General features: G+C 70.5%; 106 protein-coding genes and 7 pseudogenes (2 of these 113 only partly in view). 66 read left to right on the top strand and 47 right to left on the bottom strand.

Going from position 1 to position 111,414, the window contains the following annotated elements:
- From ACFVUT_RS25380 to ACFVUT_RS25350, 7 genes are all read left to right on the top strand, one after another.
- Positions 1–514 carry the 3' end of an MFS transporter gene (locus ACFVUT_RS25380; protein WP_389654113.1) on the top strand. Its footprint begins 692 nt before the window's first position, so 514 of the gene's 1,206 nt are visible here — the last part of the coding sequence; its start codon lies beyond the left edge, outside the window; its stop codon occupies positions 512–514.
- Positions 483–1,655 (top strand): acetoin utilization protein AcuC, encoded by a 1,173-nt coding sequence (locus tag ACFVUT_RS25375; RefSeq protein WP_389654111.1) that lies wholly within the window; start codon positions 483–485, stop codon positions 1,653–1,655. The genes ACFVUT_RS25380 and ACFVUT_RS25375 overlap by 32 nt, the downstream gene beginning before the upstream one ends.
- A 122-nt stretch (positions 1,656–1,777) precedes the next feature.
- Complete coding sequence (locus tag ACFVUT_RS25370; RefSeq protein ID WP_389654109.1) at positions 1,778–2,593, top strand: phosphatase; 816 nt, start codon at positions 1,778–1,780, stop codon at positions 2,591–2,593.
- A 128-nt stretch (positions 2,594–2,721) separates the two neighbouring features.
- The gene (locus ACFVUT_RS25365; protein WP_335937133.1) at positions 2,722–2,934 is read left to right on the top strand and encodes a helix-turn-helix domain-containing protein; all 213 of its coding nucleotides are present in this window, start codon (positions 2,722–2,724) and stop codon (positions 2,932–2,934) included.
- 110 nt (positions 2,935–3,044) lie between these two features.
- Positions 3,045–3,143 (top strand): 30S ribosomal protein bS22, encoded by a 99-nt coding sequence (locus ACFVUT_RS25360; RefSeq protein WP_003948845.1) that lies wholly within the window; start codon positions 3,045–3,047, stop codon positions 3,141–3,143.
- A gap of 204 nt (positions 3,144–3,347) precedes the next feature.
- A complete protein-coding gene (locus tag ACFVUT_RS25355; RefSeq protein WP_389654107.1) occupies positions 3,348–4,442 on the top strand; it encodes an NAD-dependent epimerase/dehydratase family protein in 1,095 nt (364 codons plus the stop codon).
- Positions 4,443–4,457: 15 nt separating this feature from the next.
- Positions 4,458–5,525 (top strand): lysophospholipid acyltransferase family protein, encoded by a 1,068-nt coding sequence (locus ACFVUT_RS25350; RefSeq protein ID WP_389654105.1) that lies wholly within the window; start codon positions 4,458–4,460, stop codon positions 5,523–5,525.
- A 212-nt stretch (positions 5,526–5,737) separates the two neighbouring features.
- Here the strand turns inward: ACFVUT_RS25350 and ACFVUT_RS25345 are convergent, their stop codons facing one another.
- From ACFVUT_RS25345 to ACFVUT_RS25335, 3 genes are all read right to left on the bottom strand, one after another.
- Entirely contained in the window at positions 5,738–6,928 is a 1,191-nt protein-coding gene (locus ACFVUT_RS25345; RefSeq protein ID WP_389654103.1) for a DUF5667 domain-containing protein, read from the bottom strand.
- 222 nt (positions 6,929–7,150) lie between these two features.
- On the bottom strand, positions 7,151–7,927 hold the full coding sequence (locus tag ACFVUT_RS25340; protein ID WP_389654101.1) for an ECF subfamily RNA polymerase sigma factor, BldN family: 777 nt from the start codon (positions 7,925–7,927) through the stop codon (positions 7,151–7,153).
- 365 nt (positions 7,928–8,292) lie between these two features.
- Positions 8,293–9,255: an HAD family hydrolase gene (locus ACFVUT_RS25335; protein ID WP_389654099.1), complete on the bottom strand. Its 963-nt coding sequence runs from the start codon at positions 9,253–9,255 to the stop codon at positions 8,293–8,295.
- 339 nt (positions 9,256–9,594) lie between these two features.
- Between ACFVUT_RS25335 and ACFVUT_RS25330 the strand changes: the two genes are divergently transcribed.
- The 6 genes from ACFVUT_RS25330 (at position 9,595) to hemB (ending at position 16,393) form a co-directional block, all read left to right on the top strand.
- The gene (locus tag ACFVUT_RS25330) at positions 9,595–9,870 is read left to right on the top strand and encodes a glutaredoxin family protein (protein ID WP_389654097.1); all 276 of its coding nucleotides are present in this window, start codon (positions 9,595–9,597) and stop codon (positions 9,868–9,870) included.
- Between the two features lie 272 nt (positions 9,871–10,142).
- On the top strand, positions 10,143–10,910 hold the full coding sequence (locus tag ACFVUT_RS25325) for a redox-sensing transcriptional repressor Rex (RefSeq protein WP_389654095.1): 768 nt from the start codon (positions 10,143–10,145) through the stop codon (positions 10,908–10,910).
- Complete coding sequence (locus ACFVUT_RS25320; protein ID WP_389654093.1) at positions 10,907–12,400, top strand: glutamyl-tRNA reductase; 1,494 nt, start codon at positions 10,907–10,909, stop codon at positions 12,398–12,400. The genes ACFVUT_RS25325 and ACFVUT_RS25320 overlap by 4 nt, the downstream gene beginning before the upstream one ends.
- Positions 12,397–13,383 (top strand): hydroxymethylbilane synthase, encoded by a 987-nt coding sequence (gene hemC, locus ACFVUT_RS25315; RefSeq protein ID WP_389654091.1) that lies wholly within the window; start codon positions 12,397–12,399, stop codon positions 13,381–13,383. The genes ACFVUT_RS25320 and hemC overlap by 4 nt, the downstream gene beginning before the upstream one ends.
- Positions 13,380–15,050, top strand: coding sequence for a uroporphyrinogen-III synthase (locus ACFVUT_RS25310; protein ID WP_389654089.1), 1,671 nt, complete (start codon positions 13,380–13,382; stop codon positions 15,048–15,050). The genes hemC and ACFVUT_RS25310 overlap by 4 nt, the downstream gene beginning before the upstream one ends.
- Positions 15,051–15,394: 344 nt before the next feature.
- Positions 15,395–16,393, top strand: coding sequence for a porphobilinogen synthase (gene hemB, locus ACFVUT_RS25305; RefSeq protein WP_389654087.1), 999 nt, complete (start codon positions 15,395–15,397; stop codon positions 16,391–16,393).
- A gap of 194 nt (positions 16,394–16,587) precedes the next feature.
- Here hemB and ACFVUT_RS25300 read toward each other — a convergent pair whose 3' ends face one another.
- Positions 16,588–17,859, bottom strand: a complete 1,272-nt coding sequence (locus ACFVUT_RS25300) for a choice-of-anchor A family protein (protein WP_389654085.1) — start codon at positions 17,857–17,859, stop codon at positions 16,588–16,590.
- A gap of 333 nt (positions 17,860–18,192) precedes the next feature.
- Between ACFVUT_RS25300 and ACFVUT_RS25295 the strand changes: the two genes are divergently transcribed.
- Positions 18,193–18,774 carry an RICIN domain-containing protein gene (locus ACFVUT_RS25295; protein ID WP_389654083.1) on the top strand — a complete coding sequence of 194 codons (582 nt, stop codon included), beginning with the start codon at positions 18,193–18,195 and terminating at the stop codon, positions 18,772–18,774.
- Between the two features lie 81 nt (positions 18,775–18,855).
- Here ACFVUT_RS25295 and ACFVUT_RS25290 read toward each other — a convergent pair whose 3' ends face one another.
- Positions 18,856–19,407: a HEAT repeat domain-containing protein gene (locus tag ACFVUT_RS25290; protein ID WP_389654081.1), complete on the bottom strand. Its 552-nt coding sequence runs from the start codon at positions 19,405–19,407 to the stop codon at positions 18,856–18,858.
- 478 nt (positions 19,408–19,885) lie between these two features.
- On the opposite strand from ACFVUT_RS25290, the gene ACFVUT_RS25285 reads away from it, so the two are divergent.
- Positions 19,886–21,094 (top strand): MarR family transcriptional regulator, encoded by a 1,209-nt coding sequence (locus ACFVUT_RS25285; RefSeq protein WP_389654079.1) that lies wholly within the window; start codon positions 19,886–19,888, stop codon positions 21,092–21,094.
- Positions 21,095–21,195: 101 nt separating this feature from the next.
- On the opposite strand, the gene ACFVUT_RS25280 is transcribed toward ACFVUT_RS25285, so the two are convergent.
- Positions 21,196–22,158, bottom strand: coding sequence for an alpha/beta hydrolase (locus ACFVUT_RS25280; protein WP_389654077.1), 963 nt, complete (start codon positions 22,156–22,158; stop codon positions 21,196–21,198).
- Positions 22,159–22,249: 91 nt separating this feature from the next.
- Between ACFVUT_RS25280 and ACFVUT_RS25275 the strand changes: the two genes are divergently transcribed.
- Entirely contained in the window at positions 22,250–22,840 is a 591-nt protein-coding gene (locus ACFVUT_RS25275; protein ID WP_389654075.1) for a TetR/AcrR family transcriptional regulator, read from the top strand.
- A gap of 12 nt (positions 22,841–22,852) precedes the next feature.
- On the opposite strand, the gene ACFVUT_RS25270 is transcribed toward ACFVUT_RS25275, so the two are convergent.
- The 3 genes from ACFVUT_RS25270 to ACFVUT_RS25260 form a co-directional block, all read right to left on the bottom strand.
- On the bottom strand, positions 22,853–23,668 hold the full coding sequence (locus tag ACFVUT_RS25270; protein WP_389654073.1) for a phosphotransferase: 816 nt from the start codon (positions 23,666–23,668) through the stop codon (positions 22,853–22,855).
- Positions 23,669–23,834: 166 nt separating this feature from the next.
- On the bottom strand, positions 23,835–24,179 hold the full coding sequence (locus tag ACFVUT_RS25265) for a hypothetical protein (protein ID WP_389654071.1): 345 nt from the start codon (positions 24,177–24,179) through the stop codon (positions 23,835–23,837).
- A gap of 238 nt (positions 24,180–24,417) precedes the next feature.
- The gene (locus ACFVUT_RS25260; protein ID WP_389654069.1) at positions 24,418–25,272 is read right to left on the bottom strand and encodes a MarR family winged helix-turn-helix transcriptional regulator; all 855 of its coding nucleotides are present in this window, start codon (positions 25,270–25,272) and stop codon (positions 24,418–24,420) included.
- 359 nt (positions 25,273–25,631) lie between these two features.
- Here ACFVUT_RS25260 and ACFVUT_RS25255 point away from each other — a divergent pair, with 359 nt between their 5' ends.
- A complete protein-coding gene (locus ACFVUT_RS25255) occupies positions 25,632–26,741 on the top strand; it encodes an epoxide hydrolase family protein (RefSeq protein ID WP_389654067.1) in 1,110 nt (369 codons plus the stop codon).
- Positions 26,742–26,815: 74 nt separating this feature from the next.
- Here ACFVUT_RS25255 and ACFVUT_RS25250 read toward each other — a convergent pair whose 3' ends face one another.
- Positions 26,816–27,046 (bottom strand): hypothetical protein, encoded by a 231-nt coding sequence (locus ACFVUT_RS25250; protein ID WP_389654065.1) that lies wholly within the window; start codon positions 27,044–27,046, stop codon positions 26,816–26,818.
- A 304-nt stretch (positions 27,047–27,350) separates the two neighbouring features.
- On the opposite strand from ACFVUT_RS25250, the gene ACFVUT_RS25245 reads away from it, so the two are divergent.
- Complete coding sequence (locus ACFVUT_RS25245; RefSeq protein ID WP_389654063.1) at positions 27,351–27,902, top strand: YciI family protein; 552 nt, start codon at positions 27,351–27,353, stop codon at positions 27,900–27,902.
- Positions 27,903–28,002: 100 nt separating this feature from the next.
- On the opposite strand, the gene ACFVUT_RS25240 is transcribed toward ACFVUT_RS25245, so the two are convergent.
- The 4 genes from ACFVUT_RS25240 to ACFVUT_RS25225 form a co-directional block, all read right to left on the bottom strand.
- Positions 28,003–28,794 (bottom strand): DUF4253 domain-containing protein, encoded by a 792-nt coding sequence (locus tag ACFVUT_RS25240; protein ID WP_389654061.1) that lies wholly within the window; start codon positions 28,792–28,794, stop codon positions 28,003–28,005.
- Positions 28,795–29,044: 250 nt separating this feature from the next.
- A complete protein-coding gene (locus tag ACFVUT_RS25235; RefSeq protein WP_389654059.1) occupies positions 29,045–29,716 on the bottom strand; it encodes a 1,4-alpha-glucan branching protein in 672 nt (223 codons plus the stop codon).
- 23 nt (positions 29,717–29,739) lie between these two features.
- Positions 29,740–30,054 carry a DUF397 domain-containing protein gene (locus ACFVUT_RS25230; RefSeq protein WP_389654057.1) on the bottom strand — a complete coding sequence of 105 codons (315 nt, stop codon included), beginning with the start codon at positions 30,052–30,054 and terminating at the stop codon, positions 29,740–29,742.
- Positions 30,051–30,836 (bottom strand): Scr1 family TA system antitoxin-like transcriptional regulator, encoded by a 786-nt coding sequence (locus tag ACFVUT_RS25225; protein WP_389654131.1) that lies wholly within the window; start codon positions 30,834–30,836, stop codon positions 30,051–30,053. Before ACFVUT_RS25225 ends, ACFVUT_RS25230 begins: the two co-directional genes overlap by 4 nt.
- A gap of 151 nt (positions 30,837–30,987) precedes the next feature.
- Here ACFVUT_RS25225 and ACFVUT_RS25220 point away from each other — a divergent pair.
- Positions 30,988–31,398 (top strand): annotated as a pseudogene (locus ACFVUT_RS25220) (ATP-binding protein); the annotation flags it as partial.
- On the opposite strand, the gene ACFVUT_RS25215 reads toward ACFVUT_RS25220, so the two are convergent.
- Positions 31,395–32,195, bottom strand: coding sequence for a HEAT repeat domain-containing protein (locus ACFVUT_RS25215; protein WP_389654055.1), 801 nt, complete (start codon positions 32,193–32,195; stop codon positions 31,395–31,397). The pseudogene ACFVUT_RS25220 and the gene ACFVUT_RS25215 overlap by 4 nt on opposite strands.
- Before the next feature lie 45 nt (positions 32,196–32,240).
- Between ACFVUT_RS25215 and ACFVUT_RS25210 the strand changes: the two genes are divergently transcribed.
- Complete coding sequence (locus tag ACFVUT_RS25210; protein ID WP_389654053.1) at positions 32,241–32,636, top strand: VOC family protein; 396 nt, start codon at positions 32,241–32,243, stop codon at positions 32,634–32,636.
- A 109-nt stretch (positions 32,637–32,745) separates the two neighbouring features.
- Here the strand turns inward: ACFVUT_RS25210 and ACFVUT_RS25205 are convergent, their stop codons facing one another.
- Entirely contained in the window at positions 32,746–33,582 is an 837-nt protein-coding gene (locus ACFVUT_RS25205; protein ID WP_389654051.1) for a helix-turn-helix domain-containing protein, read from the bottom strand.
- 114 nt (positions 33,583–33,696) lie between these two features.
- Between ACFVUT_RS25205 and ACFVUT_RS25200 the strand changes: the two genes are divergently transcribed.
- Positions 33,697–34,302, top strand: a complete 606-nt coding sequence (locus ACFVUT_RS25200; protein WP_389654049.1) for an NADPH-dependent FMN reductase — start codon at positions 33,697–33,699, stop codon at positions 34,300–34,302.
- Between the two features lie 186 nt (positions 34,303–34,488).
- On the opposite strand, the gene ACFVUT_RS25195 is transcribed toward ACFVUT_RS25200, so the two are convergent.
- On the bottom strand, positions 34,489–35,097 hold the full coding sequence (locus ACFVUT_RS25195) for a TetR/AcrR family transcriptional regulator (RefSeq protein ID WP_389654047.1): 609 nt from the start codon (positions 35,095–35,097) through the stop codon (positions 34,489–34,491).
- A gap of 68 nt (positions 35,098–35,165) precedes the next feature.
- Here ACFVUT_RS25195 and ACFVUT_RS25190 point away from each other — a divergent pair, with 68 nt between their 5' ends.
- Together ACFVUT_RS25190 and ACFVUT_RS25185 are read left to right on the top strand one after the other, a co-directional pair.
- Positions 35,166–35,999 (top strand): SDR family oxidoreductase, encoded by an 834-nt coding sequence (locus ACFVUT_RS25190; protein ID WP_389654045.1) that lies wholly within the window; start codon positions 35,166–35,168, stop codon positions 35,997–35,999.
- A gap of 194 nt (positions 36,000–36,193) precedes the next feature.
- On the top strand, positions 36,194–37,525 hold the full coding sequence (locus tag ACFVUT_RS25185; RefSeq protein WP_389654043.1) for an FG-GAP repeat domain-containing protein: 1,332 nt from the start codon (positions 36,194–36,196) through the stop codon (positions 37,523–37,525).
- 4 nt (positions 37,526–37,529) lie between these two features.
- On the opposite strand, the gene ACFVUT_RS25180 is transcribed toward ACFVUT_RS25185, so the two are convergent.
- Positions 37,530–38,192 (bottom strand): hypothetical protein, encoded by a 663-nt coding sequence (locus ACFVUT_RS25180; protein WP_389671045.1) that lies wholly within the window; start codon positions 38,190–38,192, stop codon positions 37,530–37,532.
- A 137-nt stretch (positions 38,193–38,329) separates the two neighbouring features.
- A complete protein-coding gene (locus ACFVUT_RS25175) occupies positions 38,330–39,082 on the bottom strand; it encodes a DUF4232 domain-containing protein (protein ID WP_389654039.1) in 753 nt (250 codons plus the stop codon).
- A gap of 308 nt (positions 39,083–39,390) precedes the next feature.
- Between ACFVUT_RS25175 and ACFVUT_RS25170 the strand changes: the two genes are divergently transcribed.
- Entirely contained in the window at positions 39,391–40,872 is a 1,482-nt protein-coding gene (locus ACFVUT_RS25170; RefSeq protein WP_389654037.1) for a helix-turn-helix domain-containing protein, read from the top strand.
- Positions 40,873–40,915: 43 nt separating this feature from the next.
- Here ACFVUT_RS25170 and argS read toward each other — a convergent pair whose 3' ends face one another.
- Entirely contained in the window at positions 40,916–42,688 is a 1,773-nt protein-coding gene (gene argS / locus ACFVUT_RS25165) for an arginine--tRNA ligase (protein WP_389654035.1), read from the bottom strand.
- Between the two features lie 222 nt (positions 42,689–42,910).
- Here argS and lysS point away from each other — a divergent pair, with 222 nt between their 5' ends.
- The gene (lysS, locus tag ACFVUT_RS25160; RefSeq protein WP_389654033.1) at positions 42,911–44,680 is read left to right on the top strand and encodes a lysine--tRNA ligase; all 1,770 of its coding nucleotides are present in this window, start codon (positions 42,911–42,913) and stop codon (positions 44,678–44,680) included.
- A 135-nt stretch (positions 44,681–44,815) separates the two neighbouring features.
- On the opposite strand, the gene ACFVUT_RS25155 is transcribed toward lysS, so the two are convergent.
- The 3 genes from ACFVUT_RS25155 to ACFVUT_RS25145 form a co-directional block, all read right to left on the bottom strand.
- A complete protein-coding gene (locus tag ACFVUT_RS25155; protein WP_389654031.1) occupies positions 44,816–46,246 on the bottom strand; it encodes a DUF2637 domain-containing protein in 1,431 nt (476 codons plus the stop codon).
- Between the two features lie 224 nt (positions 46,247–46,470).
- A complete protein-coding gene (locus ACFVUT_RS25150; RefSeq protein ID WP_389654029.1) occupies positions 46,471–47,277 on the bottom strand; it encodes a DUF3558 family protein in 807 nt (268 codons plus the stop codon).
- A 187-nt stretch (positions 47,278–47,464) separates the two neighbouring features.
- A complete protein-coding gene (locus ACFVUT_RS25145; RefSeq protein ID WP_389654027.1) occupies positions 47,465–48,337 on the bottom strand; it encodes a DUF3558 domain-containing protein in 873 nt (290 codons plus the stop codon).
- A gap of 169 nt (positions 48,338–48,506) precedes the next feature.
- Here ACFVUT_RS25145 and ACFVUT_RS25140 point away from each other — a divergent pair, with 169 nt between their 5' ends.
- On the top strand, positions 48,507–49,700 hold the full coding sequence (locus ACFVUT_RS25140; RefSeq protein ID WP_389654025.1) for an RtcB family protein: 1,194 nt from the start codon (positions 48,507–48,509) through the stop codon (positions 49,698–49,700).
- 121 nt (positions 49,701–49,821) lie between these two features.
- On the opposite strand, the gene ACFVUT_RS25135 is transcribed toward ACFVUT_RS25140, so the two are convergent.
- From ACFVUT_RS25135 to ACFVUT_RS25115, 5 genes are all read right to left on the bottom strand, one after another.
- Positions 49,822–50,580 carry an SDR family NAD(P)-dependent oxidoreductase gene (locus ACFVUT_RS25135; RefSeq protein WP_389654023.1) on the bottom strand — a complete coding sequence of 253 codons (759 nt, stop codon included), beginning with the start codon at positions 50,578–50,580 and terminating at the stop codon, positions 49,822–49,824.
- Positions 50,581–50,634: 54 nt separating this feature from the next.
- The gene (locus ACFVUT_RS25130) at positions 50,635–50,970 is read right to left on the bottom strand and encodes a YnfA family protein (RefSeq protein WP_389654021.1); all 336 of its coding nucleotides are present in this window, start codon (positions 50,968–50,970) and stop codon (positions 50,635–50,637) included.
- A 39-nt stretch (positions 50,971–51,009) separates the two neighbouring features.
- On the bottom strand, positions 51,010–51,840 hold the full coding sequence (locus tag ACFVUT_RS25125; RefSeq protein WP_389654019.1) for a Mut7-C RNAse domain-containing protein: 831 nt from the start codon (positions 51,838–51,840) through the stop codon (positions 51,010–51,012).
- Positions 51,841–51,869: 29 nt separating this feature from the next.
- Positions 51,870–52,460, bottom strand: a complete 591-nt coding sequence (locus ACFVUT_RS25120) for a GNAT family N-acetyltransferase (RefSeq protein WP_389654017.1) — start codon at positions 52,458–52,460, stop codon at positions 51,870–51,872.
- Positions 52,461–52,594: 134 nt separating this feature from the next.
- Positions 52,595–53,431, bottom strand: a complete 837-nt coding sequence (locus tag ACFVUT_RS25115) for a DUF6597 domain-containing transcriptional factor (RefSeq protein ID WP_389654015.1) — start codon at positions 53,429–53,431, stop codon at positions 52,595–52,597.
- A gap of 87 nt (positions 53,432–53,518) precedes the next feature.
- Here ACFVUT_RS25115 and ACFVUT_RS25110 point away from each other — a divergent pair, with 87 nt between their 5' ends.
- Positions 53,519–54,091 (top strand): TIGR03086 family metal-binding protein, encoded by a 573-nt coding sequence (locus tag ACFVUT_RS25110; protein ID WP_389654013.1) that lies wholly within the window; start codon positions 53,519–53,521, stop codon positions 54,089–54,091.
- Here ACFVUT_RS25110 and ACFVUT_RS25105 read toward each other — a convergent pair.
- The gene (locus tag ACFVUT_RS25105) at positions 54,024–54,341 is read right to left on the bottom strand and encodes a hypothetical protein (RefSeq protein WP_389654011.1); all 318 of its coding nucleotides are present in this window, start codon (positions 54,339–54,341) and stop codon (positions 54,024–54,026) included. The two genes, ACFVUT_RS25110 and ACFVUT_RS25105, sit on opposite strands and share 68 nt — an antisense overlap.
- Before the next feature lie 240 nt (positions 54,342–54,581).
- Between ACFVUT_RS25105 and ACFVUT_RS25100 the strand changes: the two genes are divergently transcribed.
- Positions 54,582–54,890 (top strand): hypothetical protein, encoded by a 309-nt coding sequence (locus ACFVUT_RS25100; protein WP_389654009.1) that lies wholly within the window; start codon positions 54,582–54,584, stop codon positions 54,888–54,890.
- A gap of 165 nt (positions 54,891–55,055) precedes the next feature.
- Here ACFVUT_RS25100 and ACFVUT_RS25095 read toward each other — a convergent pair whose 3' ends face one another.
- The 3 genes from ACFVUT_RS25095 to ACFVUT_RS25085 all read right to left on the bottom strand — a co-directional run bounded on the left by ACFVUT_RS25095 (position 55,056) and on the right by ACFVUT_RS25085 (position 57,570).
- Entirely contained in the window at positions 55,056–55,949 is an 894-nt protein-coding gene (locus tag ACFVUT_RS25095) for a universal stress protein (protein ID WP_389654007.1), read from the bottom strand.
- Positions 55,950–56,005: 56 nt separating this feature from the next.
- Positions 56,006–57,007 (bottom strand): Acg family FMN-binding oxidoreductase, encoded by a 1,002-nt coding sequence (locus ACFVUT_RS25090; protein WP_389654005.1) that lies wholly within the window; start codon positions 57,005–57,007, stop codon positions 56,006–56,008.
- A 101-nt stretch (positions 57,008–57,108) separates the two neighbouring features.
- A complete protein-coding gene (locus tag ACFVUT_RS25085; RefSeq protein WP_389654003.1) occupies positions 57,109–57,570 on the bottom strand; it encodes a Crp/Fnr family transcriptional regulator in 462 nt (153 codons plus the stop codon).
- Positions 57,571–57,896: 326 nt separating this feature from the next.
- Between ACFVUT_RS25085 and ACFVUT_RS25080 the strand changes: the two genes are divergently transcribed.
- Together ACFVUT_RS25080 and ACFVUT_RS25075 are read left to right on the top strand one after the other, a co-directional pair.
- Positions 57,897–58,661 carry an HAD family hydrolase gene (locus tag ACFVUT_RS25080; protein ID WP_389654001.1) on the top strand — a complete coding sequence of 255 codons (765 nt, stop codon included), beginning with the start codon at positions 57,897–57,899 and terminating at the stop codon, positions 58,659–58,661.
- On the top strand, positions 58,658–61,303 hold the full coding sequence (locus ACFVUT_RS25075) for a glycoside hydrolase family 65 protein (RefSeq protein ID WP_389653999.1): 2,646 nt from the start codon (positions 58,658–58,660) through the stop codon (positions 61,301–61,303). Before ACFVUT_RS25080 ends, ACFVUT_RS25075 begins: the two co-directional genes overlap by 4 nt.
- Here the strand turns inward: ACFVUT_RS25075 and ACFVUT_RS25070 are convergent.
- On the bottom strand, positions 61,278–61,931 hold the full coding sequence (locus ACFVUT_RS25070) for a TetR/AcrR family transcriptional regulator (RefSeq protein WP_389653997.1): 654 nt from the start codon (positions 61,929–61,931) through the stop codon (positions 61,278–61,280). The genes ACFVUT_RS25075 and ACFVUT_RS25070 overlap by 26 nt on opposite strands.
- 123 nt (positions 61,932–62,054) lie before the next feature.
- Between ACFVUT_RS25070 and ACFVUT_RS25065 the strand changes: the two genes are divergently transcribed.
- On the top strand, positions 62,055–62,615 hold the full coding sequence (locus ACFVUT_RS25065; protein WP_389653995.1) for an NAD(P)H-dependent oxidoreductase: 561 nt from the start codon (positions 62,055–62,057) through the stop codon (positions 62,613–62,615).
- A 147-nt stretch (positions 62,616–62,762) separates the two neighbouring features.
- Here ACFVUT_RS25065 and ACFVUT_RS25060 read toward each other — a convergent pair.
- Positions 62,763–62,981: pseudogene (locus tag ACFVUT_RS25060) on the bottom strand (hypothetical protein); the annotation flags it as partial.
- A gap of 34 nt (positions 62,982–63,015) precedes the next feature.
- Positions 63,016–63,435 (bottom strand): hypothetical protein, encoded by a 420-nt coding sequence (locus ACFVUT_RS25055; RefSeq protein WP_389653993.1) that lies wholly within the window; start codon positions 63,433–63,435, stop codon positions 63,016–63,018.
- A 55-nt stretch (positions 63,436–63,490) separates the two neighbouring features.
- Here ACFVUT_RS25055 and ACFVUT_RS25050 point away from each other — a divergent pair, with 55 nt between their 5' ends.
- On the top strand, positions 63,491–63,928 hold the full coding sequence (locus ACFVUT_RS25050) for a hypothetical protein (protein ID WP_389653991.1): 438 nt from the start codon (positions 63,491–63,493) through the stop codon (positions 63,926–63,928).
- Positions 63,929–64,205: 277 nt separating this feature from the next.
- On the opposite strand, the gene ACFVUT_RS25045 is transcribed toward ACFVUT_RS25050, so the two are convergent.
- Positions 64,206–65,117 (bottom strand): LysR family transcriptional regulator, encoded by a 912-nt coding sequence (locus tag ACFVUT_RS25045; protein WP_389653989.1) that lies wholly within the window; start codon positions 65,115–65,117, stop codon positions 64,206–64,208.
- A gap of 193 nt (positions 65,118–65,310) precedes the next feature.
- Between ACFVUT_RS25045 and ACFVUT_RS25040 the strand changes: the two genes are divergently transcribed.
- From ACFVUT_RS25040 to ACFVUT_RS25020, 5 genes and pseudogenes are all read left to right on the top strand, one after another.
- Positions 65,311–65,934, top strand: coding sequence for an NADPH-dependent F420 reductase (locus ACFVUT_RS25040; protein ID WP_389653987.1), 624 nt, complete (start codon positions 65,311–65,313; stop codon positions 65,932–65,934).
- A gap of 95 nt (positions 65,935–66,029) precedes the next feature.
- Positions 66,030–66,956: pseudogene (locus tag ACFVUT_RS25035) on the top strand (SDR family oxidoreductase); the annotation flags it as partial.
- Between the two features lie 24 nt (positions 66,957–66,980).
- Positions 66,981–67,361 (top strand): nuclear transport factor 2 family protein, encoded by a 381-nt coding sequence (locus ACFVUT_RS25030; RefSeq protein WP_389654129.1) that lies wholly within the window; start codon positions 66,981–66,983, stop codon positions 67,359–67,361.
- The gene (locus ACFVUT_RS25025) at positions 67,285–68,289 is read left to right on the top strand and encodes an NADPH-dependent F420 reductase (RefSeq protein WP_389653985.1); all 1,005 of its coding nucleotides are present in this window, start codon (positions 67,285–67,287) and stop codon (positions 68,287–68,289) included. The genes ACFVUT_RS25030 and ACFVUT_RS25025 overlap by 77 nt, the downstream gene beginning before the upstream one ends.
- 46 nt (positions 68,290–68,335) lie before the next feature.
- Positions 68,336–68,725 (top strand): annotated as a pseudogene (locus ACFVUT_RS25020) (helix-turn-helix domain-containing protein); the annotation flags it as partial.
- Positions 68,726–68,928: 203 nt separating this feature from the next.
- Here the strand turns inward: ACFVUT_RS25020 and ACFVUT_RS25015 are convergent.
- On the bottom strand, positions 68,929–69,519 hold the full coding sequence (locus ACFVUT_RS25015) for a hypothetical protein (RefSeq protein ID WP_389653983.1): 591 nt from the start codon (positions 69,517–69,519) through the stop codon (positions 68,929–68,931).
- Between the two features lie 129 nt (positions 69,520–69,648).
- On the opposite strand from ACFVUT_RS25015, the gene hemL reads away from it, so the two are divergent.
- The 8 genes from hemL to ACFVUT_RS24975 all read left to right on the top strand — a co-directional run bounded on the left by hemL (position 69,649) and on the right by ACFVUT_RS24975 (position 78,375).
- A complete protein-coding gene (gene hemL / locus ACFVUT_RS25010) occupies positions 69,649–70,965 on the top strand; it encodes a glutamate-1-semialdehyde 2,1-aminomutase (RefSeq protein WP_389653981.1) in 1,317 nt (438 codons plus the stop codon).
- Positions 70,962–71,654, top strand: a complete 693-nt coding sequence (locus ACFVUT_RS25005; RefSeq protein ID WP_389653979.1) for a histidine phosphatase family protein — start codon at positions 70,962–70,964, stop codon at positions 71,652–71,654. Before hemL ends, ACFVUT_RS25005 begins: the two co-directional genes overlap by 4 nt.
- A gap of 493 nt (positions 71,655–72,147) precedes the next feature.
- Positions 72,148–73,398: a hypothetical protein gene (locus ACFVUT_RS25000; protein ID WP_389653977.1), complete on the top strand. Its 1,251-nt coding sequence runs from the start codon at positions 72,148–72,150 to the stop codon at positions 73,396–73,398.
- 67 nt (positions 73,399–73,465) lie between these two features.
- Positions 73,466–74,077, top strand: a complete 612-nt coding sequence (locus tag ACFVUT_RS24995; protein ID WP_389653975.1) for a TlpA family protein disulfide reductase — start codon at positions 73,466–73,468, stop codon at positions 74,075–74,077.
- Between the two features lie 4 nt (positions 74,078–74,081).
- Entirely contained in the window at positions 74,082–74,846 is a 765-nt protein-coding gene (locus tag ACFVUT_RS24990) for a cytochrome c biogenesis CcdA family protein (RefSeq protein WP_389653973.1), read from the top strand.
- Positions 74,847–74,851: 5 nt separating this feature from the next.
- The gene (locus tag ACFVUT_RS24985; RefSeq protein WP_389653971.1) at positions 74,852–76,708 is read left to right on the top strand and encodes a cytochrome c biogenesis protein ResB; all 1,857 of its coding nucleotides are present in this window, start codon (positions 74,852–74,854) and stop codon (positions 76,706–76,708) included.
- Complete coding sequence (ccsB, locus tag ACFVUT_RS24980) at positions 76,705–77,793, top strand: c-type cytochrome biogenesis protein CcsB (protein WP_389653969.1); 1,089 nt, start codon at positions 76,705–76,707, stop codon at positions 77,791–77,793. Before ACFVUT_RS24985 ends, ccsB begins: the two co-directional genes overlap by 4 nt.
- Positions 77,794–77,847: 54 nt before the next feature.
- Positions 77,848–78,375 (top strand): SRPBCC domain-containing protein, encoded by a 528-nt coding sequence (locus ACFVUT_RS24975; protein WP_389653967.1) that lies wholly within the window; start codon positions 77,848–77,850, stop codon positions 78,373–78,375.
- Between the two features lie 7 nt (positions 78,376–78,382).
- On the opposite strand, the gene ACFVUT_RS24970 is transcribed toward ACFVUT_RS24975, so the two are convergent.
- The 5 genes and pseudogenes from ACFVUT_RS24970 to ACFVUT_RS24950 all read right to left on the bottom strand — a co-directional run bounded on the left by ACFVUT_RS24970 (position 78,383) and on the right by ACFVUT_RS24950 (position 83,831).
- A complete protein-coding gene (locus ACFVUT_RS24970) occupies positions 78,383–79,948 on the bottom strand; it encodes a hypothetical protein (RefSeq protein ID WP_389653966.1) in 1,566 nt (521 codons plus the stop codon).
- The gene (locus ACFVUT_RS24965) at positions 79,941–82,169 is read right to left on the bottom strand and encodes a hypothetical protein (RefSeq protein ID WP_389653964.1); all 2,229 of its coding nucleotides are present in this window, start codon (positions 82,167–82,169) and stop codon (positions 79,941–79,943) included. The genes ACFVUT_RS24970 and ACFVUT_RS24965 overlap by 8 nt, the downstream gene beginning before the upstream one ends.
- A gap of 127 nt (positions 82,170–82,296) precedes the next feature.
- Positions 82,297–82,473, bottom strand: a pseudogene (locus tag ACFVUT_RS24960) (nucleoside deaminase); the annotation flags it as partial.
- Between the two features lie 71 nt (positions 82,474–82,544).
- Positions 82,545–82,949: a PLD nuclease N-terminal domain-containing protein gene (locus tag ACFVUT_RS24955; protein WP_389653962.1), complete on the bottom strand. Its 405-nt coding sequence runs from the start codon at positions 82,947–82,949 to the stop codon at positions 82,545–82,547.
- Positions 82,950–83,021: 72 nt separating this feature from the next.
- Positions 83,022–83,831 (bottom strand): class I SAM-dependent methyltransferase, encoded by an 810-nt coding sequence (locus ACFVUT_RS24950; protein ID WP_389653960.1) that lies wholly within the window; start codon positions 83,829–83,831, stop codon positions 83,022–83,024.
- 301 nt (positions 83,832–84,132) lie between these two features.
- On the opposite strand from ACFVUT_RS24950, the gene ACFVUT_RS24945 reads away from it, so the two are divergent.
- Together ACFVUT_RS24945 and mqnP are read left to right on the top strand one after the other, a co-directional pair.
- Entirely contained in the window at positions 84,133–85,590 is a 1,458-nt protein-coding gene (locus tag ACFVUT_RS24945; protein ID WP_389653958.1) for a menaquinone biosynthesis decarboxylase, read from the top strand.
- Positions 85,587–86,504, top strand: coding sequence for a menaquinone biosynthesis prenyltransferase MqnP (mqnP, locus tag ACFVUT_RS24940; RefSeq protein WP_389653956.1), 918 nt, complete (start codon positions 85,587–85,589; stop codon positions 86,502–86,504). The genes ACFVUT_RS24945 and mqnP overlap by 4 nt, the downstream gene beginning before the upstream one ends.
- 175 nt (positions 86,505–86,679) lie before the next feature.
- Here mqnP and ACFVUT_RS24935 read toward each other — a convergent pair.
- Positions 86,680–87,270: pseudogene (locus ACFVUT_RS24935) on the bottom strand (rhomboid family intramembrane serine protease); the annotation flags it as partial.
- Between the two features lie 107 nt (positions 87,271–87,377).
- On the opposite strand from ACFVUT_RS24935, the gene ACFVUT_RS24930 reads away from it, so the two are divergent.
- Positions 87,378–88,058, top strand: a complete 681-nt coding sequence (locus tag ACFVUT_RS24930; RefSeq protein WP_389653954.1) for a UbiX family flavin prenyltransferase — start codon at positions 87,378–87,380, stop codon at positions 88,056–88,058.
- Between the two features lie 66 nt (positions 88,059–88,124).
- On the opposite strand, the gene ACFVUT_RS24925 is transcribed toward ACFVUT_RS24930, so the two are convergent.
- A complete protein-coding gene (locus tag ACFVUT_RS24925) occupies positions 88,125–88,259 on the bottom strand; it encodes a hypothetical protein (RefSeq protein WP_389653952.1) in 135 nt (44 codons plus the stop codon).
- Positions 88,260–88,391: 132 nt separating this feature from the next.
- On the opposite strand from ACFVUT_RS24925, the gene ACFVUT_RS24920 reads away from it, so the two are divergent.
- From ACFVUT_RS24920 to ACFVUT_RS24895, 6 genes are all read left to right on the top strand, one after another.
- Positions 88,392–88,847, top strand: coding sequence for an Lrp/AsnC family transcriptional regulator (locus tag ACFVUT_RS24920; protein WP_093898451.1), 456 nt, complete (start codon positions 88,392–88,394; stop codon positions 88,845–88,847).
- A 90-nt stretch (positions 88,848–88,937) separates the two neighbouring features.
- Positions 88,938–90,101, top strand: coding sequence for an aminofutalosine synthase MqnE (gene mqnE / locus ACFVUT_RS24915; protein ID WP_389653950.1), 1,164 nt, complete (start codon positions 88,938–88,940; stop codon positions 90,099–90,101).
- A 172-nt stretch (positions 90,102–90,273) separates the two neighbouring features.
- Entirely contained in the window at positions 90,274–90,798 is a 525-nt protein-coding gene (locus ACFVUT_RS24910; protein WP_389653948.1) for a GNAT family N-acetyltransferase, read from the top strand.
- A gap of 140 nt (positions 90,799–90,938) precedes the next feature.
- Positions 90,939–91,235, top strand: a complete 297-nt coding sequence (locus ACFVUT_RS24905; RefSeq protein WP_389653946.1) for a DUF4229 domain-containing protein — start codon at positions 90,939–90,941, stop codon at positions 91,233–91,235.
- A 437-nt stretch (positions 91,236–91,672) separates the two neighbouring features.
- Positions 91,673–93,004 (top strand): dicarboxylate/amino acid:cation symporter, encoded by a 1,332-nt coding sequence (locus ACFVUT_RS24900; RefSeq protein WP_389653944.1) that lies wholly within the window; start codon positions 91,673–91,675, stop codon positions 93,002–93,004.
- Positions 93,005–93,348: 344 nt separating this feature from the next.
- Positions 93,349–93,987: a TetR/AcrR family transcriptional regulator gene (locus tag ACFVUT_RS24895; RefSeq protein WP_389654127.1), complete on the top strand. Its 639-nt coding sequence runs from the start codon at positions 93,349–93,351 to the stop codon at positions 93,985–93,987.
- Here ACFVUT_RS24895 and ACFVUT_RS24890 read toward each other — a convergent pair.
- Positions 93,932–94,816 carry a MaoC family dehydratase gene (locus ACFVUT_RS24890; protein ID WP_389653942.1) on the bottom strand — a complete coding sequence of 295 codons (885 nt, stop codon included), beginning with the start codon at positions 94,814–94,816 and terminating at the stop codon, positions 93,932–93,934. The genes ACFVUT_RS24895 and ACFVUT_RS24890 overlap by 56 nt on opposite strands.
- A gap of 3 nt (positions 94,817–94,819) precedes the next feature.
- Positions 94,820–96,139 carry a 3-oxoacyl-ACP reductase gene (locus ACFVUT_RS24885; RefSeq protein ID WP_389653940.1) on the bottom strand — a complete coding sequence of 440 codons (1,320 nt, stop codon included), beginning with the start codon at positions 96,137–96,139 and terminating at the stop codon, positions 94,820–94,822.
- Between the two features lie 71 nt (positions 96,140–96,210).
- Between ACFVUT_RS24885 and ACFVUT_RS24880 the strand changes: the two genes are divergently transcribed.
- Together ACFVUT_RS24880 and ACFVUT_RS24875 are read left to right on the top strand one after the other, a co-directional pair.
- Complete coding sequence (locus ACFVUT_RS24880; RefSeq protein ID WP_389653938.1) at positions 96,211–97,479, top strand: acetyl-CoA C-acetyltransferase; 1,269 nt, start codon at positions 96,211–96,213, stop codon at positions 97,477–97,479.
- Between the two features lie 97 nt (positions 97,480–97,576).
- A complete protein-coding gene (locus ACFVUT_RS24875) occupies positions 97,577–99,481 on the top strand; it encodes an AMP-dependent synthetase/ligase (protein WP_389653936.1) in 1,905 nt (634 codons plus the stop codon).
- Between the two features lie 170 nt (positions 99,482–99,651).
- On the opposite strand, the gene ACFVUT_RS24870 is transcribed toward ACFVUT_RS24875, so the two are convergent.
- Positions 99,652–100,818 carry a glycosyltransferase gene (locus ACFVUT_RS24870; protein ID WP_389653934.1) on the bottom strand — a complete coding sequence of 389 codons (1,167 nt, stop codon included), beginning with the start codon at positions 100,816–100,818 and terminating at the stop codon, positions 99,652–99,654.
- A 274-nt stretch (positions 100,819–101,092) separates the two neighbouring features.
- Here ACFVUT_RS24870 and ACFVUT_RS24865 point away from each other — a divergent pair.
- The 10 genes and pseudogenes from ACFVUT_RS24865 to ACFVUT_RS24820 form a co-directional block, all read left to right on the top strand.
- Positions 101,093–101,512 (top strand): annotated as a pseudogene (locus ACFVUT_RS24865) (SH3 domain-containing protein); the annotation flags it as partial.
- A gap of 103 nt (positions 101,513–101,615) precedes the next feature.
- Positions 101,616–102,395, top strand: a complete 780-nt coding sequence (locus ACFVUT_RS24860) for a hypothetical protein (protein WP_389654135.1) — start codon at positions 101,616–101,618, stop codon at positions 102,393–102,395.
- Positions 102,396–102,409: 14 nt separating this feature from the next.
- Positions 102,410–102,562 carry a hypothetical protein gene (locus tag ACFVUT_RS24855; protein WP_389654133.1) on the top strand — a complete coding sequence of 51 codons (153 nt, stop codon included), beginning with the start codon at positions 102,410–102,412 and terminating at the stop codon, positions 102,560–102,562.
- Between the two features lie 752 nt (positions 102,563–103,314).
- Positions 103,315–104,178, top strand: coding sequence for an oxaloacetate decarboxylase (locus ACFVUT_RS24850; RefSeq protein ID WP_389653932.1), 864 nt, complete (start codon positions 103,315–103,317; stop codon positions 104,176–104,178).
- 183 nt (positions 104,179–104,361) lie between these two features.
- Positions 104,362–104,763 carry a hypothetical protein gene (locus ACFVUT_RS24845; RefSeq protein WP_389653930.1) on the top strand — a complete coding sequence of 134 codons (402 nt, stop codon included), beginning with the start codon at positions 104,362–104,364 and terminating at the stop codon, positions 104,761–104,763.
- A gap of 239 nt (positions 104,764–105,002) precedes the next feature.
- A complete protein-coding gene (locus tag ACFVUT_RS24840) occupies positions 105,003–105,947 on the top strand; it encodes an LLM class F420-dependent oxidoreductase (RefSeq protein ID WP_389653928.1) in 945 nt (314 codons plus the stop codon).
- Positions 105,948–105,957: 10 nt separating this feature from the next.
- The gene (locus tag ACFVUT_RS24835) at positions 105,958–106,743 is read left to right on the top strand and encodes an SDR family NAD(P)-dependent oxidoreductase (protein ID WP_389653926.1); all 786 of its coding nucleotides are present in this window, start codon (positions 105,958–105,960) and stop codon (positions 106,741–106,743) included.
- 108 nt (positions 106,744–106,851) lie between these two features.
- Complete coding sequence (locus tag ACFVUT_RS24830; protein WP_389653924.1) at positions 106,852–107,979, top strand: LLM class flavin-dependent oxidoreductase; 1,128 nt, start codon at positions 106,852–106,854, stop codon at positions 107,977–107,979.
- 279 nt (positions 107,980–108,258) lie between these two features.
- The gene (locus tag ACFVUT_RS24825; RefSeq protein WP_389653922.1) at positions 108,259–109,998 is read left to right on the top strand and encodes an amidohydrolase family protein; all 1,740 of its coding nucleotides are present in this window, start codon (positions 108,259–108,261) and stop codon (positions 109,996–109,998) included.
- A protein-coding gene (locus ACFVUT_RS24820; RefSeq protein ID WP_389653920.1) for an aldehyde dehydrogenase family protein crosses the window boundary here: on the top strand, positions 109,995–111,414 show its 5' portion. Its footprint extends 44 nt past the window's final position; the window shows 1,420 of its 1,464 coding nt (coding positions 1–1,420); it begins with the start codon at positions 109,995–109,997; the stop codon falls past the right edge of the window. The genes ACFVUT_RS24825 and ACFVUT_RS24820 overlap by 4 nt, the downstream gene beginning before the upstream one ends.

Raw genomic sequence — 111,414 nt, 5'->3', positions numbered from 1 at the left:
CAAGTATCTGCAGGACGTGCTGGGGAGTTCCGAGCAGCTGTCGACCGTTCCGTACAACGTCTACATGGTGACGACGCTGCTGGGGCGGGCTGTCGGGGACTTCGGGGTGCGGCGGTTCGGGGCTGTGGCCGTGGTGCGGTTCGGGAGTGTGCTGGCCGCTGTCGGCTTCGGTGTGGTGGCGGTGGCCGGCGGGGCGTGGGTCGGGATGCTCGGGTTCACTCTGCTGGGGCTCGGGCTGTGCGTGATCGTGCCGCAGACGTTCGCCGCCGCCGGGCGGATGTTCCCCGGGGCGAGCGATACGGCCGTCGCGCGGCTGAATGTCTTCAACTACGTCGGATTCCTGGTCGGGTCGCCGCTGGTGGGGGCGCTCGGGGACGCGTGGAGCTACCGGGGGGCGATGCTCGTGCCGATGGTGCTGGTGCTCGCGACGCTCGTGTACGCCAAGTCGTTCGACGTCGAGACTGCCCGCTACGGTGGCGGGCATGAGCGGCCGCGCACAGCTGATGTGGGATGACGCAGTAACGGGTTACAACTTCGGGGAAAGCCATCCGATGGACCCGGTCAGGCTCGCCCTGACGATGGAGCTGGTGCGGGCGTACGGGCTCGACGGTGCGGTGGATGTGGTGGCGGGCAAGCCAGCCGGGGAGTCCACGCTGCGGCTGGTGCACCGCGAGGACTATGTGGCCGCCGTGCGGGCCGCCTCGGCGGATCCGAGGCAGGCTGATCAGAACTACGGTCTCGGCACGGTGGACGATCCGGCGTTCGCGGGGATGCACGAGGTGGCGGCCCTGATCGCCGGGCAGTCCGTGGCGGCGGGCGAGGCGGTGTGGCGCGGGGACACCGCGCACGCCGTGAACTTCGCGGGCGGTCTGCACCACGCCATGCCGGGAGGGGCGTCCGGGTTCTGCGTCTACAACGATCCGGCGCTCGCCATCGCGCGGCTGCTGGAACTGGGGGCCGAGCGGGTCGCGTACATCGATGTGGATGTGCACCACGGGGACGGGGTGCAAGCGGCGTTCTGGGAGGATCCCCGGGTCCTGACGGTGTCGCTCCACGAGCACCCGCGCACACTCTTTCCGCAGACCGGATGGCCGGAGGAGACCGGAGCGGGGGCGGGTGAGGGCAGCGCGGTGAACGTGGCGCTGCCTGCCGGTACGGGGGACGCGGCGTGGCTGCGGGCGTTCCACGCGGTGGTGCCGGAGCTGTTGGCGGACTTCCGGCCGCAGGTGCTGGTGAGTCAGCACGGGGCCGATACGCATTTCGAGGACCCCCTCGCTCATTTCGCGGTGTCGCTGGACGCGCAGCGGGCGGTGATGGCGGCCTGTCACGATCTCGCCCATGAGTACGCGGAGGGCGGGCGCTGGGTGGCGCTCGGCGGGGGTGGTTACGCGGTGGTCGACGTGGTTCCGCGGTCCTGGACGCATCTGGTGGGTATCGCCGCGCATGCGCCGGTGGATCCGGAGTCAGTGATTCCGTCTTCGTGGCGGGATGAGGTCTACGCCCGGACACGGCAGTCGGGGCCGGCCCGGATGACGGACGGTCGGGTTCCTTCCTGGAAGCCGTGGGAGGAGGGGTACGACCCCGCGGACCGGGTGGATCAGGCGGTGCTGGCGACCAGGCGAGCGGCGTTCCCCTTGCGGGGGCTGCTGGCCTGAGGCGGGCGGGGGCGGTCGTGGTGCGGCCGTTTCCGTGCGGTGGTGGGGAACGGTTACGCCAACTGTGGGGCGGAACCGGACTTCTGGCCTTCCGTCCGGGGGATTGGTGGAGCATCGGTGGGGTGTTGAGCACCGGAGCGCTGCGTGCGCATCTGCTGGCGGCCCGGCTGGCCGGGCCTGTGGCCACGACGCGGGAGGCGAGTCTGCGGAGCTATCGGCTCTTCGCGGCGCGCGACCCGCGGGTGACGCTCGGCCTCGCTCCCGAGTGGGCCTGGGAAGAGCCCGATCTTCTTCGTTTGATGGCTGACAAGTGCGGGGTTTCGGACGATCCTGGTCATGTTTCAGGCCTTGATGTGATCGATCCTGAGCGGACTTTGGCGGGGCTGGATGCGTTCGCTGTGCGGCTCTCGTGTGCCGCGGTCCGGCGGGCGCCGGTGCTGTTCGGGACCGGTCACCCGCACCGGCTGCTCGGTTTCTACGCAGAGTTGGCAGACGCCATGTCGGCGGCCGGCTGCTCCGTACTCACCCCTGCGCAGGGGCGATGTATCGACATAACAACCCGGTTCGGCGTACGTACGTACCGCCTCGACTACGTACGAGGAGTCGCGATGGTGCGCGAGCCCGGCGCGCGGGCTCCCGGTGGTGACACCGGCGCACACACTCATTCGCCGCTGCCTGTCCGGGTCGCCCTGGAGGCGGTCGCGGAGGGCCGGGGGTGGCTGCCGGAGCTGGTCGTCGGCGACCACGGATGGGTCTGCGGTGCAGGTCAGCTGGGTATTGAGGCGATCGGGCTGGCGGATACGGACGATCCGGCCCTGTTCGTCGGGGAGGCCGAGGGGCGGGTGTCGGTCGCCGTTCCGCTCGACGACGCCGTGCAATCCGCCTACTACCGGCCGCTCACTCGCTATGTACTCAATCGGGCGTGTCTGTCACAGTAGGCGGCCGATCGTCTCTCCTCTTCCCCACTTGCATCACACGCCCCTAATCTGGTGAGTGAGCGCACAGCGACGAAGAGTCACCGGAGGGGAAGCCGGTGCGCGTCCGGCGCGGAAGGTACAGGTGGGTCATGGCTGCTGGCAGCGAGAGGCCTCTCAACGAGGTCAAGTTTCTGACTGTGGCGGAAGTCGCCGCCGTCATGAGGGTGTCGAAGATGACCGTGTACCGCTTGGTGCACAGCGGTCATCTGCCGGCGATCCGGGTGGGAAGGTCCTTCCGGGTTCCGGAGCAAGCGGTTCACGAGTATCTCCGCGAGTCCTTTGTGGGGGTGGAGTCTGCCTGAGGTTCACCGCGGATTACGCCCCTCACGCGGTGACGGGTAGGCTAGGCCGACGTAGGTCGTGTGGGCCCAGACGCCCCGCACCAGTGAAGAAGAAGTGAGCGAGGGTAGTCGTGGGCTCTGTTATCAAGAAGCGGCGCAAGCGGATGGCCAAGAAGAAGCACCGCAAGCTGCTCAAGCGCACGCGCGTTCAGCGTCGCAACAAGAAGTAGGCGAACGCAGTTCGTGATTCCGTAGCCCTCCCGCCGACCTGGCGGGAGGGCTACGGCGCGTTGCGTGGCGATGTGCCGTGGACGGTGCGTGTACGCGCATTCGGGCCAAAGACTCGGCAGCGGGGCGCCTCGCAGTCATCACAGGGCAACATCCACCCGCTACGGTGACGGCCAGGGGAAACCTTTCTACGGAAGGCGCTGATCTTGGGGAAGGTCGTGCTGGTCACGGGAGCGGCCCGGCAGCTGGGCGGCCGCTTCGTGCGCCGCATCCAGCGTGATCCGGAGGTGGACCGGGTGATCGCCGTCGACGCGGTGGCGCCCGCACATCGGTTGGGCGATGCCGAGTTCGTGACCGCGGACATCCGCCAGCCCGCGATCGGCAGGGTCCTCGCCGAGCACAGTGTCGACACGGTCGTCCATCTGGACGTGTCCGCCAAGACGGCTGGCACGGTCGGCCGGACGACGGTCAAGGAGACCAACGTCATCGGCACCATGCAGCTGCTCGGTGCCTGCCAGAAGGCGCCGAGCGTGCGAAGGCTGGTGATCAAGTCCAGTACGAATGTGTACGGCTCCGCGCCCCGCGATCCCGCGGTCTTCACCGAGACCACCCCGCCCAAGTCCCTCCCGAGCGGCGGCTTCGCCAAGGACGTGGTGGAGGTCGAGGGGTACGTACGGGGCTTCGCGCGCCGGCGGCCGGATGTCGCCGTGTGCGTGCTGAGGTTCGCGAACATCCTGGGGCCCCAGGCGGATTCGCCGCTCGCCGACTACCTTTCGCTGTCCGTGCTGCCGACGGTGTTCGGCTATGACCCGAGGCTCCAGTTCGTGCACGAGGACGATGTCGTCGACGTCCTGGGGATCGCCTCGCGCGAGCCGCGGCGCGGGACGCTGAACAGCGGCACCTTCAACATCGCCGGGGACGGTGTGCTGCTGCTCTCGCAGTGCTCGCGGCGGCTGGGGCGGCCGACGGTGCCGTTGCTGCTGCCCGCCGTCACATGGGTGGGCCAGGCGCTGCGTACGGTCGGTATGACGGACTTCTCGCCGGAGCAGATCCGGCTGCTCACCCACGGCCGGGTGGTGTCCACGGTCCAGATGCGCGAAACCCTCGGTTTCCACCCGCGGTTCAGTACCGCGGAGACGTTCGCGGAGTTCGCGCGCAGTCAGGGCCCCGGACTGCTGCCGCCGGAGGCGGTGGGCGGGGCGATCGACCGGCTGGCCGCCATGCCGTTCGCCGGGGCGGCCGGCGATGTTCCGGGAACCACCGGGGCGGGCGATACGTGCCCGACCCCCAGCGCCAGGTAGAGGAGCGCATCGACGATGGCGGACGCCAAGGTCATTCCGTTCGACGACGACCGTTCACGGTCGGGCGGCTCACCGCGCTCCGCGCGACGCCGGTCCGCGGGGGTCGGCGGTCGGGGCCAGGGGCCCTCCGCGGCCCCTGTGGTCGGGACCGCGGCCGTGAGCGCCCTTCCGGGTCCGCACGGCGCCTCGCTTCCGCAGGAGGAGCCGGAGCGGGCCGGGCAGCCCCTGGAAGGGGCCGAGCGGGGCAGCTGGGACCGGCGGGTCGCCGGTGGGCTCGCGTTTCTGCGGCGGAGGCTCACCGGTGAGTACGACGTCGACGAGTTCGGATACGACAAGGAGCTGACCGATCAGGTCCTGATGTCGATGCTGCGGCCGGTGTACGAGAAGTACTTCCGGGTCGAGGTGAAGGGCATCGAGAACATCCCGTCCGACGGCGGGGCGCTCATCGTGTCCAACCACTCGGGGACGCTGCCGCTCGACGGGCTGATGCTCCAGGTCGCCGTGCACGACAACCATCCGGCGGGGCGGCATCTGCGGCTGCTCGCCGCCGACCTGGTGTTCATGCTGCCGGTGGTCAACGAGCTTGCCCGCAAGGCGGGGCACACGCTGGCCTGTGCGGAGGACGCGGAGCGGCTGCTGCGGCGGGGCGAGGTCGTCGGGGTGATGCCGGAGGGCTTCAAGGGTCTCGGCAAGCCGTTCGCCGAGCGGTACAAGCTCCAGCGCTTCGGGCGGGGCGGCTTCGTCTCCACGGCGCTGCGGGCCGGGGTGCCGATCGTTCCGTGTTCGATCGTGGGGGCGGAGGAGATCTACCCGATGATCGGCAACGCGAAGACGGCGGCGCGGCTGCTGGGGTTCCCGTACTTCCCGATCACGCCGACGTTCCCCTGGCTGGGTCCGCTCGGGGCGGTGCCGTTGCCGACGAAGTGGACGATTCAATTCGGGGAGCCGATCGCCACGAGCGGGTATCCGGTGGAGGCGGCGGAGGACCCGATGCTGATGTTCAACCTGACGGACCAGGTGCGCGAGCAGATTCAGCACACGCTGTACAAGTTGCTGGTGCAGCGGAGGTCGGTGTTCTTCTGAGGGCCGGTGCTCTTCTGGGGACCGGTGTTCTTCTGTTCTTCTGGGGGTGGGCGCGGGAGTGCCCGGGGTGTCGGACGGACGTGTGGCCCTCGATCAGTCCGGCCCTCGACCAGTCCGGTCCTCGATCGCCCGGCCCGCGATCGTCGCATCGGCTCGATCGGGTTCGTCCCGTTGCCGGGCGGGGCGTGCCCGCCCGGCGGTCGAGGAGTGTGTCAGTCGTCCATGTCCTCGCTGTTGATTCCCAGGCCCGGGAGCAGGCCGGGGAGGAGCGGGGGCAGTGTGATGTCCGGAGCGGGCACGGGGCTGAACCGGCCGTCGGCGGACGGAGTGGTGCTGGGGGACGGGGGGCCGAAGAGGCCGTCCGTGCCGCCGCCGATCAGGCCGTCGGACGAGGCGCTGTCGGAGCCGGACGGGTAGGGCGAGGCGCTGTCGCCCGTATGACCTTGTGAGGCTTCCGGCGACGAGGGCGAGGACTGGTCCGTACGGGAGGAACCTGTGTCCTGGCCCGCCTCGTCCGACTGGCGGGAGCCGCTGCTCCTGTCCGGGGTGCGGGGCAGCAGCGACTGGAGCGGTTCCACCTCGTCGTCTATGGCGTCGAACACCGAGCTGACCTGGTCTCCGACATCGGTCAGCTGAAGGGGCAGCCGGTCGCGCAGGCTGCTCCAGCTGTCGCGGTGCGCGCGGGAGAAGGATTCCAGGGTCTGGATCGGGCCGATGGCGCCGTCGCGCTGGTAGGCGGAGTGGAGCAGGCGGTGGCCCTCGGTGGCGTCGTGCGTCATGCGGTTGAGCGTGCGCCTGACCTCGCCGAGCTGTTCGTGGTCCAGATCGCCGGCGCGGGCGCGCTCCATCAGGCGGCGGGCCTCGCTGAGCCGGGTCGATGCCTGGTCGAGGTAGATCTCACCGCGGTCGGCATCGCCGTTGGCCATGCCGAGGTGGATGTCCTCCATGCCGCGCTTGAGCCCGTACAGCGAATCACCCGGCAGGGCGTCGGAACTGGCAGCGGCCACTCCGCCGAAGGCTCCGGCCGCCACACCGACGGTGAGCCCGCCGGCCGCGAGCCCCTTCGTCCAGCGTGAACGCGGACGCAATTTCCGGAGCGGGGAGGCCCGGTGGGCCCCCTTGGTCCGTTGTTCGGGCACCGTAGGGCCCGCGGACGCGCCGCCCTCGGCGAACATGGCCTCCATGGCGGCGAGGAGCTGTGCTCGCTGCGCCACTTTGACCTCGGGGTCCAACTCCGGCCGCGGTAGCTCACCGAGGCCGTTCGCCAGGGCCAACAGCGGTCCGTGGGCGGCCGGTTCGGCCGACTCCTCGGGCTGTACGGCCGCCGCACCTCGGAGCGACTGCTCCTCCAGGGCCTGGGCGAAGGCGTTCGCCCGCCGGTGTGCCGAAACGTGTGCGATCACTGGCGGCACCTCCTCTCGTCATGACGGTCGACCCCCCTGGGGTCCGGAAGGTTGCACACCTTGAGCGCTTCCACACGAATGAGTGAGTGGCGGCGGACATGGGGCAACGACAGGGGGCCTGCAATCGGCACAACGAGGGGTACGGCGCTTGGGTTACGCAAGAAAGATGATCGGACCAGTGCGTGATGAACATGTCGCCGAGAGTGATCCGATCGGGGAGGGTCAGCGTGCGTCGTCCGGGAGGAGTCGGGCCAGTGTGCGGACGGCGCGGTACTGAAGGGTCTTGATCGCGCCTTCGTTCTTGCCCATGACGCGCGCGGTCTCGGCGACCGAGAGACCTTGCAGGAAACGCAGGGTCACGCACTCCTGCTGCTGGGGGTTGAGTCGCCGCACGGCCTGGAGCAGCGCGGCGTTGGAGAGGGACTCCAGGACGGAGTCCTCCGGGCTGCGCTCGACCTCGTTGGCGTCGAGCATCTCGCCGGTGGTCACCTCCAGCCGGAAGCGGCTGGACTTGAAGTGGTCGGCGACGAGGTTGCGGGCGATCGTGACCAGCCAGGCGCCGAAGTCGCGGCCCTGCCAGGTGAAGGTGGAGATGCGGCGCAGGGCGCGCAGGAAGGTCTCACTGGTGAGGTCCTCCGCCGTCGCCTTGCCGCCCACGCGGTAGTAGATGTAGCGGTAGACGGTGTCGCTGTACTGGTCGTAGAGGCGGCCGAAGGCGTCGGCCTCGCCGGCCTGTGCGCGCTCGACGAGATCCATCATGCGCGCGCTGTCGCTGTCGGCGGTGGGCCGGCGGACGGTGGACGTAGTAGTTGCGCCGCGGTTGCCGCGTCTTCCGACCGCCGCACCGCGTTCGGCCAGGGCGTAGCAGGGGCCGACAGGTGCAGGGGTGGCGAATGCGGGTGCGGCGTACGCGGTGGGGACGAAGCTGCGCAAGCGGTCAGCGATCGTTGCGCGCAGCGTAGCCAGGCCCGAGGCGTCAACCCCGACGTGTGGGTACACGGGACTCCCAGAGGCAGAGCTTCCATCACGTGAAGTGCGAAACCGTCACTCGTCGTAGTGAGTGGTGGGTTCCGGAATGCGTCTGAGGAGAATAACGCTTCGTACAGGCAGTGCTACACCCAGTTGCTCAAATCATCGATTCCGTCGCTTCTGTTGCGACTTATCGACGCATCAAGTAACACATCGCGACCGGTTATTGATCGGATTACTTCGTGATCTGCCTGCGGGAGCGACGGGTTGTGGCCGGGTGCGAGCAATCCGACTGGCGGGGGCGGGGGGTGGGTAAGAGGTCCCGATCGGCGGCAGGGTTTCGGGCATGACCGGGCGGCCCCCGGCCGGTTCGGCCGGGGGTGAACGGGTGTGCGTCAGCGGCGGCGCCGGTGCAGGGCGACGGCTGCCGCGGTGCCGCCGGCGAGTGCGCCGACCCCGGCAGCGGCCGGGATGCCGACCTTGGCGGCCTTGCGGCCCGTCCGGTAGTCCCGCAGGCGCCAGTCGAGCGCGCGGGCGTGTTTGCGGAGCTTGGCGTCCGGGTTGATCGCGTACGGGTGCCCGACCAGGGACAGCATCGGGATGTCGTTGTGCGAATCGCTGTACGCCGCGCAGCGGTCCAGGTCCAGTCCCTCGGCCGCGGCCAGGGCGCGGACGGCCTCGGCCTTGGCGGGGCCGTGCAGCGGTTCGCCGACCAGGCGGCCGGTGTAGACGCCGTCGACCGATTCGGCGACCGTGCCGAGTGCGCCGGTCAGGCCGAGGCGGCGGGCGATGATCGTGGCGGTCTCCACCGGGGCGGCGGTGACCAGCCAGACCCGCTGTCCGGCGTCGAGGTGGGCCTGGGCGAGGGCGCGGGTGCCGGGCCAGATGCGGTCGGCCATGTACTCGTCGTAGATCTCCTCGCCGATGGACATCAGCTCGGAGACGCGGTGGCCCTTGACGATGGACAGGGCGCTGTCGCGGGCGTCCTGCATGTGTTCCGGGTCCTCGACTCCGGCCAGCCTGAACCACGCCTGCTGCCAGGCGAACCGGGTCAGCTCGCGGCGCTGGAAGAACTTCCGCTTGTACAGGCCGCGGCCGAAGTGGAAGATCGCCGCGCCCTGCATCACGGTGTTGTCCAGGTCGAAGAACGCGGCGGCCCGCTCGTCGCCGACGACGGGGAAGGGCGGTTCCTCGGCCGCGGCGCGTGCGGAGGTGTCCTCGCCGGTGGCGGGGGACTGATCGCCGGGGGGTTCGGGGAGGGAGGACTTCCGTGCTGCCTCAGCTGCTGCCTCGCCTGCCAGCACGCTCCGTGCTGTCGCGGGGCGCCTACGGGGTGTGAGCCATCCAAGAGCGGCCATGTCGTGAGCATAGCCAGTCGGTTCGGCCCTTCCCGACCTGCCGGGATGCCGTGCCGTGAACTCTCGGCTGCCGGGACGTTAAACGGGTGATTCGGGGCGTATCGGATCAAGGGGAGAGGCGTCCCCTTTCCGGCTTCCGGTCCGGTGGCCGGACCGGTTCCGGGTCTCGGGTGCGGTTCTTCTCCGGGCCGGCGGCCGATCCTCCTCCGGGTCTCGGGTGCGGTTCCTCTCCGGGCCGGAGGCCGGCCCGGCACCGGGCCGCGGGGTGGTTCCCTCCGGTCCCGGGCCCGGTTCTCCTCTCGTGCGGAGCGGCGGCTTCGTCAAGCGCAGAATGAAGGCATGAGTGCCCTGCTGCGACGTACGAAGAAGAAGCCCGCGGACCGGGTGGTGACCCTGGTCGGGAAGCCCGGATGCCACCTCTGCGACGACGCGAGAGCGGTGGTGCGGGAGGTCTGTGCGGAGGTCGGCGCGTCCTGGGAGGAGAAGGACATCACCCGGGACGAGGAGCTGCACCGGGAGTACTGGGAGCAGATCCCGGTCGTCCTGATCGATGACGAGCAGCACACGTTCTGGAAGGTGGATCCGGTGCGGCTGCGCGACGCACTGCGTCCGTGAGCGAAAGGCGGCTACCATCATGGGCGTTTTGAGTGGTCTCGGGGGAGTGGTTGTGAGGAGTGTGTACCGCTTTGCCCCCTTCGGGCCCGCAACGGGATGATGCGATCCTTGGTTCCGGGATCGCGCGACGAATGTGCGTGACCCCGGTCACTTTGACCGGACAAAACGGACACCATCTTTGTGCACGTGTTCACAAAGACATAGCCTGCATTCGACGGGGCGGCCATGGGACGTACGGCCGCCTGCAGCCCCGCTCATCCCGCAGGAGCACCGTGGCAACTGGCCGAAATCACCGACCGGCGACCCGTAGTCGAGGAATTCCCGAGGCCACCGTCGCCCGGCTTCCGCTGTATCTACGCGCCTTGACGACGCTGTCCGAGCGCTCGGTTCCCACGGTTTCCTCCGAGGAGCTCGCCGCGGCGGCGGGGGTCAACTCCGCCAAGCTCCGCAAGGACTTCAGCTACCTGGGGTCCTACGGGACGCGTGGTGTCGGGTACGACGTCGAGTATCTCGTCTACCAGATCTCCCGCGAACTCGGCCTCACCCAGGACTGGCCTGTCGTGATCGTCGGTATCGGTAACCTCGGCGCCGCGCTCGCCAACTACGGCGGCTTCGCCTCCCGCGGTTTCCGGGTCGCCGCGCTGATCGACGCCGACCCGGCGATGACCGGAACGCCCGTCGCCGGTATCCCCGTGCAGCATGCCGACCAGCTGGAACGGATCGTCGGCGACAACGGGGTGTCGATCGGCGTCATCTCGACTCCGGCCGGAGCCGCGCAGCAGGTCTGCGACCGGCTCGTCGCCGCCGGTGTCACCTCCATCCTGAACTTCGCGCCGACGGTGCTCTCCGTGCCCGACGGTGTCGACGTGCGCAAGGTCGACCTCTCCATCGAGCTTCAGATCCTCGCCTTCCACGAGCAGCGCAAGGCCGGTGACGAGGGAGCCGAGAGCGTCCCGGACCCGGCCGCGCCGCCCGTGCGCGCGACCGCCGGAGGGCGGAAAGGACCCGACGGGGACATGCCCGCCGTGATGCCGGCATGAGTCTTCTCGTCGTAGGACTGAGCCATCGCAGCGCCCCCGTCTCCGTACTGGAGCGGGCCTCGCTGGCCGTCGAGACGCAGGCCAAGCTCCTCCAGGACACCCTCGCCGCGGAGCCCGCGGTCGAGGCCGCCGTGCTGGCCACCTGCAACCGCATCGAGCTGTACGCCGACGTGGACAAGTTCCACGCGGGCGTCGCCGAGCTGTCCACGCTCCTCGCCCAGCACAGCGGCGTCGGGATGGACGAACTCACTCCGTATCTCTATGTGCACTACGAGGACCGGGCCGTCCACCACCTCTTCTCGGTGGCCTGCGGTCTGGACTCGATGGTCGTCGGCGAGGGGCAGATCCTCGGCCAGATCAAGGACGCGCTGGCGCTGGGGCAGGAGCTGCACACGGCCGGCCGGCTGCTGAACGACCTGTTCCAGCAGGCCCTGCGGGTCGGCAAGCGCGCCCACAGCGAGACCGGGATCGACCGGGCCGGTCAGTCGCTCGTCACCTTCGGTCTCGAACAGCTCGCGTCCGGTGCGGAGATCTCCGACTGGGCCAGGGGCAAGCGCGCCCTGGTGATCGGCGCCGGCTCGATGTCCTCGCTGGCCGCCGCCACCCTGGCCCGCACCGGTGTCGCCGAGATCGTCGTCGCCAACCGGACCCGGGCCCGCGCGGACCGGCTCGTGGAGATCCTGGCCCAGTCCGGCGGTACGGGCGTGGTCGCTCGCGCCGTGGAGATGGCCGCGGTCGCCGACGAACTGACACGTGCCGATGTCGTCGTCTCGTGCACCGGCGCGACCGGTCTCGTGCTGACCGCCGAGGCCGTCGCCGGAGCGCTCGGCCTGGCCTTCGAACCCGGGCGCGAGGCTCCCGCCGCGTCCGTCCCGGCGCCGCCCGCCGACCCCGACCGGCACGCCGCCTGGGTGGAGAACGGCACCGCCGGCACGGTGCGCCAGGCCGTGCGGCGGGCCACCGTGCCCGCCCAGGGCACCGGCCCCGTCCGCCTCGCCCTGCTCGACCTCGCCATGCCGCGCGACATCGACGGAGCCACCACCCGTCTCGACGGTGTGCGCCTCGTCGACATCGAGTCGCTCGCCGAGGCGTCCGCGGACGCCCCGATGGCCGCCGATGTGGACCAGGTGCGCACCATCGTCGCCGACGAGGTCGCCGCCTTCGGCGCCGCCCAGCGCGCCGCCCACATCACCCCGACCGTCGTCGCCCTGCGCACGATGGCCGCCGGAGTGGTCGCGGGCGAGATCGCACGGCTCGACGGACGCCTCCCCGATCTGGACGAGAAGCAGCGCGCCGAGATCTCGCAGACCGTGCGCCGCGTCGTCGACAAGCTCCTGCACGCGCCCACCGTGCGGGTCAAGCAGCTCGCCAGCGAGCCCGGCGGTGCCGGGTACGCCGACGCGCTGCGGGAACTCTTCGACCTCGACCCGCAGACGGTCGCCGCCGTCTCCCGGGCAGACCTGAACGACCCGAATCGAGGGCGGTCATGACCGACAACTCATCCCTGGGTGCGGGGGCCACCAAGCCGTTGAGGCTGGGAACCCGGCGCAGCAAGCTCGCCATGGCGCAGTCCGGCCTCGTCGCCGACGCGGTCAGCGAGGTGACCGGGCGCGCCGTCGAGCTCGTCGAGATCACCACGTACGGCGACACCTCCCGGGAGCACCTCGCCCAGATCGGCGGCACGGGCGTGTTCGTCGCCGCGCTGCGCGACGCGCTGCTGCGCGGGGAGGTGGACTTCGCCGTCCACTCGCTCAAGGATCTGCCGACCGCCCAGCCCGAGGGCCTTGTGCTGGCCGCCGTACCGGTGCGCGAGGACCCGCGCGACGTGCTGGTGGCGCGGGACGGGCTGACCTTCGAGCAGCTGCCGTCCGGTGCCCGTATCGGCACCGGCTCGCCGCGCCGCATGGCGCAGCTGAACGCGTACGCCCGCAGTCACGGCCTCGGCATCGAGACCGTGCCGATCCGGGGGAACGTCGATACGCGTATCGGTTTCGTACGAAGCGGGGAGCTGGACGCGGTGGTACTCGCCGCGGCCGGTCTCAGCCGCCTCGGCCGGACCGGTGAGGTGACCGACTTCCTGTCGGTCGACACCGTTCTGCCCGCTCCCGGTCAGGGAGCACTGGCGATCGAATGCGCTGCGACCAGCGCGGACCTCGCCGCCGCGCTCGGCGAGCTCGACGACCCGTACACCCGGGCCGCCGTGACCGCCGAGCGTGCCCTGCTCGCCGCCCTGGAGGCCGGCTGCTCCGCACCTGTGGGTGCGCTGGCCGACCTCCTGGCCGACGGACAGGCTGTCAATGAACTGCGCCTGCGCGGTGTCGTTGGTTCCACCGACGGTTCCTCGCTGGTACAGATGTCCACCACCGGTCCCGTCCCCACGTCGCACGACGACGCGGCGGCCCTCGGTCGCGAACTCGCGGCCGAGATGCTTGCCAAGGGTGCGGCCGGTCTTATGGGGGAGCGAGCACTTTGAGCCCCACCGGCCCCGCCGCATCCGACTTTCCGGCCCTGTCCGCACAAGGGCACGTCACCTTCCTCGGCGCCGGCCCCGGCGATCCGGGACTGCTGACTCTGCGCGCCGTCGAGGCGCTTGCGAGCGCGGACGTCCTTGTCGCAGAGCCGGACGTTCTCGGCGTCGTTCGCTGCCATGCGCGGGCAGGCGTGAGCACACCTGAGCTGGCAGTTGTTGACGCGCAGTCAACAGCCGCCGGTGTACCCGTTCTCAGGGACGCGACCAATCTTGTCATGGAGGCGGTGAGGGGCGGCAGGCGGGTCGTCCGCGCCGTCTCGGGCGACCCGGGACTGGACGGGAACGCCGGTGCCGAGATGCTTGCCTGCGCCTCCGCGGGCATCCCCTTCGAGGTCGTGCCAGGTGTCGCGAACGTCGTGGGCGTGCCCGCGTACGCCGGTGTGCCGCTGCGTGACGCGCAGGGTGCCGACGTCCGGTTCGTCGACGCCCGGACCGCCTCGGACCGCTGCTGGACCGAGGTCGGCGCGAGCGATGCCACGGCGGTCATCTCGACGACCCTCGACTCGGTGGCCGCGGCCGCGGGTGAGCTGGTCTCGGCGGGTCGCAAGCCCGACACCCCGCTGACCGTGACCGCGGCCGGTACGACCACCCGCCAGCGCACCTGGACGGCGACGCTCGGAACGATCGCCCAGGTCCTGAAGCAGGCGAAGGTCCTCCCCTCGCCGGACGGGCACCAGCCCGTCATAGCCGTGGTCGGTGAGCGCAGCTCCGCCGCCCAGCGCGACCAGCTCGCGTGGTTCGAGTCCAAGCCGCTGTTCGGCTGGAAGGTGCTCGTCCCGCGGACCAAGGAGCAGGCGGCGTCGCTTTCCGACCAGCTCCGTTCCTACGGTGCCGTGCCGCACGAGGTTCCGACGATCGCCGTCGAGCCGCCTCGTACGCCGCAGCAGATAGAGCGCGCGGTCAAGGGCCTGGTCACCGGCCGTTACGAGTGGATCGCCTTCACCAGCGTCAATGCGGTGAAGGCCGTTCGTGAGAAGTTCGAGGAGTACGGGCTCGACGCCCGTGCCTTCGCCGGGATCAAGGTCGCTGCCGTCGGTGAGCAGACCGCCGCCGCGCTGATCGACTTCGGTGTGAAGCCGGACCTGGTGCCGTCCGGTGAGCAGTCCGCCGCCGGTCTCCTGGAGGACTGGCCGCCGTACGACCCGGTCTTCGACCCGATCGACCGTGTCTTCCTGCCGCGCGCCGACATCGCCACCGAGACGCTGGTGGCCGGGCTCATCGAGCTGGGCTGGGAGGTCGACGACGTCACCGCGTACCGCACGGTGCGTGCCTCGCCGCCGCCCGCCGAGACGCGTGAGGCGATCAAGGGCGGCGGTTTCGACGCGGTGCTCTTCACCTCGTCGTCGACCGTGCGCAACCTCGTCGGTATCGCGGGCAAGCCGCACAACGTGACCGTCATCGCGTGTATCGGCCCGGCGACGGCGAAGACGGCGGAGGAGCACGGGCTGCGCGTCGACGTCCTGTCGCCGGAGCCTTCGGTGCACAAGCTGGCCGAGGCCCTCGCCGAATTCGGTGCGCGGCGCCGGGAGGCGGCGAAGGAGGCCGGTGATCCGGTGACGCGGCCGAGCGAGCGGCGTCCCGGGGCGCGGCGGCGTCGTACGACGACCTGACCCGGCCTGAGCGGGCTCGGTCGGACGGTGTTGTCGTACGACGACCTGACCCGGCCTGACTTGGCCTGCCCGGTCGGACGCTGTGGAACCCGGTCCCTTCGCCGGCGCTGTCGGCGGCTGATGCGGGCCCGTGCGTGACGTCGGTTCCCGAGACCTCGTGGTGGTCTTGGGGGCCGACGCTGTCGTAGGGGGCGGGTGCCGATGCCTGCGGAGCGGAGCGGGGTGGAGCGGGGTGGGCCGGAGGGCCGGTCCGGCGGAGGCGGCGGACGGGCCGTGGGGGCGGAGGGGCTTTCCCGGCACAGGTGTCGGTAAGACGGTGATGTGTACGGGTCTAGTCTCGAAGCATGACTGTGTACGGAAACTTCCCCGGCTCCCGCCCCCGGCGGCTGCGGACGACCCCGACGATGCGGCGGATGGTCGCCGAGACACGGCTCGACCCGGCGGATCTGATCCTGCCCGCGTTCGTGCGCGAGGGCATCGACGCCCCCGTCGCGATCTCGGCGATGCCCGGCGTGCAGCAGCACACCCTGGACACGCTGCGCAAGGCCGCCGTCGACGCGGTCTCGGCCGGGGTCTCCGGAATCATGCTCTACGGCGTGCCCGAGGACGAGAAGAAGGACGCCCGGGGCACGGCCGGCACCGACCCGGACGGCATTCTCCAGGTCGGTCTGCGCGCGGTGCGCGAGGAGGTCGGTGACGATCTCGTCGTCATGTCCGACGTGTGCCTGGACGAGTACACCGACCACGGCCACTGCGGTGTCCTGACCGCCGACGGCCGTGTCGACAACGACGCGACGCTGGAGCGGTACGCCGAGATGGCCCAGGTCCAGGCCGACGCGGGGGCCCATGTGCTCGGCCCGAGCGGCATGATGGACGGCCAGGTCGGCGTCATCCGTGACGCGCTGGACCAGACGGGCCACGAGGACGTCGCGATCCTCGCCTACACGGCCAAGTACTCGTCGGCGTTCTTCGGGCCGTTCCGTGAGGCCGTCGGCTCCTCGCTGAAGGGTGACCGCAAGACGTACCAGCAGGACCCGGCGAACTCCCGTGAGTCCCTGCGCGAGCTGGCGCTCGACCTCGAAGAGGGCGCGGACATGGTCATGGTCAAGCCGGCCGGACCGTACCTCGACATCCTCGCGAAGGTCGCCGACTCGGTGGACGTGCCGGTCGCCGCGTATCAGGTCAGTGGCGAGTACGCGATGATCGAGGCCGCCGCCGAGAAGGGCTGGATCAACCGGGACGCGGCGATCATGGAGAGCCTGACCGGGATCCGGCGGGCCGGCGCGCAGATGATCCTGACGTACTGGGCGACGGAGGTCGCGCAGCGACTGGGCCGCGGCTGACCGTTCGATCGGACCGGTTGGGACCGGTTGGGACCAGTTGGTTCCGGTAAGTGGCCGTTGCTTCCAGTCGGTGAGGTGCCGGTGCCGGTGCCGGTGCCTGCTGTTTGTGCTTCTGCCTGTGTCCGTGGGAACCCCGCCCGGATCGGGCGGGGTTCCGTCGTGTGTCAGGAACGGACGGGGCGGGGCCCCGGGTGTCAGGCGCGCCTGGAGCGGCGGCGGGCTGCCACGACGAGGCCGGTGCCTGCGGCGAGCACCGCGGCGGTGCCGATGACCAGCGGGATCGTGCCGTTGCTGCCGGTCGAGGCCAGGTCGCCACCACCGCCGGTGCCGGTCGCCGTGTTCTGTGACGGTGTCGTGCCCGGTGCGGCTGACTGCGAGGAGTCGGCGGACGGCGTGCCGCCCTCCGAGGGCGGTGTCGCGGAGGCGGAGGGCGTGCTGCCCGTCGACGGCGTGGTGTCGGGGGTGCTGCTCGGCGTCGGAGTGGCGGACGGGGTCTTCCCGGCCTCCGGGAGGCAGCCGCTGAACGGGAAGTGGTGCGTCTCCGCTCCGCCCGAGCCGTGCAGCGAGGCGACCCACACCGAGCCGTTGACCGGTGCGGCGTTGCCCAGCTCCAGGTGGGCGCGGGGCGCCAGCACGCTGCCGGGCCAGGCGGCCTGGCTGTTCTTGGTGATGGTGCGGGCCTCGGGGAAGTTCCACAGCAGGCGGGCGCGGATCTTGCCCTCGGAGGAGCTCTGGAGCTTGTCGTCCAGGACGTAGCCCTGGCCGCCGGACAGGAAGAAACCGGTGGTGCCGGCCGCGGCCATGTCGTAGGTCTCGCCGCTGACGTTCACGACCGTGGTCGATCCGGCGGGCACCTTGAGGAAGACCTCCTTGGCCCCCTCCAACTGGCTTGCCGTCACGGTGAAGACGTTGCGGGTGGTGTCACCGCCCTGCAGGGTGAGCTTGGCGCCGTCGGCCTTCACGGTGGTGCCGTCGGTGGCCGGTTCTTCGGCCAGTGCGGAGGAGTAGGACCGGAGCTTGGCGAACTCGGCGTCGAAGTCGATGAGTCCGGAGTTCTGGCGGAAGCTGCCGGAGTGCAGTTCTACGGCGCGGTCGCGGACTGTGCCGCCGACGACGGCGTTGCCCTTCATCACTGCGGTGACCGACGAGCCGTTGACCAGGTCGCCGCGGACGACGAGCGTCGCCCGGTCCGGCAGGGCGTCGACCTCTGCCGCCGACAGTTCGTTGCCGACGCTGAAGCCGCCGCGGAAGTCTGCGTTGCCGCCGACGGCCACCGCTCCCTCCGCGTCGGGTGAGTGGACGTCGTCACCGAGGACGAACTCCCCGTATTTTCCTGCGATTCCGAAGGCGTCCGTGGTGCAGCCGGCCGAATCGGCGGGCGTGGCCCGGGCGGCCGGGACGGCCGTGAGGCCGAGAAGGAGGGCTCCGCCGAGCGCGGCGGCTGCGGCGGTTGCGGTTATGCGCATGGGGCTTGGTTCTCCCGCGGAGGTGGTCATGGAGATTCCGTGGTGGCGTGCCCATATTTTTCACACAAAAGGATATTGGTCAAGACCAATGGCCCCTGTGTTGATGAAGTGTCAGGAGATAGGGCGATGAGCAGGTTGTTGCCGGTGTCGGTGCCGGTCCGGGGCGGTTGAGGTGGGTGGGGTCGACGGGCCCGCCTCTTGAGTGAATAGGGCACGTTTATTTGGGTGAATCGGCCATGTTTCCACCGTTCTCGGTGGGTTGACCCCTTCATGATTGCCTGGCCCCTCCCTCCGGTAGAGGGCACCACGTACTCATGAGAGCAGGATTCCTCCATGGCACATCGCCATCTCTCCCGCGCTGTCCTGGGCATTGCGATCGCTGTCGCCGGCACCCTCACGCTCGGCGTCACCACGGCCTCCGCCGGAGTGGACCCGAACCAGGACCTCATCAACAAGATGAGCGGCGGGCGCCTGGCCCTGCACAACGACGCCACGGGTGAGGGCAATACCGCCATCACTCTGCGCAGCCCGTCGTGGAAGTACAGCACGGAGGCGTGGGACGCGGACTCAACCTGGTCCGCGGACGAGACCGGTACCTGGACCACCGTGTACCGCAACAGGGCGGCGAACAAGTGCCTCCAGCCCGCCTCCGCGAGCGCCGAGCGCGGTACCACCATCGTCGTGCGGACCTGCGACGGTTCCGACCTGCAGAAGTGGATCCTCAGGGGCGAGAAGGTCGACGGCCGGTACACCGGGTGGTGGATGTGGCGCCCGAAGGTCAACCGGAACGTCGCCATCGCCCTGAACCGCTACAACGACGGCAGCTGGGACACCCTGCACCTCGACACCGCATACCCGAGCTCCGACCGGCTGTGGCGCATCGCCCCCAACGACGCGGCGTGGAACCTGGACTGACCGGCCTGCACTGATCGGCCTGCGCTGTTCGGCTTGTGAGCCCCTGCTCGTCCCCAATGCCGGGGCGGGCAGGGGCTTCGGCTATTCCCGGGTGTCCGGTTCACGGCTCCACGTGGTGAGGATCCGGGTCGCCGCCCTGCCTAGTTCGGGGTCGTCGGTGAGGGCGCGCAGTGTGTCGGTACGGGTGCGGCTCGGGCCCGCCTGTTCGACGGCGGACAGGGCGTTGTGCCGTACGAGGGGGTCCTCGTCGTTCCGCACGACCGCGGTCACGGCCTCGTCGACCACCGGGTCTCCGGCGTAGGGACCGAGTGCCCCGGCCGCGTACTGGCGGACCAGGTCCTCCTCCGGGTCGTGGAGTGCGGTCAGCAGGGCCCGGCCGGCCGTGCGGCGGGTGGCCGGGTCGGTGGGGGGCCACAGTCGCAGGAGCGTGGCGGCCTCGACGCGGGCGAGGTCGTACTCCTGCGGGTCACCGACGACGGAGATGAGGAAGGGCAACGCGTCGGCGTCGCCGTCCAGTTCCGCGACGATCTCGTGCCTGCGGTCGCTCGCGGCGGGCAGGGCCCGGAACTCCTCGATGAGACGGTCGAGCGGGGAGGGGCGGTCGGCGCTGTCCGGGGTCGGAGGGCGGTTCATGCGGGTTCCTCTCGGGGCCGGTCGACCGGGGCCGGCGACCAGGGCCATGCACGTTACCCATCGCGCGCCGGGGCGGCGCCCCGTCTCCGGCGGACACGTGGCCGTCGCTCGGGACCAGGGCTCCGGGATTCGAGCCTCGGGCGCGTCGGTTCACTCGTGCGGGGGACGTGCAGGGGGCGCGCGAGGGAGGTGTTGGGGGCGGGGCCGGGCGGTGAGCTTCGGGACTCGGGCGTCGGGATGCGAGCGTCGGGGCTCGGGCTCCGGGATTCGAGCGTCTTCTTCAACCGGTGGGTGGGGAAGGGGGGTTGGGTAGACCGCCCTGCCCCTCCCGAACCCGTCACGGCCAGCAAGTATGACTAATCGTGACGGCTTGCGGCGCGACGTGACGACTGCTTACGGTGCCGACAACGAATCGACCCCGACACGGTGTTGTCGCACCGGGCCGGGGTCTCACCCCAAGATCGAAAGAGCCGATCTCGTGGCTATCCAGCACCTTAGCCCTGCCCTGTGCGCGCCCGCATCCTCGCCCGCCTACCCGATGGCCAACCCCGGCTACGGCAAGCGGTCCGTGCCGGACCGGTGTTCGCCTCGCGCGGACGACTTCGCTCTGCTGCCCGAACGGGAGCGGTATGTCGCCGGATTCGTCGACCATCTGCCCGACGGCGCGGCGATCAACGTGAAGACCCTCGCCAAGCAACTGCCGCTGTACGGACAGCAGGCCGTCGGCAGTGCCCTGACCGCCCTGTCGGTGGCGGGGCACCTGCGCCGGGTGCGTCGCGCGGTGGGCGAGGGCGAGCAGGTCCGGTGGGTCTTCCGCACGTTCTGGTCGCGCACGGCGCGCGACAACGCGTGGTGGGCCGACTATCTGGACGCGGAGGACCGCCGGGGCCGGGCCCTGGCCGAGCCGGGGGAGCATGCGGCGGCGGGGGACTGTCCAGGGGCGGGGGAGGGTGCTGAGCCCATCGGATCCCTTGTTCCGGCGCCCGTGGTTCCGGCGCCCAGGGGTGCGGTGCCGCTGATTCCGGCGCCCCGGGTTCCGATGCCCCGGGTTCCGGAACCCTCGGCCGCCGTCGACGAGTCCGCCGTCGACGAGTCCGCCGTCGATGAACACGCCGTCGATGAACCCGCTGTCGATGCGTCCGCCGTCGATGTGCCCTCCGTAGCCGCACAGTTGGCCCCGGGGTGCCCCTCGCCCGCGTACCTGGCCCTGGCCCGGCTCGGGCGTGTCGAGCACCGGCTCGCTCTCTCCGCCGCCGACTGCGAAGCGCTGGAGGCGGGGGCCGCGGAATGGTTCGCTCGCGGTGTGAGTGCGGACTACCTCATCCAGGCGCTCTCGGCCGGGCTCCCCGCCCGAGTGGAGTCGCCGGTCGGCTTCCTGCGGCACCGGCTCAGGGACAAGATCCCGCCCGCGCTGCCCGCCATGCCGGACAGCTCCACCGCGCCGCCCCGCCGCGTGCTCGTGGAATGCACCCGCTGCGGCACGCCCGGCCGCCCCGAGGCGCTTCCTGACGGTCTCTGCCGACCTTGCCGACAGGACACCCACGGCGAAACCGACGCCACACAAGCCGACGCCATACAAGCCGACGCCACACAAGCCGTCGCCACGGAACCCGTCATCGAGTCCGCCGCCGGGTGCGGTGTCCGCGCGTACGTCGGCGCACTCCGCGACCTGCTCACGTCGCCCTGACAGCAAATCCGCGCATCAGGCCCGTGTGCATTGCTCCGACGGCCCCTCGCTCACGCCCGTGTCTTCCGTGTCTTCGTCATCGCGGTGCCTTCTTCCGCGCCTCACGCGGTGAGGGAGGCCCGGAGGAATGCGAGGATCTCCGCCCGTGCGGCCTCGGCCTGAGGTGCCAGGCCGGGTGTGCTGAGGAACCCGTGCCCCGCTCCGGGGTGTTCGGTGAGCCGCGCGGGTGTCCCGGCCGCTTGCAGTCGTTCGGCGTAGCGGCGGCCGTGATCGGCTATCGGGTCGTGGGTCGGCACCACCACGAGCGCCGGGGCCAGCCCGTTCAGGTTGTCGGCGTACAGCGGAGAGAGCGCGCGGGGGTCGCCTCCCGGTGGAACGGCGAGTCGCTGGACCAGTTGCAGATGCGGCACGGCGAGGGTCGGGGTGTGGGCGTACTCGGTGGCCGAGGCGTGATCGAGCATCGTCCCGGTCACATCGACAGCGGGGTTCACCAGCACCTGCGCCTGGAGACGCAGGCCGGTCTCCCGGGCCCGGATCGCGGCCAGGGCGCAGACCAACGCGCCGCCGCTCTCGCCGAAGACGGCGATCCTCGCCGGGTCGATGCCCCATGGTGCGGCCTGCCGCACCACGTGCTGGAGCACGTCCCAGCCGTCGTCGACGGCTGCCGCCATCGGGCTGTCCGGGGCGAGGAGGCGGTGCTCGACCGAGACGACGAGTGCGGGCAGGTGGGCGGCCAGGTGGCTGTTGACCCAGTCGCTCTGCACCGCCGTGCCCACGAACGCCCCACCGTGCACATGCAGCACGAGGGGCAGACCGGCCCCATCGGCACCCCGGCCGTCTCGCCCGGCTGACGGCCGGTACACCCGGACCGGGAGCTCGCGGCCGGGCAGCGCCACCGTCTGCCACCCGATCGTTGCGCCGGGATCCGGATCCCCGGTGATCGCCCGCACCGCGTCGGACGCCCGGAACCGGTTCTCCGCCTCGCGATAGGCGACCAGCTCCTCGGCCGTGATCGTCTGCCAGTTCGGCTCCGGCGGCCGTCCCGCGGCAGTGAGCTCACTCATGTCTTCTCCTCGCTCAGAGAGTTTCGCTACCTCAAGTATCGCTACCCAAGGTATCGAAACCTAAGGTAGCGGAATCAGGTATCGTGTCGCCATGCCTTCGACCACATCCGCCAGACCGCCCGGTCGCCCGCGCGCCGGCGTCAACGCCGTGGTCTTCGCCGCGACGCTGAGTACGGTCCACGAACTCGGCTACGCGCGCGCCACCGTCGAGCGCATCGCCGCGGTGGCCGGCGTCGCGAAGTCGACGGTCTACCGGCGCTGGCCGTCGAAGGGCGAGCTGATCGTGGACTGCCTCCTGGACGCGTTCGGCCCGGTGCCGCTGGAGGAGGGCGTCGGCCGGGCCGAGCTCATGTCCTCGGCCATTCGCTGGATCGCGGGAAAGATCGGTGAGCCCGGGGTGGGTGACGCGTTCGCCGGTGTGTTCAGTGACGCCGTCAGCGATCCGGCCCTGCGCGAGATCCTGTCCGCGCGGTTGCAGGACCCGTACCGGCTCGCGCTCCAGGATGCGCTCGGCGAGCCGGAGAGCCGGGTCCTGTTCTTCATCGACGTCGTGGTCGGAGCCCTGCTCCACCGGATGGGCATGACCGGCGTGCCGATGGTCGATGCCGACGTCGCCGCCCTGGTCGAGATGGTCCTGCCGCACTTCACCGACGGCCCCGGCCCGGCTCGGCCTGTTCGTTGACCTCTGTCCCTGTCAGTCCAGCAGGGCAGCGGTGAACGTCTCGCGGTGAGCCGTCAGCCACTCCTGCGCGCGGTCCCAACGCTGCCAACCACCGCGCTCGGACAGCGCCTCGGTGTAGACGGGGTCACCGTCGGCCACTCGGTCGGCGACGAAGGCCCGACAGGATGCGGTGGCCTGTTCGATGACGCCGGGCAACTCGGCGCGTTCCTCGGGGGAGAGGCCGTAGCTCTCGGCGAGGATCCGCAGTCGCGTCGGAACATCCAGCCCTGGGGGATAGAGAGCTGTCGCGGACGCGGGATCGGTCATGGGAATCCAGTAGCGGGCGGTCATGGCGACGTCCCACAGCGGTCGGCCGGGTGCCGCCAGGTCGAAATCGATCAGGGCGGCGGCACGGCCGTCGCGGAAGACGACGTTGTCCGGGCACACATCGTTGTGGCACAGCATCGTTCCCCCCTCCGGGTCGGACAGGGCCCGGGGCCACTCGACGGATGTGTCGACCGCGATGGACGCACTGGCCTCGTGCAGACGCCGCAGCAGGCTTCCCACCGATCTCAGCGCGGTCTCTGTCATCGCCCAGTGCGGAAACGGTGGCAGAGCGACGTCGCCAGGAATGAACGTCAGCTGCTCGCGGCCGTCCTCGGTGAGACGGACGGGCGTCGGAGCGGCGTCGAAGCCGCGGGCTTCGAGCGCGAGGAGGTAGGTGTGGAGGGCGTGTGCGGTACGTGGTGCCGGGCGTTCCACCAGGGCGCCGTGGCGGAAGACCGCGCCCGCATTCACCATGCCACCGACCAGCGCTTCGCCCTCTGTCCCCTCGCCCTCAGCTGTCATGTCGATCAGGCTAGCGTCAGGTCGGCCCTGTGGGGGACGGTCTCGAAAGGGGCTGGGGACGGCCTCGCCATGGGCTTCGGACTCGGTCGCTCACCTCAAGGTTGAAGATCAGGCCAAGTGCTGTCCCGTAATCCCTGGCGGGTGCGCGGTGTTGCCTGCCGAGGGCTCAGGGCCAGTCGACGAGGGTCATGAACACCACCCACGCGAAGAACACGGTGCCGGGTGCGGCCGCGGCGAGGGCGATCGCGATCGGCGGGCGGCTTCGGCTGAACGCCCAACTCGCGACCATGACGACCAGTGCGAGCACCAGGCCCCAAGTGAGCACCGTCCACGCGGGATCGAAGCTGGAGTCGAACCGGTGGGCGTCGGCCTCGGAGCACGAGTCGCACGCCATCGGCGAGAGCGAGCCGAATACCAGGGCGAAGAAGGCGAGCGGGAGTGTCACGACCGTGGAGATCAGTGAGGCGATCCAGGGGCGCGGCGGGCGGGGCGACACAACGTCTTCGGGCATGTGTACGAGTCAACTCGATTGCCGGGGCGGCCACATGAGTTGTCGTACTCAGCCGCACAGCCCCCAGCCCCCAGCCGCACAGCCTCAGCCGCTCAGCCCCCAGCCGCTCAGCGCCACCGCTGTGGAAGTCTGCGACGAGGGCGGCACCGCGCACACGGTGCGGGCCGATCCGCTCTCCAGCTTTTCCGCTCTCCAGCTCTCCAGCTCTCCAGCTCTACGGCTCCCCAGGTCTACGGCTCTACGGCAGGAGCTTGGTGAGAAGGGTGCGGAGCTCCTGGGCGCCGTCGGGGCCGAGGATGTCGTCGATGTCGCGCTCCATGCTCTCCACGGCTTCACGCGCGACCGGGATGCGGGCGCGGCCGAGGTCGGTGAGCTGCAAGGCGTAGCGGCGTCGGTCGTGCGGGTCCTGGCCGCGGGAGACGATGCCGGCCCGCACCAGTTCCTCGATGAGCGACGCGGTGGCCGGTTCGGTCAGGTGCAGGTAGCGGGCCAGTTGCTCCTGCGGGCAGGGGGCGAGCCGGTCCAGGGCGGGCAGCAGGGCGAAGTGGCGGGTGCGCAGGCCGTATGCCGCGAGCCGGTGGTCCCCGAGGCGGCGCAGTCGGTAGTGGGCCTGGGCGATCAGGTGCTCGACGCTGTGGATGGAGGAGGGCCCGTCGTCGGCGACGAGTGCGGTCAGCAGCGTGGTGAGGCGCTGCCGTTCGGGGCTGGTGAGCGCGCCGGTGAGCCGGGCGTCCCGGGCGGTGACGACGCGGCGCATGCCGTCCAGGGCGGTACGGCCCGCTTCGGTCAGCGACAGCACGTAGGTGCGGCGGTTGGCCGGGTTGCGGGTGCGGGTGACATGGCCCGCCGCCTGGAGCCGGTCGAGCAGCCTGACCATGATCGTGCGGTTGATGCCGAGCCGGTGGGCGAGGTCCTGCTGTGAGGGGGCGTCTTCGTCGGCGAGGATGTCGAGCACCACGAACTCGCGTGACTGCGGCCCGTCCTGCACGGCATGAGCGGTGATGGCGGTGAACACGCGGCGCATCAGGTGACCGGTGGTCGCATGCAGCGGTCCGGATTCGTCGTCGACGACGTCGCTCATCCGGTCGGGCACGGGCTCCACCTCCTGGCGTGATGCTAACAGGCTGATAGTTCCCCCGATGATGGTTGCCCTCAAAATGGTTGGACTGTTGACGGTTGTCGAAGCGCGGATCTAAAGTCCAGCGCGAACTCACCGCAGAGACCGGACCCGAACCGAACCGAACCGGACCAGACCAGACCAGACCTGAACCGGACCAGACCTGAACCGGACCGGGTCCGTCGGCCGTCGGCCGTCAGGCCCCCGGGTCTCGACCGCACGCCATCGGCCGGTCCATCGCCACCGGCTGAACCGTCATCACCTCCTCTCACCGGCGCCGTCCTCCCGGACGTTGCAGACATGTGGGCGCCGAACGACCCCCTGGAGTCACGACCGTGATCAAGCCGTTCCGCATCGACATCCCCCAAGCCGACCTCGACGACCTGAACGACCGTCTCGACCGCACCCGTTGGCCCAACGAGGTCGCCGACGCCGGGTGGGACTACGGCTTCCCGCTGGCGCGGCTCAAGGAGCTGGTCGCGTACTGGCGCACCGGCTACGACTGGCGTGAGCACGAGGCCGAACTCAATGAACTTCCGCACTTCATCACCGAGATCGACGGCCAGAACGTCCACTTCGTCCATGTCCGGTGCTCGAAGCCGGACGCACTGGCGCTGGTCCTCACCCATGGCTGGCCCGGTTCGTTCCTGGAGTTCCTCGACGTGATCGAGCCGCTGTCGCGCGACTTCCACCTGGTGATTCCGTCCATCCCGGGCTACGGCTTCTCCGGGCCGACCCATGAGCGCGGCTGGGACGTCGTCCGGGTCGCGCGGGCCTGGGCCGAGCTGATGCGCCGTCTCGGGTACGAGCGCTACGGCGCGCAGGGCGGCGACTTCGGCTCGGGCATCTCGACGGCGCTCGGCGCGGTGGCACCCGAGCAGGTCGTCGGCGTACACGTCAATTATCTGCCGACCCGGCCGGTCCCGGACGCCGGCGTCGAACTGTCCGCGACGGACGAAGCCCGGCTGGACAAGGTCAGGCAGCTGATGGCGAACCGTCCGCCGTACCAGGCTCTGCAGGCCCTCACCCCGCAGACCATCGGCTACGCGCTGACCGACTCGCCGGTCGGTCAACTGGCCTGGATCGCCGAGCGATTCGCGCAGTGGACGGACCCCGGGACGCCGGTCAGTGATGAGCGGATGCTCACCGACATCTCGCTGTACTGGCTGACCGGCACCGCGGCTTCCTCGGCGCGGCTGCACCACGACGCGCCGCGCGGGGTCCAGCCACCGTGCCCGGTGCCGCTCGGCGTCGCGGTGTTCGCGCACGACATCACGCAGTCGGTGCGACCGCTGGCCGAGCGGCTGTACGACATCCGGCACTGGTCGGAGTTCGAGCGCGGCGGCCACTTCGCCGCGATGGAGGTGCCGGAACTGCTTGCCCAGGACGTCCGGGACTTCTTCCTCGCCCGCACCGCGTCCGACCACCGGGCCGCCACCCGCTGAGCGCGATCCGGGCCGCGTCGGCGATGCGTCCTCGGCGCACCCGGTCCGGTCCCGGCGTCCACCCCGCGCAGGTGTCAGGGGCTGGCCGCGTCGAAGCGGTACCGCAGCGGCTCGCGCTGTACGCGATAGTCGCGGCGGTACACGTACAGCGCCTCCACCTGCACGCCACCCGGTGAAGCGCCCATCTCGCAGGGGTAGGTCACTTGCAGCACTCCCGGCCGGCCCGTGACCCTCGTCCGCAGTCCGGTTGCGGGGCCTCCGTCGAGCACGGCGGCCTCCCAGACTGTCGCCTCATCTGCATCCATGAAAATATTTTAACAGTTGCGCAATCCTTGAACTCTCGTTCCGGTGTGCCCGAGCAGCCGACGGCATGCCCTGCGCCGGTCGTCGTCATCGCTGCCGCCCGGCCCCGGCGGCGCGACCCGGACGAGGACTGAGACCGTGCTGTGCGGTGAGTCGAGCGGACCGGCATCATCCGGGGCTTCACGGCAGCTATCCGCTACGCGGACTCGGCACGCGTGCTTCTGGCTGAGGTTGACGAGGTTGCCGAGCGGCCGGCGCGGTGAAAGCCACTCGACCGGGGCACCTGCTTGAAGAGACCATATGGGCATGGAGTTTCTCTGCTATCACCGCGACCGGCCCGGCTCCCTGCCCCTGCGGGACGAGCTGCTGGAAGAGCACTGGTCCTACATGGACCAGTACGCGAAGGAAATGATCGCCCGGGGCCCGACCCTCACCGGCGACGGCGACGCACCCACAGGCAGCCTGCACATCGTCGACCTGCCGGATCCCGCCGCTGCCCGCACGTTCGCCTTCGAGGAGCCGGGTTACCAGGCCGGCGTCTACCGGGACGTGCTGCTGCGGCGGTGGAACAACGTGCTGGGACGCACCATGTGGGACTTTCCCGGTGGCCGGACCGGTGGCAACCGGTATCTGGTGCTCGGCCTCGGCACGGGGCAGGGCGCCGATCTCGCCGTGGCAGCCGACCGGGACGAGCTGATCGCCTACGGCCCGCTGTTGTCCGACGACGGCGCCACCTGGCTCGGCACGGCGGTGTTGCTCCGGGCGCCGGACCCGGAGACGGCACGCGCCGTACTGACCTCGGACCGGTACGCCGACATCGAGGTGCACAACTGGCAGTTCGGTGGCCGGTCGTCATGACCCGACGACGTCCGGCCGATGCGGCCCTTCGTGCGGCCCCGGTCCGTGCCCGGTACGCAGCCGGCGGACGTGTGCGGGGCCGGCACGCGAGCTCAGTCGCTCAGTCCCACCAGAACGACCAGATCTCCTGGTTCAGGATCATCTTCTCGGCGTAGGTGTCCAGATCGGGGTGCGGGCCCTGGTCGAGGTTGTCCGGGCAGAACGCGAGGTGTTCGGCAGCGACCGCCCGTGCTTCGGCGGGGGTGGTGGGCGGTCGTGCGACGGAGACGGTCAGGGTGTCGAAGCCCAGCACCACCACCCGTATGCCGAAGCGGTCCTCCCAGGAGCGGAGCACCGCGCAGAGCCGTGCCACGTCCTCCTCGTAGTTGAGCGGTCCCGACCAGCCGATCGCCGCCGGTATGTCCGCACTGCGACGGGCCGGGACGAGCGCCGCCCGCGAGCCGGGGAACCAGGCGCCCGGACCGGTGCTCTCGTCCGCGAACTCGGCCGCCAGATCGTCGGGGGAGCGCGCACCCTCGACGGACGGAGTGGGTGCCAGGCCGGGGAACTCGCCGCTCGCGGTGTCCAATTCGTCGGATGCGTACTCCGCCCAGTACGCGCCGAGCACGTCCTCGGCGGTGTGGTCGCCGGGGTACGACGTGCTGTCCGGGATCAGATCCCAGGCTTCGGGCCACTGGTCGAGCCGACCGCCGTCGATCAGCACGGGAAGCAGACCCACCGCCCGTCCGGCCGTGCGCAGTTCCTCCCATGTCCCCGGGGACGCGGGCTCGTCGGCCACCCAGAGCAGTGGTTCGTGCCAGGGGCCGTCGAGCGTCGCGTCCACCAGCGATCCGGGCGGAAGTCGGAGCCCTGACGTGGCCAGGGACGGGAGCGGGTTCGGGAGCGTCGCCATGGTCGTGACTCTAGACGCGGCCACTGACAACGGGACGCGGTTCGGCCCGTATGCCCGCGCGCTCTCACGCCCGCGCGCTCTCACGCCCGCGCGCTCTCACGCCCGCGCGCTCTCACGCCCGCGCGCTCTCACGCCCGCGCGAGGGCGCAGCCCGTCCGGCCCGTACGTCCAGCCCGTACGTCCGGCCCGTCCGGTCACGGGGTCGCCGCTACGGGTCCGCCGCCCCGTCCTCCTGGATTACGGACCGGGGCTACGGGCGTGCGTGAACGGTGGCGAACACGGCGCGTGCCGTCGTGCCGTCGGGCAGGGGCCAGCCCGCCGTGATGTCTCCCAGCGGTGCCGACGGCTCCGCCGTGTCCTTGCCGGGCCGGAGAACGCGAGGGATGTGGAGGGTCAGCCTGCGGCCGTCGGAGGCCGTCTCCACGAGGAGATCCGTGCCGTCCGGGTCGTCGGTCGCGGTCGTGGAGGCGATCGCCGCCTTCACGCCGGACTCGGTGAACCGGGCGGTGACGGACGGGTCGGGGGTGTCGCTGATGCTCTGCATCTGCGGCTCGGCCTCGCCGACGAACAGCGCGAACAACTGGGCGACGAGGACCGGGTCACGTGTCCCGTCGTACACCCACCGCTGTCCCAGCACGCCGTGCTCGGTGGTGCCGATGAGCGCTTCGTCGGCGCCCGGCATCGGTGCGGCGCGGTAGGTGAACGGCACGTGGTACGTGACCGGGTGGTCGCCCGAGGTGTCGGTGGCCGCCATGAACTCGATGCCGACCTCGCCCTCCGGGTCGTCCAGCCGGAACCCGCCGGACTTCACCAACTCGGGGCGCTGCCCGGCCTTGCCGCGGTACCAGGGCTGCTCGGGCAGCCAGGCGGTGAGCAGTTCGAGCTTGGTGGGCGTGAGGGTGGTGCGGTGGATGACGGACATGGTGGTGCTATCCCTCCGTGGGCTCAGACGAGACGCCGGTCGGCGGCGAAGCCGGCGAAGGCCGCCCAGGCGGCCGGGGCGACGGTGAGCATGGGGCCGCCGGGGTTCTTGGAGTCGCGGATGTGGACGGCGGCGGTGTGAGCGGCGACCTCGACGCATGCGCCGCCCTCGCTGCCGCTGTGACTCGACTTCTGCCAGTCGTAGGCGACCTCCAGGCAGGCACCGCCCTCGTCGCTGCTGTAGCTCGACTTGCGCCACTCGTAGGCGACTTCGAGGCACTGCCCGCCCTCGTCGCTGCTGTAGCTGGACTTGAACCACTCAAGTGCGGTGCTGCTCATAGCTCTCCCAGCAGACGGTCCAACAGGCCCACGGTGTCTTCGGGACTGAGGGCCTGGGCTCGCAGCATCGCATATTTCTGGGCGAGGATGCTGACCTCGTCGGGGTCGGAGACGAGCACACTGCCGCGCTGTGTCTCGGAGAAGGAGACATGCTGGTAGTCCGGAGTCTCCAGCAGGGTGAAGGGGCCGGCGAGCCCCGCGTGGGTGCGGCTGTTCAGGGGCAGGGCCTGGAGGCAGATGCCGGGGAGCGCGGCGCATGTCCGAAGGTGGCGCAGTTGCTCCGCATGCCTCTCGGCGTCGAGGAGCTGGAGCATCAGGACCGGCTCCCAGACGACGAAGCTGATGGTCGGCGGCGAGGGGCGGTGCAGAATCTCCTGGCGCTCGATGCGGGCCGTCGTCTGGAGGGCGATCTCGTCCTCACTGAAGACGGGAACCCGGTTGCGGAAGACGGCTCGGGCATACGGCGCCGTCTGGAGAAGTCCGGGGAGCACCTGGTTGTCGTACCAGGAAAGGGCCAGGGCTTCCCGCTCCAGGTCCAGGTACTGCTCCGCCCACGCCGGGACGAGGTCCACCTCCGGCAGGTTGCCCACCGCCGTTTCCAGCGCGCCTTTGGTGTCGAGCAACTGGTCCATCGTGCGGGCCAGTTCCGGCAGCAGTGCGCGTCGGCCCTGCTCGATGGAGGCGATCGTCTCCACCTGGTGGCCGACCAGGCCCGCGAGCTGGGCCTGGGTCAGGCCCGCCGCGACGCGGAACACGCCGACCAGCTTGCCCACGAGTTTCATTGCCGACGCGTTCTTGCGCTGCCGCTTCCTGGGGTGCATACGGATCGAACTCCCACCTACATGCGTACGTCACGCGCGCACGACCCGTACAAGAAATCTGTACGGGTGCGCATACTGCGGCAGCGTAGTCACGCAGTGTGACTCTCGTCCCATGAACGAGACGATGCAACTCTCTTTGCTGCGCGAGCGGTTCTACCGGCGCGAACGCCGGTCCGTCTCTGCGGCGCGGGAGTTCGTGCGAGGGGCTGTCACCGACTGGGGGTTCGGTGCGCGGCTGGACGACGTACTGCTCTGTGTGAGCGAGCTGGCCACCAACGCGCTGCTGCACGGGGTGCCGCCGGGGCGCGGGTATCTGGTGCGGCTGTTGTTGGGGGAGGGCGGGGCGTCGCTGCGGGTCGAGGTGCACGACAGCGGCGGCGGGCAACCGGCTGTGCGGGAGCAGGCGTTGCGGGAGCCGGACGGGGAGTCGGGGCGGGGGCTGTTGCTGGTGGCGGCGACCGCAGACCGCTGGGGCGTCGGGGAGCGGAATCCCGGCAAGATCGTGTGGTGCGCGTTCGCTCAGGGCCGCTCGGGTGCCGTGGACTCGACGGCGTCCCGGACGTCCGGGTCCGGGTCCTGGGAGAGTCGGCCGAGGAGCGCGGCGACACCCGGTGTCGACCAGCCGGCGACGGCCCAGACGAGTGCTTCCCGGACCTGTGGGTCCGGATGATCGGCAAGGTGGGCCAGTTGGCCGACCGGACCGCGTCGGCGCATGCCGAACCAGTGGAGGGCGTCGGTCAGTTGTGCGGGATCGCCGGGGGTGCCCGCTGCGGCGATCCGGCGGAGGAGGACGGGGGCGGCGGGCGCGGGGCCGTCGAGGGGGTGCGGCCGGCGGCGGCGCAGGCGCTGTGAGCCGTACTCGCCGCGTACCCGGCAACCGAAGCAGGTGCAGGGCGCCGTGCCGTGGGAGTCGGGCGAGTAGCGCCAGCCGTTGACCTGCCGGACGGCACGGACGCGGTGCACCTCGCGCCGGGTGACCGCACGCGGGACGAACACCTCCCAGCCGCGCGGGTCGGTCAGGGCGGCGGTGCGGCGGACGGCCTCGGCTGCCGTGACGGCCATGGGGTCGTGGTTGTAGTGGCCCAGGGTGACGGGTTCGTCGTCGGGCAGCCGCAGGTGTACGGCGACGAGACCGCGGGGGCCGCCGTGCCGGGCCAGTTCGCGCAACCACTGGTGGGTGAGGGTGTACGAGGGGAGGACGGGGAAGCAGTACAGGCCGCGTGAGCGTGTGGCGTCGCGGCCGTGACTGCTCGCCCGTATCCCGGAACGGCGGATCCGCGCCGCGTTCGCCATGGGGGTCAGGTGCACGAACATCGCCATGCGGCGATGCTAGGGGCTGTCCCGTCGACATCATCTGGGGGAGATATGACAAGCAGGTTCACCGAGGTGGCCGTTGACTGCCACGATCCGGAGAGGCTTGCGGCCTTCTGGTGCGAGGTCCTGGACTTCACGGTGATCGAGCGGAACGAGGGCAAGGTCGAGATCGGATCCTGGGTGCCGACCGTCGAGGAGGTTCGGGCCCGTCAGATGCCGCCCACCCTGGTGTTCATCCGGGTGCCCGAGGCCAGAACCGTGAAGAACCGGCTTCACCTCGACGTCAGCCCGATCGACGGCAGCACCGACGACGAGGTGACCAGACTGCTCGGCCTCGGCGCCACCCGGGCGGATGTGGGCCAGGGCCCGGACCGGAGCTGGGTGGTCATGGCCGACCCCGAGGGCAACGAGTTCTGCGTCCTGCGCACCCTGGCACCGAGCATCTGAGGGCTTTCCCCGGGCTTGGCGGAGGCCGGCTCCTGCGGAGTCCGTGTCCGGGCTCGACTCCGGCGCAACTCCGGGGCAACTCCGGGCCGCGGTACGGGAGTGGTGCGGGTTACGAGATGGCCCGGAGCCGGCCGTGGGGCCTGCGGCGGAGTCGGTCGACGGCCTGGGCCGTGCTCTCGTCCGCGGGGAGGAGGACGACCAGTTGTTGGGCGTCCGCGGGGAGTTCGAGTGTTTCGCGGTGCAGGTGAAGAGCGCAGCCGGACGGGTGGTGGAGCCGCAGGACGTCCCGTCGCGGAACCACGTGACGGTTCAGGCGCGCGGTGAAGTCGGGTCCGGCGAGGGGGGCGAGTTCCGCGGTGAACCACGCGGAGGTCTCGACGGACGGTCCGAGCCACAGGTGGAATGCCTGCTCGTCCGCGACGTCGTCCCAGTCGGCGAAGAACGTCCGGGCGCGGGGGTCCGTGAAGACGTAGCGGGTGAGGTTCGGGTGGTCGGCGTCGAGCAGTCCGGTTCCGCTCGTCACCGACGCGTATCCGTCGGTGTGGGCGAGGACATCGCCCAGCCGGTTGGTCACCAGGGCGATGCCGGGCTCAAGGAGCCGGAGGGTCTTCAGGACGGTCGGACGGACGTCCCGGCGCGGCGGTGCGGGCTCGGGGTGGTCGACACACACTCCGCCGGTGATCTTCGCCAGGTAGCGCAGGTGGCTGCGCTCCGAGGGGTCGAGGCTGAGAGCGTCGGCGAGCGCGTTCACCACCGCCACCGAGGGATTGCGGTCACGGCCCTGTTCCAGGCGGGTCAGGTATTCGACGCTGATGCCGGCCCGTGTGGCGAGCTCCGAGCGCCGCAGCCCCGGTGACCGGCGGCGTCCGCGATCCGGCAGTCCCAGCGAGGCCGGCTGGATGCTGTCGCGCTTGGCCCGGATGAAGTCCCCCAGCGGCGTACCCATGCCCCCGAGGATAGGGCGACGTCCGGCCGGTCGTGGAGTGCCGAGGGTGGCCCTGCGGGGGCCAGCCTCGGCACGGTCTGGTTGCGGCCACGGAACGGGCCGATCGTGAGGGGCATGGAGAACAAGAACAAGCACAAGCACAAGCTGGTGATCATCGTCGGAAGCGTCCGCGAAGCGCGGTTCGGGCCGGCGGTGTCCTCGTGGGTCGCCGAACAGGCCCGTACGCATGGCGGTTTCGACGTGGACGTGGTCGATCTCGCCGAGACAGAGGTCCCGTTGGTGCTGCCCGCGGCCTCGCCGAAGTACGCCGGTGACGCGTATCCCCGTCCGGCCGGGATGGCGGCACTGACAGCGGCGCTGGAGAGCGCCGACGCGTTCGTCGTGGTCACCCCGGAGTACAACCACAGCTATCCCGCGTCGTTGAAGGCCGCCATCGACTGGCACTTCACCCAGTGGACGGCCAAGCCCGTCGCCTTCGTCAGCTACGGGGGAGCGGCCGGGGGCCGCCACGCGGTGCTGCACCTGGAGAACGTGCTGACCGAACTGCACGCGGTGACGATTCGCGACGGCCTCGCCTTCCCGAACTACTTCACGGCGTGGCAGGACGGTCAGCCGCTCGACCCCGGGGCCCCCGGGTACGCCAAGACCGTGCTCGACCAGTTGGACTGGTGGGCGGGGGCGCTCCGGTCGGCGCGCGAGGCCGCCCCCTACCCGGCGTGAGCGCGGCGGCGAGGGAGCACTCCGGTGGGCACGCCACCAAAGCACAGCGGCTCTTCCCCGCGGAAGCACAGCGGCTCTTCCCCGCGGAGCACGTGTATCCCCTGCCACGGGCGCTGGAGATGCCAGGGCTGGTCGGTACCTCTCGCCTGTGGCCCGTATCCCGGCCGTACCGCTACTGGCCGGCGCTCAGCGGTGGTCCTCGGTGAGCCCGTTGAGCACGACGTCCAGCAGGGCTGTCGCCCGGCTTGAGGAGCCGGACGTCCGGTCGGTGAGCAACTGGTATAGCACGGAGCCGATCAACGCGTCGGCCACCGCCTCGAAGTCGGCGTCCGGCCGCAGCTCCCCGTCCGCCGCTCCCGCCCGCAGGCGCCGCACCACCGCCTCGTGCTGGACGCGCGTCAACGCTCCGTACAACGACTGGGCGTCGGCACGGCTTCCGGCGGCGGCTGCGACCAGGGCCAGGACGAGAGGGGCGGTGCGCCGGTCGGCGGCCACCTCGGCGCACGACTGGAGCCAGTCGGCGAGGTCGCGTCGCACACCCGCGGCGTGGGCCGGGCCCTGGTCCGCTCGGCCGGCAGCCTCGGAGTAGACCCGGTGGACGGCGTCACCGACCAGGTGGGCCTTGGAACTCCAACGCCGGTAGACGGTCGGCTTGCCCACGCCGGCGCGCGTGGCCACCCGTTCCATCGTGAGGCGCTCGTAGCCGTCGTCGAGCAAGAGATCGCAGGCTGCGGTCAGGATGGCCAGGTCGGTGGCCTCGTCGCGGGGACGGCCGCGCAATCGTTCCTGGGGCATGAGGCCATCCTACGGATCATCGGTTATCGTTACGGAACGTTTCGTAACTAAAGCTGGTGAGGTGCCTCATGGGTGCAGACGTGGTCGTGGTGATCGGTACGGGCGGCATGGGCCAAGCGGCCGCTCGGCGGCAGGGCGCCGGGCACCGGCTCCTGCTGGCGGACTTCAACGAGGAGGCGCTGAAGGCGGTCGCCGGGGAGCTTCGCGACCAGGGACACGACGTCCTGACGCAGATCGTCGACGTGTCCTCGCGCGCTTCGGTCGCCGCGCTCGCCGCCGCAGCCGCCGAGGCCGGCCCCGTCACGCAGGTCGTGCACACCGCCGGACTCTCCCCCGTGCAGGCGTCGGCCGAGGCCGTGCTGCACGTCGACCTCGTGGGCACCGCGCTGGTGCTGGAGGAGTTCGGCCGGGTGGTGGCCTCCGGCGGCGCCGGCGTGATGATCTCCAGCATGTCGGCCTACATGTACCCCAACCAGCTGAGCGCCGAGCAGGTCCAGGAACTCGCCCGCACTCCGGCCGAGGAACTCCTGGACCTGCCCTACGTCGATGCCGAGGCGATGGGGCCCCTGGCCTACAGCTTCGCCAAGCTGGCCAATCAGATCCGGGTGCGTGAAGCCAGCGCGGTATGGGGCGAGCGTGGCGCGCGCGTCAACTCGATCAGCCCCGGCGTGATCTCCACCGCCATGGGCCGGCAGGAACTTGAGGGCGGCAGCGGCGGTTCGATGCGGGCCATGGTCGACGCCTCCGGCACCGGCCGCCTCGGCACGCCCGACGACATCGCCGCAGCCGTCGCCTTCCTGCTGAGCTCCGAGGCGTCCTTCGTCACCGGCGCCGACCTGCTGGTGGACGGCGGCGTGGTCGCCGCCCTGCGCAGCGGCCGAATCCAGCTCGGCCGCCCCTGACCGCACGGCCGCTCGCGGCTCGGCCAGGGGGCTGGGGCCTGTGTCGAGCCGTGATCAATCTGCGGAATCGCCCTGCGTCACGTGACACGTCCTACACGTCCTGTCGTGCATCACCCCCGTAGTCGTGCATCACCCCCGTAACAGAATGATCCGCTTTCTTGTGCGGGCCGCGTCCACGCCCGTGAAGTGGGCTGATGCACTTTCCGACAGCAGACGGTCCGTTCTTGCGCCACCTGCGCATGTGGCACGCCGTGCCGGCCTCCCTCGTCGTGGTGGCGGTGGTGGCGTACCTCGTCCTTCTCCCGTCCGACGGCGCGCGCTCGGTGCCCAACAGCCCGTGCCGACCGGTCGATTCGGCACGCGAGGACACGCCCGCGACCCCCGACCTCGACGGGGACGGCTTCGTCGATCTGGTGCACGAGATCTCCGGCGCGGAGAACTTCGACGTGATCGTCGTGCCCGGCTCCGAGCACGGTCCGGACCACGACCGCACGACCGTCCTCACCTACGACGACCTCGGTGTGCCGGACGACATCCAGACGGGCGACGACCCGTGGCAGCCCACGGTCGCCGACCTGGACGAGGACGGCCACGCCGACCTCGTCGTCAGCGGAGCCGCCCAGATCCTGTGGGGAGGCCCCAAGGGCCCCCGGGCCGGCGGACCGCACGGGCGCGTCCCACTGCCGGGCAGCGGATACTTCACCGCGCCGATCGCCGGCGACTTCGACGGGGACGGCCACACCGACCTCGCGGTCTTCAGGTCCTCGAACGAGGATCAGGAACTGGTCGTCCTCCAGGGACCGTTCCAGCGCTCCGGCGCTCCCGCCCGGACCGTGGAGATCCCCAGCCCGGTCCACGAGGGCGCGTCACCCGTGCTGGTCGCCGGGGACGCGAACGACGACCGCGCCACCGATCTCGTGCTCTACGACTCCCCGTGGGATCCGCCCCTGCTGTTCACCGGCGGCGCCCGTACCGCCGGCGGCTTGAGCAAGGAGCCCGAGCGGCTGCCGGAGGGCGAGAACGTCGTCTTCGGCGACTTCGACGGCGACGGGCGGCAGGACGTCGCCATCGGCCGGAGCTTCGTCGACAGCTACGACGAGGTCGACACACCTCACCGGCGCGGCCAGATCAGCGTCCGCTACGGGAAGCAGCCGGGGAAGTGGGTCACCATGGATGGCGGCGACTTCAAGGAGGGCTTCGGCACCAGGCTCGCCGCCGGAGACTTCAACGGCGACGGCTGCGACGACCTGGCCGTACAGCTCACCAAGAAGAAGGAGACGGGGGACGCGCGGATCGAGGTGCTGCGGGGCGGCTCCGAGCACGGGCTCGGGTCGAAGCCCTGGCGCGCCACCGAGCGTTCCGTGCCGGGTGACGACGGCCCCGTCGACGGCTCGCTCTTCACCGTCCAGGACTGGGACGGCGACGGCCGCGCGGAACTGGCCCTTCTCGGCCGGGACCGATGGTGGATCACCGACGGCACGGACCGCGACGAGGCATCCTTCCCGGTCGCCCCCGGCAAGGACTGAGGATCTAGAGCTTCTTGCCGCAGAGGAGCCGTTCGTTCTTGGTCGGATCCCCGCCGAACATCGGGTTCTCGCTGAACTCCGCGTCGGCCTCGCCCTCGCACGGGTCGGTGAGGGAAGCCACCGACCTGTCCTCAAGGATGTTCGTGATCTTGTAGGTCGCGCCGTTCCTCTTGCTCCTGGTCCGGCAGGCGACCTCCTCGATCACGTCGTCGGCCTTCGTCGACTCGCTGTGCACGCAGTCGCCGATCTCGATCCTGGGACCGCCGCCCTGACCGGGGTCGCCGGGGTGCGGTGGCTTCAGGTTGCGCATGCAGGCGTAGCCCTCGCCCGTTGCCGGGGTGCCCTCCAGGAGGGCGAGGCTGATCGGCGTATCGATCACGAAGTCGGTGTGCGCCGGGCAGCCGGTGGCCGAGACCGGCACCGCGCTGCCGATCTCGAACCGGTCGGTGACCCGTGCGACGGCCTCGGCGGCGTCGCACGGGGCCTCGCGGTAGGCGTCCTTCTTGCCGGACTCGGGCGCGGCGCACTCGCGCTCGGCGAGGTACTTCTCGCCGTAGGACGGATTCACGCTCGGGGCCGACGAGGACACGGGGACGCTGGAGTCCTGGTCCGACGCGCGGCTTCCTGTCGCCTTGCCGCAGCCCGTGACGAGCGTCAGGGACGCCACGGCGACGACTGCGCACGCTCCCGCCCTTGTTGATCCGCCACGCTTGCCTGCCCGCATGCATCCCCCTCGGATTCCGGCCGCGATTCTACGGTCAACTGCTGGGCAGGAAGGCGGATTGTCGGTCGATACGCGGCGACTCAGTAGGTCAGCGCGAGGGCCATGTCGCTCTGCCAGTAGGTGACGAATCCGTTGTCGTCCCAGTAGGTGTCGGCCGGGAGCGTCAGCTCGGCCGGGGCGGTGCCCGTGTCGCCCGAGGGGTTCTTGGCGGAGAAGTACATCGTGAGGTGGGCGGACTTGTGCTGGTCCTTCAGCTCGCTCTCACCGGTCAGGCCGATGGAGGCGTACGCGGACTGGCCCGGGTCGAGCGTGACCACGGCCTGCGGAATGCTGTCGTTGAGGATGGGGAAGACGGCCTGCGCGTCGTCGAACCGGAGCTTGGGCGCGTTGTACGCGTAGCAGGCACGGGAGCCGGTGTTGGTCATGGTGAGCAGCAAGTGGTTGATGGGACGGCTCACCTTGCTGACGGTGACCTTGGTGTTCGCGCCGACGCAGGTGACGGGGGATCCGGAGTTGCCGGAGCTGCCGCTGTTGCCGGAGCTGCCGTTGTTGCTCTTTCCGCCGCCCGTGCCGGAGGAGGAGTCCTTGGCGGGGGCCGCCGGGGAGCCGCCGGACGCGCTGTCCGTGTCCTTGGCGTCCGTGCCGTCCTTGGCGTCCTTGCCCGAGTCCGGTGTGGCGGTCGGGGACTGCTGTCCGGTGGTGCTCCCCGCCGGAGCCGCTGCTCCCGCCTTGCCGTTGTCAGCGACGTCGTCTCCGCTGCATGCGGTGAGCGAGAGGGCGGCCAGGAGGGCGGTCGCGGCGAGGGCGGTGGTGCGGATGCGGTTGGTGCGCATGGTGGTACTCCCCGTGTGTGGTTGAGGTGGATCAGTCAGTGGTGGCAGATCAGGATCAGGGTGATCGCGGTGGACACGATCACCACGGCGATGGCCACGACATCGATGAGCTCGATGCGGAAAAGGGTTCGCACTGCTTCGTCCCGGTGGTCTCTGCGGTGTGATCACAGACTGCGGGACGCCGGAATCCAGCCGCAACGCCGACTGACCCATTGGGGATGCCGGAATGCTTGCGCGTACTGTGACCTGGGCAGATTCCACGTCCCTGGAACGGCGTTCCGGGACGGACCAAGAGGGGGAACGCCACAGTGGCGACGCCGGAGGCCGCACAGTTCGCGGCTCTGCTGAAGGAACTGAAGGACCGCTCAGGGCGCAGCTACGGGGTCCTCGCCGGAAGACTGCACGTCAGCACGTCGACGCTGCACCGGTATTGCAACGGCGATGCCGTGCCGAACGACTACGCCCCGGTGGAGCGGCTGGCCCGCCTGTGCGGGGCGAACGCGGACGAACTGGTGGAGCTGCACCGGCGGTGGATCGTGGCCGACGCGTCCCGACGGCGTCCTGCTCCCGCTCCTGACTCCGTCCCTGGCCCGGGTCCGTCTCCCGTTTCGGGTCCGTTTCCCGGTGCGGGTGCGGGTGCGGGTGCGGGTGCCGGTGCCGGTGCCGTTTCCGGTGCCGTTTCTGATTCCGGGTCCGACGCGACGGCTGAGGCCGGGGCTGCGGCGGGGGCCGAAGCCGGTGCTGTGCCTTCGCCCGAGCACCGGGACGAGCACGGCGGCGAGCACCGGGACCAGGACGCGAGCGACGGCGACGTGCCCCCGACCGTGACCGGTGGCGCGATCCGGCCCCGGCGGTTCTGGTCCTCCCCGCGCACGCGCGTCCTGCTCGCGGCCGTCGCCGTCGTCGCGCTCACCGTGCCGACCACGATCATCGTCAGCCATCTCTCGGGCTCGGGTACGGGCGACCTCAGCGATGCCGCCGCCGTGAACGGCGCACCCGCACGGCCCAGCCACGACGAGAGCACCGCCGCGTCGTCGGGCACACCCGATCCGTCGGGCAAGCCCGGCGCGTCCGGTACCGCGGCCACCCCGTCCCCGGGGTCGCGGTCCGCCTCCGCGTCCGCGTCCGCCGGGCACGATGCGGGAGCCGGAGCGGGCTCGGGCGGGCAGACGGGCGGCGTCCCCCTGAACGCCACCATCAGCTCGTACAACTGGGAAGCGCCCTGTGGCCAGTACTACGTACTGGACCAGGCGCCGGAGGACGTACCTCCGCCTCCCACGCCGCAGGGCACCCGTGGCTGGGCCAGGGCGCTCGGCGGTGTGGACGGCGGCCAGATGCTGCTCGAACTCACCGTGCAGGGAAGGTCCGACCAGGCCGTCGTGCTCCACGGACTCCATGTGCGCGCACTGTCCCGGAAGGTGCCGCTGCCGTGGTCGGCGTACTCGATGGGGGAGGGCTGCGGCGGCGGCATCACACCGCAGTCCTTCGACGTCGACCTCGACGACAACCAGCCTTCGCTCACCCCGGTCGCCGGGGAGCATGCGGGCAAGCCGGTGCCGCCGAAGGACTTCCCCTTCCGGGTCACCTCCACCGACGTGGAGGTGTTCGACCTCGACGTGCATGTCGAAGGGCACGACGTCAGCTGGTACCTGGAGCTGGAGTGGAGCAGCGGCGGCCGTGAGGGGACGCTGCGCATCGACGACGGCGGGAAGCCCTTCCGTACGAGCAGCATCGCGGCACGGCCGCAGTACATGTACCGGTACGACACGGCCCAGTGGGTGACCAAGTAGAGGGTCACCGCACCGGGCCGATGCGTACGGAAGGGGACGGGGCTCAGAGGCGCTCGGGGGTCCTGATGCCGAGCAGCTCCATGCCCTGGTGCAGGGTGCGGGCCGTGAGGTCCGAGAGGAAGAGGCGGTTCTCCGCCACATCGCCCGGAACCTCGGGCTTCAGCACCGGGCACTGGTCGTAGAACGTCGTGAAGAGCGACGACAGCTGGTAGAGGTACGAGGCCAGCTTGTGCGGCTCGTACGCGGCGGCGACCTCGGCCACGACCTCGCCGAACTGGTCCAGGTGCAGCCCCAGCGCGCGCTCGGCCGGGGCCAGCTCCAGCTCCGGGTGGGGCTGGGACTTCAGCTCGCCCGCCTTGCGCTTGATGGAGCGGGACCGGGCGTGCGCGTACTGGATGTACACGCTGGTGTCGCCGGTCAGTGACACCATCTGGTCCAGGTCGAACTTGTAGTCGCGGGCGGCCGACGTCGACAGGTCCGCGTACTTCACCGCGCCGATACCGACCTGCGTGGCCCGCTCGGTGATCTCCTCGTCGGTGAGGTCGTTCGCCTTCTCGCGCACGACGGTGGACGCCCGGTCGATCGCCTCGTCCAGCAGGTCCGCCAGCCGGATCGTCTCGCCCGCACGGGTCTTGAACGGCTTGCCGTCCTTGCCGAGCACCGTGCCGAAGGCGAGATGCACGGCCGTGACGTCCTCGTTCAGCCAACCGGCCCGGCGCGCCGTCTCGAAGACCATCTTGAAGTGCAGGGCCTGCCGGGCGTCCACCACGTACAGCAGGGTGGACGCCTTGAGGTTCTGCACCCGGTCCCGGATCGCGGAGAGGTCGGTGGCCGCGTAGCCGAAACCGCCGTTGGACTTCTGCACGATCAGCGGCACCGGCTCGCCGTCCGTGCCCTTCACGTCGTCGAAGAACACGCACAGCGCACCCTCGGAGCGGACGGCGACGCCCGACTCCTCCAGGATGCGGCAGGTCTCCGCCAGCATGTCGTTGTAGCCGGACTCGCCGACGATGTCGGCGTCGCGGATCTCCATGTCGAGCTTGTTGAAGACCGAGTAGAAGTAGATCTTCGACTCGTCGACGAAGCGCTGCCACATCGCCAGCGTCTCCCCGTCGCCGGCCTGGAGCGCGACGACCCGGTCCCGGGAGCGGGCCTTGAACTCCTCGTCGGAGTCGAAGAGCGCCCGCGAGGCCTTGTAGAGCCGGTTCAGGGAGGACATGGCGGCTTCGCCGTCCGCCGCGCCGCCGTCGGTCTCGTGGGTCAGCTCGCCCGGGTGCTCGATCAGGTACTGGATGAGCATGCCGAACTGGGTGCCCCAGTCGCCGATGTGGTGGCGCCGGACCACGGTCTCGCCCGTGAACTCCAGGATCTGCGCCATCGCGTCACCGATCACCGCGGAACGGAGGTGACCGACGTGCATCTCCTTGGCCACGTTCGGCTGCGCGTAGTCGATGACCGTCGTGCCCGCGGCGCTGTTGTACGGCACACCGAGCCGGCCCTCGGCGTCCGCGGCACGCGCGGCGAGGGTCTCGACGATCGCCCTGTCGCTGAGCGTCACGTTCAGGAAGCCGGGGCCGGAGACCTCGATCTCCTCGATCAGGCCGCCCGTCGGGATCGCGGCCGTGACCCGGGACGCCAGCTCGCGCGGGTTGCCCTTGAGCTTCTTGGCGAGGGCCAGGATGCCGTTGGCCTGGAAGTCGGCCCGGTCGCTTCGTCGCAGCAGCGGGTCGGCGGTGCCCGCGTCCGGCAGTGCTGCCGTCAGGGCGTCCGCCAGCTGCTGCTGGAGTGTGGAAGCGAGGGAAGTGACCGAGGCCATGGGCTGGCTGCCGTTTCCGTAGGGGTGCAAGGGATCACACCCAGTATTCCACGGCGAGTAAAGCCGTTTTCGCGCTTCCGGTAGGACCTGGGAGAATGGCCACTGCTCCTGCGCGTCGCACAGGACCCCCTTGCCAGTCCCACCGGGGCCCCGCGCGTCCGCCCAGGGCCCTACGAGTCCCATCAGGGTTTGTCCCTGACGAGCCCCACAAGAGAGAAGGACGTGCAGACCGTGGCTCAGAGTCAGAGCAGCACCGAGACCGACTGGGTCTCCCGCTTCGCGGACGATGTCATCGCCGAATCGGAGCGTCGTGCGCCTGGCAAACCGGTCGTCGTCGCGTCCGGTCTCTCTCCGTCGGGCCCGATCCACCTGGGCAACCTCCGCGAGGTCATGACCCCGCACCTGGTCGCCGACGAGATCCGCCGCCGCGGGTACACCGTCCGGCACCTGATCTCCTGGGACGACTACGACCGCTACCGCAAGGTTCCGAACGGCGTCCCGGGCGTCGACGCGTCCTGGGCCGAGCACATCGGCAAGCCGCTGACCTCGGTGCCCGCCCCGACCGGGTCCGCGTACCCGAACTGGGCCGAGCACTTCAAGGCCGCCATGACCGCCGCGCTGGCGGAGCTGGGCGTCGAGTACGACGGCATCAGCCAGACCGAGCAGTACACGGCGGGCACGTACCGCGAGCAGATCCTGCACGCGATGAAGCACCGCGCCGACATCGACGCCGTCCTCGACCGGTACCGGACGAAGAAGGACCCGGCGGCGGGTGCGGCCGGTGCCAAGGGCGGCAAGAAGCCGCAGCAGAAGAAGGCCGACGAGGCCGAGCTGGAGGCAGAGGCGGGCTCCGGCGCGGCCGGCGAGGACGACGGCAGCGGCGGCTCGGCCGGCTACTTCCCGTACAAGCCCTACTGCGGCAACTGCGAGAAGGACCTCACGACCGTCACGTCGTACGACGACGACAGCACGGAGCTGAACTACACCTGCACGGCCTGCGGCTTCGCCGAGACCGTCCGGCTGAGCGAGTTCAACCGCGGAAAGCTGGTCTGGAAGGTCGACTGGCCGATGCGCTGGGCGTACGAAGGCGTGATCTTCGAGCCGAGCGGCGTGGACCACTCCTCGCCGGGCTCCTCGTTCGTCGTCGGCGGCCAGATCGTCCGCGAGGTCTTCGACGGCGTGCAGCCGATCGGCCCGATGTACGCCTTCGTCGGCATCTCCGGCATGGCGAAGATGTCCTCCAGCAAGGGCGGCGTGCCGACCCCGGCCGACGCGCTGAAGATCATGGAGGCGCCGCTGCTGCGCTGGCTGTACGCGCGCCGCAAGCCCAACCAGTCCTTCAAGATCGCGTTCGACCAGGAGATCCAGCGGCTCTACGACGAGTGGGACTCGCTGGCGCGCAAGGTCGCCGACGGCTCGGTGCTGCCGGCCGACGCCGCCGCCTACACGCGGGCCATCGGCACGGCCTCCGGTGAACTGCCGCGCACGCCGCGACCGCTGCCGTACCGCACGCTCGCGTCCGTCGTCGACATCACCGGCGGGCACGACGAGCAGACGCTGCGCATCCTGAGCGAGCTGGACCCGGAGAACCCGCTGACCCTGCTGGACGAGGCCCGGCCGCGCCTCGACCGCGCCTGGAACTGGATCACCAGCCAGGTCCCGGCCGAGGCCCGCACGATCGTCCGTGAGGAGCCGGACAAGGAACTGCTCGGCTCGCTGGACGAGCAGGGCCGCGAGTCGCTGCGGCTGCTCCTGGAGGGGCTGGACTCGCACTGGTCGCTGGACGGGCTCACCACACTCGTCTACGGCGTGCCGAAGATCCTGGAGGGCCTGGAGCCGGACGCCAAGCCGACGCCCGAGCTGAAGGTGGCCCAGCGGTCGTTCTTCGCGCTGCTGTACCGGCTGCTGGTCGGCCGGGACACGGGTCCGCGGCTGCCCACGCTGCTGCTGGCCGTCGGGGCGGACCGGGTGCGCAGGCTGCTGGGCGCGTAGCGCGTTCGCTCACGAAGGGCCGTCACCGGTGATCCCGGGTGACGGCCCTTCTTCGTTGCGCGCCCGGGCGGGGGCGGACGATCCGGGGGTGGGCGTGTGCCGTTCCGGGACGGGGCGTGGGGGCCGGCGGACGGCTCACGCGATGTGGTTCTCCGCCATCTCGTTGTCGAAGCGCTGCTTGAACCCCGGCAGAAGGCGGCGGAGCAGGGCCGCGCTACGGGGGTGCCTGACGTTGTGGCCGTCCGACAGGTGTATGTCCAGGACCTCCGCGCTCGGGTAGTCCTGGTGGGCGTGCGTGTACGCGGTGAACACCTCGTACGCGATCTCGCCGAACTCGACTTCGGCCTCGGCCCATTCGGAGGGGTCGGGCTCCTGCGGCTGCTCGGGCCGCACGGCCGGCTCCGGTTTCGGCGTCGGCGGCGCGGACCGGGGCTCCGGCTGAGGCTCCTGCCGGGGTTCCGGCCGAGGCTCCGGCTGAGGTTCCGGGGCGCGGGGGCCCGGGACGGCACCGATGGTGCCCACGTTGCCCAGGGGGCGGGTGCGACCGCCGGGGCCGAGCGGGACCATGACCGGGGTGGGCTCCAGGCCCTCGATGTACGTCGGGTCGTACGCGCTCTGGTACGCGTCGTCCGGCACCTGGGGCGCGGCGAACCACGGGCTCTCGTGCGTACCGGCGCCCTCCGGGGGCCACTCCTCGGCACCGGCCGGGTCGGCGGGGTAGGCGTGCTGGTGACCCTGCTGCTGTGCGTACTGCTGCTGCTGTTCGTACAGCTTTTGCTGCTGCCCCTGCTGCTGGGGGTGGGACTGGGCGGACGGCAGCTCGTGCGGGGCATCGCCGCTCTCGACGGCGTGGGCCGGGGCCGCGGGCAGCAGGACCGGTTCGATGCCGGCGGCGGCGAGGCCGGGCCCGGCGGTCTCGGCCAGTGGCACGCCGTACTTCGCCAGGCGCAGCGGCATCAGGGACTCGATGGGGGCCTTGCGACGCCAGTTGCGGCCGAAGCGGGCCTGGAGGCGGGCCTGGTAGATCAGCCGGTCCTGTTCGAGCTTGATGACCTGCTCGTACGACCGGAGCTCCCACAGCTTCATCCGGCGCCAGAGCCGGAACGTCGGTATGGGGGAGAGCAGCCAGCGGGTGAGCCGCACGCCCTCCATGTGCTTGTCGGCGGTGATGTCGGCGATCCGGCCGACGGCGTGCCGGGCGGCCTCGACGGAGACCACGAACAGCACCGGGATGACCGCGTGCATGCCGACACCGAGCGGGTCGGGCCAGGCCGCGGCGCCGTTGAAGGCGATCGTCGCGGCGGTCAGCAGCCAGGCCGTCTGGCGCAGCAGCGGGAACGGGATGCGCAGCCAGGTCAGCAGCAGGTCCAGGGCGAGCAGGACACAGATGCCCGCGTCGATGCCGATCGGGAAGACCAGCGAGAAGTCCCCGAAGCCCTTCTGGAGGGCGAGTTCGCGCACCGCCGCGTACGAACCCGCGAAACCGATCGCGGCGATGAGTACCGCACCGGCGACCACGAGACCGATGAGTATTCGGTGGGTGCGTGTCAGCTGCATCGCGGCCACCCGCGTTCCCCTCCCCGTTTCTCGTATCCGACGCCCGCGCCGGCGCCTTGTTGTGGCGCCCCGCTCGACGTCCTGTTCGACTTCTGGCGGGCACAGCCTGGCACATGAGGGCGCGGCGCGTTGCGCGGGGAGGGGCGAAGCCCGGTGCTCGGGGGAGCACCGGGCTTCGTGAAAGCGCTTCTGCGCAGGGGCGTTGTGGGACGGTGCGCCCTGCCGCGCGTCGGTCAGCTCGTCTTCTTGTCCGTGGCCTTCTCGCTGGGCGCGGCGGACTTGCCGGACCCGGTGGACCCGGTGGACTCGCTCGGTGCGGCCGACGCCGTGCCGGTGGCGGCGACCGACGCCACGGTCTCCTTGGCCGCCTTCTCGGCACCCTTCAGGATGTCGGCGGCTGCCGGGGTCTTCGCGCCCGCGTAGCCCGCGCCGTTGTAGGTGAGGGTGACGACGACGTTCCCCGTGCGGGCGACGACGGTCGCGTACTTGAAGTCCTCACTGGTCTTGGTGAGGTCGTACGTGATGGTGGTGGCCTGGTCGCCGATGCCGGAGGCGGGCGTCTCGGTGACCTTCTTCGCCCCCTCGGCGGCCTTGGCCTTGGTGACCTGCTTCGCGAAGTCCTGCTGGGCACGCTGGGCGCCGCTGCCCAGGGCCTGGTCCGAGTCGAAGCGGGTGAAGCCGACGTCGAGCCAGCGGTACTGGGAGCCCTTCACGCCCTTGTCGTCGAGGCCGTTCCAGGAGCAGCCCGCGCGGTACGCGGTGTCGCTGGACTTGGCGGGCGTGCCGCCCTTGGACTTCGCCTTGGGGACGAGGGACGTGACCGTCTTCGCGCTGACCGACTTGCACGGGTCGGGCAGCGCGGCGAACCTCGCGGCCTCGACGCTCGCTTCCGACTTCTTCGCGTCCGGCGCGGCGGACGACGAGGAGGAACCCGATTCCTTCTTGCCGCCGGAGTCCGACGAGCAGCCGGCGACGACGAGCATCACCGGAACGGCGGCGCAGGCGAGTATGCGGGAGAGTCGCGGGGCTGAACGGTGCATGGTTCCTTCACTCGGGTGGCGCGGCGTGGGGCTGCCGGGGTGGCCGGGCGCGCGGTCGGCGGGTGGTCCGGAGGGTGGTCGGCGGGTGGTCCGGAGGGCCACGGTACGACGGACGGCGGCCGGATGCCGCCTCGGTCGGGCACTCGGCGGGCGGGCGCGACGCCGGTCCGGGACACTCCGGCCGGGGCTATTCGCTGAACTTGTCGACCAGCTTCCGGGCCAGCGACCGGGCTCTGTCCTGCAGTTCCCTGCTGTCGGGGACGACGGTGGAGATGGTCGGCCGGTCGGTGTACTCGACGGTCACGATGACGTTCGATGTGCGGAACACCACGCTCACCGTGCGGTTCTGCGCGGTGGAACCTGCCCGAGTGAGCGAATCGTTCAGAAATGCACTGTCTGCGAGGTCGTCGAGCGTGCGGGGCAGGAGGCTGTCGTCGGTGCTGTCGTCGCTGCCGTCCGTGGTGCCGGTGGTGCCGTTGTTGTCGTCTGCGTTCTCGCTGTTCCCGTTCTCGTTCTCGGAGGACGAGCCGGACAGGGCGTGCGAGGCGGAGCCCGACGCGGAGCCGTCCCCGGAGGAGGAAGAGGTGTCCTTCTCGCCCGTGTCCTTCGTGGTCCCGGGTGTGGCGGAGGGCGAGGACACGCCGGCGGCGGTCTCCTTCTTGGCGTACACCTCGCGGGCACGGTCGTCGTCGCTCACGGTGGGGTCGTAGGACACGACACGCTCGAAGTCGATGAAGAGGGAGTGCGAGGAGTCGGCGGCCTCGGACTTCCAGCGGCATCCGACCCGGCGGTCGGTGTCGTAGGTCACGGCGGCCGTGCCCGCGAACACCTTCTGCTGCTGGTCCTCGGGGAGTTCGGCGGCCCCCGGGAGCAGGTCCTTCAGCGTGGACGACGCGACAGCGCGGCAGGGGTCGGGGAGATCGCGGTACTTGCCGGGGGCCGCCGCGGCGGCCGTTGCCTCGCCCGGCTTGCTGTCGGGGGCGGAGCCGCCTGTTCCGGTGCCGGCGCTGCAGCCGACGGCAAGCACTGCCACCAGAGCGGTGCCGGGTACGTACGCCATTCGCCGCACGGTCCTGGACTCCCTTCGTGCGAAAAACGGTTGCCGCTCGATGGCGACCGGTGGACACAATGTGTATCGCACACGCCGCTGTGAATGCCGGTCGAGCGATGTATTTGCCGATCTTGGCGCCGGTTTTGCGCTTTCAGACTTTTCGGGGGAATCAAGAGCTATGTCGTATGTGGAGATGCCGGGCGCGAAGGTCCCGATCCGTATGTGGGCCGACCCTGCCTCGGTCGAGGACGCCGCCATGCAGCAGTTGCGGAACGTGGCGACCCTGCCCTGGATCAAGGGCCTTGCCGTGATGCCGGATGTCCACTTCGGCAAGGGTGCGACCGTCGGTTCGGTGATCGCGATGGAGGGTGCGGTCTGCCCGGCGGCGGTCGGTGTGGACATCGGCTGCGGAATGTCCGCCGTGAAGACCTCCCTGACGGCCAATGACCTGCCGGGCGATCTGTCCCGGCTGCGGTCGAAGATCGAGCAGGCCATTCCGGTGGGCCGCGGCATGCACGACGAGGCCGTGGACCCGGACCGGCTGTACGGCTTCCGGGCGCCGGGCTGGGACGACTTCTGGGGACGGTTCGGCGGGGTGGCCGATGCGGTCAAGTTCCGTGAGGAACGGGCCACGAAGCAGATGGGCACGCTCGGATCGGGCAACCACTTCATCGAGTTCTGCCTCGACGAGTCGGGCGCGGTCTGGCTGATGCTGCACTCCGGTTCGCGGAACATCGGCAAGGAACTGGCCGACTTCCACATCGGACAGGCGCAGAAGCTGCCGCACAACCAGGACCTGATCGACCGCGACCTGGCCGTGTTCATCGCGGACACCCCGCAGATGGGGGCCTACCGGAACGACCTCTTCTGGGCTCAGGAGTACGCGAAGCACAACCGCGCCGTCATGATGGCGCTCTTCCAGAACGTGGTCCGCAAGGAGTTCAAGAAGGCCAAGGTCACCTTCGAGCCGGTGATCTCCTGCCACCACAACTACGTGGCGGAGGAGCGGTACGCGGGCATGGACCTGCTGGTCACGCGGAAGGGCGCGATCCGTGCGGGCTCGGGGGACTTCGGGATCATTCCGGGTTCGATGGGCACCGGCTCGTACATCGTGAAGGGCCTCGGGAACGAGAAGTCCTTCAACTCGGCCTCGCACGGCGCCGGTCGGAAGATGAGCCGGAACGCCGCGAAGAGGCGCTTCTCCACGCGGGACCTGGAGGATCAGACGCGGGGCGTGGAGTGCCGCAAGGACTCCGGTGTCGTGGACGAGATTCCCGCCGCGTACAAGCCGATCGAGCAGGTCATCGACCAGCAGCGGGACCTGGTGGAGGTCGTCGCCAAGCTCAAGCAGGTGGTGTGCGTGAAGGGCTGAGGTCCCCTTGGCGTGCAGTGGGCGGGGGCGTCGCTTCCCACCCGCGGGGTCCGCGCCTCCCACCGGCGGGGGCCGCGCGCTCCCGCCGAAGGGGGTTGCTTCTGCCGTGTCTTCGCTGAGGTCAGGCGGTGCGGTGGACCTTGGAGTTGGATGCCTGGGCGCGGGGGCGGACCACGAGAAGGTCGATGTTGACGTGGCTGGGGCGCGTGATGGCCCAGGTGATGGTGTCGGCCACGTCGTCGGCGGTGAGCGGGGCATCGACGCCCGCGTACACCCGTGCCGCCTTTTCGGTGTCGCCGCGGAAGCGGGTCGTGGCGAACTCCTCCGTCTTGACCATGCCGGGGGCGATCTCGATGACGCGGACCGGGGTGCCGACGATCTCCAGGCGAAGGGTCTCGGCCAGGACGTGTTCGCCGTGCTTGGCGGCCACGTAGCCGCCACCGCCCTCGTACGTGCCGTGGCCGGCGGTGGAGGAGAGGACCACGATCGTGCCGTCGCCGCTCGCCGTGAGGGCCGGGAGCAGGGCCTGGGTGACGTTGAGCGTACCGATGACGTTCGTCTCGTACATCCGGCGCCAGTCGGCGGGGTCACCGGTGGCGACGGGGTCGGCGCCGAGCGCTCCGCCCGCGTTGTTGACGAGGACGGCGAGGCTGCGGAACGCCGTGGCGAACTCGTCCACGGCGTCGCGGTCGGTGACGTCCAGGACGTACGCCGTGGCCTGGTGGCCCGCCTCGGTGATCTCGGCGGCGAGTGCCTCGATGCGGTCCTTGCGGCGGGCGGTCAGCACCACGCGGTAGCCGGCGGCGGCCAGCTGCCGGGCGGTCGCGGCACCGATGCCGCTGCTCGCTCCGGTGATGACGGCGATCGGGGTGGCGGCCATGGCGGACTCCTCGGGCAGCTGATCGGTACCCGGCCAGGATAGGCAGGTGCCTGATCAGTGACTGCGCGGGGCGTACATGATCACGGCCATCCCTGCCAGGCAGATCAGTGCGCCGGTCACGTCCCAGCGGTCGGGGCGGTAGCCGTCGGCGACCATGCCCCAGGCGATGGAGCCCGCGACGAAGACACCGCCGTACGCGGCGAGGATGCGGCCGAACTCACCGTCCGGCTGGAGCGTGGCGGCGAAGCCGTAGACACCCAGGGCGATGACGCCCGCGCCGATCCAGATCCAGCCCCGGTGCTCCCGCACGCCCTGCCAGACGAGCCAGGCCCCGCCGATCTCGAAGAGCGCGGCGACGACGAACAGGGCGACAGAGCGTGCGATCGACATGGGAGCAGGGTGTCACGGGGCGGAGGAGCGGGGCCCCGGTCAGTCCCCGGCTCCGGACGGGTTTGACGGTGCCGCATGGTGCCCGTCCTCCTCGGCGCTCTCCGGGGCAGGGGCAGGGGGAGCGGAAGGGGGAGTAGCAGGGAGCGTGGGGGCGAAGCCGTGGAGCGCCTGCGTGACGATCGCGTCCAGGCGGGTGTGGTGGGCGCCCCGCCAGTAGACCCGGTCACACTCCGTGCACTGGGCGAAGACGTCGTACGAGCGCCGGGTGCCGTGCTCCAGATGATCGCTGACGGAGTCCTTGTCGGCCGCCTTCAGCGGACCGTTGCAGGCGGTGCATCTGGTCCAGGGGGCCAGATGTGGCGAGAAACGCTCCAGCACGTCACGCAGTTGGTCCTCCGGCCGGTCGCTGTAGACGTACGCTCCGGCCCAGATCTCCCGTCGGTGCAGCAGCCCCCGGTCCCGGGAGAGCAGTACGCGGCGCTCCTTGGCCGACCGGGTGGCCAGCGCGGCGTCGCCGATGTCCTCGCTCTCGTACGCCGCGTCGACACCCAGCAGACGAAGCCGCCGGGCGAGCGTGCCGAGGTGGACGTCGAGCAGGAACCGCAGAGGCGCGCCCGGAACGCGCTGAGGGCGATCCACGGCGCGTACCTCGACCACCTCGCCCGCCGCCGGGATGTGCGACACCGGCACGGGACGGCCGTCGACCAGGAGCTGTCCGGCCTCGGTGAGCGGGATACCGAGCGACTCCACGACATGCCCGAGCGTGGAGGAGCCGTCCGTGATCACGGCCGAGCGCCCGTGGCGGCGTTCATGGGCGACGAAGAGCCGCAGTTCGGGGTCGACTTCGAGGTGGATCTCCGGTCCGTTCACCTCGCCAGGATGGCATCACGCGGGGTGCGTCAGCCAGGGTTTTCGACGCCGGCGGCCGGGGCGGGCGGAGCGCCGGGGGCCGGGGCGGGCGGGGCTTCCGGTGTGAGGTCCAGCCGCCAGTTGTTCGTCAGCAGCGCGTGGCCGGGCGGGTACTCGAAGTCGCACACGCCGATCAGCGTGAAGCCCGCCTTGCGGCACACCGCGTTCGACGCGCTGTTGTCCATGGACGGATAGGCGTGCAGATAGCGGTGCTTGTGCTCGGCGCGGGCCTGCTCGGCGACGGCCGTCGTGGCGGCCGTCGCGATGCCCCTGCCCTGGTAGCCGGGGAGGACGGCCCAGCCCGTCTCGTACACCTCCTGGCCCCGCCAGGTCCGCTGCCAGAAGCCGATCGTGCCCACGGCGGTGTCCCCGTCGGCCAGGGCGATGCGGAACATCCTGCCTCCGCCCTCCCGGTCCGCGCTCATCGCCACATAGCGTTCGTGACGCGTGACGAGCTGTTCCTCCGTCTCGGGGCCGCCCAGGTGGTTCATCAGCTCCGGTGCGTTGGCACGGCGAAGAAGCTCCAGGTCGGCGTCCGACCAGGGCTCAAGACGCACGGATGACGCAGCGGTGAGTTCCATGCCAGAACTGTAGGGCGCGGCACTGACATTGCCGCTGACCGTCAGGTTCCGGCGGCTGTGGCCCGGGCACTGACCGGTGCGGCGCTCCCGCGTCAGTGCGGCGCTCCCGCGTCAGTCGGTTCGGCGCTTCCGCGTCAGCCGGTGGGCGGCTCGTTCGGTGACCGGTGCGGGGCGAACGCCGTCGGCGGGACGCCGACCGTGGCGGTGAAGTCCCTGATCAGGTGGGCCTGGTCGCTGTAGCCGAGTTCCACGGCGAGTGCCGCCCAGTTCACCGCCGGGTCCGACTCGGCCCGCTCCAGTGCCTCATGGATGCGGTAGCGGAGGATGACCCACTTGGGGCCGACACCGACGTACACGGCGAAGAGCCGCTGGAGCGAGCGCGGCGACAGCCCCTCGATGCGGGCGAGCTCGTCGACGCGGAGCACCGTACGGTCCGTGCGGATCAGGTCGACCAGGGCCATCGCACGGTCGGCCTGCGGGTCCGGTTCCGGGCCGAGCCGCAGCAGGTACGCGTCGAGCGCGGCCACCCGCGCATCCTCGTCGGCCGGATCCAGCACGGCCGACGGCGGGGCGGGCGGGACGAAGACCTCGTCCGCGGGGAGCCGCTTCCCCGTCCACTCCGAGACCGGTCGGTCCGGTGCGAACGGGCGGAATCCGCCGGGTCGGAACTGCACCCCGCAGACCCGCCCCCGGCCCTCCAGCTTCTGTGTGAACAGCTCCAGCCCGATGCCCGAGACCTCCGCGAACCCGGCATCGTGCTCGTCCGTCCCGTACCGCTGGAAGACCAGGTTCACGGACGGGTGCGGCACCACATGGGAGGCGTACGGCTTCGGCAGATCCCAGTCGATGAGCCAGTAGTGCTCCAGGTACGGCCGCAGTGCGGGGGCGGGCTCGCGGCGGCGGAAACGTACCTGCGCGAAGAGATCGGGGGCGTCGACGATGCCCCGGGTGTCCCGTCGAGGAGCTGCCATGGCGGCGATCCTACGGTGTGACGAACTCGGTGGGGCAGTGTCGCGTTTCTTCATGCGCCGGGCCGTTCCAGCATGCAGGGTCGCAGCATGAAGAGGATCAGTGAGTTGCTGGAAGCAGCCGCCGAGCGGGCCGTTCCCGTACTGGACGGGATCGACGACAACAGCCTTGCAGGGCCCACACCGTGCGCGGAGTACGACGTACGGGCCCTGGTCAACCATCTCTTCCAGGTGGTCGTCACCTTCCAGGCCCTGGCGGCCAGGGAGCAGGTCGAGTTCGGTGAGGCGCCGGACGCCGTCACGGGGGACTGGCGGGCCCGCTTCGGTGAGGAGACGGCGAAGCTGGTGGCGGCCTGGGCCGTGCCCGGCGCGGACGAGGGGACGGCGGGGGCCATGGGGCTCCCGGCCAGGACCGTGGGGAACATGGCGCTGGGCGATCTGACCGTGCATGCCTGGGACCTGGCGCGCGCCACCGGCCAGGAGTTCGCTCCGGACGAAGCCGTGCTGGGGGAGATCGGTCCCGGACTGGCCGCGATGGCACCGATGGCCCGGGAGGCGAAGGTGTTCGGTGAGCCCCGTCCCGTACCGGACGGGGCTAGCCCCTTCGAGCAGGTGCTGGCGCTGACCGGCCGGGATCCGGGGTGGCGGCCTCCCGGCGCGTGACGCCAGGGGCCGGGGCCTGCGTGGTGGGCGCTTCCGGGCCGTCGTAGAGGCCGCCCAGCCTCGTGTACGCGCCGTCGACGACGGCCTCGGCGTCCACCAGCATCGCCTGCTCGGCCAGCCGTGCCGCCTGATGGGTGTACGGGGACGGCGGCGCCGGGTGCCGACGCCGCCACCAGCTCTCGCACGCCGCGTAGATGCCGCCCGCGAAGACCAGCACAGGGATGGACAGGGCCGGCAGAACGTCGCCCATGGCAGCCCTCCTCACGTCGTGGAAGAACATGGATGTCTTCTGCATCGGCAGAATCGGCAGGCCGGCTGGAGATCGTTCTTCGGCCAATGAATGGCCGAATGCGGGGGATGAGGGGGCGGGGCACCGGGGACGTGGGTGGGGCGCCAGGGACGGGGGGCGGGTCGCCAGGGCGTGTACGGGGTCGTCCACGTCGTGACCGGACGCTGCGAGCGCTCAAGTGTTCGACGTACCATGCCAGTTGTGGACCGTGACGATGAGCCAGTCTTCATACGGAGCAAGTGGGGGACGAGCCGCTACGTCTACAACCCTCGGAACCCGGTCGGTCTCGCGCTGATCGTGATCACTCTGCTCTTCGTCGCGGTGGCGCTCATCCTGATGGAGACGAGCTCGGGTCCGTTCGCGACCCCGGAACCCACGCCGTGGAGCCCCGCGCCGACGTACGATCCCTGGTCGGCTTCGACGTATCTCCCCGACACCGAACCCGCACCGAGTGCGGGAGATGCGGGAGACACGGGAGACACGGGGACGGGCGCTTCTTCGGCGCCGTGAACCGGCGGCCCGTAGCGATTGCGCCGAGGTCCGGGCCCGTCCGGGCGTGCGCACGGATCGCGTTCTGTCCTTCTCGCGTTCGGCCCTTCCCACGTTCTGTCCTTCTCGCTGTCCTTCCCGCGTTCTGCCCTTCTCGCGTTCGGTGCGGCCCGCGCCGGAGTCCGATCAGGCCCGGGACGAGAGGTATGCGTCGGGGACGACGGCCACCGGGCAGGGCGCGTAGTGCAGCATCGCGTGGTTCACCGGGCCCAGATGGAGTCCGCGCCAACCACTGCCCCGCCGCGCGCCGACGACCAGCAGTTCCGCATCCGCGGCGGCTTCGATCAGCTCCTGGTGCGCCGGTCCCTGCACCACCGACCTGTGGAGGGTGACCTCGGAGGAATCGGTGCGGTCCAGCGTCGCCAGGACCTCGTCGAGGTGTTCCTCGGCCTGCTGGTGGTGGGCGGCAGCCGGGGAGCCCGTGAGGAGGGGGTGGCTCATGGCCTCGTGGGCGGGTGCGCGCCAGGCCCGTACGGCGATCAGTTCGCCATGGCGTGCTGCCGCCCGGTCGAGCGCGAAGGCGGCGGCGGCCGAGGGCCCCGCGGCGCTGCCGATTCCGACGACGACCCGGCCCGGCTTCGGCGGGGTGCCCGGCGCCTTCGCCTGGACCACCACGACCGGGCAGTGGGACCGGCCGGCGAGCGCGAGGCTGACGGACCCCAGGAGCATCCCGGCGATCCGGCCCCGGCCGCGTGAGCCGAGGACGACAAGGGCCGCCTCGTGGCTCTCCCTGACGAGTGCGGCCACCGGATCCTCGGGCTGTACGGAGGTCACCACGCTCAGCTCGGGGTCGACCCGCCGCGCGCGTTCCTGAGCGGTGGCGACCAGTTGCTCGGCGACGATCTCCTCGGTGGGACGCCCGGTGTCGGAGGCGGCGTGCGTGCCCTCGTAGCGCTCCCACAGCGACGCGTGGACGAGGCGCAGCGGCAGCGCCGAGCGGGCCGCTTCCGCCGCCGCCCAGTCCAGGGCACGGAGACTGCCTTGTGATCCGTCCACTCCGACGACTACGGGGAGCCGCATCGCTCCCACCGCCTTCCGTGCTCGGTTCACCCCGGCCGGGCTCTGCCCGGGTGCTCCTACGGTTCGATCGTCAGCACCTGGTTCACGGGGCGGCGCGGGGTGCGCGGTCCCGTGGGCCCGTATCCCAGGCGGAGGATCATCTGCGCGTGCCCCGTGCCGAAGACCGGATCACGCAGGAGCCACCGCAGGTCAGGCCACTCGATGGGCTGGGTCGCGAACGAGGCGGACACCTGGCGGAGCGTGGCGGTGAGCAGCACGCGTTCCAGCGCCTGGCCCGCGCGCAGCCAGTCCGCGGGGTGGTCTTCCGGGGTGCTCAGCAGAGCCAGCTGCGGCCTCTTCTCGAACGGGACGCGGGCCCGGCCGGGGAGGACGCGGGCTCCCGCGAAATCGCGGGTGACCGCGCCTCCGGAAGCATCGCGGGGGCCGAAGGCGTAGTCCGGGATTCCGTCGACGGGCGCTTCGGTCCTCGTGTTCCGGGTCCAGTGCTCCTGCTCCGCCTCCCGCGCCGGATCCCCGCGGTCGTATCCCTCGGCGTCCCGGATCAGTTCGAGCACGGTCTGCAGGTGCGGAGGGGCCAGGAACGCGAAGTCCGCGCCCTCGGCCCGGGCCGCTTCGGCCAACTGTGCACGGACGTCCTCGGGGACCGCCTGCTCGTCGAACGGATACCGGCTGGTGTGCCGGTCCCGGATCGCGGGGTGGAGAGCCGCCAGCGCCTGGTCCTCGGGCCTCCGCGGTGTGTCGGGGCGGACGCTCAGCCGGACGGCTGCCAGCGTGGTCGGGGCCGACGGATCGGGCAGCAGCACGGTCTCCGCGTCCAGGCCGTGGTGGGCGGCGGACACCCGTAGGTTCAGCAGGGCCGCGCCGCAGCCGACGTGCAGTGCGCGAGTGGCGGGGTCGGCCTCGGGAAGCGCGCGGTCGAGGTCCGCCACGACGGTGAGGATCCGGTCGGCGCGGGTGTAGCGGAAACGCCAGGGCTGGGCGTTGTGCATGGACGGGGCGGCGGTGGCATCGGAGACGAGGCCGGCCAGCGTCGCGTCATCGGGTGTCTGGCTGGGCATCGGAACTCCCGCGGATCGGGAACGGTCGATGGTCCTTCCAGCATGGAACAGATGGCGGTCCGGCGGTATGGGACCTTCGGCCCTCGTACGCACCCCGGAGTTCAGGGTTCGGGGGTCTCGGCCCGGGGACCGTACAGCTGGAGCAGCCTCGTCCGTGTTCCGTACAGCCGCTCCGCCACCGTCTCGGCGACGTACTTGTACACCGCCCGGCCCAGCGCCGCGTCGGCCTCGCACAGCGAGCGGACGGCGGCGGCGTCGAATTCCACGGCCTGTCCCGCCCGGATCACATGCGCACCCATGTGCCACACGTGCGGGGAGAACAGCCAGGACCAGCCCAGCAGCTCGTCCCGGCCCAGCGTCTCGATGACGGCCGCCCGGCGGCCGGGCACATGGAGGTCGACCTCCACCTGTCCGGAGCGGATGATCCAGAAGCGGTCGGCCCGTCTGCCTTCCTCGAAGAGGCGTTGGTCGAGGACCAGAGGCACGTCCCGTGCCGCTTCGTCGAGCAGGCGGGCCCGGCCGTCGGGCGGGATCACGTCGAGCAGACTCCTGACCGTCGGCATGGGAACCTCCGTCCGTGGCCGGTCGCGACTGTCTGATGTGACTGTCTGATGTGAACGATATGCGCGGTTCCGAAGGGGCGCTCGGCCGTGCAGTCGTGCAGCCGTGCAGTGCGGCCGTGCGGCCGTGCAGCTGTGCAGTGCGGCCGTGCGGGCGTGCAGTCGTGCAGTGCGGCCGTGCAGTCGTGCAGCCGTGCGCCGTAGGGAGGACATCGCGCGCCCCTGCGCCGGAACCGTGGTGCTGTGAGCCGTACGGCGGCCATGCCGCGCCCGTACGCCGGAACCGTGGTGCCATGAGAAGAGCCCCTGATGAAGGGACCGCCCCGGTCATGGCAGCCGCACCGTCCCTGGCACCATGCCTGCGCTCCGTGCGGGCCGTGGTCTTCGACACCGACGGAGTGATCACCGACTCCGCCCGGACCCATGCCGCAGCCTGGAAGAAGGCGTTCGACGCCTGTCTGTCGTCCGTCGAAGGGCAGCGGCCGTTCGACGTCGTCGACGACTATCTCCGGCACGTCGACGGCCGGTCGCGCCGGGACGGCGCCGCGGCGTTCCTGGCGTCGCGGGGGCTGGACCTCCCCGAGGGCAGCCCCGACGACCCGCCGGGAACCGCGACGGTGTGGGCGATCGCCGCCCGCAAGGACGAACTGTTCACGCGGAGCCTGCGCACCGAGCCGGTCGACGTCTGGCCCGGCACGGTCCGGCTGCTCGACGTCCTGCGGGGCGAGCGGGTGCCCTGTGCCGCCGTATCCGCGTCCCGGCACGCGACGGAACTGCTCGCGCGGGCCGGCCTCACCGACCGGTTCGCGGCCGTGGTCGACGGGAACGAGGCACAACGGCTGCGGCTGCCCGGCAAACCGGACCCCGCGCTCTTCGTGGAAGCGGCGCGGCGGCTGCGCACCCCGGTCCGGGACACCGCCGTGGTGGAGGACGCGCTGGCCGGGGTCGAGGCCGGGGCACGCGGCGGCTTCGGACTCGTCGTCGGGGTGGACCGTACGGGCAGCTCCACCAGCGCCGCCGCGCTGCGCCGCCACGGTGCCGACGTCGTGGTGCCCGACCCGGGGGATCTGCTGACGGCCGGGGGCGAGCGATGACCACCGCCTGGACCTGGTCGTACGAGGGCTACGACCCGCGGCAGGAGCGGCTGCGCGAGGCGTTGTGCACCCTCGGCAACGGATATTTCGCCTCCCGCGGAGCCGCGTCCGAGACCCCCGCGGACCGGTGGCACTACCCCGGCACCTACGCGGCGGGCTGCTACAACCGGCTGACCTCCTCGGTCCGGGGCCGCGAGGTGGAGAACGAGGACCTGGTCAACCTGCCGAACTGGCTGCCGTTGCGCTACCGCATCCATCCCACCGGGACGACCCCGGGACCGTGGCTCTCCCCGGACCACGCGTCCCTCACGGAACACCGCCAGTCACTCGATCTGCGCGGGGGCACGCTGACCCGGTCATCCGTCTACGAGGACGAGGCGGGCCGGCGGCTGCGGGTGGAGCAGTGCCGGCTGGTGCACATGGGCGATCCGCATCTCGCCGCCCTGCGCACGGTGTTCCGGGCGGAGGGATGGGCGGGTGCCATCGAGGTGGAGGCGGGGATCGACGGCGATGTCCGCAACTCCGGCGTCGCGCGGTACCGGGACCTGTCGAACCGGCACCTCACCGGCTGGGCCGCCCGGACGGAAGAAGACGGTGTGGTGTCGCTGAAGTGCCGCACGGTGGAGTCGGACATCGGTATCGCACTGGCGGCCCGCACGCTGGCGGCCCGCACGCCGACAGGCACTGGGGCAGGAGCAGGAGCAGGAGCAGGAGCAGGAGCAGGCACAGGCACAGGCACAGGCACAGGCGTGGGTGGAGGGGAAGGCGGCGGCGGAGGAGAAGGGGAGCCCGGCTCGCACTCCCGGTTCACGGAGAGGGCGGTCTCCCAACGGCTGGTGCTCCCGTTGGGCCCGGACGCCGACGCCGTCGTCGACAAGACCGTGGCTCTCCACACCTCGCGCGACCCCGCGATCGGCGGCCCCCGGCGGGCGGCCGTGGCCGAGGTGCGGCGGGCGCCGGACTTCCCGGACCTGCTGTCCTCGCACCAGCGGGCCTGGGCCGACCTGTGGCAGCAGGTCCGGCTGGAGGTCCCGGGCGAAGCAGGCCGCACTCTCCGGCTGCACCTCTTCCACGTCCTCCAGACACTCTCCCCGCACACCGCCGAACTCGACGTCGGTGTGCCGGCGCGCGGACTGCACGGCGAGGCGTACCGGGGACATGTCTTCTGGGACGAGCTGTTCGTCCTCCCGTTCCTGAACCTGCACCTCCCGGAAGTGTCCCGGGGGCTCCTCGACTACCGCTACAGGCGGCTGCCCGCCGCCTGCGACGCGGCGAGCGGAGCGGGCAGGGCCGGGGCGATGTACCCCTGGCAGAGTGCCGACACCGGACGTGAGGAGACGCAGGTACTCCATCTCAACCCGCACTCGGGGCGCTGGCTGCCCGACCACTCCCGGCTGCAGCACCATGTCGGCTCGGCCGTCGCGTACAACGTCTGGCAGTACTGCCAGGCCACCGGCGACACGGAGTACCTGTACTCCCGGGGTGCGGAGATGCTGCTGCAGATCGCCAGGTTCTGGGCGGACAGCGCCGGATGGGACGCGTCCCTGGCCCGGTACCGCATCCGCGGTGTCGTCGGACCGGACGAGTACCACGACGCCTATCCGGGAAGCGGGGCCGCGGGCCTCGACGACAACACGTACACGAACGTGACAGCGGCCTGGGTCCTGTCACGTGCGACGGAGGTGTACCGCGCCCTGCCCGACACACGGCGCCGTCAGCTCCTCGACCGGATCCGGCTCGACCCCGCCGAACCGGAACGCTGGGAGGACATCTCCCACCGGCTGCATGTCCCGTACCACCAGGGTGTCATCAGCCAGTTCGCCGGTTACGGAGAACTGGACGAGCTCGACTGGGAGGGGTACCGGAAGCGGTACGGAGACATCCGGCGGCTGGATCGCATCCTGGAGGCGGAGGGCGACACCGTCAACCGGTACCAGGCGTCCAAACAGGCCGATGTGCTGATGCTCGGCTACCTCTTCTCGCCGGAGGAACTCGCCGGGCTCTTCAAGCGGCTCGGGCACGTCCTGGACGAGGACACCTGGCGCGGCACCATCGACTACTACCTCGCCCGGACGAGCCACGGCTCCACCCTCAGCTCCCTCGTCCATGCCTGGGTCCTCGCCCGCGCCCGCCCCGAGCAGGCGTGGACCTACTGCGAGGAGGCGCTGACCGGGGACGTCGCCGACATCCAGGGCGGCACGACCGAGGAAGGCATCCACCTCGGCGCGATGGCGGGCACCCTCGACTTCGTGCAGCGCGGGATGACGGGGCTGGAGACCAGGGAGGACGCCCTGTGGCTCGCGCCCGCCCCACTGCCCCAGCTCTCCGAATTCGGGGTACGCCTCAGATTCCGCCGGCACTGGGACGTGAGCCTGCGCCTGCGCGCCCGACGGCTCCGGATCGCCGTGCCGGAGTCGCACGACCAGGCCGTCCGGGTCGTACTGGGAGGCCACACCCATGTGATCGCACCGGGCACCGCCCGATGGCTCGATCTGCCCCCGGCCCGGCCCGCCGCCACCGCCAGCGACCGGCCCGCCGCCGGCGACCTGCCCGCCACCGACACTGACCTGCCCGCCACGGACCGGGAAGGGCCCGCCACCGACCGGGAAGGGCCGTCTACGCGGCCACCCCGAGCCGTGTGACCAGGTGGTGCCAGCCCTCCTCCAGTCGCTCCAGCGGAACGCCGCTCTGCTCGGTGAGGTGGTGGACGAGCGCGGCGTCGATGGAGCCGAGCAGGGTGTGCGCGAGCAGTTCCGGATCGCCGTCCACATGTGCCTGACGCAACAGCAGCGTGACGTGGCTGAGCCGCAGTTGATGGGCCGGGACGGTGTGGTTGCGCAGCGGGTCGGCCCGGCTGGCCAGGATCAGGGCATGGTGATCGCGTTCGTGGCGCAGGACGGCGGGCCCGAAGGCGTGCAGCCGCTCCGCCACGGGGGCACCGGGGCCCAGGGGCGGCGGGCCCGAGAGGAAGGCCGCCTGGAGCTGCCCCTCCCGGTGGTCCAGGAGCGCGATCAGGAGGCCGGTGCGGTCGCCGAAGCGCCGGAAGACGGTGCCTTTGCCCACGCCCGCCGCCGCGGCCACCGATTCCATGGTCAGGTCCGCCGCCCCGCACCCGCTCAGCAGCCGGGAAGCGGCGTCCAGCAGGAGCGTGCGGTTGCGCGCCGCGTCCGCACGTAGGTGCGGCGGTCCACAGGTCGGGGCGAGGGGGAGATCCGTCCGTGCCTCGCCGGGGTCGGGCTGTCCGGAGGGCGGGGTAGCAGGACCGGTCATGGGCTCAGCGTAGCGCCCCCGCAAGGGAAAGTGGACCGTGGTCCGTTTAGGTGGTACAAATTTCAACGGACCCTGGTCCGTTTGTTTCCGTAGTCTCCAGTCTCCGCCCTTCGGGAGTTCCCCATGTCTGTACGCATCCTCGCCCTCGTCGGCAGCCTCCGCGCCGGCTCGCACAACCGTCAGCTCGCCGAAGCTGCCGCCAAGCACGCCCCCGAGGGCGTCGACATCGAGCTGTACGAGGGCCTGGCCGACGTGCCCTTCTACAACGAGGACATCGACGTCGAGGGCGGCGTCCCGGCCGCTGCCGCCCAGCTGCGTGAGGCGGCCGGCGCCGCCGACGGGTTCCTGCTCTTCTCGCCCGAGTACAACGGCACCATGCCGGCCGTCCTGAAGAACGCCATCGACTGGCTGTCCCGGCCGTTCGGCGCCGGCGCCCTCACCGGAAAGCCGGTCGCCGTCGTCGGCACCGCCTTCGGCCAGTACGGCGGCGTGTGGGCGCAGGACGACGCCCGCAAGTCCGTCGGGATCGCGGGCGGTGCGGTCCTGGAGGACGCCAAGCTCTCCATCCCCGGCTCCGTGACGCGCTTCGCCGAGACGCACCCCGCCGATGACGCCGAGGTCGTCACCGCGCTCACCGAGGTCATCAACCAGGTGACCTCGCAGGCCGCTTCCGAGGCCGCCTGACCTCTCCTGCTCGGCGGCGCGCCGAGGATGCCGCGCCGCCGATGTCAGCCGCCGCCCGCCCCTCTCGCGCCGCCGCTGTCAGCCGCCGGCCCCCCTCGTATCGCCGCCGCTGTCAGCCACCGGCCCCTCGTATCGCCGCCGTCACTCTCAGCCGGCCCACCGTCCGGAGAGGAAGGTCACGGCGAAGACGGTCATCAGGGGGGCCGCGACCGCGAGGTACACGGTTCTGACGCGCGGGTGGCGCAGGCTCCAGGCGGCGAGTCCGGTCCACAGGGGCCACCACAGCAGCGTCGCGCGGGGGACGGACGTGTACCAGTAGGACGTACCCAGGGCCCACAGGCTGAGGCCGATGTACACGGCCCCCGGGCGGGCGTCGCCGGGGGCGGGAGGAAGGGAGGGGTCAGCTGGGCGGGCTGCTCGGGCTCCGCGTGGGCGTGGCCGATGATCCCGGCGCGGTCGATGCCCCCGACGTGGCTGATGAGCCCGGCGTGCCCGTGGTCGCGCTCGTGCTCGTACCGGGAGTCGGGGAGTCCACCGGCGGCGGGCTGGTGTGCGGCGGGGAGGGCTGCGGAGAAGGCCGGGGGAAGGGGGTCGTCGCCGGGACGACGGTGTTCGTACTGTCGGGCAGGAGCGCGGTCACGACCGCGCCCGTGCCGGAGAGGACCAGGCAGGCTCCGACGGCCAGCGCGAGGATCCGGCGCCTGCGTACGCGCTCCACGCGCTCGGTGACGCGGGAGAGCGGAACGGAACGGGCGCGGGACTGCCCGGTGGCTGCGGCTTCCTTGAACAGGGACCGCAGCGGGTCGTGGGCTTCAGGCACAGGTCCCCTCCTCGGTACGCGGATCCCGCAGACGATGCGAGAGCGGTCGAGTCGCATGACGCGCAAGAACCGAGACCGGGAAGCCGAGCGTCAGGAAATACGCGCCGCCGCAGAACGCCTACTGGCCGGGACGCCCCTGCGCTCGCCCGTCGGAAAGCTCACGGGGACCGAGCTGATCGCCGAGTGCGGGCTACGGCGCGACGTCGTCTACGGCGATCACAAGGAGCTCGTGGATGAGTTCCGGGCGCGGGCCAAGGCGCAGAACTTCACTCCGCAGGTCGTCCAGAACATGGCCGACGAGAACATCGTGCTGCGCGAAGCCCTGACGAAGACCAAGGCGGATCTCGCAGCGGAGCGAGACCGGGTTCACGCCCTGGTACGCGCCGCCACCGAGCTGTCGCTGGAGTTGGAGCAGTCCCGCGAAGAACCCGCAGCGGCTCAGCAGGTCACCAGGCTTCCGGGACCGAGAGGAACTGGACGAATTCCCGGCTGAAGCTCGGCACATTCCACGGTGCGGTGAGGATGTGCCGATGTCCACCGCTTCCTGCCCGCGTACCTCGACCAACAGCGCACCCTGCTCGCCACCACACCCCTCGTCCTGCTCCAGCTCGGACATGGCCGCACCGCCCGACCATGACACGAACCGTCACGAGACGTTACCGAGAAAGGCTCGCTGTGCGTCAACATCGCCTCCGCCCCCGAGCTCAATGCCGTCGCCTCTGCTGTGGCCGCGCGCCCTCTGTTGGCGCTGCTGTTGTCAGCCGAACTGCTCAACCGTGCTTTGCAGCGGTATCGCCTCCACGCTGCCACATTTCATAGTTCCCACATTCTGCCGTGATCTCGGCCGCCGCCTGAGCTGCGGTGAAGAAGTCGTCGACCACCGGCGAGATGCGCGATGCCGGCACCGCGAGGCACACCTGGTCGGGCGCCAGATCCGGGACGGGCACATAGATGACGTCCGGATGTGAGTAGAACACGGTCGCCGAACGGGCCAGGAATGAGATGCCCCGGCCGGCCGCGACATGCTCGAGCGTTTCGTCCACCCCGCGCGCCAGGTACCCGGCGTTGGGGTGCGGGTGCCTGGTGGGCTGCGTGCTCGTGTCGGCATGCCAGACCAGCGGCTCACCGGCCAGGTCGGCCTCGGTGACTTCCTCCTTGTCGGCCAATCGGTGGCCGACGGGCAGCACAGCCACCCGTGGCTCGGCGTAGAGCGCGACGACGCGCAGGCCGGCCTCGTCGATGGGCAGCCGCACATAGCCGATGTCGATGCGACCGTCGAGCAGCATCAGGGCCTGGTCGTCCCATTCGATCCGTTGCACGTCCACCAGAACGTCCGGGTGCTGGGTGGCGAACAGTTGTACCGCCGGGGCGACCGCGATGCCTGCCCGGAAGCCGACCGTTATCCGCCGGCTGCCCCGCGCGGCCACGGTCACCCGGCGGCGGGCCGCGTGCGCGGAGGCCAGCAGCGGGACGGCGTCGGTCAGCAGCTGCCTGCCGGCGTCGGTCAGCAACACGCCGTGGCTGTCCCTTGTCAGCAGCGGGGTGCCGAGATCCTTTTCCAGCGCGCGGATCTGCCGGCTGAGTACTGGCTGTGCGATGTGCAACTCATCGGCGGCGCGGCCGAAGTGGAGCTTGTCGGCGACGGCGACGAAGTAGCGCAACTTGCGCAGGTCCAGATCCATGGTGCCCCCCGATCCGGCGATGCCTCCAGGGTATCGCAGCCGCTGAAAGAGGTCTTGGACAGCCACTCAGGCCGATGGCAACCTCAGGAATTGAGCGCCGTCCAGGCTCGTCATCCGACGGCCTCGACCATACAACCGTTGATAACAACGGGGTCGGCATGGCGTCCTGTCCAACTCCAGAAAGCAGCACACCATGAGCAGTATCAGCATCATCGGCCTGGGGGGCGTGGCCCGCGCCATAGGCGCCCGCGCGGTCGAGGGCGGCAACGCCGTCGAGGTCATCGGCCGCGACGCGGGCAAGGCCAAGGACCTGGCCGCCGCGCTCGGCGGCGGCGCCACGGCCGGGACATTCGGCACCACCCCGGCCGGCGACCTCGTCATCCTCGCCGTGCCGTATGCCAGCGCCGTGCCGGTCGTCGCCCAGTACGGGGACGCGCTGGCAGGCAAGGTCGTCATCGACATCTCCAACACCTCCAACGCCGACGCCACCGGGCTGGTCACCCCTGACGGCACTTCCGGCGCGCAGGAGATCGCCAAGGCCGTCCCGGCGAGCGCGTACGTCGTGAAGGCGTTCAATACCGTCTTCGGCCACATCCTGGCCCAGGGCGGCCCGCTGGACGTGCTCTTCGCCGGCGATGACGCGCGGGCCAAGGCGAGCGTGTCGGCCTTCATCGAGAGCCTCGGGCTGCGCCCGCTGGATGCCGGCGGCCTGGAGGTGGCGCGCTGGCTGGAAGGGGCGGGCCTGCTGATGATCAGTCTGGCCCGCCATGGCGTGGGGAATTTCAACTTCTCCCTCGGCGTCAACCGTCCCGGCTGAGCGCGCCCGCACCACCACTTCTCGCGTCACATCACGTCAGTCGATCTAGGGCACGAGAAGAACAGCCCCTCCACCTACCCTCACATGGAGCAGCAGTGCGCGTTTTCGTGACTGGCGGGACCGGCCATTCCGGTTCGTACATCATCCCCGAGCTCGTCGCCGCCGGGCACGAGGTCACCGGCCTGGCCCGATCGGACACGGCCGCGGCGGCGCTGTCCGCGCTCGGCGCGAAGGTGCGCCGCGGCGATCTCGAGGATCTCGACGGGCTCAAGGAGGCGGCTGCGGATTCCGACGGCGTCGTCCACGTCGCGCACCGGCAAGACCTGCTTCCGTCCGGCGGGATGGACGCCGTGGCCGCCGCGGAGCTCCCGATCATGCTCGCGTACGGCGAGGCACTCGCGGGAACCGGAAAGCCGCTCGTCGCGGCGGGGAGCATAGGGTCGCCCGGGAAGCTGGGCCGGCCGGCCACCGAGGAGGACCCGGCCCTTTCCGTCGGTGATGAGCACAAGGGCACCCTCCGGGTTCGCAATGTCGTGGAAGCCGCCGTAATCGGTCTCGCCGAACAGGGAGTGCGCTCTTCGGTGGTGCGGATTGCCAACATCATGCACAGCACGACCGATGCCGGCTTCCTCCCCATGCTGATCGCGCTCGCGAAGGAGAAGGGCTTCGCCGGCTACCCCGGAGACGGCGCGAACCTGTGGAACGCCGTGCACGTCCGCGATGTCGCCTCGTTGTTCCGCTTGGCGCTGGAGAAGGGTCCGGCTGGCAGATATTGGCACGCGGTTGAGGATGGGGGTATCCCGTTCCGCGAGATCGCCGAGGCCATGGGCAGCCGCCTGGGCCTGCCCGCGGTGAGCATTCCCGCGGACGAGCTGATGGTGCCGGGATACTTCGGGTTCCTCGCGAACATCGTCACGCAGAACTACCCGGCGTCCAACCTCATCACCCGCCAGAACCTCGGCTGGGAACCTGCTCAACCCAGCCTGCTCGCCGATCTGGACAACGGCCATTACTTCCCCGCCGGCACCTCAGCCGGCAACAACGATGTGGCGACGCTGGAGAAGTTCGTGACCCGCATGCAAGCCGGTGACCTGAGTGGGGCCCTGGAGATGGTCGACGAGGAGGCGGTCTGGCAGGAGGCCGAGACCCTGCCCTGGTCAGGGCAGTGGCAAGGACCCGACGGGTTCGCACGACTGGAAGGCGCGATCAACACTTCGGCAGAAATGATTATGCGGGACTACGCCGTCATCGAAGCCGGCGAGGTAGTGGAGATGCGGCTCAACCTCGTATTCGTCTCCCGGAAGAGCGGGCGTCGACTGCCGATGGAGGTTGTGGAGCACTACACGGTGCGTGAGGGCAGGATCTACGGCGCGAACGCCTTCTACAAAGACACCCAGGCCGTCAACGACCTGGTCAAGTACGGCTGACCCACGGAACACACAGCACGGTTGCGCGGGGAGTACTCGGCGACGACGCGGTGCCCGCCCGAGAGCTCACGGTGGTACTGGAAGCGGAAGCGGAAGCGGACGAGGCGGACCACCTGGTTTCGCCAGTCGGCCTTGGCCTCCCCGAGCGGGGAGTGCGGTCTTCGGTCGTGCGGATTGCCAACACCGCGCACAGCGAGGAACCCGAACCGCAACGAGTCCGGCAGATGACAAGGATACGGCTCTTCTGGAGGGACGGAATATGACAACTGTGGGATTCATCGGAAGCGGCAACATCGGCAGTACCATCGCGCGGCTCGCCATCGAGGCCGGGCACCAGGTCGTGCTCAGCAACTCGCGCGGTCCCGAAACGCTCGCGGACACGGCCGCGGAACTGGGTCCGCGGGCGTCCGCGGCGACGAGCGGGGAGGCCGCGGCGGCCGGTGACATCGTCGTGGTCACGGTGCCGGTCAAGGCGTTCCCCGACTTGCCCGGCGCGCCACTGGCCGGGAAGACGGTCATCGACACGTGCAACTACGGCCCCGAGCGTGACGGGCACATCCCCGAGCTCGACAGCAAGTCGCTCACCTCGAGCGAGCTGCTGCTGGGTTACATCCCGGACGCCATGCTCGTGAAAGCGTTCAACAACATCTTCTTCAAGCACCTGCTGTCACTCGCCCGCCCGGCGGGGGCGGCCGACCGTTCCTGCCTGCCGATCGCCGGGGACTCCGCGCCGGCGAAGGCGGCGGTGACCGAGTTCATCGAATCCATCGGGTACAGCGTGGTGGACGCGGGACCGCTGGCCGACAGCTGGCGGCAGGCGACGGACACGCCGGTGTGGGGGATCCCGTACGGGCCGACCTCGAACGAGAAGGGCCAGCCGGTCGGCGAGGACGCCATCCGCGCGGCACTGGCCACCGCAATGCGGTAACCGTAAATGGGCGCGGGCCTCGGTAGAGGGCTTCGAGCGGGGCGAGAAGAACACGGATATCGCGAAGGGCCTGCGGGTGAGCCTGCGTTCGGTCGAACGCTGGAGGCGGGCATGGAGAGAGAAGGGCATCGCCGGCCTGCACTGTGCAGGGCCGGCCAAGCACCCGAAGGTGAGCACGGAGCAGTTCGCCGTACTGAAACAGGAGTTGCTGCGCGGGGCGGTGTCCGCCGAACGAGCTCTGGACCCTGTTCCGGGTGAGCGTGCTGACCAGCCGTACGGGCGTGCGAAGGGGTCGCCCGCGTCTCGGGCTGACACCGCTCCGGCAAGCCGGTCGGCCTTCTGTACGGCTTGTCCAGGCTCCGTCACCTCAGCGGTGACCGATGTCGGCAGAGTGGGCAGACCGGCAACATCGGCAGCACGGCCGAGCGCCGCATGAAGTCCCGCAAGGTGTGTGCCGAGCTGGGACGCCTGCGCCGGCGACAGGTCGGTTCCACGAACGTGCTTCCCAGCCGACCAAGGGAACAGGCAGTAGACGTTACCGCCGACCTCGGCGACCGCATCACCCGCCGCCTGACGACCGCTCCCGGCGCATGACGAGGGCGGGGTCCGAAACCCGCCCGCTCCCCAGGAAACCCCGGGTCAGGGCCAGACCAGGCAGTACGCCTGATGTCCCGCGTCATGCAGACGATGGCTGAAATCCTGCCATTCGTGCAGCAGTTGGTAGACGTTGAAGGCGTCGCGCGGGCCGCCGCGGTCCGGGACCGTGGACCAGATGAAGGCCGCGGCACCCACCGACTCCTCGCCGACGCCGCGCAGCGGGTCGACGACCGTCATCGGCAGCTTCACCACCGCGTAGTCGGGGTGCAGTACGACCAGTTCCAGCGGGGGCACCTTGTGCAGGGGTATGCCCTGGATGCCGGTGAGGACCATGGCCGCCACCGTCTCCGGTTTGATCTTGGTGAACATGCCGCCCATGCCCAGTTCGTCGCCGCCGAGCTCCTCGGGGCGCATCGAAATAGGCACACGCGCCGCGGTGGCCCCGTCAGGGGCACCGAAGTACTTGTAGGTCACCCCCACCCGGCCACCACTCCTGCTCCCGGCTCCGACACCCTGCGCACCACCGGCCTGTATGCCCTGTTCGCGTCCGGCCTCGCGCCGATGCCGACCCCGCCGGGCAGGCTCGGGCCCCAGGTCGCCGGCCCCTTCGCCCGCTCCGCCACCGCGATGCATATCTCATCCACCCGACTACTACTTAGGAGACACAGCCCCCGCCGCGCAACCCGATCATCGTGTCAGTGACCTCCCCCACCGGCGTGCGGTGAAACACCTGTCCGCAAGACCGCCCGTGGCTCTGACACCATGGCTGGTGTGAGCTTTCCCTATGACGCCCCAGTTTCGCAGACGCTTTTCGACCGCGCGTCCCTCGTGACGCCCGGCGGCGTGAACTCTCCCGTCCGTGCCTTCCGGGCCGTGGGCGGTACGCCCCGCTTCATGGTGTCCGGTACCGGTCCGTACCTCACCGACGCGGACGGTCGTGAGTATGTCGACCTCGTGTGCTCGTGGGGGCCGATGATTCTCGGCCACTCCCACCCCGAGGTCATCGCCGCAGTTCAGGAGGCTGTCGCCCGCGGCACCTCGTTCGGTACGCCCGGTGAGGGCGAGGTCGCGCTCGCCGAGGAGATCGTGGCCCGGGTCGAGCCCGTGGAGCAGGTGCGGCTGGTGTCTTCCGGCACCGAGGCCACCATGTCCGCGATCCGTCTCGCCCGCGGATTCACCGGCCGCGCCAAGGTGGTGAAGTTCGCCGGCTGCTACCACGGCCACGTCGACGCGCTGCTCGCCTCCGCCGGGTCCGGGGTCGCGACCTTCGGCCTTCCGGACACCCCGGGGGTCACCGGCGCGCAGGCCGGCGACACGATCGTGCTGCCGTACAACGACCTCGACGCCGTGCGGGCGGCGTTCGCCGCGCAGCCCGACGAGATCGCCTGTGTGATCACCGAGGCGTCGCCGGGCAACATGGGCGTCGTCCCGCCGCTGGACGGTTTCAACGCCGGGCTCAAGGAGCTGTGCGCCGCCAACGGAGCGCTCTACGTCTCCGACGAGGTCATGACCGGATTCCGTACCTCGAAGGCCGGCTGGTACGGCATCGACGGGGTGCGGCCCGACCTGATGACCTTCGGCAAAGTCATGGGCGGCGGTTTTCCGGCCGCGGCCTTCGGCGGCCGTGCGGACGTGATGGCGCACCTCGCCCCCGCCGGTCCCGTGTACCAGGCGGGCACCCTGTCCGGCAATCCGGTCGCCACCGCCGCCGGTCTCGCCCAGCTGCGGCTGCTCGACGACGCCGCGTACGCGAAGGTGAACGCGGTCTCCGCGGAGATCCGCGGCCTGGTCGGCGACGCGCTCACGAAGGAGGGCGTGGCACACACCGTGCAGGCGGCGAGCAACATGTTCTCCGTCTTCTTCACCGACCGGCCGGTGCGGAACTACGACGACGCGAAGCAGCAGGAAGCTTTCCGCTTCACCGCCTTCTTCCATGCGCTGCTGTCGCAGGGCGTCTACCTGCCGCCGTCCGCCTTCGAGTCCTGGTTCGTCTCCACCGCCCACGACACGCAGGCCGTCGAACGCATCGCCGCCGCCCTGCCCGCCGCCGCCCGCGCCGCATCGGAGGCCACCGCATGAGCGAGAACGAGAACCGCAAGGACATCACCGTCGTCCACCTGATGCGGCACGGCGAGGTGCACAACCCGGAGGGCGTGCTCTACGGGCGCCGCCCCGGCTACCACCTCTCCGAGCTCGGCCGGCAGATGGCCGACCGGGTCGCCGAGCACCTGGAGGGGCGCGACATCACCCATGTCGTCGCCTCCCCGCTGGAGCGCGCCCAGGAGACGGCCACGCCGATCGCCAAGACGCACAGCCTCGACCTCGCCACCGACGAGCGGCTGATCGAGGCCGCCAACGTCTTCGAGGGCAAGACCTTCGGGGTCGGCGACGGGGCGCTGCGCAAGCCGGACAACTGGAAGCACCTGACGAATCCGTTCCGGCCGTCGTGGGGCGAGCCGTACATCGAGCAGGTCGTACGGATGATGGGCGCCCTGGACGCCGCGCGTGACGCGGCGCGCGGCCATGAGGCGGTGTGCGTCAGCCATCAGCTGCCGATCTGGATCGTGCGCAGCTTCGTGGAGCGGCGGCGGCTGTGGCACGACCCGCGCAAGCGGCAGTGCACGCTGGCGTCCCTGACCAGCTTCACGTACCAGGGCGACAAGATCGTGTCCGTCGGTTACACGGAGCCGGCGCGGGATCTGGTGCCCGCGCACCTGCGGGCCGGGGCGAAGCCGGTGAAGGGGAAGTCGAAGGCGTTCGGCGCCTGAGGGCCGCTCCGCGCGCCCGCACGTCCCCGGGCGCTCCGCGCGCCCGCACGTCCCCGGGCGCTCCGCGCGCCCGCACGTCCCCGGGCCCTCGGCCCTTCCGCGGCCGTCCATGGCCGTGCTGTCCTTGATCGCCGGACGGGCTCGATTCTTTCGCCCGTCCGGCGATCGTGCTTCCGCCACGGGACCGGACTCTCGCAGCCGGGCTGATCGCGCCGTCGGCGGTCGAGCCACGCTCCCGCCGCGCCCGGCTCACTCCGGCGTGCGTCCTGCCGGCGCCCGTGTGCGCACCTGTGTCCGCGCCTGTGTCCGCGTCTGCGTCTGCGTCTGCGTCCGGGGCCGGGGCCGGTCCGGCTGGGATCCGGGGCGGCCGGGGGCCGGGGTCGATTGTGCAAAGAAAATCTGCTGAATCACGGAACCCCCGTGTTGCTTCCGCCATCTAAGCGATTGTCAGTTTGTATAGCTTTAAGGCGAAACGACCGCAGATGGGGCACTCATGCGCGATATCAGCCGGAGAGGTTTGCTCGGAGCCGGGGTCGGGACCGCCGCGGCCATCGGTCTGGCGGGATGCGGTTCCTCCGGCTCGGGCCTGTCGGGGAATACCGGGAACACGGGGGAGAAGGGCGCCGACGGTCACACCCGGGGGACCGGACCCGCGGAGAAGGACGTCCGCGCGATCGGGGACGGTTCCACCGCGGACACCGGGAAGCAGCCGCACCAGCCCTCCGCACCGGTTCCGCTCGAACCCGGTGAGACTCCGCCGCAGTTCGTGATCTTTTCCTGGGACGGGGCCGGCGAGGTCGGCAACGGACTCTTCCCACGCTTTCTCGAACTCGCCAGGGATCATGAAGCGTCGATGACCTTCTTCCTCTCCGGCCTCTATCTGCTGCCCGAGTCGAAGAAGTCCATGTACCGGCCGCCCAACAATCCGATCGGCGCTTCCGACATCGGTTATCTGACCGACGAGCACATCAAGGAGACGCTGAAGTACGTCCGCCAGGCATGGTTCGACGGGCACGAGATCGGCACCCACTTCAACGGGCATTTCTGCGCCGGTTCCGGATCGGTCGCGAACTGGTCGGCCTCCCAGTGGCAGAGCGAAATCGATCAGGCGGTCTCCTTTGTGACCGAATGGCGCACCAACACCGGCTGGAGCGACCTCGATCCGCTGCCTTTCGACTACCGCAAGGAACTGGTCGGCGGACGCGCTCCCTGTCTGCTCGGTCAGGAGAATCTGCTGCCCACGGCGAGCCGGCTCGGCTGGCGCTACGACGCCAGCTCGCCCGGCGGCACCCAGGTGTGGCCCAGCAAACGCCAGGACGTCTGGGACCTGCCGTTGCAGGCCATGCCGTTCCCCGGGCACACCTTCGAAGTCCTTTCGATGGACTACAACATCCTCGCCAACCAGTCGCTGAACTCGACCAAGGGCATGCCCTCGCGCTATCCCGGCTGGCGCCGGCAGGCCGCCGATTCGTATCTCGCCGGCTTCGACCGCGCGTACACGACGAATCGCGCGCCCTTCTACATCGGGAACCACTTCGAGGAGTGGAACGGCGGCATCTATATGGACGCGGTCGAGGAAACGCTCAAGGAAATCGCCGGGAAGCCGGATGTGCGGCTCGTCTCCTTCAAGCAGTTCGTCGACTGGCTCGACGTCCAGAGCCCGGAGGTGCTCGACAAGCTCCGTACACTGGAGGTCGGTCAGGCGCCCGCAGGTGGCTGGAACGCCTTCTTTAAACAGCCCTGACAACGGGCTTTACGGGCACCGAGGGGGGTGCCCGAGATCGCCGAAACCGCCATGCGAAACTTTTCACATGAGCCATGGCCGCGTACGTCGACGCCGCTTCACCCTGATCGCCGCCCCCGCAGCGGCCGTCGCACTCGCACTGACACTGACCGCGTGCGGTGCGGACGGCAACAAGGCCGGCGGCGGTGGCAACACCCACTTCGTGACCGGCAGTGGCGGAATCTCCACCGTGGCCAAGGCCGATCGCACGGCCGCCCCGAAGCTCGACGGCGAGACCCTCGACGGCAAGCAGCTCGACGTCGCCGACCACAAGGGCAAGGTCGTCGTCCTGAACATCTGGGGCTCGTGGTGCGGCCCCTGCCGCCTGGAGGCCCAGTACTTCGCGCGCGTGGCGAAGGAGACGCAGGACAAGGGCGTTCAGTTCATCGGGATCAACACACGGGACAGCGGTAAGGGCCCCGCGATCAACTTCGAGAAGGACTACGGGGTCACCTACCCGAGCCTCTACGACCCGACGGGCAAGCTCATGCTCCGCTTCCCCAAGGGCACGCTGCGCCCGCAGGCCATCCCGTCGACCGTGGTCCTGGACCGGGACGGGAAGATCGCCGCCCGTTCCCTGACCGCGATCGACGCCGACACGCTGCACAAGATGATCGACCCGCTGATCGCGGAGAAGTGATTCCGTGCTCACCCTCGCCGCGTTTTCGGGGCAGAACGAGACCGTGCTGAACGGGGCGCTGCTCGCCGCCCTGCCCCTCGCCGTGCTCGGCGGGCTCGTCTCGTTCTTCTCGCCGTGCGTCCTGCCGCTCGTGCCCGGCTACCTCAGTTACGTCACCGGAGTCAGCGGCACCGATCTGGCGCAGGCCAGGCGGGGGCGCATGGTCGTGGGCGCCTCGCTCTTCGTGCTCGGCTTCACCGCCGTGTTCGTCTCCGGCGGCGCCCTCTTCGGCTTCTTCGGCCAGACCCTCCAGGAGCACAGCGGGACGCTCTCCAAGGCCCTCGGCGTGCTGATGATCCTCATGGGGATCTTCTTCATGGGCCTGATGCCGTGGATGACGCAGCGAGAGTTCCGCATCCACCGGAGACCGGTGACCGGGCTCGCGGGCGCACCGCTGCTCGGCGCCCTCTTCGGGATCGGCTGGACGCCGTGCCTCGGCCCGACGCTCAGCTCGGTGAGCATCCTCGCGATGGACCAGGGCACCGCCGGACGCGGAGCGATACTGACCGTCGCCTACTGCCTCGGGCTCGGCGTGCCCTTCGTGCTCGCCGCGGTCGCCTTCCGCAAGGCGCTCGGCGCGTTCGGCTGGGTCAAGCGCCACTACGCATGGGTCATGCGCATCGGCGGCGTCATGATGATCGCGACCGGGCTGCTCCTGCTGACCGGTCTGTGGGGCAGCATGATGCAGGAATTGCAGGGCTGGTCCGACGGCTTCACGGTGGGGATCTGAGTTCCATGAGCAACACCAAGTCCAACTCCGCCCGGGAGCGCGAGCGCCGCGACGAGCGGGAGATCCGGGACGAGCAGGACCGGGAGAACGCCCGCGAACTCGGCGCGGCGGGCTCCCAGCTCTCCACCGCCCCCCGCGAGGAGAGCGCGGCCTCCCTGCCGGCGATGGGCGTCATCGGCTGGGCCCGCTGGTTCTGGCGGCAGCTCACCTCGATGCGGGTCGCGCTGATCCTGCTCTTCCTGCTGTCGCTCGGCGCCATCCCCGGCTCGCTGATCCCGCAGAACAGCGTGGACGAACTGAAGGTGCAGACCTTCAAGGAGGCCCACACCGCCGTCACGCCGATCTACGAGAAGCTCCAGTTCTTCGACGTCTACAGCTCGGTGTGGTTCTCCGCGATCTACATCCTGCTGTTCATCTCGCTCATCGGCTGCATCGTCCCGCGCACCGGCCAGTTCGTCGGCCAGCTGCGCAGCCGCCCGCCGGGCGCGCCCAAGCGCCTGACCCGGCTGCCCGCGTACACCACCTGGCGCACCGGGGCCGAGCCCGAGCAGGTCCGCGAGGCGGCCCTCGCGATGCTGCGCAAGCGCCGCTACCGCGCGCACACCGAGGGCGACGCGGTCGCCGCGGAGAAGGGCTATCTGCGCGAGGCCGGGAACCTGGTCTTCCACATCGCCCTGATCGTGATGCTGGTGGCGTTCGCCTTCGGGCAGCTCTTCAAGTCCGAAGGCGGCAAGCTGATCGTCGAGGGCGACGGCTTCTCCAACACGCTGACCCAGTACGACGACTTCAAGTCGGGTTCGCTGTTCGACACCGACACGCTCGCCCCGTTCAGCTTCACCCTCGACGATTTCGTCGGTACGTACGAGCGCAGCGGCCCCCAGGTCGGTACGCCCCGTACCTACGAGGCCCATGTGACGTACGCGAAGGGCGCGTACGGCAAGGCCCGCAAGGCCGTGATCAGGGTCAACGAGCCGCTGGTCGTCGACGGCACCAAGGTCTACCTGAACGCGCACGGCTACGCGCCCGTCGTCTCCGTCAAGGACGGCCGGGGCAAGGAGGTCTACCGCAACGCCGTCCCGCTGCTGCCCATCGACAACAACGTCACGTCGACCGGTGCGATCAAGGTGATGGACGGCTACCGCGACAAGAACGGCAAGAAGACCCAGCTGGGCTTCCAGGCGTTCTTCGTGCCGACCTACGCGGGCGACGGCAAGGGCACGATGTTCTCGCAGTTCCCGGCCGCCGACATGCCCGTACTCGCCCTCAACGGCTACTACGGCAGCCTTGGCGTCGACTCCGGCCTGCCGCAGAACGTGTACCAGCTGGACAAGTCCAAGATGAAGGAGTTCAAGGACAGCAAGGGCAAGCAGCTCAAGGAGCGCCTGGCGGTCGGCGACACGATGGAGCTGCCCGACGGCGCCGGCTCGATCACCTTCGAGGGCGTCTCGGAGTGGGCCAGCTTCCAGGTCTCCGAGCAGCCCGCCAGCGGCTGGGCGCTCACCGGAGCCGTCGCCGCGATCGCCGGACTCGCCGGCTCGCTGTTCATCCAGCGGCGCCGCGTCTGGGTGCGGGCCGTGCGCGGTGCGGACGGCGTCACCGTCGTCGAAATGGCGGGTCTCGGCCGCAGCGAGTCCGCGAAGCTCCCCGAGGAGCTGGGCGACCTCGCGGTCATGCTCCATGACGTGGCCCCCAGCGCGCCCGGTCCAGAGCCCGACGGAGCCGGTCCAGAGCCCGGCTCCGAACCCGTCCCCGAACCCGATTCCGAGCCCGGCTCCGAACCCGTCCCCGTTTCCGTCCCCGAACCCGATTCCGACTCCGTCGAAGAATCCGCCGAAGAACCTGCCGAAGGGGCTGAGAAGTGAATCTCGCCGCCGCAACCAACGAGAGCCTGGCGCACACCAGCAATGTGCTGATCTATTCGTCGATGGCCGTCTACACCCTGGCCTTCTTCGCGCACATCGCGGAATGGGTGTTCGGCGGACGCAGCAAGGTCGGCCGCACCGCCGCCGCCCTGACCGGGGCCGAGGGCGCCGCTGCCGGTTCCACGGTGAAGGTGCAGGTCGCGCAGCAGGGCGGCAGCACCGCCGTACTGGAGCGCCCGAAGATCATCACGCGCTCCGCAGCCGGTTCCCGGGACGTTCCGGACGGGCCCGGCGCGGCCGGCGGCACGTTCAAGGGCGACCTCTACGGACGTATCGCGGTCTCCATGACCGTGCTCGCCTTCCTCGTGCAGGCCGGCGGTGTCCTCGCCCGCGCCCTGTCCGTGCGGCGCGCCCCCTGGGGCAACATGTACGAGTTCTCCATCACCTTCTCCACGGTGGCGGTCGCCGCGTACCTGATCCTCCTCCTGCTGAAGAAGAACGTCCGCTGGATGGGGCTGCTCCTGGTCACCACCGTCCTGCTGGACCTCGGCATCGCGACCACGGTGCTCTACACCTCCAGCGACCAGCTGGTGCCCGCACTGCACTCGTACTGGCTGTGGATCCACGTCTCCACCGCCATCATCTGCGGCGCCGTCTTCTACATCGGCGCGGTCGCCACCCTGCTCTACCTCTTCCGCGACAGCTACGAGAGCAAGCTCGCGAACGGGGGGCAGCCCGGCTCGTTCGCCCAGTCCGTGCTCTCCCGGCTGCCCGCCGCCGCGACGCTCGACAAGTTCTCGTACCGCATCAACGCCGCGGTCTTCCCGCTGTGGACCTTCACGATCATCGCGGGCGCCATCTGGGCCGGCGACGCATGGGGCCGGTACTGGGGCTGGGATCCCAAGGAAGTCTGGTCCTTCATCACCTGGGTCGCGTACGCCTGCTACCTGCACGCGCGCGCCACCGCGGGCTGGAAGGGCCGCAAGGCCGCCTACCTGGCACTCATCGCCTTCGGCTGCTGGCTCTTCAACTACTACGGCGTGAACATCTTCGTCACCGGCAAGCACTCCTACGCCGACGTCTGACCCGCGCCCACCCGCAAGGGTGCGGATCCCGGACCACCGGGCCACGCTGGAACCATGACCGACGCGACCCCCGTCATCGAGCGCGGCACCAGCGAAACCCACGGCGACCTGCACACGCTGCGGTTCCTGCTACGGCTGCCCCACCCCGTCCCACGGGTGTGGGCAGCCGTAGCCAGTTCCGAGGGGCTGGTGGGCTGGCTCGCCGCCGCCGACCCGTTCGAACCGCGCATCGGCGGCGCGGTCACGCTGCGCTGGCTGAACACCGACCGGGACGGGCACGCCACCGTCGCCTCCGGCACCGTCACCGCCTGGGACGTCGAGCGGATCGCCGAATACACCCTCGAAAGGCCCCACGGCCTCATCCGCTTCCACCTGGAGCCGCCGCGCGGCGACCATGTGCTGCTCCGTTTCCGGAACGAGTTCCGGGGCGACGACGCGCTGCGGCTGGACTGCCTCGCCGGCTGGCACGACCACTTCCGCTACCTCCTGGACGCGCTCGACGGATACCCCGCCGACTGGTCGAAGTGGACCCCGGTCCGGTGGGCGGGGCTGCGGGAGGAATACGCGGCGTCCGAGCGATGACACGGCCTCACTGAGCGGAGGACGGCGTCAGGCACGCCGGATCCGGGGGCTTGCCCTCCGGCCAGGCGATCGCCACGAACCGCTGACGGGCGTCCTCCGGCGCCAGCTCCACCACCGGCACCGCCTTGTTGTACGGGTTCCCGTGGTTGTCCAGGCAGATCCACCCGCTGGCCCCCGACACCCGCAGCGAGCCCTTCACCCGCGGCCACTGCTCGCCCACATCCCTGAGCTGCGGCAGCCGCTTGCCCTCCGGGGTCGCCTGCCGGATGCCGTGCACCGCCAGCGACATCGCGTCGTACGCGACGATGACCTGCCCGTCGGTCAGATCCCGGTGACCGGCCGGACCGGCCGGGCCCGCGGGCTTCTTCGCCACCGTGGCCAGCAGATCCAGGAACTCCTGGTAGTCCGCCGGGGAACCGCCCGTCGCCGCCGCTCCCTTCCCCTCCGCCGCGGCCCAGGCGTCCGGGTGCGCCAGCGAGGCGTAGCGCACCGTCACCTTGCGGCGCAGCGCCTCCCGGTCGAGCTTCTTGTCGTTGCCCAGGTACGAGCCCTCGTCGCCGGTGAGGACGGTGAACGGGCGGCTCTGGCAGCCCCGGGCCCCGAGCGCGTTGATGAACTGCCGCAACTGGGTGTGGCGCCCGGCGAAGAACACCGTCTCCGCGTCCGTGTCGCAGATGAGGTGCGTGATCTGCTGGAACGTGTTGGCCGTGGTGCCCTCGTCGTTCGGGTCCTCGCGGGACGTGAACAGCGCCGGCTCGTACCGTGTGCCCTTCAGCAGCGAGGTGAAGGCCGCCCGCAGCGTGTCCGTGTAGTGGTCCCCGGTACGGGTGTCCTGCACCAGCAGCGCCTTGTCCGCCTTCACCTGCCCGAAGTGCGCCAGTGCCCGCGCCTCGTCCCGGTTCGTCGGCGACACCCGCGCCAGGCCGGGGAACGGGTCGCCGTCCGGGCCGTTGGCGATGTCGTCGGCGGTGATCGTCGTGCCGACGACGGCGATGTGCGCGGCGGTCAGCTCCCGGACCGCCGACCTGACCGGCGTACTGCTGGTGGCGACCCCGGACACGGCCCGCAGATGGTCCGGGGCGCCGGTCATCGTCTTGAGCTGCCTCACCGTCGGCTGCCACAGCAGGTTGTTCTTCCCCGTGTTGGCGAGCACCAGCCGGATCCCCGGCACCTGCCCGTTCGACAGGTGGTTGGCCCGGTACTGCTCGGCGAACGCGCCCTGCAGTTCGCGCTGCATCTTCGTCTGCATGGCCGCGTCCGTCGACGTCAGCGGCAACAGCAGCGCGACCGTCGCGTACTGGCCGTCCTTCAGCAGGGCGTTCTCCCGGGCGATGGCGGTGGCGACGGCGGTCAGCTTCGGCTGCCCGAAGGCGTAGCCGTCGCCGGAGACCCCGACGCACTCGTCGCTGCCCTGCGGTCGCTCGACCCCCGGCGCGCAGGAGCGGTCCTCGGGGGCGGTGAGCCGGCCGAAGACGTACCAGACGGACGTGACGGCGAGGGCGCCCACCACCACCGCGGTGACGATCCTCTGCCGCGTCGTGTACCAGACGCGGTAGCGCAGCGGATTACGCATCCGGGCCACCGCCCCCGCGCCGCGGCCCGCCGGTGCCCGTGTCCGGTGATCCCGGTGGCGTGGAGAGCGGGCGCCAGGCCCTGATGTCCCGCGGCCAGTGCGTCGCCGCGTCCCACAGCACGCTGTTGCCCGTCGGATGCCTGCCGGACAGTTGTCGCAGTTCGTACGCCATCTTGTCGATCACCTCTTCGTCCGGGAGAGCCAGTGGATCGGACAGCAGCCATACGGCGTGCAGCAGCCGGCGCAACTGCAACTGGAGCTCCATGGCCCGCTCGCCGAGCCCCGCGAGGCCGGTCTCCTCGTCCGGCAGCGATGCGACCGCCTCCTGGCCGAGTGCGATCGCCCGCCGCGGATCGGGGCCGGAGTGGGCGGGCAGACGCGGGTACTGCGCCGACGCGATGAACCGCAGCGAGTCGAGCCACTCCGTGACGTCCCCGTCGGTGAACCGCTGCCGCAGATGCGTCACACAGTTCCTCGTCATGCCGAGCACCAGCTCCTGGTGCAGCCGGTGCGGGACGCTCTCGTAGGGGCCGCCGGGCGCGTACGCCGAGAGCAGCGTCCCGTGCACGGCACGCCACACCGCGTAGTGCGGATGGTCGCCGTCCTGGAACCGCAGCCGGTGCAGCAGCAGCGAACGAAGCAGCGGATCGGCGACGAAGTGCTCCGGGCCGACCGGCCAGTCCTGCGCCCGCAGGATGTCCCGCACCCGCAACGCCACATCGCCCTCCGGGGACCGGCCGCGCAGCCGCCGCGTGGCCAGCAGCCGCGCCGATTCCTCACCGTGCGCGGCGGCCAGCACACTCAGGACGTCGAGCTGCTGCCCCGGCAGCAGCCGCGCCAGCAGTTCGTCCGCCACCCGCACCGGCGCCCGGTCCTCACGCAGCTCCACCATGCGATCCAGCAGCGCCCCCGGTACCAGTGCCCCCGGGGCCGGCGAGCCCGGCCTCGACGCGCCCGGCCACGGCGCACCTGGCCTCGACGTCTCCGGCCGTGGCGTCCCCGTCCCCGGTGTCCCCGTCGGTGGCGTCCCCGACACCAGCGCCTCGCCCGCCGCCTGTGCGAAGAGCGCCACCGCCAGCGGACGGCCGCCCGTCAGCCGGTGCACCCCGCGCGCCAGTCCGGCCGGGGTGCGGCCCACCGGATCATGCCGGTCCAACGCCGCCTGCACATCGGCCGGGCCCAGGGCGGTGAGCTCCACGGCCAGGATCCCGGACGTCACCTCCGTGCCACGGGCCCAGTGCGAACGGTGCGCCACCTCGGGCAGCCGCCTGCGCACCGCATGGCTCAGCCCCTCGTGCTCACGCGCGCGCGAGGAGGCGAACACGGCGATCTGATCGCGCACTCCGGAGGCCCGCTGCCGCAACAGTGGCTCGACGAGCCGCCGGCCCAGCAGTGTGTGCGCGTTGTCCAGCAGCAGTAACGGACGGCCCCGACGGGCGCCCCGCGACAGCCCGCCGTACGCCCGCACCAGATCCGTGACCAGGGCGAGCACCAGATGGTCCTCGGCCCGGCGGCGCAGATCACCGCCGCGTTCGAAGTCGACCGCGAGCTGCCTGAGCCCGATCCTGCCGTTGCCGCCCGCGTGCGGATAGCTCCCGTACCAGTCCGCCGAACGCCGCTGGAACCGGCTGAACGTCTCCTCCAGCACCGTCTCGATCGTGGCCTCGGCGACCATTCCGGCCAGCGGGACCACCGTGTCGAAGGCGCTGGCCGCCAGTTTCGTCAGCACCTTGGTGACCCAGCCGGTGGCCGCGTCCCCCCGGGTGTCGACGGTCGCCAGCACGGGGCCGAGCGACTGGAGGTCGCGTTGTGCCCGTGTCTCGTCCTCCCGGGTCCAGGAGACCGAGGCGACGGCCACCAGCCCGAGGCTCAGCCGGGGAAACTGCACCGGCCGCGCGGCATGCACCCGCGCCGTCAGCTGGGTGGCCAGCTCCGGAAGCGCCCCGGTGACCGGCGTCCAGCCGGGGCCCGGGTCCGCCGGCGGCACGACGGCCTCGCAGTCGACCAGGGCGACCGGGGTGGTCTCCCGGTACAGGTGACGCAGTTGCTTGAGCACGGCCGTCTTGCCCATGCCGCGACCGCCGGTCAGCACGGCGACCGGTGGATCGTCACGGTGCTCGTAGGCGGTCCGGGCGGAGCCGTACGGGGTGAGACCTGTCAGACGCGCCGCCAGCCCGTCGTTGCCGAAGATCGCCTCGCGCCCGTACAGCTCTCTGTCCACAGCACCCCCAGCGCCGATGTAGCAGCAGACCTGTCACAGCGTCAACAACAGGATATCGGGAGGGCGTTGGGGCCGGGAGTAGATTTTCGAACGATCAGGGCCGCAGGGTGTCATATCGAACAATCAGGGCCGCCCGGAAGGCCGCCGTCTCCGCGTGCGGGGAGGGGCCGCCGTCCTGGACGCGGCGGTTGCGACCGCGTCCGAGGAGCGTGCCGTCGGGCCCGTAGAGGGCGGCACCGATGGGGATGCCGCCCTCGGTGAGACCGGTCCGGGCCTCGGCGAGGGCGGTGGCGAGCCACTGCCGGTCCCTGAGGGCTGTGCGCCGTGTCCGTCACGCCGCCCGCCCTTCCGGCATCGCTGTTGTCGTGCTGCGGGTCAGGAGGCGGGCGGCGCCGGCTCCTCCGGCCCCGCCCCGCTCTCCCGGCGCTTGAGCTCCTCCTCGCGGCGGCGCAGGTCCGCCTCCCAGTCCTTCAGGAGGGACTCGTCCTTCTTGTTCTCGTCCTTCAGCGCCTTGAGGAACTCGGGATTGTCGTCCGGCGCCACCCACTGCGAGCGGTGATTGCGGTGCCATTCGGAGGGCGTACGGCCCCCGGCGGGCGCCTGGCGCAGCTTGCCCGCGGCCAGCCAGACGATCGGTCCCACGATCCAGAACAGCAGGATGATGAAGACCCAGGCGATCTTCGGCAGGTGCTTGGCCTCGTCCTCGGGGGTGTTCAGGCAGTCGATGAACGCGTAGATCGTCAGCGCCAGAGGCAGGAGATAGATCAGGGCCCGGAACATGATGGAAGCGTCCCCCTGCGGAGATGTGGCGGGGCTTGTCCCGCCCCGGTGAAGGGCCCAGAGTAGCCGGTGTCAACTGCGTCCCACGGCGAGCAGGTGAGAACTGGCGGCGAGCAGTTCCGGGTACGGCTCGGCCATGCGTGCGGCGGCCAGTGCGGAGGAGAACAAGCGGGATTCGGCGAGGGAGTCTCCGGTGTGCTGCTCGGTCGCCTTGAGCAGGGCCCAGGCGGGGCCCTCGACGCCGTACACCCGGGTGTCGGTGAGGCCGGCCTCGCGCATTTCGGCCTCCAGCTCGGAGCCGGTGTGGAAGTACGCCTCGGTGAACCCCGTCTCCCCGTCGTGCGCACCGGTCTCCAGGATCTTGGCGATGCTCTGCTGGAGCGGGGCCCTGTCGAGGTGCGCGAAGGCTGTGTGCTCGAACAGCGAGGCGTACCGGTTGATGCCCGCCGCGGCGACGAGGCCGCCTGGCCGGACCACTCGGCGGGCCTCGGCGAGGGCGGTCCTGCGGTCGGCGGCGTCGACGAGGTGGTACAGCGGGCCCAGGAGCAGCACCACGTCGTAGGAGTCGTCCCGGGCACTCAGGGCTCGCGCGTCCCCCAGCTCGACGGTGAATCCGGAGCCCTCGGCCTCCGTGATGTGGCGCTGTACCGGATCCACGAGGTGCACCCGGTATCCGTCCCCGACGAGCCATCGCGCGTGGGTACCCGGGCCGCCACCGACGTCGAGCACGGAGGCCGGGGCGGGCGGGAGGTGGCGGCGCAGGAGCTCCTGGGTGCGGACCATCTCCAGGACGCCGTCGGCGGGGACGGACAGCCGCTCCGCCTCGTTGATCGTGGAGGTGTAGAACTCGATGATCCCCGGCGGTACTTGGTGAGTCGTCATGATCCGTCCCGTTCACGGCCGAAGCCCGGCGTATCCGTCCCTCGTCAAAACCTAGCCAACCGAGAGCCGGGGCGGACGGCTCCAGCGGCTCGGGGCGGTGGATCACGGTTCGGAACCCGAGGACGTTTCCGAGCCGTAGGCGCAGTGCGGAGCCGGTAGTCGAGCGGAGGGCCGCGGTGGGGGGCTGTGCGCGGGTTTGCCCATCCGGCAGCCGCCGGACTCCCGGTACGCCACTGCGGCAGCCGATGGCTGAGGTGGGGCACCCCATGTGATCGCCGACGGTGATGACAAACTGGACGGCATGGCTTACGACGATCTTCGTTCCTTCCTCCGGGCGCTGGAGCGCGAGGGCGAGCTCACACGCATCAAGGCCGAGGTCGACCCGTACCTGGAGGTCGGCGAGATCGTCGACCGGGTGAACAAGGCGGGCGGGCCCGCGTTGCTCTTCGAGAACGTCAAGGGGGCGTCCATGCCCCTGGCCATGAACGTCTTCGGGACCGACAAGCGGCTGCTCAAGGCGCTCGGGCTGACGTCGTACGCCGATATCAGCGACAAGATCGGCGGGCTGCTCAAGCCGGAGCTGCCGCACGGTTTCGTCGGGGTGCGGGAGGCCTTCGGGAAGCTCGGCTCGATGGTGCACGTGCCCCCGAAGAAGGTGAAGTCGGACAGCGCGCCGGTGCAGGAGGTCGTCCTCACCGGCGACGACGTGGATCTGGACCGGCTGCCCGCGCTCTTCACCTGGCCCGGGGACGGCGGCTCGTTCTTCAACCTGGGGCTGACGCACACCAAGCACCCGGAGACCGGCGTACGGAACCTGGGGCTGTACCGGCTGCAGCGCCACGACCGGCGCACCATCGGGATGCACTGGCAGATCCACAAGGACAGCCGCAACCACTACCAGGTCGCCGCCAAACGCGGGGAGCGGCTGCCGGTCGCCATCGCGTTCGGGGCACCGCCCGCGGTGACGTACGCCTCCACCGCGCCGCTGCCGGAGGACATCGACGAGTACCTCTTCGCCGGGTTCCTCCAGGGCAAGCGGGTCGAGATGGTCGACTGCAAGACCGTGCCGTTGCAGGTTCCGGCGCAGGCGGAGGTCGTCGTCGAGGGATGGCTGGAGCCCGGGAAGACGCTTCCCGAGGGGCCGTTCGGCGACCACACCGGCTTCTACACGCCGCAGGAACCGTTCCCCGCGCTGACCATCGACTGCGTGACCATGCGCAGGCGTCCGCTGCTCCAGTCGATCGTGGTGGGCCGGCCGCCGACCGAGGACGGGCCGCTGGGGCGGGCCACCGAACGGTTCTTCCTGCCCCTCCTCAAGATCATCGTGCCGGACATCGTGGACTACCACCTGCCGGAGGCGGGCGGCTTCCACAACTGTGCGATCGTCTCGATCGACAAGAAGTACCCGAAGCACGCCCAGAAGGTGATGAGTGCCATCTGGGGCGCGCACATGATGTCGCTGACCAAGCTGATCGTCGTCGTGGATTCCGACTGTGACGTCCACGATCTGCACGAGGTGGCCTGGCGGGCGCTCGGCAACACCGACTACGCGCGGGACCTGACCGTCACCGAGGGGCCCGTCGATCATCTCGACCACGCCTCCTACCAGCAGTTCTGGGGTGGCAAGGCGGGGATCGACGCGACGAAGAAATGGCCCGAGGAGGGCTACACCCGGGACGGGGGCTGGCCGGACATGGTCGAATCCGATCCGGAGACGGCCGACCGGGTGTCCCGACGCTGGAAGGAGTACGGACTGTGAGCGCCGCCGAAGCAGCACTGGGCTCGGAGCCCGTACAGCCGAGCAGCAAGGTCAAGGCGTTCCTGCGGCTCGTGATGATCGAGCACTCGGTCTTCGCGCTGCCCTTCGCGTACATCGCCGGCCTGACCGCGATGTTCCAGAAGGACAAGTCCATCCACTGGGTCACGCTGCTGCTCGTGACCGTCGCGATGGTGGGGCTGCGGACGTTCGCGATGGCCTGCAACCGGATCATCGACCGGGAGATCGACGCCCGCAACCCGCGCACCGCGAGCCGGGAGCTGGTCACCGGTGCGGTGTCGGTGAAGTCGGCGTGGACGGGTGCGCTCGTCGCCGTGGTCGTCTTCCTCGGGGCCGCCGCCCTGCTGAACCCGCTCTGCCTGGCGCTCGCGCCGGTCGCCGTGGTCCCGATGGTGGTCTATCCGTACGGGAAGCGGTTCACCCACTACCCGCACGCCATCCTGGGGATCGCGCAGGCCATGGGGCCGATCGGTGCCTGGCTGGCCGTGACCGGCAGCTGGTCGTGGGACGCGGTGATCCTCGGTCTCGCGGTCGGCATCTGGATCGGCGGCTTCGACCTGATCTTCGGCTGTCAGGACGTGCAGGCGGACCGGGCCCATGGGGTGCTGTCGGTGCCCGCCCGGTTCGGGATCCCGGCCGCGCTGTGGGGGGCGCGGGTCTGCCACGTGGTGACGACGGGCCTGCTGGCCTGGTTCGGGCTGGCCACGGACGCGGGGCTGTTCTACTGGATCGGCATGGTGATCGTCGCCGTCGCGTTCGTGTACGAGCACCGGGTGGTGCGACCGCACGACCTGTCCCGGCTGAACCGGGCGTTCTTCTCCGTCAACGGGTTCATCGGAATCGCGCTCTTCGCGTGCGCGCTGCTGGATCTGCTGGTGCGGGGCCTGTCGGTCTGAGCCAGGACCACGGCCTCTTCGGGCGGGCGGGTGCCGTGCTCTCGGGGGCCGTGCTCCCGGGCGTGGTGTTCTTGCGCGTGGTGCGGCCGAGGGCGGTGCTCCCGGGCGTGGTGGCCCAGGTCATGGCGCTCCCGGGTATCGCGCTCCCGCGCCCCGTGCTCCCGGGCTCCGTGGTTGCGCGGCGGCGGAAGACGAACGCCGCCACCACGCCCGCCGCCAGCCCGAACAGGTGGCCCTGCCAACTGACCCCGGTGTTGGCGGGGGAGATCCCCAGCAGGATCGACGAGCCCCATATCGCGCCGATCACCAGGCCGACGCCGATGTCCCGCAGTCGGCCGTCGACGAAGCCACGGACCAGCAGATAGCCGAAGAGGCCGAAGACCAGCCCGGACGCGCCCGCCGTGTTGGAGTGGGCCGGGGAGACCAGCCAGACGCCGAGGCCGTCGACGACGATGATCAGTGCGGCCACGGCCGCGAACCGGCGTATCCCGCCCAGCGCGGCCAGGAAACCGAAGACCAGCAGCGGCACGCTGTTCGAGGCGACGTGGCCGAAGCCGAAGTGGATGAAGGACGCGGGCACGACGTCCAGCAGCTCGCCGGGCCGGCGCGGCTCGATCCCGAACGTGTCCAGCGAGTGGCCGGTCGCCGTGTCGACGGCTTCGAGCACCCAGAGGAACGCCACCCAGCCCAGCATCAGCCTGGCCGCTGCCCCGGCACGGGCTCCGGCACCCCGGCCCGGCCGGATCCGGTCCGACGACGCGTTCATCGAGGCCCCCCTCTCGTCCGTGTCCTCCGGGAAACGCCTGAGGCACCTTCTTCGGTTCCGGGTTCGGGCAGCCGGATAGGCTCGGGGGTGTGAATTCCGGGACTTCAGTGAGTCAGCACCAGCGGCAGCCTTGGATTGTCGGGGTTTCCGGTGCTTCGGGCACCCCTTTCGCGGCTGCCGTGCTGCGCGGTCTGCTGGCCGCGGGGGAGAGCGTCGATCTGGTGGTGAGCCGGGCGTCGCGGCTGACGCTGCTGGACGAGACCGGGATCGCGTTCCGCGACGCGCACTGGCAGGAGGACCTGCGCAACTGGCTGGCGCGCGGCGCGGACGGGAAGCCTCACACCTTCGACGTGGGCGATACGGAGATCGAGGGCGTACGGCACTGGGCGGCCGGTGATCTCGGGGCGGGGCCGTCCTCGGGGTCGTACCCGGCGAAGGGGATGCTGATCGTCCCCGCTTCGACGGCGTGCGTGGCCGGGGTGGCGCTCGGACTCTCGAAGGATCTGCTCCAGCGGGCCGCGAGCGTGACGCTCAAGGAGCGGCGGAAGCTCGTCGTCGCCGTGCGGGAGACTCCGCTGAACGGGCAGACGCTGAAACATCTGGTGAGCCTGGACGAGGCGGGCGCCGTGGTGCTGCCCGCCTCTCCGGCGTTCTACGCGGGGGCGACGCACATCCAGGATCTGGTGGACTTCGTCGCCGGCCGGGTGCTGGACGCGGCAGGGGTGCCGCACGACCTCTACCGCCGGTGGGAGGGAGAGCTCGGTGGTGGCTCGCGCGACAGGGGCTGAGGGCTCTCCCGTCATCCCTGGCGTGCGCGCGACGACGGCCCGGGGGCCGTCGTCAGCGCTTCTTCGTCAGCGCTTCTTCGTGGTGCGCGGGTTGCGGGCCTTGTCGATCCGGTGCGCGGCGGCGGGCTGGTGGGCACGCGAGCGGTTGGCCAGGTCCTGAAGCTCGCGCATGCGGGCGTAGGCCATCTCGATCGTGTACACGGTGTCCTCACTCCTGAAGATTCGAAAGTGTTTTTTGGATGTTCGTAGAGTTTTGCAGGTGATCAAGCCTGCATGCCTTAGATTCTACACATAGACTCGCGATACTGCTGAACAATGGAAGGTTTCAGTCATATGGACGCGGTGGACAGGCAGCTCATTCAGGCGCTCAGGGAGAACGGCAGGGCCTCGTACGCCGAGCTGGGGCGGCTCGTCGGGCTCTCCGGGCCCAGCGTCACCGACCGCATCAACCGGCTGGAAACCGCCGGTGTCATCACCGGCTACCGCGCCACCGTCGACGCCGCGTCCCTGGGGCTCGGCGTCACGGCCCTGATCGGCATCTCGCTCTCCGACGCCGCCGATCACGAGGACGTCGCACGCCGGCTGAAGGACCTCGCGGAGATCGAGGACGCCTGGTTCATCGCGGGCGACGACTCGTACATGCTCAAGGTGCGGGTCGGTGACGTGGACGGTCTGGAGAAGACCATCCGCCGGCTGAGCGGCACGAAGGGTGTCTCGCGCACGCGCACCACGATCGTGCTCTCCACCAAGTGGGAGAACCGGGTCGGGGAACTTCCCGAGGAGGCGTAGGCGTAACGTGGTGGGGCCCCCGGGCGACCGGGGGTTTCGCCCGGTACGGCCGGGAAAGGCACACCGCGTCGACACCTGGGAGGCAGCCGCATGGACGTTGGGCTCAAGCGCGAGCTGGAGGAGAAGGTCCGCGCTGGGGAGCGGCTGACCCGCGAGGACGGCATCGCCCTCTACGCGTCGGACGACCTGGCCTGGCTCGGCGGCCTCGCGCACGAGGTGCGGACGCGGCTGAACGGCGACGTCGTGCACTTCAACGTCAACCGGCACCTCAACATGACCAACGTGTGCACCGCGTCGTGCGCGTACTGCTCGTTCCAGCGCAAGCCGGGCGAGAAGGACGCGTACACCATGCGCATCGAGGAGGCCGTCCGCCTCGCCAAGGCGATGGAGAACGAGAACCTCACCGAGCTGCACATCGTCAACGGGCTGCACCCGACCCTGCCGTGGCGTTACTACCCGCGCTCGCTCAGCGCGCTGAAGGAGGCCCTGCCGCAGGTCTCCCTCAAGGCGTTCACCGCCACCGAGATCCACCACTTCGAGACCATTTCCGGACTCTCGGCCTCCGAGATCCTGGACGAGCTGATCGAGGCCGGTCTGGAGTCGCTGACCGGTGGCGGCGCGGAGATCTTCGACTGGGAGGTCCGTCAGCACATCGTGGACCACAACACCCACTGGGAGGACTGGTCGCGCATCCACCGCCTGGCGCACGAGAAGGGGCTCAAGACCCCGGCGACGATGCTGTACGGGCACATCGAGGAGCCCCGGCACCGCGTCGACCACGTGCTGCGCCTTCGCGAGCTCCAGGACGAGACCGGCGGCTTCCAGGTCTTCATCCCGCTGCGCTACCAGCACGACTTCGTGGACATGAAGGACGGCAAGGTCCGCAACAAGCTCCAGGCGCGGACGACGATGGCGACCGGCGCCGAGGCGCTGAAGACCTTCGCGGTCTCGCGCCTCCTCTTCGACAACGTCCCGCACGTCAAGGTCTTCTGGGTGATGCACGGCGTGCAGACCGCCCAGCTCGCGCTCCAGCACGGCGCGGACGACATGGACGGTTCGGTCGTCGAGTACAAGATCACGCACGACGCGGACAACTACGGCACGCCGAACAAGCTCGGCCGTGACGATCTGCTGGACCTGATCCGTGACGCGGGCTTCCAGCCCGTCGAGCGGAACACCCGGTACGAGATCATCCGCGAGTACCCGGGTCCGGACGCCGAGCGCCGCGAGTCCCCGCAGCCGATGCGCGTCTGACGCCCCCTGCGCGCCTGACGCCCTCCTGTGCGTCCGATGCCGTTCCGGGCCCGATGCCGTTCGGTGTCGGCCCTGGTTCCGGTGCATGAGAAAGCCCCGGCCGCCGGCCGGGGCTTTCTCATGCACCGGACAGGGTTTGAGGCAAGGATTCGGTAATGGTTAATCTGCCTATATGGCACTTACTTTTGAGTTTGATCCCACGTTCGACCGCACCCTGCGGGACGGCATCGCCGCGCTGTGGGTCGATGTCTCCAACGCGGGCGGCGCGGTCGGTTTCGTACCGCCCGTCACGGTCGACGACGTCCGGCCCGAGCTGGTCAAGCACCTCGTCGCCATGGCCGAGGGGCGGACCCGGCTGCTGGTCGGTTACGACGAGGAGGGCGCCGTCGCCGCCACGGCCTTCCTGACCCACAACACCCACCGGCTGATGGTCCACTGGATCTGGCTCTACACGGTGATGGTGCACCCCCGCCATCAGGGCAAGGGATACGGGCGCGCCCTGCTGGACGCCGCGGCGCGGGCGGCCCGGGGGATCGAGGGGACGGAAGCGATCCGGCTCACCTGCCGCGGCGGCACCGGTGCCGACCGCTTCTACGCCGCATGCGGGTACAAGGAGGTCGGGCGGGTGCCCGACGCGATCCGGGTGGCCGACGGGGACGACCGCGACGACATCATCATGCTGCTGCCGCTCGGCTGAAGCCGTCGGCCCTGACCGGTCGGGCGGTGTGGGCCCCACGGGCCCTTTTGGCGCAGCCCTCCGAAGTGATCGATTCCGGGGCATGCTTCACTGGTCGGGCAGGATCGCAGGAGCATCGTACGTAGAGAGAGAGGCCAACTGTGTCCGCTGCCAAGCCGAGCGCGACCCTTCGGTACACCGCGATGCGCCTCAGCATCTTCGTCAGCTGCTTCCTCGTGGCGGCCGTGGCCGTCCACTTCGGCCTGCTGCCCTCCGGGGCGGGTGGCTCCAACTTCGTCTGGGTGATCCTGCTCGCGCTGGTCCTGTCCGCGCCGCTCAGCTACGTGCTGCTGCGCAAGCAGCGTGACGAGATGTCCGAGCAGATCGTGTCCACGGTCGGCCGCACGAAGGCGCGGCTCGAAGCCAACCGGACCCGCGAGGACCACGTCACCCCGTGACGGCCCGCCGCGGGGCGATGTAAGGGCAACGTAAGGTTCCTCACATCCCTCGCGTCCCCCCTCCTTCCCGCACGGATTTCCTACGCGACCCCGGCGCCGGAGCGACCGCTCCCGCACTGGGGTTTCGTCGTTCCCGCACACGTGCGGGAACGCTCCGACGCCCGCCCCATGGCCAAAGAAGAGCTTTGAGGTTCTCAAAGTTCAAGTGTTAACGTGCTCGATATGAAGACAGCCGTGCGCCCCTCGTATGCCGCGAGCATCCCGCTCGTGGAGCGCCTGCATGTCGATCTCTGCCGCTGTATGTCCGCGGTCTGTTGCCGCACGGTCTGAACCGGCACCATGCAGCGGCGCCGCCCCTGACGCGGGCGCCGCACCCCCCCCGTCCCCCTCGCACGGCCATGCCGTGCGCCCCCATGCGTCACATCTGGAGTGTGTCCGTGTCCGCGAATCCCGCGTCCGCCGCGACCGACAGTCCGTCCGGTTCCGGCTTCCGTATACCCAAGGTGCCGTTCTGGGCCCAGATAGTCGCCGGTCTCGTCCTCGGCGTCGTCCTCGGGTGGCTGGCCCGTTCGTACGACATCGACTGGCTCTACACCACGCTCGACAAGGTCGGCCACATCTTCGTCCAGCTGCTGAAGCTGGCCGTCGCGCCGCTCGTCTTCTTCGCGATCCTGGTGTCGATCACCAACCTGCGCAAGGTCAACAACGCCGCCCGCCTGGCCACCCGGACCCTGCTCTGGTTCATGATCACCTCCCTGATCGCGGTCGCCATCGGCCTCGCGATCGGCCTGGTCACCAACCCGGGCTCCGGGACCGGCCTCACGCCGAAGGACGGCAAGCTGCCGCAGCACGCCGGCTCCTGGCTCGACTTCCTCACCGGCATCATCCCGGACAACGTGATCACCCCGTTCACCGAGCTGAACGTGCTCCAGATCGTCTTCATGGCCGCCGTGGCCGGGATCGCCGCTCTCCAGCTCGGTGAGAAGGCCCAGCCGATCCTCACCCTCAGCGAGTCCGTCCTGGAGCTTCTCCAGAAGGCCCTGTGGTGGGTCATCCGCCTCGCCCCCCTCGGCACCGTCGGCCTCATCGGCTACGCGATCGCCGACTACGGCTGGGACCTGATCGGCAAGTACGCGACGTTCACGGCCGACGTCTACATCGGCTGCGCCCTGGTGCTGTTCGGTGTGTACCCGCTGCTGCTCGCCACGGTCGCCAAGCTCAGCCCGCTGCAGTTCTTCAAGGGAGCCTGGCCGGCGATCCAGCTGGCCTTCGTCTCCCGCTCCTCGGTCGGCACGATGCCCGTCACCCAGAAGGTCACCGAGCGCCTCGGCGTCCCGAAGGAGTACGCCTCCTTCTCGGTCCCGTTCGGCGCCACCACCAAGATGGACGGCTGCGCCGCGATCTACCCGGCGCTGGCGGCGATCTTCATCGCGCAGATCTTCGACGTCCAGCTGGGTGTCGGTGACTACCTCCTCATCGCGTTCGTCTCGGTGATCGGTTCCGCGGCCACCGCCGGTCTCACCGGCGCGACGGTCATGCTGACCCTCACCCTGTCGACGCTGGGCCTCCCGCTGGAGGGCGTCGGTCTCCTCATGGCCATCGACCCGATCCTGGACATGATGCGTACGGCCACCAATGTGGCGGGCCAAGCGCTGGTCCCGGTGATCGTCTCGGCACGCGAGAAGATCCTCGACCACGACGCGTACAACTCGGCCTCGTCCTCCCCGGTCGACGACGTCGAGCCGCAGCGCGTGGCGGTTGCCGCGTAGTCGGGACGACCGGTAGACGCCGGACGGGGGAGCCAACTGCTGTTGCTGCCCCGTCCGGCGCCTGTGGGCCTCTCCCCCCTGCCCGGGGGAGGGGCCCGCGGCGCGTTCCGGGTGGTGCTGGGTGGGGTGGGACCGCCATGGGGCCCTGCCCCTCCCGCCCGGCGCGGCCTCGATCCCGTCTCCGGCACGCGGCGAGGCCCGCTGCGGATACGACGACAACCGGCCACCCTGCCTGGGCGGACACTGCTCCGTACGACGCCGAACGGGCTCGCGCCGTACTCTTGCCGAGGAGTGGCACAGCGGGGTGGGAGGAAGTCGACGTGGGTGCTGTGAAGGGCAAACGGATGCCGCGTGCCGTGCGTGAGCAGCAGATGATGGACGCCGCCGTGCAGACTTTCGGGCAGCGCGGATACCGTGCCGCCTCGATGGACGAGATCGCCGAGCTGGCCGGTGTGTCCAAGCCGCTCGTCTACCTGTACCTCAACTCCAAGGAAGAGCTTTTCACCGCGTGCATCCGGCGTGAGGCGAACGCGCTGGTCGACGCGGTCCGGGCAGGGGCGGAGCCTGGGCTTCCGGCCGATCGGCAGCTGTGGGCCGGTCTGCTCGCGTTCTTCACGCACACGGCGGAGCATCCGGACGGCTGGGCGGTGCTGCACCGTCAGGCGCGCACGCACGGGGAGCCGTTCGCCACCGAGGTCACGGTGATGCGGGACGAGATCGTTGCTTTCGTGACCGGTCTGATCGGTGCCGCGGCCCGCGAGGCGCACCACGATCCGGCGCTGCCCGACCGTGATGTGGCGGGGCTGGCGCAGGCGCTCGCGGGGGCCGCGGAATCGCTCGCCGGGTGGGCGAACGAGACTCCGGGCGTCTCGGCCAGGGAGGCCGCGGCCACCCTGATGAACTTCTCCTGGGCGGGCCTGGAGAACCTTATGAACGGCCTTCCCTGGCAGCCGCCGACTCCGGTGGCGGGCCGGGCGCACTGAGCGTCGTCCCGGTGAGGTGGACGCGGCCGGTGCCGCGGAGGTGGAAGCCGGTGGCGTCCGCCGCGTAGGTGACGGTCGCGGGCAGCAGGACGGGGGCCCTGAAGTCGGCCCGCACCCAGTGGATCTCATGGGGGCGCGGTGCCTCGGCCAGACAGCGGGCGACGGTCCACATGCCGTGGGCGATGGCCCGGGGAAAGCCGAAGAGCCGGGCGGTGAGCGGATACAGGTGGATGGGGTTCCGGTCGCCCGACGCGGCGCCGTAGCGACGTCCCAGATCAGCCGGGAGCCGCCACTCGGCGAGGGCGGGAAGCTCTGCGGCGGCCGGGACCGCTTCCTTCGCGGTGGGGGCGGTTTCTCCCGCTGTGGGGGAAGCGCCCGTCGCGTGCCGGGAGAGATAGCCGCTGCGGGACTCCCAGACCAGCTCGCCCGCCCGCCGCGCCTCGGTGACCATCGTGACCTCGGTGCCTCGCCGGTGAGGGGTCAAACCGTCGGCGTAGACCGTGAGTTCGAGCAGGTCGGTCGGGTACAGCATCCGGTGGCGGGTGATCTCGATCCAGGTGTGGACGAGCCCGACGACCGGCAGCGGGAACCGCCGCGCGGTCATCAGCCGCATGGCGAGCGGGAAACCCAGCACATGCGGGTACGCGAGCGGCAGCGGGCCCGACTCGGAGCAGCCGCAGATCCTGCTGTACGCGGCGAGGCGGTCCGGTGCGATCGGAGCGGCCGGGAGCACCGCGCGCTCGGCGGGCACGGTGGCACCCGGCCGGCCGGCCCGTTTGAACGGGGAAGTGACAGCTGCCCGTACGAGTGTCACGTTCAGATTCGACATGGGTCACGCACCCAGCAGGCTCTGGCCGCAGACCCGTACGACCTGACCGTTGACGGCCGAGGAGGCGGGCTGCGCGAACCAGGCGGTCGTCTCGGCGACATCGACCGGCAGGCCGCCCTGCGCCAGGGAGTTCATCCGCCGGCCGGCCTCCCGGATGAAGAGGGGGACGGCCGCGGTCATCTTCGTCTCGATGAAGCCGGGGGCCACCGCGTTGACCGTGACGCCGTGGTCGGCGGCGGCGCGCGGGGCCAGCGAGCGGACCAGGCCGATGATGCCCGCCTTGCTCGCCGCGTAGTTCGTCTGGCCGTTGTTGCCCGCTATGCCGGCGATGGAGGCGGTGGCGACGATCCGGCCGCCGCGGTTCACGGTGCCCGTTGTGAGCAGCGCGTCCGTGGTGCGCAGCACGCTGTCGAGGTTGACGTCGATGACCGGGGCCCAGCGGTCGGCCGGCATGTTGGCGAGCCGGCGGTCACGGGTGATGCCCGCGTTGTGGACGAGGACGTCGACGCCGCCCGGTACCGCGGCGGCGATCCGTTCCGCCGCATCGGCCGCGGTGATGTCCAGCAGCAGCGCGGTCGCGCCGAGCCGGTCGGCGGTACGGGTCAACTCCTCCTGTACCTGGGGGACGTCGAGGCAGACGACCCGGGCGCCGTCCCGGGCCAGTACCGAGGCGACCGCCGCGCCGATGCCGCGTGCCGCGCCGGTGACCAGCGCGGTGCGCCCGGCCAGCGGGGCCGCCCAGTCGGCGACGGGGTCGGGTGCGGCCGAGGTCAGCTCGATGACCTGACCGCTGAGGTACGCGGACCGGGGCGACAGCAGGAAGCGGAGCGTGGACCCGGCCGAGGGGACGGCATCCGGCACGACACGGAGCAACTGCACGGTGGCGCCCCGGCCGATCTCCTTGCCCAGCGAGCGGACGAGCCCTTCGAGGGCCTGTTGGGCGGCGGCCTGGTGGTGGTCGTCGGCCGACGGCCGCACTCCCACCACCACGACACGTCCGTTCGGGGCCAGCGAACGGATCACCGGGTGCAGGGCCGCGTGGACGCCGGCGAGTCCGCCGGCGGTGTCGACCCCCGTCGCGTCCAGCACGATTCCCGCAGGGCGTCCGGCGTGCTCGGTGACGTCGAGTCCGGTCTCCGCGAGAAGGGTGCCGAGCTCCCGTGTCACGGTGGATCCGCCGGCGGTGAGGTGCAGCAACGGCCCGTCCAGCGCCTGGGTCTCCAAGGACCAGCGGCGCAACGGGGCGGGCTGCGGCAGGCCGAGCCGCCGGGTCAGAAAGCGGCCGGGGGCTGTGCCGGTGAAGTGCAGATAGCGGTCGGCCATTGTCCAGACTCCCTGCTCGGTCGTAGATTTACTCCAGAGTAAGGTTACTCAAGAGTCAGGAGCTGGTCGAGATGATCCCCCTCGCACTCCCGCAGCCCCGCAGGGTCGCGGTCATCGGCGGCAGCCGAATTCCGTTCGCACGCTCCGACGGCCCGTACGCGCAGGTCTCCAACCAGCAGCTGCTCACCGCCGCGCTGGACGGCCTGGTCGAGCGGTTCGGTCTCCAGGGGCAGCGCGTCGGCGAGTTCGTCGCGGGCGCCGTCCTCAAGCACAGCCGCGACTTCAACCTGGCCCGCGAGACCGTGCTCGGCTCGGCCCTCGACCCGCGCACCCCCGCGTACGACATCCAGCAGGCCTGCGGAACGGGGCTCCAGGCCGTCATCGCCGCCGCCGACAAGATCATGCTGGGTGCGACCGACTCGGCGATCGCGGGCGGCACGGACACCACGAGCGACGCGCCCCTCGGGGTCAACGACGACCTGCGCCGGATCCTGCTCGCCGCCCGCCGGGCCAAAACAACAGGGGCCAGAGTCAGGGCACTTGCGGGCATCCGTCCCCGGCACCTGGTCCCGGACATCCCGCGCAACGCCGAACCCCGCACCGGCCTCTCGATGGGCGAGCACGCGGCGGTCACCGCCCGCCGCTGGGGCATCACCCGCGAGGACCAGGACCTCCTCGCGGCCACCAGCCACCAGCGCCTGGCGGCTGCCTACGACCGCGGCTTCCTGGACGACCTCGTCGTCCCCTTCCGGGGCCTGACCCGCGACCAGAACCTGCGTCCGGGCTCGACGACCGGGAAACTCGCCACGCTGAAACCGGTGTTCGGTACCGACCACCCCGACGCGACGATGACCGCGGGCAACTCCACCCCGCTCACGGACGGCGCCGCGACCGTACTCCTGGCCAGTGAGGACTGGGCCCGGGACCACGGCCTGGAACCACTCGCCTACCTGTCGCTCCACGAGACGGCCGCCGTCGACTACGTGACCGGCGAGGACGGCCTCCTGATGGCCCCCGCGTACGCCGTACCGCGCCTGCTGGAGCGCGCCGGGCTCACCATCGAGGACTTCGACCTGTTCGAGATCCACGAAGCCTTCGCCTCCCAGGTGCTGGCCACCCTCGCGGCCTGGGAGAAGCAGGGCCTCGCCCCCGTCGACCGGGACAAGCTCAACGTCGCCGGATCCTCGCTCGCCACCGGCCACCCGTTCGCCGCGACGGGTGCCAGGATCGTCGCCACCCTCGCCGGGCTCCTCGCCGAACGCGACACCCCGTCCCGGGGACTGATCTCGATCTGCGCAGCCGGCGGCCAGGGCGTCACGGCGATTCTCGAACGCCCGTGACGCGCCGCCGCACTGCGTCCCGTCCCGGCGACTGAGGACGAACCGGCCCGCCGGACGGACCCGGCGCCCCGCCCGATCCCACGTTGAGGAGCCGCACATGTCCACGCCACCCACGCCACCCACCACCCCCACCCTCGTCGAGCCGACCAGGGTCAGAGCCGCGGACGGCTCGGTCCAACAGGTCTCCGTGCCTCCCGCCGCTCCCCCCGTCCGCCGGGGCTCCCTCGCCGAGATCCCGTTCGACAACGCCCGCGAGGCCCCCGCCGAGGCCGTGCTCAGCCGCAAGCAGCCGGACGGCGACTGGCGCGACGTGACGGCCGAGGAGTTCGCCTCCGAGGTCCTCGCCGTCGCCAAGGGACTCATCGCCGAGGGCCTCGGCGCGGGCGACCGGATCGCGATCATGGCGCGTACGACCTACGAGTGGACGCTGCTGGACTTCGCCGCCTGGGCCGCCGGGCTCATCACCGTTCCCGTCTACCCGACCTCCTCCGCCTTCCAGACCCGCTGGATCCTCCAGGACTCCGGCGCCGTCGCCTGCGCCGTCGAGACCGCGGACCAGGGCCGGCTGGTCAGCCAGGAACGCAAGCAGCTCGGCGGCCTCGCCCACCTGTGGCAGTTCGACACGGACGCGCTCGGCCGGCTGAAGAGCCTGGGCCGGGACGTCCCCGACGACGCCGTCACCGCCCGCCGCGCGACCCTGGAACCGGAAACCCCCGCCACCCTCATCTACACCTCCGGCACCACCGGCCGCCCCAAGGGCTGCGTCCTCACCCACGGCAACTTCTTCGCCGAGGTCGACAACGCGATCGAACTCCTCCACCCGGTCTTCAAGTCGGTCAGCAAGTACCCCGCGTCCACCCTCCTCTTTCTCCCTCTCTCCCATGTCTTCGGGCGCATGGTCGCGATCGGCTGTCTGCGGGCCCGGGTCCGCCTCGGCCACGCCCCGTCCATCCGGACCGAGGACCTTCTCGCCGACCTGGCCGGGTTCAGGCCGTCGTTCCTGCTGGCCATCCCGTACGTGCTGGAGAAGGTCTACAACACCGGCCGCGCCACGGCCGAGAAGATGGGCCGCGCTTCGTCGTTCGACCGCGCCGCGCGTATCGCCCAGCGGTACGGGCAGGCCGTCGAGGACGCCCAGCACGGCACGGGCCCCGGCCCCGGCCCGCTCCTGAAGGCGGCCCGCGCCCTGTACGACCCCCTGGTCTACCGCCGGATCCGGGCCGCACTCGGCGGCCACGTCCGGTACGCGATCTGCGGCGGCTCCCCGCTGGGCCGACGGCTCGCCTCGTTCTACGCGGGCGCCGGCATCGACATCTTCGAGGGGTACGGCCTGACGGAGACCACCGCCGCCGCCACCGTCACCCCACCGCTCAAACCGCGCCTCGGCACCGTCGGCTGGCCGCTGCCCGGCACCGCCGTACGGATCGCGGACGACGGCGAGGTGCTGCTCAGCGGCGGCCAGGTGTGCCAGGGCTACTGGGACGCCGAACGGGGCGAGGCCGTACCCGTGCAGGAAGGCGGCTGGTTCGCCACCGGCGACCTCGGGGAGCTCGACGAGGACGGCTACCTCACGATCACCGGCCGCAAGAAGGACATCATCATCACGTCCGGCGGCAAGAACGTCACCCCGGCTCCGCTGGAGGACTGGCTGCGCGCGCACCCGCTGGTCAGCCAGTGCATGGTGGTCGGGGACAACCGGTCGTTCATCACCGCCCTGATCACCCTGGAGCCGGACGGGCTCGTCCACTGGCGGCAGATGACGAAGAAGCAGGACGTGCCGATCCGCGAACTGGTGGAGGACGAGGAGCTGCGCAAGGCGCTCCAACGCGCGGTCGACGACGCGAACCGACTGGTCTCGCGGGCCGAATCCATCCGGAAGTTCACGGTGCTGCCCGTGGACTTCACGGAGGAGAAAGGCCACCTGACGCCGTCGCTGAAACTGAAACGGGACGCGATCGCACGGGACTTCGAGAAGGAGATCGAGGAGCTCTACCGGAAGTGACCGCGCGGGCGGTCGCGCTTCGCCACCGCGGCCGTCCGGCTCCGTCGCCCCCGTTCGGCCCGGCGTCGGCACCGGTCCGGCTGGGAGTCGGCCCCCGTCCGGCCCCGCGTTGCACCCGTCCGGCTCCGCCTCGTGCCGGTGCTCTCCGCTCAGCTGCCCCCGCGGTCGGGTCATGCGGTCTGCGGGCGGGCAAAGGCGGCCGGTGCCGACCGGCCGGAACCTGCGGCGACCCGATCGGCCGCGAACCTCCGGTTGCTGAGGGTCTGCTCGCGATAGGAGGCCGGCAGGTCGGGCAGAGCGAGGAGGCGATCGCAGGAAGCCAGTGATCCGCGCGCGTCGCCGGCCCAGTAGGCACTGATGGAGTGCTCGAAGAGCAGGCCCCAGCTGTAGACCCAGGGTTCCATGAACAGCCAGTCCTCGGGGGCGGGGCGGTTGAGGCCGGCGGCGGCGACGGCGTGGGCCGCTTGATGACGCCCCGACTTCCGTAGCCGGGACGCCAGTTCGTAGCAGGCCTCCAGGCGCTGCGGGCGGCTCTCCCACGCGCGGGTGAGCGCGTCCATCGCCCCGGGCCAGTCACCGCGGTCGGCCTTGAGCACTCCTACCTGGAGCAGGGCGTAGTACACCTCCTCGTCCCACCCGACCATCCCGGACCGGCGCTCGTACATCGCGATCGCTTCGCGGGTCTCGCCCATGTCGCGGAGTGTCTGCGCGAGGTAGAAGACCGTGCGGGGATTGTCCGGGTCGCGCTTGAGATCCTTGCGCAGCAGACGGGCGTCCCGGATGAATTTGTCCCCGCGCGAACCGCCGTCGGCGAAATGCTCGATGCTGAGGACCTGGAGATCGGCAACGGTGAGCTGCTGAGCGGTGGTCAGGTATTCGTGGGTCGCGCCCTCGTACCGCCATGGAATGTCCCCTCGTACCAGCCGCGGAATGCGGTATTCGAGGCGGCCGAGATGGCGCAGCATGTAGGAGTCGGCGCTCAGTTCGCTCAGATCGCCCTCTCGTCGGAGGGTCATATCGGCGTCGATGAGCAGGAGATAGTCGGCCTTTCCGCGTGCATGCTGGATATTCAAGGTGCGGTTGTATCCGAAATCTGTCCAGGGTTCTTGGTGGAGTTCGCCCGGAATTCCCTTCATTGCGGCCCGGATCAGTTCCTGCGTTCCGTCACGGGAGCCGGTGTCGGAAATGACCCAGGTGTCCACCAGGTCGCGCACGGAGTTCAGGCAGCGCTCGATGACCTTCGCCTCGTCCTTGACGATCATGCACAGGCAGATCGAGGGCTTGCGGTTCAGGGGGGCGGGCTGTTCTTCGGTAGGAAGGTCGATCAGATTTTTCATGTGCATTTCCCTGTCCGGCCTCTTGTGGAGTAATACCCCGCGTTGCATCGGTGAGGGTATTGGACCGGCCGATCCGGTCACGAGGAGCGACGGTAGTGCGGATGAATCCGGCGTCCGCGACACGACACGGATTTCCCCGGGGGTGTGCGGGTGGTCGGGGGTGGAACAGATGATTTCCTTAACCAGGCTGTAAATGCGGGCAGATGGCTGACGCTCCGCTCACTCACAAGGGGATCGCTCTGCATCCAGGCGGTAGATCATCGGCGTGGCGCATATGTCAGTGCCCTATTGCACCTGTCACAGTCACGGCTCCGACCCACGCAGACCCGGTAAGGAATCCGAGATGCACACATCGAGAAGCTGGGACATTCTGTCCCGTTCGACTCTTGGCGCCATGTCGCTGGGAATGACCCTGGCGCTGTGCCCCATGGGCATCGCTCACGGGACGCCGAACCTCTCCGGTTCGTCGGCGTCCAACCGAATGATGGCCGGCCGGGTGGCGGCAAGCGTGTCCGGGACGGTCATCTCCCGGATCTCTCAGAACATCCGCAGCGGTCCCACCACCCAGTCCGCGATCGTGGGCAGCGTCCCGTCCGGCGGCACGGTCGCCATCGCCTGCAAGGTGGCCGGTCAGAACGTCGACGGGAACTCGCTGTGGTACCTGCTGTCCAACGGCACCGGTTGGATGAGTGCCCGCTACATCTCGACGCAGACCACCGTGCCGTTCTGTGACGACTACCCGGGCGACCCCGGTCCGACAGGACCCATGGGTCCGACAGGACCGACGGGGGCGACCGGTGCCACGGGTCCGGCGGGTGCTGATGGTGCTGATGGTGCCACGGGTCCGGCGGGTGCTGATGGTGCCACGGGTCCGGCGGGTGCTGATGGTGCTGATGGTGCCACGGGTCCGGCGGGTGCTGATGGTGCTGATGGTGCCACGGGTCCGGCGGGTGCTGATGGTGCCACCGGCCCGGCGGGTGTCGACGGTGCTGATGGTGCCACTGGGCCTGCCGGTGTCGACGGTGCTGATGGTGCCACCGGGCCTGCCGGTGCCGACGGTGTGGATGGGGCCACTGGGCCTGCCGGTGCTGATGGTGCTGATGGTGCCACCGGCCCGGCGGGTGCCGACGGTGCTGATGGTGCCACCGGGCCTGCCGGTGTCGACGGTGCTGATGGTGCCACCGGCCCAGCGGGTGTCGACGGTGCTGATGGTGCCACCGGGCCTGCCGGTGCCGACGGTGCTGATGGTGCCACCGGCCCGGCGGGTGTCGACGGTGCTGATGGTGCCACCGGGCCAGCGGGTGCCGACGGTGCTGATGGTGCCACTGGGCCCGCTGGTCCGACGGGTCCGGTGGGTGCTGATGGTGCCACGGGCCTGGTGGGTGCTGATGGTGCCACTGGTGCGACGGGTCCTGCTGGTCCGACGGGTGCCGCCGGCACCAATGGTGCTGACGGCGCCACCGGCCCGACCGGTCCTGTCGGCCCGTCCCAGACGGCCACCAGTACCGCCACGCTCGTGCCCGCCGGCGGCAGCGTCCAGGACATCGTGGCCACGTGCCCGGCCGGGACCGTGGTGACCGGGGGAGGTGCCGTGAACCAGCTGCAGAACGACGAGATCCACTGGACCGCGAGTGCCCCGGACACCGCGACCAACACCTGGCACGTCTCCGCGTACAACAGCGGTGCCGCCGCGCAGACCGTCCAGTCGTACGCGGTCTGTATTCCTGCCAGTCCCACTTCGTGAGGTGACTGATCCCAAGGGGGCCGGAGAGTAACCCGGTCAGGTGTCCGGCCGGCCCCCGCAACCGCTGCCGCAGCAGAAGAGGGATTCTCTGCTGCGGCAGCTCCATGCTGACTTCGTCGAGTTCCACAGCTCGGGCCCGTTCACCCGGAGCTGTCCCCCGTACCCCGGTACGGCACTCGGATTCGACTCCGAGGATCGACCGCGCATGCGCTCGATATGCACGGCCCCGCTGGGCCCGGTGGCCCTCGTCGCGGGGCGGGTGGGCGCGCGGCCCCCGCCGCAGCCCCCGGGTTCCAACACGGCCTCGCGGCAAGGCAGTCGACCGCACTCGTCCGACGTGTCGGATGATCCGAAAGAAACAGACCCTCCGGTTTCGTACGCAGGGTCAAACGCGGCGTGTCCTGGGGCAAAGGGACGGTCATGTCTGTATAGATATACGCGTCTTCGCAAAGAGGGCAGATCCGTGTCCTGTGTGGCATGAGTGCCGCCGTCTCTTCCGTAAGTGAGCGTTGCGCGTGGTGTTCCCGCATTCGCCGCAACAGTCAATCGCTGAACCTCTCGGTCCCGTACTCCGATGCGTCTTCGGGCGTCTCGGTGCTCCGGCCCCGGTGTCGACGGAGTCCGCATCATCCGAGACGGCATCGCTCAACGTCTGTTCCACACAACGGAATCACTGAATCGCCGACTCGGCGCACGGGCGATTCGCCGCGCGCCGATTCGGCCCGTCAACGACTCATCGGCAAGGAGCGGTTGTGCATTACGGACGTGTGTTGAGGGAAGAAGTCCGATCTCCGGGGACGACTCCTCTCATCGGTATTTACGACATGTACTCGGCATCCGTCGTCGCCCGGCACTACGACGGATTCTTCGTCTCCGGGTTCGGCTTCGCGGCCTCCCACTACGGGCTCCCCGACATCGGTTTCATCGCCTGGCCGGACATGGTGGCCTTCGTGGAGCGGCTGCGACTGGCCTTCCCCTCCCACCACTTGCTGGTCGACATCGACGACGGCTACGTCGACCCCGAGGTCGCCTGCCACGTGGTGCAGCGACTGGAGAATATCGGTGCTTCCGGCGTCATCCTGGAGGATCAGAAGCGCCCCCGCAGGTGCGGTCACGCGGACGGTAAGCAGGTGCTGCCGCTGGACGAGTACCTGGAGAAGCTCAACCTCGTGCTGGAGAGCCGACGCGATCTGGTGGTCGTGGCCCGTACGGACGCCACGGAGGAGGACGACATTCTGCGCCGGGCCGAGGCGCTGGCCGAGACGGACGCCGACGTCGTCCTGGTCGACGGGGTGCGCAGCGTCGAATGGATCCGGCGCATCCGGAAGGTGGTCGGCGACAAGCCGCTGCTCTTCAACCAGATCGCGGGCGGAAAGTCTCCCAGGCTCTCGCTCGCCGAACTGGCCGAGCTGGAATGCCAGGTGGCCATCTACAGCACCCCGTGCCTCTTCGCCGCGCACGCCGCCATCGATGCCGCGCTGACGGATCTCAAGAAGGCCGACGGGCGCCTGCCGGAGTTCGCACCGGCCACCGGTATCGGCGTGCAGCGTTCGACGGAACTGCTGGAGAGGAACATCAGCAGGCACCACCCCGTCCGGGAACCGGTGTCCGTCTGACGCGAACGACGCGCCGGAGGACCCGCCGGAAGCGGTCCGTCTCCGGCGATGTTCCGTAGTCCGTCCTGCGGCGGGGCCCCGGTGGCGCATCGCCGACCTGCCACCGGGGCCCCGGCCCCCACGAATCGCAGCGCGACAGGCCGGGTCCGGAAGCGGACCGTGCGGCCGGGAAAGAAGATCCGGATGATGGGAATCACCTCGTCGAAGGGGCGTGCCGCCCTGGTCGCCGTCCTCGGCGTGCTCTGCCAGGGCCAGTTGGCCGCCGGCAGTGCCTGGGCCGACGCCCCCGACGGTGGCATGGAGACGCACCACGGGCCCTCCTTGGTCACCATCGACAACTCCAACGCCGACTCCTGGCTGGAGGTGGACCGCACCCTGAACGTCCTCGGGCCCTTCAGTAAGGGCACGGCGGGCAGCGACCACGACGGCGGTGGGGGTGCGATCGACGTGTCGGGTTCGCAGGACGTGGGCGTCCAGGCCGGCACGAGCGAACAGGGGGGCGGGGAGGAAGAGGAAGAGGACGCGACGGCGCCCGAGAGCGCGGCGACCGGAGGGGACGACTACGAGGGCGACGCCGACGAATAAACCGGCCGTTCGGGCGCGCCGGCGCCTCGGGGTGCCGCCCCGCAGCCGGGCCGGCCCGGCGCCTCACGGTGCCGCCCCGCCCCGGTCCTGACGCCTCCGGGGCGGGGAGTGCCGCGTCGGGGCGAGCGCGTCGCGGTTCGCCCCGGCCCCTTGTCTGATGCATCGTCAGGTACGACGATGGCCCCGCACCTCATCAGGTGACGATGCATCAGATACCCCTGGGGGAAGGAGGCCGCTCGGTGCCGATACTGCCCGCCGGGCCGATGCCGTACGGGATGCAGCTCCCGATCCAGTCGCAGAGCACCCTCTACGCGGAGGGGTGGGAGGCCGCGGCGACCCCCGCCGACCTCGCCGAGATCGCCCGCACCGCCGACCGTTCCGGCTTCGCCTACCTCGCGAGCTGCGACCATGTCGCGATCCCGCGACGGCTCGCCGGGGCCATGGGCACGGTCTGGTACGACCCGGTCGCCACCCTCGCGTTCCTCGCCGGGATCACCGAGCGGGTCCTGCTGATGAGCCATGTCGCCGTCGTCGGCCTGCGTCACCCGCTGGCGACCGCCAAGCAGTACGCCACCCTCGACCACCTCTGCGGCGGCCGGCTGATCCTCGGAGTGGGGGCCGGACACGTACCCGAGGAGTTCCGCGCGCTCGGGGCCGACTTCGAGGGGCGGGGCGGGGTGCTCGACGAGACCGTCGACGCGCTGCGGGCGGCGCTCGGCCCCGAGGAGTTCCCGGAATTCGCGGGGAAACGGTTCTCCTTCTCCGGGCTCGGCCAGCTGCCGCGTCCCGCCCAGGAGCGGGTGCCGATCTGGGTGGGCGGCTCCTCGCCCGCCGCCGTGCGCCGGGCCGCGGTGCGGGGGGACGGCTGGCTCCCGCAGGGCGACCCGCGGCAGAGGCTGCCCGCACAGATCGCCCGGCTGAAGGAACTGCGCGCGGCGGCCGGGATCGAGACCCCGATCGTCGTCGGGGCGATCACCGAGCCGCTGTACGTCGGTGAACCGGAGTGGTCCGTGGGGCGGCGCACCCTCAGTGGGAGGCCGGAGGCCGTGGCGGAGTCGCTGCGCGCGTACGGGGCCATGGGCGTCCACCAGATCCAGGTGCGGTTCCGCAGCCGGAGCCGCAGCGAACTGACCGACCAGATGGCGGCGTTCGCCGCCGAGGTCGCACCCCATCTCGACAGGTAGGAGTCAGGCCATGGGCAAGCTGGACGGGCGGGTCGTACTGATCAGCGGCGCGGCGCGCGGACAGGGTGAGCAGGAGGCGCGCCTCTTCGCCGCGGAGGGCGCACGGGTGGTGATCGCCGATGTGCTCGACGAGCAGGGCGAGGCACTGGCCAAGGAGCTGGGGGAGGAGGCCGCCCGCTTCGTCCACCTGGACGTGAGCCGGGAGGAGGACTGGCGTGCCGCCGTCGCCGACGCGAAGGACGCCTTCGGGAGGATCGACGGGCTGGTCAACAACGCGGGGATCCTCCGGTTCAACGAGCTGGTGACCACGCCGCTGGAGGAGTTCCAGCAGGTGGTGCAGGTCAACCAGGTGGGTGCGTTCCTGGGGATCAAGAACGTCGCGCCCGAGATCGAGGCCGCGGGCGGCGGAACCATCGTGAACACCGCCTCGTACACGGGGCTCACGGGCATGGCGTTCGTGGGCGCGTACGCCGCCACCAAGCACGCGGTGCTCGGTCTGACGAAGGTGGCGGCGGTGGAGCTGGCGACGAAGGGGATACGGGTCAACGCCGTCTGTCCCGGCGCCGTGGACACCGCGATGACCAACCCGGCGGCGCTGGACCCGGACGCGGACCCGGAGGAGTCCAGGGCGGCGGTGGCCGAGCTGTACCGCAAGCTCGTGCCGCTGGGGCGGATCGGCCGGCCGGAGGAGGTGGCGGCGCTGGCGCTCTTCCTGACCTCGGACGACTCCTCGTACATCACCGGACAGCCGTTCGTCATCGACGGGGGGTGGCTGGCGGGCGTCAGCCTGTTCTGAACATGCCTGACGAGGCGTCAGCTATTGACGGGTGCGGGTGCCGGTGGAACAGTCGGACGCATCACGATCTGACGGTGTGTCAGAAATGATGGAGGACGGTGAACCCCCTTGGAATTCGGGCTCTTTGTACAGGGGTATGTGCCCGCCGCACGGGCCAGGAACGACCCCGGGGCAGAGCACAAGGCGCTGATCGAGGAGACCGAGTACGTCATCCAGGCGGACAGGTCCGGCTTCAAGTACGCCTGGGCCTCCGAGCACCACTTCCTGGAGGAGTACTCCCATCTCTCGGCCAACGACGTGTACCTGGGTTATCTCGCACACGCCACCGACCGCATCCACCTCGGCTCCGGCATCTTCAACCCGCTGGCCCCGGTCAACCACCCGGTAAAGGTGGCGGAGAAGGTGGCCATGCTCGACCACCTCTCCGAGGGCCGCTTCGAGTTCGGCTCCGGGCGCGGGGCCGGCAGCCACGAGATCCTGGGCTTCATGCCGGGCATCACCGACATGAACCACACCAAGGAACTCTGGGAGGAGACCATCGCCGAGTTCCCCAAGATGTGGCTCCAGGACGAGTACGTGGGCTTCCAGGGCAAGCACTGGTCGCTGCCCCCGCGCAAGGTCCTGCCCAAGCCGTACGGGGCGTCGCACCCGGCGATGTGGTACGCGGCCGGGTCGCCGTCCTCGTACGCGATGGCGGGCAGGAAGGGGCTCGGCGTGCTGGGCTTCAGCGTGCAGAAGGTCTCCGACATGGAGTGGGTCGTCGAGTCCTACAAGACGGCTGTCAAGGACGCAGAACCGGTCGGGGACTTCGTCAACGACAACGTCATGGTCACCTCCACGGCCATCTGCGCCGAGACGCACGCGAAGGCCGTCGAGATCGCGGTGGGCGGCGGGCTGAACTACCTGCAGTCGCTGCTGTTCCGCTACCACGACACGTTCCCCCGCCCCGAGGGCATCCCGGAGTGGCCCGAACTGCTGCCGGAGTACTCGGAGGAGATCATCGAGCTCCTGATCGCCGAGGAGCTGATGATCTGCGGCGATCCGGACGAGGTCCTGCGCCAGTGCAAGCGGTGGGAGCAGGCCGGGGCGGATCAGCTGAGCTTCGGGCTGCCGATCGGGATCAGCCGTGAGGACACGCTGAACTCCATCAAGCTGATCGGCGAGCACGTGATCCCGGAGATCGACACGGACCCGGTGCACAGGACCTCACGGTTCCGCGCGGCGGCGGGGGCGTAGGGCGCGGGAACGCGTCCGCGGCGGGGCAGCGGGGCGCGGGGGCCGCGCTCGCGGCGGACCCGTTCCCCCGGCCCGCCCCTTCACGACGGCGGCGTCTTCCCGGACCGCCGCTCCGTGCAGCCGGGGTGCGCACCGCGGCCGTGCGCACCCCGGCCGCACACCCCGGCATCCCCGGCCGAACGTCTCACTGTCGCCGGGCGCACACCCCACCCCGCCGCCCCGCGGGCGCACGTCTCACCGCACCCGGCCGCACACCCCACCAGAGAAGGGATACCCGTCATGCTCGACCACCTCATCCGCGGAGCGACCGTCGTGGACGGCACCGGCGGGCCCTCGTACCCCGCCGACGTCGGCATCCGCGACGGCCGCATCGCCGTGATCGCCGAACCGGGCACGCTCACCGAGGACGCCGTCACCGCCGAGGACGCCACCGGGCTCGTCCTCGCCCCCGGCTTCGTCGACCCGCACACCCACTACGACGCCCAGCTCTTCTGGGATCCGTACGCCACTCCCTCCATGAACCACGGTGTCACCACCGTCGCCGGAGGCAACTGCGGATTCACCCTCGCTCCGCTCCACCCCGGACGCCCCGAGGACGCCGACTACACCCGCCGCATGATGGCGCGGGTGGAGGGCATGGCACTCAAGGCCCTGGAGGAGGGGGTCGACTGGACCTGGTCCAGCTTCCGCGAATACCTCGACGCCCTCGAAGGCCGGATCGCCGTCAACGCGGGGTTCATGGTCGGCCACTGCGCCCTGCGCAGACACGTCATGGGCGCCGACGCGATCGGCGGACAGCCCACCCCCGAACAACTCGACGCCATGCTCGCGCTGTTCCACGACGCGATGGACGCCGGAGCCTGGGGGCTGTCCACCACCCAGTCCTCCACCCACTCCGACGGCGACGGACAGCCCGTCGCCTCCCGGCACGCGCTCCCCGAGGAACTGCTCGCCCTCGCCCGCGCCGTCGGCCGGCACGAGGGCACCCAGCTCGAAGCGATCGTCGCGGGCTGCCTCGACCAGTTCTCCGACGAGGAGATCGACCTCCTCGTCGACATGACCGCCATCGCGGGACGCCCGCTGAACTGGAACGTCCTCACCATCGACGCCGCCGTCCCCGAACGCGTGCCCCGCCAGCTCGTGCCCAGCGAACGGGCCCGCCGGGCCGGCGGCCGGATCGTCGCTCTCACCATGCCGATCCTCACCCCCATGAACATGTCGCTCGGCACCTTCTGCGCCCTCAACCTCATCCCCGGCTGGGGCGACATCCTCGCCCTCCCCGTTCCCGAACGCATCGAACGGCTCCGCGACGCCGGCACCCGCGCCGAAATGCTCCGCCGCGCCGACAGCAAGGAGGCCGGTGTCTTCCGCCGCCTCGCCGACTTCGGCCGGTACGTCATCGGGGACACGTACAGCACCGCCAACGAGGGGCTCAGCGGCCGGGTCGTGCGTGACATAGCCGCCGAACGCGGGCTGGACCCCTTCCACTGCCTCGTCGAGATCTGCGCCGCCGACGGCCTGCGCACGGTGCTGTGGCCCATGCCCACGGACAACGACCCGGACTCCTGGGAGCTGCGGCGGCGGACCTGGGAACACGAGGACGTCATGCTCGGCGGCTCCGACGCGGGCGCGCACCTGGACCGGATGTGCGGCGCCCCGTACACCACCCGTTTCCTCGGCGACTGCCTGCGCCGACGCAGGCTCCTTCCCCTCGAACAGGCCGTCAGGATGCTCACCGACGACCCGGCCCGGCTCTTCGGGCTCCGCGACCGCGGCCGCGTCGAGGAGGGCTTCCACGCCGACCTCGTCCTCTTCGACCCCGAACGCATCGACGCCGGGCCCGCCACCCTCGTCCACGATCTGCCCGGCGACAGCCCCCGGCTCGACTCCCGGGCCATCGGCATCGTGTCCGTCCGCGTCAACGGGGTGGAGACCCTGCGCGACGACAAGGTGACCGGCGCCGTGCCCGGCACGGTGCTCCGCTCCGGCCGGGACACCCGGACGGTGAGCACCGTATGACCGGCGACGAGCGGCGTCTCTTCATCGGCGGCGAGTGGACCGAACCCGGCCTCGGCCACTACGAGGTCGTCGACCCGGCCACCGAGGAGGTCGTCGGCCTCGCCCCCGAGGCGAGCCGGGAGCAGGTGCACGAGGCCGCGGCGGCGGCCCGCGCGGCCCTCGCCACGTGGTCCCGCACGCGCCCCGAGGAGCGCGCCGTGATCCTCGACCGCGCCGCCGACCTGATGCGGCGCGACTTCACCGCCAACGCCGCACTCGCGCAGGCGGAGAGCGGCGCCACCACGGCAACGGCCAGGGGCATGCAGGTCGCCGTCGGCGTCGCCCGCTTCCGCCGGTACGCCAGGGGCGCCCTCGAACCGGTCGAGGAGCCGATCGCGCCGCAGGTCAACGAGGCCGGGCCGATGGGGCGGGCCGGTGTCTTCGGGGCGCTCGCCGTACGTCAGCCGGTCGGCGTCGTCACCTGCATCACCTCGTACAACAACCCCTGGGCCAACCCGGCCGGCAAGGTCGCCCCCGCACTCGCCATGGGCAACACGGTCGTCGTGAAACCCGCACCGCAGGACCCGCTCTCCGTCTACCGGATGGCAAAGGCGCTCGAAGAGGCGGGCGTCCCGGCGGGCGTCGTCAATGTCGTCAGCGGATCGGGGCCGGAGGCGGGCGAGGCCGCCGTCGACTCACCGGACGTCGACATGGTCAGCTTCACCGGCTCCACCGCCGTCGGACAGCGCATCGCCGAGGTGTGCGGGCGGGGCATGAAGCGGCAGTTGATGGAGCTGGGCGGGAAGGGGGCGGCCGTCGTCCTCGACGACGCGGACCTCGACTCCGCGGCGGCGGGCATCGGCACCACCTTCTCCTTCTACAGCGGCCAGATCTGTACGGCTCCGACCCGCGTCCTCGTGCAGCGCGCGGTCCATGACGCCCTCGTCGGGAAGCTCACCGCGTACGCGCGCCGTCTCACGGTGGGCGACCCGAAGGACCGGGGCACGGTCGTCGGTCCGGTCATCTCCGCCGCCCACCGCGACCGCGTCGAGTCGTACGTCGACCTCGGCCGGAAGGAGGGGGCGACGATCGTCACCGGCGGCGAACGCCCGGCCGGACCCGACCGGGGCTTCTACGTGGCCCCCACCCTCCTCGTCGACTGCACCAACGAGATGCGCGTCGTCCGCGAGGAGATCTTCGGCCCGGTCGTCGTGGTCGTCCCCTTCGACGACGAGGACGAGGGCATCGCCCTCGCCAACGACAGCGACTACGGACTGATCGACTACGTGTGGTCCTCGGACGTGGCGCGCGCCTTCCGGGTGGCCCGGCGGCTTCGGGCCGGCGGGGTCGGCGTGAACACCGTCGGGCGGAACATGGAGGCCCCGTTCGGCGGGTTCAGGATGAGCGGAGTCGGGCGTGACGTCGGCTCCTACGCCC

This window comes from Streptomyces sp. NPDC058051 (assembly GCF_042885475.1).
Lineage (GTDB): Bacteria > Actinomycetota > Actinomycetes > Streptomycetales > Streptomycetaceae > Streptomyces.
The sequence above is the reverse complement of the archived record's forward strand: the minus strand, read 5'-3'. Positions and strand labels throughout refer to the sequence as shown.

Excerpts from the sequence above, each read along its gene's own strand:
- ACFVUT_RS25140 (WP_389654025.1), top strand. The coding sequence starts at position 48,507 with ATGTCGTATGTGGAGATGCCGGGCGCGAAGGTCCCGATCCGTATGTGG.
- ACFVUT_RS25110 (WP_389654013.1), top strand. The coding sequence starts at position 53,519 with ATGAAGAGGATCAGTGAGTTGCTGGAAGCAGCCGCCGAGCGGGCCGTT.
- ACFVUT_RS25190 (WP_389654045.1), top strand. The coding sequence starts at position 35,166 with ATGGGTGCAGACGTGGTCGTGGTGATCGGTACGGGCGGCATGGGCCAA.
- ACFVUT_RS25105 (WP_389654011.1), bottom strand. The coding sequence starts at position 54,341 with ATGGGCGACGTTCTGCCGGCCCTGTCCATCCCTGTGCTGGTCTTCGCG.
- ACFVUT_RS25270 (WP_389654073.1), bottom strand. The coding sequence starts at position 23,668 with ATGACAGCTGAGGGCGAGGGGACAGAGGGCGAAGCGCTGGTCGGTGGC.
- ACFVUT_RS24910 (WP_389653948.1), top strand. The coding sequence starts at position 90,274 with ATGGCACTTACTTTTGAGTTTGATCCCACGTTCGACCGCACCCTGCGG.
- ACFVUT_RS25240 (WP_389654061.1), bottom strand. The coding sequence starts at position 28,794 with ATGGCGACGCTCCCGAACCCGCTCCCGTCCCTGGCCACGTCAGGGCTC.
- ACFVUT_RS25235 (WP_389654059.1), bottom strand. The coding sequence starts at position 29,716 with ATGTCCGTCATCCACCGCACCACCCTCACGCCCACCAAGCTCGAACTG.
- ACFVUT_RS25000 (WP_389653977.1), top strand. The coding sequence starts at position 72,148 with ATGCGCGATATCAGCCGGAGAGGTTTGCTCGGAGCCGGGGTCGGGACC.
- ACFVUT_RS25350 (WP_389654105.1), top strand. The coding sequence starts at position 4,458 with ATGGCGGACGCCAAGGTCATTCCGTTCGACGACGACCGTTCACGGTCG.
- ACFVUT_RS24845 (WP_389653930.1), top strand. The coding sequence starts at position 104,362 with ATGATGGGAATCACCTCGTCGAAGGGGCGTGCCGCCCTGGTCGCCGTC.
- ACFVUT_RS24945 (WP_389653958.1), top strand. The coding sequence starts at position 84,133 with ATGGCTTACGACGATCTTCGTTCCTTCCTCCGGGCGCTGGAGCGCGAG.
- ACFVUT_RS24835 (WP_389653926.1), top strand. The coding sequence starts at position 105,958 with ATGGGCAAGCTGGACGGGCGGGTCGTACTGATCAGCGGCGCGGCGCGC.
- ACFVUT_RS25065 (WP_389653995.1), top strand. The coding sequence starts at position 62,055 with ATGTCTGTACGCATCCTCGCCCTCGTCGGCAGCCTCCGCGCCGGCTCG.
- hemC (WP_389654091.1), top strand. The coding sequence starts at position 12,397 with ATGACCGACAACTCATCCCTGGGTGCGGGGGCCACCAAGCCGTTGAGG.
- ACFVUT_RS25045 (WP_389653989.1), bottom strand. The coding sequence starts at position 65,117 with ATGGATCTGGACCTGCGCAAGTTGCGCTACTTCGTCGCCGTCGCCGAC.
- ACFVUT_RS25120 (WP_389654017.1), bottom strand. The coding sequence starts at position 52,460 with ATGGAACTCACCGCTGCGTCATCCGTGCGTCTTGAGCCCTGGTCGGAC.
- ACFVUT_RS25135 (WP_389654023.1), bottom strand. The coding sequence starts at position 50,580 with ATGGCCGCCACCCCGATCGCCGTCATCACCGGAGCGAGCAGCGGCATC.
- ACFVUT_RS25015 (WP_389653983.1), bottom strand. The coding sequence starts at position 69,519 with ATGCATCGCGGTGGCGGAGCGGGCGAAGGGGCCGGCGACCTGGGGCCC.
- ACFVUT_RS25040 (WP_389653987.1), top strand. The coding sequence starts at position 65,311 with ATGAGCAGTATCAGCATCATCGGCCTGGGGGGCGTGGCCCGCGCCATA.
- ACFVUT_RS25095 (WP_389654007.1), bottom strand. The coding sequence starts at position 55,949 with ATGCGGCTCCCCGTAGTCGTCGGAGTGGACGGATCACAAGGCAGTCTC.
- ACFVUT_RS25130 (WP_389654021.1), bottom strand. The coding sequence starts at position 50,970 with ATGTCGATCGCACGCTCTGTCGCCCTGTTCGTCGTCGCCGCGCTCTTC.
- ACFVUT_RS24955 (WP_389653962.1), bottom strand. The coding sequence starts at position 82,949 with ATGTTCCGGGCCCTGATCTATCTCCTGCCTCTGGCGCTGACGATCTAC.
- ACFVUT_RS25275 (WP_389654075.1), top strand. The coding sequence starts at position 22,250 with ATGCCTTCGACCACATCCGCCAGACCGCCCGGTCGCCCGCGCGCCGGC.
- ACFVUT_RS24970 (WP_389653966.1), bottom strand. The coding sequence starts at position 79,948 with ATGCGTAATCCGCTGCGCTACCGCGTCTGGTACACGACGCGGCAGAGG.
- ACFVUT_RS25295 (WP_389654083.1), top strand. The coding sequence starts at position 18,193 with ATGGCACATCGCCATCTCTCCCGCGCTGTCCTGGGCATTGCGATCGCT.
- ACFVUT_RS24880 (WP_389653938.1), top strand. The coding sequence starts at position 96,211 with ATGATCCCCCTCGCACTCCCGCAGCCCCGCAGGGTCGCGGTCATCGGC.
- ACFVUT_RS24950 (WP_389653960.1), bottom strand. The coding sequence starts at position 83,831 with ATGACGACTCACCAAGTACCGCCGGGGATCATCGAGTTCTACACCTCC.
- ACFVUT_RS24875 (WP_389653936.1), top strand. The coding sequence starts at position 97,577 with ATGTCCACGCCACCCACGCCACCCACCACCCCCACCCTCGTCGAGCCG.
- ACFVUT_RS25195 (WP_389654047.1), bottom strand. The coding sequence starts at position 35,097 with ATGCCCCAGGAACGATTGCGCGGCCGTCCCCGCGACGAGGCCACCGAC.
- ACFVUT_RS25090 (WP_389654005.1), bottom strand. The coding sequence starts at position 57,007 with ATGCCCAGCCAGACACCCGATGACGCGACGCTGGCCGGCCTCGTCTCC.
- hemB (WP_389654087.1), top strand. The coding sequence starts at position 15,395 with ATGACTGTGTACGGAAACTTCCCCGGCTCCCGCCCCCGGCGGCTGCGG.
- ACFVUT_RS25335 (WP_389654099.1), bottom strand. The coding sequence starts at position 9,255 with ATGGCCGCTCTTGGATGGCTCACACCCCGTAGGCGCCCCGCGACAGCA.
- ACFVUT_RS24985 (WP_389653971.1), top strand. The coding sequence starts at position 74,852 with ATGAGCAACACCAAGTCCAACTCCGCCCGGGAGCGCGAGCGCCGCGAC.
- ACFVUT_RS25265 (WP_389654071.1), bottom strand. The coding sequence starts at position 24,179 with ATGCCCGAAGACGTTGTGTCGCCCCGCCCGCCGCGCCCCTGGATCGCC.
- ACFVUT_RS25230 (WP_389654057.1), bottom strand. The coding sequence starts at position 30,054 with ATGAGCAGCACCGCACTTGAGTGGTTCAAGTCCAGCTACAGCAGCGAC.
- ACFVUT_RS25320 (WP_389654093.1), top strand. The coding sequence starts at position 10,907 with ATGAGTCTTCTCGTCGTAGGACTGAGCCATCGCAGCGCCCCCGTCTCC.
- ACFVUT_RS25050 (WP_389653991.1), top strand. The coding sequence starts at position 63,491 with ATGACGCGCAAGAACCGAGACCGGGAAGCCGAGCGTCAGGAAATACGC.
- ACFVUT_RS25300 (WP_389654085.1), bottom strand. The coding sequence starts at position 17,859 with ATGCGCATAACCGCAACCGCCGCAGCCGCCGCGCTCGGCGGAGCCCTC.
- ACFVUT_RS24995 (WP_389653975.1), top strand. The coding sequence starts at position 73,466 with ATGAGCCATGGCCGCGTACGTCGACGCCGCTTCACCCTGATCGCCGCC.
- hemL (WP_389653981.1), top strand. The coding sequence starts at position 69,649 with ATGGCTGGTGTGAGCTTTCCCTATGACGCCCCAGTTTCGCAGACGCTT.
- ACFVUT_RS25080 (WP_389654001.1), top strand. The coding sequence starts at position 57,897 with ATGGCAGCCGCACCGTCCCTGGCACCATGCCTGCGCTCCGTGCGGGCC.
- ACFVUT_RS25365 (WP_335937133.1), top strand. The coding sequence starts at position 2,722 with ATGGCTGCTGGCAGCGAGAGGCCTCTCAACGAGGTCAAGTTTCTGACT.
- ACFVUT_RS24895 (WP_389654127.1), top strand. The coding sequence starts at position 93,349 with ATGCCGCGTGCCGTGCGTGAGCAGCAGATGATGGACGCCGCCGTGCAG.
- ACFVUT_RS25150 (WP_389654029.1), bottom strand. The coding sequence starts at position 47,277 with ATGCACCGTTCAGCCCCGCGACTCTCCCGCATACTCGCCTGCGCCGCC.
- ACFVUT_RS24920 (WP_093898451.1), top strand. The coding sequence starts at position 88,392 with ATGGACGCGGTGGACAGGCAGCTCATTCAGGCGCTCAGGGAGAACGGC.
- ACFVUT_RS25245 (WP_389654063.1), top strand. The coding sequence starts at position 27,351 with ATGGAGTTTCTCTGCTATCACCGCGACCGGCCCGGCTCCCTGCCCCTG.
- ACFVUT_RS24890 (WP_389653942.1), bottom strand. The coding sequence starts at position 94,816 with ATGTCGAATCTGAACGTGACACTCGTACGGGCAGCTGTCACTTCCCCG.
- ACFVUT_RS25250 (WP_389654065.1), bottom strand. The coding sequence starts at position 27,046 with ATGGATGCAGATGAGGCGACAGTCTGGGAGGCCGCCGTGCTCGACGGA.
- ACFVUT_RS25175 (WP_389654039.1), bottom strand. The coding sequence starts at position 39,082 with ATGCGCACCAACCGCATCCGCACCACCGCCCTCGCCGCGACCGCCCTC.
- ACFVUT_RS25185 (WP_389654043.1), top strand. The coding sequence starts at position 36,194 with ATGCACTTTCCGACAGCAGACGGTCCGTTCTTGCGCCACCTGCGCATG.
- ACFVUT_RS25210 (WP_389654053.1), top strand. The coding sequence starts at position 32,241 with ATGACAAGCAGGTTCACCGAGGTGGCCGTTGACTGCCACGATCCGGAG.
- ACFVUT_RS25330 (WP_389654097.1), top strand. The coding sequence starts at position 9,595 with ATGAGTGCCCTGCTGCGACGTACGAAGAAGAAGCCCGCGGACCGGGTG.
- ACFVUT_RS25280 (WP_389654077.1), bottom strand. The coding sequence starts at position 22,158 with ATGAGTGAGCTCACTGCCGCGGGACGGCCGCCGGAGCCGAACTGGCAG.
- ACFVUT_RS24975 (WP_389653967.1), top strand. The coding sequence starts at position 77,848 with ATGACCGACGCGACCCCCGTCATCGAGCGCGGCACCAGCGAAACCCAC.
- ACFVUT_RS25205 (WP_389654051.1), bottom strand. The coding sequence starts at position 33,582 with ATGGGTACGCCGCTGGGGGACTTCATCCGGGCCAAGCGCGACAGCATC.
- ACFVUT_RS25115 (WP_389654015.1), bottom strand. The coding sequence starts at position 53,431 with ATGGCAGCTCCTCGACGGGACACCCGGGGCATCGTCGACGCCCCCGAT.
- ACFVUT_RS25290 (WP_389654081.1), bottom strand. The coding sequence starts at position 19,407 with ATGAACCGCCCTCCGACCCCGGACAGCGCCGACCGCCCCTCCCCGCTC.
- ACFVUT_RS25215 (WP_389654055.1), bottom strand. The coding sequence starts at position 32,195 with ATGGCGATGTTCGTGCACCTGACCCCCATGGCGAACGCGGCGCGGATC.
- ACFVUT_RS24870 (WP_389653934.1), bottom strand. The coding sequence starts at position 100,818 with ATGAAAAATCTGATCGACCTTCCTACCGAAGAACAGCCCGCCCCCCTG.
- ACFVUT_RS25225 (WP_389654131.1), bottom strand. The coding sequence starts at position 30,836 with ATGAAACTCGTGGGCAAGCTGGTCGGCGTGTTCCGCGTCGCGGCGGGC.
- ACFVUT_RS25145 (WP_389654027.1), bottom strand. The coding sequence starts at position 48,337 with ATGGCGTACGTACCCGGCACCGCTCTGGTGGCAGTGCTTGCCGTCGGC.
- ACFVUT_RS25070 (WP_389653997.1), bottom strand. The coding sequence starts at position 61,931 with ATGACCGGTCCTGCTACCCCGCCCTCCGGACAGCCCGACCCCGGCGAG.
- ACFVUT_RS25005 (WP_389653979.1), top strand. The coding sequence starts at position 70,962 with ATGAGCGAGAACGAGAACCGCAAGGACATCACCGTCGTCCACCTGATG.
- ACFVUT_RS25200 (WP_389654049.1), top strand. The coding sequence starts at position 33,697 with ATGGAGAACAAGAACAAGCACAAGCACAAGCTGGTGATCATCGTCGGA.
- ACFVUT_RS24885 (WP_389653940.1), bottom strand. The coding sequence starts at position 96,139 with ATGGCCGACCGCTATCTGCACTTCACCGGCACAGCCCCCGGCCGCTTT.
- ACFVUT_RS25075 (WP_389653999.1), top strand. The coding sequence starts at position 58,658 with ATGACCACCGCCTGGACCTGGTCGTACGAGGGCTACGACCCGCGGCAG.
- ACFVUT_RS24825 (WP_389653922.1), top strand. The coding sequence starts at position 108,259 with ATGCTCGACCACCTCATCCGCGGAGCGACCGTCGTGGACGGCACCGGC.
- ACFVUT_RS25375 (WP_389654111.1), top strand. The coding sequence starts at position 483 with ATGAGCGGCCGCGCACAGCTGATGTGGGATGACGCAGTAACGGGTTAC.
- ACFVUT_RS25085 (WP_389654003.1), bottom strand. The coding sequence starts at position 57,570 with ATGCCGACGGTCAGGAGTCTGCTCGACGTGATCCCGCCCGACGGCCGG.
- mqnE (WP_389653950.1), top strand. The coding sequence starts at position 88,938 with ATGGACGTTGGGCTCAAGCGCGAGCTGGAGGAGAAGGTCCGCGCTGGG.
- argS (WP_389654035.1), bottom strand. The coding sequence starts at position 42,688 with ATGGCCTCGGTCACTTCCCTCGCTTCCACACTCCAGCAGCAGCTGGCG.